The organism is Streptomyces sp. NPDC014801 (assembly GCF_043082085.1).
In the GTDB taxonomy this organism is placed as follows: domain Bacteria; phylum Actinomycetota; class Actinomycetes; order Streptomycetales; family Streptomycetaceae; genus Streptomyces.
Map to the genome: position 1 here is coordinate 223,145 of NZ_JBIBXG010000008.1, position 112,008 is coordinate 335,152.

The 112,008-nt window shown below is 74.4% G+C and carries 101 protein-coding genes, 4 pseudogenes and 1 riboswitch (2 of these 106 only partly in view); of the genes and pseudogenes, 45 read left to right on the forward strand and 60 right to left on the reverse strand.

All coding sequences use genetic code 11. The features are described 5' to 3' along the window. Both ACF1AL_RS20920 and ACF1AL_RS20925 read right to left on the reverse strand, forming a co-directional pair. A protein-coding gene (locus ACF1AL_RS20920; RefSeq protein WP_391826853.1) for an amidohydrolase crosses the window boundary here: on the reverse strand, window positions 1–1,260 show its 5' portion. The gene continues 372 nt to the left of window position 1, outside the view; only the first 1,260 of its 1,632 coding nucleotides appear in the window; its start codon is at window positions 1,258–1,260; its stop codon lies off the left edge, out of view. 33 nt (window positions 1,261–1,293) lie between these two features. Continuing rightward, entirely contained in the window at window positions 1,294–2,772 is a 1,479-nt protein-coding gene (locus ACF1AL_RS20925) for an APC family permease (protein WP_391826855.1), read from the reverse strand. A 204-nt stretch (window positions 2,773–2,976) separates the two neighbouring features. Here ACF1AL_RS20925 and ACF1AL_RS20930 point away from each other — a divergent pair, with 204 nt between their 5' ends. From ACF1AL_RS20930 to ACF1AL_RS20940, 3 genes are all read left to right on the forward strand, one after another. Beyond that, entirely contained in the window at window positions 2,977–3,693 is a 717-nt protein-coding gene (locus tag ACF1AL_RS20930) for a TetR/AcrR family transcriptional regulator (protein ID WP_391826857.1), read from the forward strand. Window positions 3,694–3,773: 80 nt separating this feature from the next. Continuing rightward, window positions 3,774–4,238, forward strand: a complete 465-nt coding sequence (locus ACF1AL_RS20935) for a pyridoxamine 5'-phosphate oxidase family protein (protein WP_391700179.1) — start codon at window positions 3,774–3,776, stop codon at window positions 4,236–4,238. Window positions 4,239–4,305: 67 nt separating this feature from the next. After that, on the forward strand, window positions 4,306–4,695 hold the full coding sequence (locus ACF1AL_RS20940) for a VOC family protein (RefSeq protein WP_366838538.1): 390 nt from the start codon (window positions 4,306–4,308) through the stop codon (window positions 4,693–4,695). Between the two features lie 285 nt (window positions 4,696–4,980). Here the strand turns inward: ACF1AL_RS20940 and ACF1AL_RS20945 are convergent, their stop codons facing one another. Continuing rightward, window positions 4,981–5,283, reverse strand: a complete 303-nt coding sequence (locus ACF1AL_RS20945; protein ID WP_366838539.1) for a DUF4235 domain-containing protein — start codon at window positions 5,281–5,283, stop codon at window positions 4,981–4,983. Window positions 5,284–5,340: 57 nt separating this feature from the next. Further along, the gene (locus tag ACF1AL_RS20950; RefSeq protein WP_391700182.1) at window positions 5,341–6,360 is read right to left on the reverse strand and encodes a glutathione S-transferase family protein; all 1,020 of its coding nucleotides are present in this window, start codon (window positions 6,358–6,360) and stop codon (window positions 5,341–5,343) included. A gap of 127 nt (window positions 6,361–6,487) precedes the next feature. Between ACF1AL_RS20950 and ACF1AL_RS20955 the strand changes: the two genes are divergently transcribed. Beyond that, window positions 6,488–7,471, forward strand: a complete 984-nt coding sequence (locus tag ACF1AL_RS20955) for a cation diffusion facilitator family transporter (RefSeq protein ID WP_366838541.1) — start codon at window positions 6,488–6,490, stop codon at window positions 7,469–7,471. Between the two features lie 131 nt (window positions 7,472–7,602). Here the strand turns inward: ACF1AL_RS20955 and ACF1AL_RS20960 are convergent, their stop codons facing one another. After that, window positions 7,603–8,046, reverse strand: coding sequence for a nitroreductase family deazaflavin-dependent oxidoreductase (locus tag ACF1AL_RS20960; protein ID WP_366838542.1), 444 nt, complete (start codon window positions 8,044–8,046; stop codon window positions 7,603–7,605). 274 nt (window positions 8,047–8,320) lie between these two features. On the opposite strand from ACF1AL_RS20960, the gene ACF1AL_RS20965 reads away from it, so the two are divergent. Beyond that, window positions 8,321–9,532, forward strand: a complete 1,212-nt coding sequence (locus tag ACF1AL_RS20965) for a cytochrome P450 (protein WP_386419229.1) — start codon at window positions 8,321–8,323, stop codon at window positions 9,530–9,532. A gap of 20 nt (window positions 9,533–9,552) precedes the next feature. Continuing rightward, window positions 9,553–9,753, forward strand: coding sequence for a ferredoxin (locus ACF1AL_RS20970; protein ID WP_366838653.1), 201 nt, complete (start codon window positions 9,553–9,555; stop codon window positions 9,751–9,753). Between the two features lie 81 nt (window positions 9,754–9,834). Here ACF1AL_RS20970 and ACF1AL_RS20975 read toward each other — a convergent pair whose 3' ends face one another. Next, the gene (locus ACF1AL_RS20975; protein ID WP_391826859.1) at window positions 9,835–10,386 is read right to left on the reverse strand and encodes a TetR/AcrR family transcriptional regulator; all 552 of its coding nucleotides are present in this window, start codon (window positions 10,384–10,386) and stop codon (window positions 9,835–9,837) included. Window positions 10,387–10,561: 175 nt separating this feature from the next. On the opposite strand from ACF1AL_RS20975, the gene ACF1AL_RS20980 reads away from it, so the two are divergent. Next, complete coding sequence (locus ACF1AL_RS20980; protein WP_366838544.1) at window positions 10,562–11,020, forward strand: nuclear transport factor 2 family protein; 459 nt, start codon at window positions 10,562–10,564, stop codon at window positions 11,018–11,020. Window positions 11,021–11,144: 124 nt separating this feature from the next. Beyond that, a complete protein-coding gene (locus ACF1AL_RS20985; RefSeq protein WP_391700191.1) occupies window positions 11,145–12,113 on the forward strand; it encodes an aldo/keto reductase in 969 nt (322 codons plus the stop codon). Window positions 12,114–12,162: 49 nt separating this feature from the next. On the opposite strand, the gene ACF1AL_RS20990 is transcribed toward ACF1AL_RS20985, so the two are convergent. Continuing rightward, window positions 12,163–12,870, reverse strand: coding sequence for a DUF4232 domain-containing protein (locus tag ACF1AL_RS20990; RefSeq protein WP_391826861.1), 708 nt, complete (start codon window positions 12,868–12,870; stop codon window positions 12,163–12,165). A 50-nt stretch (window positions 12,871–12,920) separates the two neighbouring features. Beyond that, window positions 12,921–15,311, reverse strand: a complete 2,391-nt coding sequence (locus tag ACF1AL_RS20995) for a SpoIIE family protein phosphatase (RefSeq protein ID WP_391826863.1) — start codon at window positions 15,309–15,311, stop codon at window positions 12,921–12,923. A 272-nt stretch (window positions 15,312–15,583) separates the two neighbouring features. On the opposite strand from ACF1AL_RS20995, the gene ACF1AL_RS21000 reads away from it, so the two are divergent. From ACF1AL_RS21000 to ACF1AL_RS21015, 4 genes are all read left to right on the forward strand, one after another. After that, window positions 15,584–18,685 (forward strand): glycoside hydrolase family 2 TIM barrel-domain containing protein, encoded by a 3,102-nt coding sequence (locus ACF1AL_RS21000; protein WP_391826865.1) that lies wholly within the window; start codon window positions 15,584–15,586, stop codon window positions 18,683–18,685. 131 nt (window positions 18,686–18,816) lie between these two features. Next, entirely contained in the window at window positions 18,817–19,059 is a 243-nt protein-coding gene (locus tag ACF1AL_RS21005) for a hypothetical protein (protein WP_366838549.1), read from the forward strand. Between the two features lie 3 nt (window positions 19,060–19,062). Then, window positions 19,063–19,440: a toxin Doc gene (locus tag ACF1AL_RS21010; protein ID WP_366838550.1), complete on the forward strand. Its 378-nt coding sequence runs from the start codon at window positions 19,063–19,065 to the stop codon at window positions 19,438–19,440. A 443-nt stretch (window positions 19,441–19,883) separates the two neighbouring features. Beyond that, entirely contained in the window at window positions 19,884–21,473 is a 1,590-nt protein-coding gene (locus ACF1AL_RS21015) for an RICIN domain-containing protein (protein WP_391818216.1), read from the forward strand. Window positions 21,474–21,553: 80 nt separating this feature from the next. Here the strand turns inward: ACF1AL_RS21015 and ACF1AL_RS21020 are convergent, their stop codons facing one another. The 4 genes from ACF1AL_RS21020 to ACF1AL_RS21035 all read right to left on the reverse strand — a co-directional run bounded on the left by ACF1AL_RS21020 (window position 21,554) and on the right by ACF1AL_RS21035 (window position 24,688). Then, complete coding sequence (locus ACF1AL_RS21020) at window positions 21,554–22,009, reverse strand: hypothetical protein (RefSeq protein WP_391658601.1); 456 nt, start codon at window positions 22,007–22,009, stop codon at window positions 21,554–21,556. A gap of 27 nt (window positions 22,010–22,036) precedes the next feature. Continuing rightward, on the reverse strand, window positions 22,037–22,492 hold the full coding sequence (locus ACF1AL_RS21025; protein ID WP_391700207.1) for an SHOCT domain-containing protein: 456 nt from the start codon (window positions 22,490–22,492) through the stop codon (window positions 22,037–22,039). Window positions 22,493–22,612: 120 nt separating this feature from the next. Then, window positions 22,613–23,965 carry a hypothetical protein gene (locus tag ACF1AL_RS21030; protein ID WP_391700210.1) on the reverse strand — a complete coding sequence of 451 codons (1,353 nt, stop codon included), beginning with the start codon at window positions 23,963–23,965 and terminating at the stop codon, window positions 22,613–22,615. A gap of 24 nt (window positions 23,966–23,989) precedes the next feature. Further along, window positions 23,990–24,688: an HdeD family acid-resistance protein gene (locus ACF1AL_RS21035; protein ID WP_391818214.1), complete on the reverse strand. Its 699-nt coding sequence runs from the start codon at window positions 24,686–24,688 to the stop codon at window positions 23,990–23,992. A 196-nt stretch (window positions 24,689–24,884) separates the two neighbouring features. On the opposite strand from ACF1AL_RS21035, the gene ACF1AL_RS21040 reads away from it, so the two are divergent. Together ACF1AL_RS21040 and ACF1AL_RS21045 are read left to right on the forward strand one after the other, a co-directional pair. Next, window positions 24,885–25,514 carry an ion channel gene (locus tag ACF1AL_RS21040; protein WP_391818212.1) on the forward strand — a complete coding sequence of 210 codons (630 nt, stop codon included), beginning with the start codon at window positions 24,885–24,887 and terminating at the stop codon, window positions 25,512–25,514. After that, window positions 25,511–26,917, forward strand: coding sequence for a DUF2252 domain-containing protein (locus ACF1AL_RS21045; protein WP_391818210.1), 1,407 nt, complete (start codon window positions 25,511–25,513; stop codon window positions 26,915–26,917). The genes ACF1AL_RS21040 and ACF1AL_RS21045 overlap by 4 nt, the downstream gene beginning before the upstream one ends. Window positions 26,918–27,557: 640 nt before the next feature. Here ACF1AL_RS21045 and ACF1AL_RS21050 read toward each other — a convergent pair. The 7 genes from ACF1AL_RS21050 to ACF1AL_RS21080 all read right to left on the reverse strand — a co-directional run bounded on the left by ACF1AL_RS21050 (window position 27,558) and on the right by ACF1AL_RS21080 (window position 36,341). Next, window positions 27,558–27,755: a hypothetical protein gene (locus ACF1AL_RS21050; RefSeq protein ID WP_391818209.1), complete on the reverse strand. Its 198-nt coding sequence runs from the start codon at window positions 27,753–27,755 to the stop codon at window positions 27,558–27,560. Window positions 27,756–27,876: 121 nt separating this feature from the next. Next, window positions 27,877–28,407, reverse strand: a complete 531-nt coding sequence (locus ACF1AL_RS21055; protein ID WP_391818207.1) for a hypothetical protein — start codon at window positions 28,405–28,407, stop codon at window positions 27,877–27,879. A gap of 12 nt (window positions 28,408–28,419) precedes the next feature. After that, the gene (locus tag ACF1AL_RS21060; protein ID WP_391700392.1) at window positions 28,420–30,015 is read right to left on the reverse strand and encodes an MFS transporter; all 1,596 of its coding nucleotides are present in this window, start codon (window positions 30,013–30,015) and stop codon (window positions 28,420–28,422) included. A 172-nt stretch (window positions 30,016–30,187) separates the two neighbouring features. After that, window positions 30,188–32,848, reverse strand: a complete 2,661-nt coding sequence (locus ACF1AL_RS21065; protein ID WP_391818206.1) for a LuxR C-terminal-related transcriptional regulator — start codon at window positions 32,846–32,848, stop codon at window positions 30,188–30,190. A gap of 302 nt (window positions 32,849–33,150) precedes the next feature. Beyond that, on the reverse strand, window positions 33,151–34,062 hold the full coding sequence (locus ACF1AL_RS21070) for a YhjD/YihY/BrkB family envelope integrity protein (protein ID WP_391777552.1): 912 nt from the start codon (window positions 34,060–34,062) through the stop codon (window positions 33,151–33,153). Window positions 34,063–34,200: 138 nt separating this feature from the next. Beyond that, the gene (locus ACF1AL_RS21075; protein ID WP_391826867.1) at window positions 34,201–35,175 is read right to left on the reverse strand and encodes a 2-hydroxyacid dehydrogenase; all 975 of its coding nucleotides are present in this window, start codon (window positions 35,173–35,175) and stop codon (window positions 34,201–34,203) included. Next, window positions 35,172–36,341, reverse strand: coding sequence for a lactate 2-monooxygenase (locus ACF1AL_RS21080; protein ID WP_366838571.1), 1,170 nt, complete (start codon window positions 36,339–36,341; stop codon window positions 35,172–35,174). Before ACF1AL_RS21080 ends, ACF1AL_RS21075 begins: the two co-directional genes overlap by 4 nt. A gap of 377 nt (window positions 36,342–36,718) precedes the next feature. On the opposite strand from ACF1AL_RS21080, the gene ACF1AL_RS21085 reads away from it, so the two are divergent. Beyond that, on the forward strand, window positions 36,719–37,141 hold the full coding sequence (locus tag ACF1AL_RS21085) for a protease inhibitor (protein ID WP_366838572.1): 423 nt from the start codon (window positions 36,719–36,721) through the stop codon (window positions 37,139–37,141). Window positions 37,142–37,525: 384 nt separating this feature from the next. Here the strand turns inward: ACF1AL_RS21085 and ACF1AL_RS21090 are convergent. From ACF1AL_RS21090 to ACF1AL_RS21110, 5 genes and pseudogenes are all read right to left on the reverse strand, one after another. Beyond that, window positions 37,526–37,747 (reverse strand): annotated as a pseudogene (locus ACF1AL_RS21090) (CDGSH iron-sulfur domain-containing protein); the annotation flags it as partial. Beyond that, entirely contained in the window at window positions 37,728–38,381 is a 654-nt protein-coding gene (locus tag ACF1AL_RS21095; protein ID WP_384208123.1) for a HemK2/MTQ2 family protein methyltransferase, read from the reverse strand. The gene ACF1AL_RS21095 and the pseudogene ACF1AL_RS21090, both read right to left, overlap by 20 nt. 21 nt (window positions 38,382–38,402) lie before the next feature. Further along, a complete protein-coding gene (locus tag ACF1AL_RS21100) occupies window positions 38,403–39,428 on the reverse strand; it encodes an iron-containing redox enzyme family protein (protein WP_391818196.1) in 1,026 nt (341 codons plus the stop codon). 69 nt (window positions 39,429–39,497) lie between these two features. Further along, entirely contained in the window at window positions 39,498–39,704 is a 207-nt protein-coding gene (locus ACF1AL_RS21105) for a hypothetical protein (RefSeq protein WP_366838575.1), read from the reverse strand. Further along, window positions 39,701–40,711, reverse strand: a complete 1,011-nt coding sequence (locus ACF1AL_RS21110; RefSeq protein ID WP_391826869.1) for a Ppx/GppA family phosphatase — start codon at window positions 40,709–40,711, stop codon at window positions 39,701–39,703. The genes ACF1AL_RS21105 and ACF1AL_RS21110 overlap by 4 nt, the downstream gene beginning before the upstream one ends. A 182-nt stretch (window positions 40,712–40,893) precedes the next feature. Between ACF1AL_RS21110 and ACF1AL_RS21115 the strand changes: the two genes are divergently transcribed. After that, window positions 40,894–41,238, forward strand: coding sequence for an ArsR/SmtB family transcription factor (locus ACF1AL_RS21115; RefSeq protein WP_391826871.1), 345 nt, complete (start codon window positions 40,894–40,896; stop codon window positions 41,236–41,238). A gap of 6 nt (window positions 41,239–41,244) precedes the next feature. Further along, the gene (locus tag ACF1AL_RS21120; RefSeq protein WP_391826873.1) at window positions 41,245–41,772 is read left to right on the forward strand and encodes an SRPBCC family protein; all 528 of its coding nucleotides are present in this window, start codon (window positions 41,245–41,247) and stop codon (window positions 41,770–41,772) included. 67 nt (window positions 41,773–41,839) lie between these two features. Here the strand turns inward: ACF1AL_RS21120 and ACF1AL_RS21125 are convergent, their stop codons facing one another. The 5 genes from ACF1AL_RS21125 to ACF1AL_RS21145 form a co-directional block, all read right to left on the reverse strand. Then, window positions 41,840–44,656, reverse strand: coding sequence for an NHLP bacteriocin export ABC transporter permease/ATPase subunit (locus ACF1AL_RS21125; protein WP_391700252.1), 2,817 nt, complete (start codon window positions 44,654–44,656; stop codon window positions 41,840–41,842). A gap of 1 nt (window position 44,657) precedes the next feature. After that, on the reverse strand, window positions 44,658–46,883 hold the full coding sequence (locus ACF1AL_RS21130) for an NHLP family bacteriocin export ABC transporter peptidase/permease/ATPase subunit (protein ID WP_386585206.1): 2,226 nt from the start codon (window positions 46,881–46,883) through the stop codon (window positions 44,658–44,660). Continuing rightward, window positions 46,880–47,686, reverse strand: coding sequence for an HlyD family efflux transporter periplasmic adaptor subunit (locus ACF1AL_RS21135; protein WP_391658682.1), 807 nt, complete (start codon window positions 47,684–47,686; stop codon window positions 46,880–46,882). Before ACF1AL_RS21135 ends, ACF1AL_RS21130 begins: the two co-directional genes overlap by 4 nt. A 92-nt stretch (window positions 47,687–47,778) precedes the next feature. Next, window positions 47,779–47,994, reverse strand: a complete 216-nt coding sequence (locus ACF1AL_RS21140) for a type A2 lantipeptide (protein WP_366838583.1) — start codon at window positions 47,992–47,994, stop codon at window positions 47,779–47,781. A gap of 396 nt (window positions 47,995–48,390) precedes the next feature. Continuing rightward, window positions 48,391–48,804 (reverse strand): PaaI family thioesterase, encoded by a 414-nt coding sequence (locus ACF1AL_RS21145; protein WP_391700259.1) that lies wholly within the window; start codon window positions 48,802–48,804, stop codon window positions 48,391–48,393. A gap of 206 nt (window positions 48,805–49,010) precedes the next feature. Between ACF1AL_RS21145 and ACF1AL_RS21150 the strand changes: the two genes are divergently transcribed. Continuing rightward, entirely contained in the window at window positions 49,011–50,420 is a 1,410-nt protein-coding gene (locus tag ACF1AL_RS21150; RefSeq protein WP_391777562.1) for a S1 family peptidase, read from the forward strand. A 235-nt stretch (window positions 50,421–50,655) separates the two neighbouring features. On the opposite strand, the gene ACF1AL_RS21155 is transcribed toward ACF1AL_RS21150, so the two are convergent. After that, entirely contained in the window at window positions 50,656–52,728 is a 2,073-nt protein-coding gene (locus ACF1AL_RS21155) for a SpoIIE family protein phosphatase (RefSeq protein WP_391777926.1), read from the reverse strand. A 921-nt stretch (window positions 52,729–53,649) separates the two neighbouring features. Between ACF1AL_RS21155 and ACF1AL_RS21160 the strand changes: the two genes are divergently transcribed. Beyond that, the gene (locus ACF1AL_RS21160; RefSeq protein WP_384208152.1) at window positions 53,650–54,255 is read left to right on the forward strand and encodes a response regulator transcription factor; all 606 of its coding nucleotides are present in this window, start codon (window positions 53,650–53,652) and stop codon (window positions 54,253–54,255) included. 228 nt (window positions 54,256–54,483) lie between these two features. On the opposite strand, the pseudogene ACF1AL_RS21165 reads toward ACF1AL_RS21160, so the two are convergent. The 4 genes and pseudogenes from ACF1AL_RS21165 to lanKC form a co-directional block, all read right to left on the reverse strand. Continuing rightward, window positions 54,484–55,620: pseudogene (locus tag ACF1AL_RS21165) on the reverse strand (ATP-binding cassette domain-containing protein); the annotation flags it as partial. Between the two features lie 470 nt (window positions 55,621–56,090). Beyond that, window positions 56,091–57,830, reverse strand: a complete 1,740-nt coding sequence (locus ACF1AL_RS21170; RefSeq protein WP_391777563.1) for an ATP-binding cassette domain-containing protein — start codon at window positions 57,828–57,830, stop codon at window positions 56,091–56,093. Between the two features lie 88 nt (window positions 57,831–57,918). Further along, a complete protein-coding gene (locus tag ACF1AL_RS21175; RefSeq protein WP_103782008.1) occupies window positions 57,919–58,035 on the reverse strand; it encodes a SapB/AmfS family lanthipeptide in 117 nt (38 codons plus the stop codon). A 60-nt stretch (window positions 58,036–58,095) separates the two neighbouring features. After that, window positions 58,096–60,666, reverse strand: a complete 2,571-nt coding sequence (gene lanKC, locus ACF1AL_RS21180) for a class III lanthionine synthetase LanKC (protein ID WP_391777564.1) — start codon at window positions 60,664–60,666, stop codon at window positions 58,096–58,098. Between the two features lie 194 nt (window positions 60,667–60,860). On the opposite strand from lanKC, the gene ACF1AL_RS21185 reads away from it, so the two are divergent. The 3 genes from ACF1AL_RS21185 to ACF1AL_RS21195 all read left to right on the forward strand — a co-directional run bounded on the left by ACF1AL_RS21185 (window position 60,861) and on the right by ACF1AL_RS21195 (window position 64,124). Then, the gene (locus ACF1AL_RS21185; protein WP_391777565.1) at window positions 60,861–63,314 is read left to right on the forward strand and encodes a SpoIIE family protein phosphatase; all 2,454 of its coding nucleotides are present in this window, start codon (window positions 60,861–60,863) and stop codon (window positions 63,312–63,314) included. A gap of 57 nt (window positions 63,315–63,371) precedes the next feature. Then, window positions 63,372–63,791: a CBS domain-containing protein gene (locus ACF1AL_RS21190; RefSeq protein WP_386913659.1), complete on the forward strand. Its 420-nt coding sequence runs from the start codon at window positions 63,372–63,374 to the stop codon at window positions 63,789–63,791. Between the two features lie 150 nt (window positions 63,792–63,941). Further along, a complete protein-coding gene (locus ACF1AL_RS21195; RefSeq protein ID WP_391700274.1) occupies window positions 63,942–64,124 on the forward strand; it encodes a hypothetical protein in 183 nt (60 codons plus the stop codon). A gap of 15 nt (window positions 64,125–64,139) precedes the next feature. On the opposite strand, the gene ACF1AL_RS21200 is transcribed toward ACF1AL_RS21195, so the two are convergent. Both ACF1AL_RS21200 and ACF1AL_RS21205 read right to left on the reverse strand, forming a co-directional pair. Further along, a complete protein-coding gene (locus ACF1AL_RS21200; RefSeq protein WP_391658577.1) occupies window positions 64,140–64,724 on the reverse strand; it encodes a hydrolase in 585 nt (194 codons plus the stop codon). 142 nt (window positions 64,725–64,866) lie between these two features. Further along, window positions 64,867–65,322: a MarR family transcriptional regulator gene (locus ACF1AL_RS21205; protein ID WP_366838592.1), complete on the reverse strand. Its 456-nt coding sequence runs from the start codon at window positions 65,320–65,322 to the stop codon at window positions 64,867–64,869. Between the two features lie 201 nt (window positions 65,323–65,523). Between ACF1AL_RS21205 and ACF1AL_RS21210 the strand changes: the two genes are divergently transcribed. The 4 genes and pseudogenes from ACF1AL_RS21210 to ACF1AL_RS21225 all read left to right on the forward strand — a co-directional run bounded on the left by ACF1AL_RS21210 (window position 65,524) and on the right by ACF1AL_RS21225 (window position 69,730). Then, the gene (locus ACF1AL_RS21210) at window positions 65,524–66,024 is read left to right on the forward strand and encodes a metallophosphoesterase family protein (RefSeq protein WP_386585907.1); all 501 of its coding nucleotides are present in this window, start codon (window positions 65,524–65,526) and stop codon (window positions 66,022–66,024) included. 14 nt (window positions 66,025–66,038) lie between these two features. Further along, window positions 66,039–67,469: an MFS transporter gene (locus ACF1AL_RS21215; protein WP_391777566.1), complete on the forward strand. Its 1,431-nt coding sequence runs from the start codon at window positions 66,039–66,041 to the stop codon at window positions 67,467–67,469. A gap of 267 nt (window positions 67,470–67,736) precedes the next feature. Continuing rightward, window positions 67,737–68,525 (forward strand): MerR family transcriptional regulator, encoded by a 789-nt coding sequence (locus ACF1AL_RS21220; RefSeq protein ID WP_391777567.1) that lies wholly within the window; start codon window positions 67,737–67,739, stop codon window positions 68,523–68,525. Beyond that, window positions 68,522–69,730 (forward strand): annotated as a pseudogene (locus tag ACF1AL_RS21225) (glycosyltransferase). Before ACF1AL_RS21220 ends, ACF1AL_RS21225 begins: the two are co-directional and overlap by 4 nt. A 3-nt stretch (window positions 69,731–69,733) precedes the next feature. Here ACF1AL_RS21225 and ACF1AL_RS21230 read toward each other — a convergent pair. The 4 genes from ACF1AL_RS21230 to ACF1AL_RS21245 form a co-directional block, all read right to left on the reverse strand. Beyond that, the gene (locus ACF1AL_RS21230) at window positions 69,734–70,975 is read right to left on the reverse strand and encodes a YncE family protein (protein WP_391818174.1); all 1,242 of its coding nucleotides are present in this window, start codon (window positions 70,973–70,975) and stop codon (window positions 69,734–69,736) included. A gap of 317 nt (window positions 70,976–71,292) precedes the next feature. Continuing rightward, a complete protein-coding gene (locus ACF1AL_RS21235) occupies window positions 71,293–72,144 on the reverse strand; it encodes a bifunctional 5,10-methylenetetrahydrofolate dehydrogenase/5,10-methenyltetrahydrofolate cyclohydrolase (RefSeq protein ID WP_366838598.1) in 852 nt (283 codons plus the stop codon). 19 nt (window positions 72,145–72,163) lie between these two features. Further along, window positions 72,164–72,246: riboswitch (ZMP/ZTP riboswitch) on the reverse strand. A gap of 152 nt (window positions 72,247–72,398) precedes the next feature. Further along, window positions 72,399–72,680 carry a hypothetical protein gene (locus ACF1AL_RS21240; RefSeq protein WP_391826876.1) on the reverse strand — a complete coding sequence of 94 codons (282 nt, stop codon included), beginning with the start codon at window positions 72,678–72,680 and terminating at the stop codon, window positions 72,399–72,401. Next, window positions 72,668–73,033, reverse strand: coding sequence for a nuclear transport factor 2 family protein (locus ACF1AL_RS21245; RefSeq protein ID WP_391777570.1), 366 nt, complete (start codon window positions 73,031–73,033; stop codon window positions 72,668–72,670). The genes ACF1AL_RS21240 and ACF1AL_RS21245 overlap by 13 nt, the downstream gene beginning before the upstream one ends. Before the next feature lie 172 nt (window positions 73,034–73,205). Between ACF1AL_RS21245 and ACF1AL_RS21250 the strand changes: the two genes are divergently transcribed. The 4 genes from ACF1AL_RS21250 (at window position 73,206) to ACF1AL_RS21265 (ending at window position 76,412) form a co-directional block, all read left to right on the forward strand. Continuing rightward, on the forward strand, window positions 73,206–73,499 hold the full coding sequence (locus ACF1AL_RS21250) for a hypothetical protein (protein ID WP_366838601.1): 294 nt from the start codon (window positions 73,206–73,208) through the stop codon (window positions 73,497–73,499). A gap of 134 nt (window positions 73,500–73,633) precedes the next feature. Then, window positions 73,634–74,722 carry an S-(hydroxymethyl)mycothiol dehydrogenase gene (locus ACF1AL_RS21255; RefSeq protein WP_391826878.1) on the forward strand — a complete coding sequence of 363 codons (1,089 nt, stop codon included), beginning with the start codon at window positions 73,634–73,636 and terminating at the stop codon, window positions 74,720–74,722. Next, window positions 74,719–75,351, forward strand: a complete 633-nt coding sequence (locus ACF1AL_RS21260) for an MBL fold metallo-hydrolase (protein WP_384208193.1) — start codon at window positions 74,719–74,721, stop codon at window positions 75,349–75,351. Before ACF1AL_RS21255 ends, ACF1AL_RS21260 begins: the two co-directional genes overlap by 4 nt. A gap of 146 nt (window positions 75,352–75,497) precedes the next feature. Then, on the forward strand, window positions 75,498–76,412 hold the full coding sequence (locus ACF1AL_RS21265; RefSeq protein WP_391826880.1) for an SDR family oxidoreductase: 915 nt from the start codon (window positions 75,498–75,500) through the stop codon (window positions 76,410–76,412). A gap of 17 nt (window positions 76,413–76,429) precedes the next feature. On the opposite strand, the pseudogene ACF1AL_RS21270 reads toward ACF1AL_RS21265, so the two are convergent. Beyond that, window positions 76,430–76,817, reverse strand: a pseudogene (locus ACF1AL_RS21270) (hypothetical protein). Between the two features lie 50 nt (window positions 76,818–76,867). Here ACF1AL_RS21270 and ACF1AL_RS21275 point away from each other — a divergent pair. The 3 genes from ACF1AL_RS21275 (at window position 76,868) to ACF1AL_RS21285 (ending at window position 78,851) form a co-directional block, all read left to right on the forward strand. Beyond that, window positions 76,868–77,677 carry an SDR family NAD(P)-dependent oxidoreductase gene (locus tag ACF1AL_RS21275; RefSeq protein ID WP_391777572.1) on the forward strand — a complete coding sequence of 270 codons (810 nt, stop codon included), beginning with the start codon at window positions 76,868–76,870 and terminating at the stop codon, window positions 77,675–77,677. A gap of 165 nt (window positions 77,678–77,842) precedes the next feature. Then, a complete protein-coding gene (locus tag ACF1AL_RS21280; protein WP_391700311.1) occupies window positions 77,843–78,541 on the forward strand; it encodes a L,D-transpeptidase family protein in 699 nt (232 codons plus the stop codon). Window positions 78,542–78,665: 124 nt separating this feature from the next. Next, window positions 78,666–78,851 carry a hypothetical protein gene (locus ACF1AL_RS21285; protein WP_103782029.1) on the forward strand — a complete coding sequence of 62 codons (186 nt, stop codon included), beginning with the start codon at window positions 78,666–78,668 and terminating at the stop codon, window positions 78,849–78,851. Between the two features lie 290 nt (window positions 78,852–79,141). On the opposite strand, the gene ACF1AL_RS21290 is transcribed toward ACF1AL_RS21285, so the two are convergent. The 3 genes from ACF1AL_RS21290 to ACF1AL_RS21300 all read right to left on the reverse strand — a co-directional run bounded on the left by ACF1AL_RS21290 (window position 79,142) and on the right by ACF1AL_RS21300 (window position 82,473). Further along, window positions 79,142–80,497 (reverse strand): S1 family peptidase, encoded by a 1,356-nt coding sequence (locus tag ACF1AL_RS21290; protein ID WP_391826882.1) that lies wholly within the window; start codon window positions 80,495–80,497, stop codon window positions 79,142–79,144. A 99-nt stretch (window positions 80,498–80,596) separates the two neighbouring features. Beyond that, window positions 80,597–81,397 carry an SAM-dependent methyltransferase gene (locus ACF1AL_RS21295; protein ID WP_391826884.1) on the reverse strand — a complete coding sequence of 267 codons (801 nt, stop codon included), beginning with the start codon at window positions 81,395–81,397 and terminating at the stop codon, window positions 80,597–80,599. 47 nt (window positions 81,398–81,444) lie between these two features. Next, window positions 81,445–82,473 (reverse strand): hypothetical protein, encoded by a 1,029-nt coding sequence (locus ACF1AL_RS21300; protein WP_391827000.1) that lies wholly within the window; start codon window positions 82,471–82,473, stop codon window positions 81,445–81,447. Between the two features lie 88 nt (window positions 82,474–82,561). Here ACF1AL_RS21300 and ACF1AL_RS21305 point away from each other — a divergent pair, with 88 nt between their 5' ends. Next, window positions 82,562–82,951: a PPOX class F420-dependent oxidoreductase gene (locus tag ACF1AL_RS21305; protein WP_366838609.1), complete on the forward strand. Its 390-nt coding sequence runs from the start codon at window positions 82,562–82,564 to the stop codon at window positions 82,949–82,951. Window positions 82,952–83,066: 115 nt separating this feature from the next. Here ACF1AL_RS21305 and ACF1AL_RS21310 read toward each other — a convergent pair whose 3' ends face one another. From ACF1AL_RS21310 to ACF1AL_RS21340, 7 genes are all read right to left on the reverse strand, one after another. Then, window positions 83,067–85,775, reverse strand: a complete 2,709-nt coding sequence (locus tag ACF1AL_RS21310) for a hypothetical protein (RefSeq protein WP_391827002.1) — start codon at window positions 85,773–85,775, stop codon at window positions 83,067–83,069. A 658-nt stretch (window positions 85,776–86,433) separates the two neighbouring features. Continuing rightward, window positions 86,434–86,865, reverse strand: coding sequence for a zinc ribbon domain-containing protein (locus ACF1AL_RS21315; RefSeq protein WP_366838610.1), 432 nt, complete (start codon window positions 86,863–86,865; stop codon window positions 86,434–86,436). Between the two features lie 161 nt (window positions 86,866–87,026). Continuing rightward, window positions 87,027–87,836, reverse strand: a complete 810-nt coding sequence (locus ACF1AL_RS21320) for a TetR family transcriptional regulator (protein ID WP_391826886.1) — start codon at window positions 87,834–87,836, stop codon at window positions 87,027–87,029. A 100-nt stretch (window positions 87,837–87,936) separates the two neighbouring features. Further along, window positions 87,937–90,393, reverse strand: coding sequence for a SpoIIE family protein phosphatase (locus ACF1AL_RS21325; RefSeq protein WP_391826888.1), 2,457 nt, complete (start codon window positions 90,391–90,393; stop codon window positions 87,937–87,939). 47 nt (window positions 90,394–90,440) lie between these two features. Beyond that, window positions 90,441–91,010: an antibiotic biosynthesis monooxygenase gene (locus tag ACF1AL_RS21330; protein WP_391700329.1), complete on the reverse strand. Its 570-nt coding sequence runs from the start codon at window positions 91,008–91,010 to the stop codon at window positions 90,441–90,443. Window positions 91,011–91,097: 87 nt separating this feature from the next. Continuing rightward, window positions 91,098–91,466, reverse strand: coding sequence for a hypothetical protein (locus tag ACF1AL_RS21335; protein ID WP_366838613.1), 369 nt, complete (start codon window positions 91,464–91,466; stop codon window positions 91,098–91,100). A 390-nt stretch (window positions 91,467–91,856) separates the two neighbouring features. Then, a complete protein-coding gene (locus ACF1AL_RS21340) occupies window positions 91,857–92,774 on the reverse strand; it encodes a MurR/RpiR family transcriptional regulator (protein WP_366838614.1) in 918 nt (305 codons plus the stop codon). 140 nt (window positions 92,775–92,914) lie between these two features. On the opposite strand from ACF1AL_RS21340, the gene ACF1AL_RS21345 reads away from it, so the two are divergent. Beyond that, window positions 92,915–93,106 (forward strand): hypothetical protein, encoded by a 192-nt coding sequence (locus ACF1AL_RS21345; protein ID WP_384208210.1) that lies wholly within the window; start codon window positions 92,915–92,917, stop codon window positions 93,104–93,106. 13 nt (window positions 93,107–93,119) lie between these two features. Next, a complete protein-coding gene (locus ACF1AL_RS21350; RefSeq protein WP_384208212.1) occupies window positions 93,120–93,518 on the forward strand; it encodes a DUF3662 domain-containing protein in 399 nt (132 codons plus the stop codon). A 150-nt stretch (window positions 93,519–93,668) separates the two neighbouring features. On the opposite strand, the gene ACF1AL_RS21355 is transcribed toward ACF1AL_RS21350, so the two are convergent. Then, window positions 93,669–95,270 (reverse strand): ArnT family glycosyltransferase, encoded by a 1,602-nt coding sequence (locus ACF1AL_RS21355; RefSeq protein ID WP_391827004.1) that lies wholly within the window; start codon window positions 95,268–95,270, stop codon window positions 93,669–93,671. Window positions 95,271–95,365: 95 nt separating this feature from the next. After that, entirely contained in the window at window positions 95,366–96,013 is a 648-nt protein-coding gene (locus ACF1AL_RS21360) for a nucleoside/nucleotide kinase family protein (RefSeq protein ID WP_386913641.1), read from the reverse strand. 96 nt (window positions 96,014–96,109) lie between these two features. On the opposite strand from ACF1AL_RS21360, the gene ACF1AL_RS21365 reads away from it, so the two are divergent. The 3 genes from ACF1AL_RS21365 to ACF1AL_RS21375 all read left to right on the forward strand — a co-directional run bounded on the left by ACF1AL_RS21365 (window position 96,110) and on the right by ACF1AL_RS21375 (window position 100,016). Further along, the gene (locus tag ACF1AL_RS21365; protein ID WP_391826890.1) at window positions 96,110–96,850 is read left to right on the forward strand and encodes a beta-phosphoglucomutase family hydrolase; all 741 of its coding nucleotides are present in this window, start codon (window positions 96,110–96,112) and stop codon (window positions 96,848–96,850) included. After that, window positions 96,847–99,189 (forward strand): glycoside hydrolase family 65 protein, encoded by a 2,343-nt coding sequence (locus tag ACF1AL_RS21370; protein WP_391700334.1) that lies wholly within the window; start codon window positions 96,847–96,849, stop codon window positions 99,187–99,189. Before ACF1AL_RS21365 ends, ACF1AL_RS21370 begins: the two co-directional genes overlap by 4 nt. A gap of 350 nt (window positions 99,190–99,539) precedes the next feature. Next, window positions 99,540–100,016 carry a DUF5709 domain-containing protein gene (locus tag ACF1AL_RS21375; RefSeq protein WP_391658558.1) on the forward strand — a complete coding sequence of 159 codons (477 nt, stop codon included), beginning with the start codon at window positions 99,540–99,542 and terminating at the stop codon, window positions 100,014–100,016. An 88-nt stretch (window positions 100,017–100,104) separates the two neighbouring features. Here ACF1AL_RS21375 and ACF1AL_RS21380 read toward each other — a convergent pair whose 3' ends face one another. Next, window positions 100,105–100,311: a hypothetical protein gene (locus ACF1AL_RS21380; RefSeq protein WP_366838621.1), complete on the reverse strand. Its 207-nt coding sequence runs from the start codon at window positions 100,309–100,311 to the stop codon at window positions 100,105–100,107. Between the two features lie 370 nt (window positions 100,312–100,681). Between ACF1AL_RS21380 and ACF1AL_RS21385 the strand changes: the two genes are divergently transcribed. Next, on the forward strand, window positions 100,682–102,997 hold the full coding sequence (locus ACF1AL_RS21385) for an MMPL family transporter (protein WP_391826892.1): 2,316 nt from the start codon (window positions 100,682–100,684) through the stop codon (window positions 102,995–102,997). Here the strand turns inward: ACF1AL_RS21385 and ACF1AL_RS21390 are convergent. The 3 genes from ACF1AL_RS21390 to ACF1AL_RS21400 form a co-directional block, all read right to left on the reverse strand. Further along, complete coding sequence (locus ACF1AL_RS21390; protein WP_391700340.1) at window positions 102,954–104,063, reverse strand: PP2C family protein-serine/threonine phosphatase; 1,110 nt, start codon at window positions 104,061–104,063, stop codon at window positions 102,954–102,956. The genes ACF1AL_RS21385 and ACF1AL_RS21390 overlap by 44 nt on opposite strands. A 158-nt stretch (window positions 104,064–104,221) precedes the next feature. Beyond that, entirely contained in the window at window positions 104,222–105,109 is an 888-nt protein-coding gene (locus ACF1AL_RS21395; protein ID WP_391700343.1) for a Gfo/Idh/MocA family protein, read from the reverse strand. Window positions 105,110–105,201: 92 nt separating this feature from the next. Further along, window positions 105,202–105,426 (reverse strand): hypothetical protein, encoded by a 225-nt coding sequence (locus ACF1AL_RS21400; RefSeq protein ID WP_391658554.1) that lies wholly within the window; start codon window positions 105,424–105,426, stop codon window positions 105,202–105,204. A 278-nt stretch (window positions 105,427–105,704) separates the two neighbouring features. Here ACF1AL_RS21400 and ACF1AL_RS21405 point away from each other — a divergent pair, with 278 nt between their 5' ends. Beyond that, window positions 105,705–106,523 (forward strand): SAM-dependent methyltransferase, encoded by an 819-nt coding sequence (locus ACF1AL_RS21405; RefSeq protein ID WP_366838626.1) that lies wholly within the window; start codon window positions 105,705–105,707, stop codon window positions 106,521–106,523. A gap of 216 nt (window positions 106,524–106,739) precedes the next feature. On the opposite strand, the gene ACF1AL_RS21410 is transcribed toward ACF1AL_RS21405, so the two are convergent. Together ACF1AL_RS21410 and ACF1AL_RS21415 are read right to left on the reverse strand one after the other, a co-directional pair. Further along, window positions 106,740–107,654 carry a helix-turn-helix transcriptional regulator gene (locus ACF1AL_RS21410; protein ID WP_366838627.1) on the reverse strand — a complete coding sequence of 305 codons (915 nt, stop codon included), beginning with the start codon at window positions 107,652–107,654 and terminating at the stop codon, window positions 106,740–106,742. Window positions 107,655–107,906: 252 nt separating this feature from the next. After that, window positions 107,907–108,137 (reverse strand): DUF397 domain-containing protein, encoded by a 231-nt coding sequence (locus ACF1AL_RS21415; RefSeq protein ID WP_391826894.1) that lies wholly within the window; start codon window positions 108,135–108,137, stop codon window positions 107,907–107,909. A gap of 299 nt (window positions 108,138–108,436) precedes the next feature. Between ACF1AL_RS21415 and ACF1AL_RS21420 the strand changes: the two genes are divergently transcribed. Both ACF1AL_RS21420 and ACF1AL_RS21425 read left to right on the forward strand, forming a co-directional pair. Next, the gene (locus ACF1AL_RS21420) at window positions 108,437–109,018 is read left to right on the forward strand and encodes a hypothetical protein (RefSeq protein ID WP_366838629.1); all 582 of its coding nucleotides are present in this window, start codon (window positions 108,437–108,439) and stop codon (window positions 109,016–109,018) included. 84 nt (window positions 109,019–109,102) lie between these two features. Next, window positions 109,103–110,872, forward strand: a complete 1,770-nt coding sequence (locus tag ACF1AL_RS21425) for an ABC transporter ATP-binding protein (protein ID WP_391826896.1) — start codon at window positions 109,103–109,105, stop codon at window positions 110,870–110,872. Window positions 110,873–110,954: 82 nt separating this feature from the next. Here the strand turns inward: ACF1AL_RS21425 and ACF1AL_RS21430 are convergent, their stop codons facing one another. After that, window positions 110,955–111,284 carry a hypothetical protein gene (locus ACF1AL_RS21430; RefSeq protein WP_366838631.1) on the reverse strand — a complete coding sequence of 110 codons (330 nt, stop codon included), beginning with the start codon at window positions 111,282–111,284 and terminating at the stop codon, window positions 110,955–110,957. A 262-nt stretch (window positions 111,285–111,546) separates the two neighbouring features. Between ACF1AL_RS21430 and ACF1AL_RS21435 the strand changes: the two genes are divergently transcribed. Together ACF1AL_RS21435 and ACF1AL_RS21440 are read left to right on the forward strand one after the other, a co-directional pair. Next, window positions 111,547–111,804, forward strand: coding sequence for a DUF5133 domain-containing protein (locus ACF1AL_RS21435; protein ID WP_366838632.1), 258 nt, complete (start codon window positions 111,547–111,549; stop codon window positions 111,802–111,804). A 141-nt stretch (window positions 111,805–111,945) separates the two neighbouring features. Further along, on the forward strand, window positions 111,946–112,008 hold the 5' end (the start) of the coding sequence (locus ACF1AL_RS21440; protein WP_366838633.1) for a hypothetical protein. The gene runs 153 nt beyond the window's last position; 63 of the gene's 216 nt are visible here — the first part of the coding sequence; its start codon is at window positions 111,946–111,948; the stop codon falls past the right edge of the window.

Consider the following 112,008-nt stretch of genomic DNA (forward strand, 5'->3'; position numbering starts at 1 on the left):
CGCCGCGCGTTCGGGCCCGAGGAAGGGGATCGTCAGCTCGTCCATCTGCGGTTCGTGCGCGGCCCAGAGCGGCTGGATGTTCGCCACCGCGCCCAGCCGCGCGAAGCGGGGCACGTCGTCCGGGTGCACCACCTGCAGATGCGCCAGGTGCGGGCGGGTGTCGCGCGGCCCGTTCGCCGCCCGCGCCGCCTCGACCGCGTCCAGCGCGTCCCGTACGGCGCGGTCGCCGAGCGCGTGGAAGTGGCACTGGAAGCCGAGCGCGTCCAGCTCGGTGACGTACTTCGGCAGCTGCCCCGGGTCCACGAAGCTCGTGCCGCGGTTGGCGGTGACGCACCCGCAGGCGTCCAGGTACGGCTCCAGCAGCGCCGCCGTGCCGTTCTCCGCGACGCCGTCCAGCATCAGCTTCACGCTGCCCGCCCGGAACCGGCCCGCGCTCGACTCGTGCCGCTTCTCCACCAGTTCGGGGATCTGCTCGGCCCCGCGCTCCCGGTCCCACCACAGCGCGCCGCGCACCCGGGCGGTCAGCGAGCCGTCCCGGGCGGCGTCCCGGTAGGCGACCGAGGGGTCGGGCATGCCGAGGAAGTTCCCGACGAGCGCGTCCTGCCAGGCGGTGATCCCGAGGGCGTGCAGGGTGCGCTGCGCGTGCAGCAGCGCCGCGCGCAGGTCGGCCGGCGAGGGCGGCGGGGTGAGCCGGCCGACCAGCTGCATCGCCCCCTCCTGCAGCGTGCCGCTCGGCTCCCCGGACGCGTCCCGCTCGATCCGCCCGTCGGCCGGGTCGGGCGTGTGCCGGGTGACCCCGGCGCGCTCCAGGGCGCGGCTGTTCACCCAGGCGCCGTGGTGGTCCCGGTTGGGCAGGTACACCGGCCGGTCCGGTACGACGGCGTCCAGCAGCTCCTTCGAAGGCGTGCCGCCCGCGAAGGCCTCCATCGACCAGCCGCCGCCGGTGATCCACTCCCGCTCGGGATGGGCGGCGGCGTACGCGCGCACCGCCGCGACGGTCTCCTCGGCGGTGCGCGCACCGGTCAGGTCGCACTGGGTCAGCTCCAGGCCCGCCGGGACCGGATGCACATGCGCGTCCTGGAAGCCGGGCAGCAACAGCCGCCCGGCGAGGTCGACGACCTCCGTGCGCGGCCCGGCCAGCTCGCGCAGCTCGTCGCCGCCCACCGCGATGATCCGGTCACCGGTGACGGCCACGGCGGTGGCGGTGCGGCCCTCGGGCGTGAGGACGGGGCCGTTGAGGAAGAGCAGGTCGGCGTGCATGGGTTCCTTTCGTCGGACGGGGGCGGGGCGGGGTCACGGAAGAGTGGTCAGCAGCTCGGGCGCGTCCGCGTCGGTGCCGGCGCCGGTGCGGAAGTACGGCGACCTGCGGCCCCACTTCGCCCACGCGGCGGCCACGCAGCCGGACGCGATCATCAGCAGCGGCATGAGCAGCAGGAACCAGCCGTTGTCCGCGCGCAGCGCGAAGTGGTCGGCGGAGGTGAGGAAGGACCAGCCGAGGTAGCCGCCGAGCCCGAGCAGCGCGGCGGCGCTCAGCGCGGGCAGCACCACCGCCCGCACCCCCTGCCGCCGATCGGTGCGCAGCAGCCCGCGGAAGCGCACGGCGGCGGCCAGCGCGGTCAGCGCGTAGGAGAGGGCGACGACGATCCCGACGGCGTTCACGGTCGCCATGATCATGTCCGCCAGGCGCGGGATGACGAGCGACAGCGCGGCCACCGCCATCGCCAGCGCGCCGATGAGGAGGGTCCCGGCGGCCGGGGTGCCGTAGCGCGGGCTGACCCGTGACCACACCGGGCCGAGCGTGCGGTCCCGCCCCATGGCGAACATCGCGCGGGCCGTCGGGATCACCCCGGCCTGCAGAGAGGCCACCGCCGAGAACATCAGCGCCACCAGCGGCAGCACCGCCAGCGGCCGGTCGGCCAGCCGGTCGCCGAAGAACGCCAGCCCCTGCGCGCCGTGCCCCACCAACTCGTCCTCGCTCAGCACCCGCTGGAAGGCGATCGAGCCGAGCAGGAACAGCGCCAGCATCGTCGCCAGGGTGATGAACCCGGCCCGTGCGGCGTCCCGCGGCTCACGGACCTCCTCGTTCACGCTGAACGCGGACTCGAAGCCCCAGTAGCAGAACACCGACAGCAGCAGTCCCTGCGCGAGCGCCTCGGGAGAGGGCAGGGCGAACGGATCGAACCACTCCCAGCGCAGCGGGTGCGGGCCGACGGCGATGCCGTAGCCGCAGAAGGCCAGCAGCACCGCGTACTCGAAGACCAGCAGCCCGGTCTGCAGCCGTGCCGCGGTGCGCGCGCCGGTGACCGCGGTGAGGGTGACGGCGGCCAGGACGACGATGCCGACGGCCGTGGTCTGCGCGGTCGACCCGGGATCGAGGGCGAGCCCGCCGGCCCGGCGCAGCCCGGCGTCCCCGGCGAGCTGGAGCAGTGCCGAGCCGGTGACGGCCGTCGTGTAGGCGAGGAAGGCCACCGTCGCGACGATGTTCACCCACCCCACCAGGAATCCCAGCCACGGCGAGAGCGAACGGCCCACCCACACATAGCCGTTGCCCGCGTTGGGCTCCACCCGGTTCAGGCGCGCGTACGCGCCCGCGATGCCCAGCACCGGCAGGAACGCCAGCAGCATGATCGCCGGCAGGTGCAGCCCGACGACGCCGGCCGTGACGCCCAGCCCGATGCCGATGCTGGTCGTGGCCGCCGTACTGGAGGCGGCGATGGCGACGCCGTCGAGCACACCGAGGGATCTGCGCAGCGGGGGTGGCTGGTTCGACATGCCGGCACTCTCCTCGCACCAGGGGGCCCGGACGGGCCCCGGTGAGCCGTCATGGAACCGTCGCGGCCCTTCACAGGTCAACGGTGTTGTCATAAGGTCACCGGCACCCGGAGGTGCCACCGGCCGTACGGCGCCCCGGGACCCAGCACCGCGCCTCGGCGGCGGCACCGCGGCCGGGGCGGCCCGGCACCCGGAGACCCCGCCATGACCGACCGTGTCGTCCCGCCCGGCGCCCGCCGGCGCCGGCGCCCCACCAAAGGGGGCGTCGTCCTGTCCGAGGAGCTGATCGTCGCCACCGCGCTGCGGCTGATCGAGGAACACGGCGCCGACGCCCTGTCGGTGCGCCGCCTCGGCCGCGCGCTGGGCGCCGACCCCAGCTCCCTGTACCGCTACTTCCGGCACACCGACGACCTGATGCTCGCGGTCGCCGACGAGCTCATCGGCCGTACCCTGCGCAGTTGGCGGCCCACCGGCGACTGGCGGGCCGACCTGCGCGAGCTCGGCCTGCGCATGCACGCCGGCGCCCTCGCCCATCCGCGGGCGGCCGTCCTCAGCGCCCACCGCGTCACCGGGCCCGTCCACGAGATCGCCGCGGTGGAGGCCGTGCTCGGCGTGCTGCGCGGCGCCGGCTTCCCCGACGCCGACGCCGTGCGCGTCTACCACGCCTTCGTCGACCAGGCTCTCGCCTTCGGCGCCCTGGACTCCGCGGGCACCTCCCTGCCCGCGTCGGCGCGCGAGGCGGAGGCCGAGGTCTGGCGCTCGACCTACACCCGGCTGCCGTCCGCCACCCACCCGAACATCGCCGCCACCGCCGGGCGGCTGATCGCGACGATGCGGCACAGCTCGTACCCGGCGGCCCTGGACCTGCTGCTGACCGCGGCTGCGGCCCGCCTGGCGGAGGTCACCCGAGACTCGGTCTAGCCCTGGCCGCCGGGGGCCGGGCCGCCCGGCCGGCGCAGGTGCGGGTGCGGGGCGGGCGGTGACGGCCGAACACTGGTGGCATGAGCCGAGCAGCCCCCCGCACCGCACAGCAGCGCAAGCGCGACACCCTGCACCGCTTGGAACACGACGTGGACGCCTGGGTCGCGACGGCCGGCGAGGACGGCTCGGGGCCGCACCTGGTCCCGCTGTCCTTCGTGTGGGACGGCGCCACCCTGCTGCTCGCCACCGCCGCCGCGAGCCGCACCGGGCGCAACCTGGCCGCCACCGGCGTCGCCCGCCTCGGCATCGGCCCGACCCGGGACGTCGTCCTCGTCGAGGGCACCGTCACGGCCGTCGAACCGTACGACCTGCCCGAGGAGGACGCCGAGATCTTCGCGGCCAAGACCGGCTTCGACCCGCGCGAACTGGACACGCCCTACCGGTACTTCAGGGTCCTTCCGCGCCGGATCCAGGCCTGGCGCGAGGCCGGTGAACTCGACGGGCGGGAGCTGATGAGCGCCGGGCGGTGGCTGGTGACGGACTGAAACCGGGGTATCCGCAGGGTCGAGGGGCGGCCCGCCGCCGTCCCGCCCGGACCCGCGGAGGAGAGAGATGGCCCTGTTCACGGCCGGCGTGGTGGTGCTCGACTGCGCCGAACCCGAGAAACTCGCCGAGTTCTACACGGCGTTGCTGGACGCGGAGCAGGTGGAGGCGACCGCCAACCGGGTGGAGATCCGCGGCGCGGACACCCGGCTCGCCTTCCGCCGCGACATGAACGCGACCCCGCCCAGCTGGCCGCGGCCCGAGAACTCCCTGCAACTGCACCTCGACTTCCTGGTCGAGGACCTCGACGAGGCCGAGCGCCGGATCGTCGGCCTGGGCGGGCGCCCCCTGGAGACCAAGGACGCCTCCGGCCGCTACGAAGAACGCGGCTACGCCGACCCGGCAGGCCACTCCTTCACGTTGCGCCGCGTGGTGCCCACGGCACCGAAACAGGGCTGAGCGGAGGCGGCCCCGGCCGGCCGGGGCCGAGCGGCCGCGAGCCCGCGGGGACAGGACCGAGCACGGTGGTCCCGCCCGGACAGGGCCGAGCGAGGGCGGTCCGGCCCGGTCAGGGCTGAGCGTGGGCGGGTCCGGTCAGGGCTGAGCGAGGGGGTCACGCCCGGACAGGGCCGACGCCGGCGATCCCGCCTCGGCAGCGCTCAACACAGCGCTCAACGCCGACGCCCGCGACGCGTCAGGCGTCGCGGGCGTCCGGTCACTCGCGCCCGGCGGGCGGGGACGTCGTCAGTCGCGGCCGCCCTTGTCCTGGACCGGCCAGACGCCGGTGGAGCGCTCGATGGCCTTGGCGCCCGTGCGGTCCACGGCGCTGCGCACCGCCGCGAAGATCGCTCCCTGGACCGCGGCGGCGAGCAGGATCTCGCCCCAGCCGCGATCCGGGTCCAGCGCGTCCGGCGCGTCGTCCTCGTGCCGGATCAGCTTCCACGTCTTCTGGAACGCGAGCCCGGCCAGCGCACCGCCGGCCCAGCCGAGCACGAAGCCGACCGGCTTGTAGGCGAGGGGGAGTTTCTTCTTCTTCGTCTTGGCCACGGGGTCTCCTTGAAGGGGATACGCGTCGGGGGACGGCAGGATCGAGGTCGTCGGGCGTCAGGGGCGGCCGCGCGCCGGCACCTCCTCCCCGGGGCGCACCGGCCCGGGCGGCGTGCCGTCCCCGAAGGGCCGCCCGCCCAGGCGCTCGCGGTGATGGGGCGCCAGCCAGCCCTCCAGATCGGGGCCGAGCGGCACGATGCCGGTCGGGTTGATGCCGGAGTGCACCTGGTAGTAGTGCCGCTTGATGTGGTCGAAGTCCACGGTGTCGCCGAACCCGGGGGTCTGGAACAGGTCCCGGGCGTACGCCCACAGCACCTCGTTCTCGGCCAGCTTGAAGCGGTTGCACTTGAAGTGGCCGTGGTAGACGGGGTCGAAACGCACCAGCGTGGTGAACAGCCGGATGTCGGCCTCGGTGATCGTGTCGCCGACCAGGTACCGCTGCCGCTCCAGCCGCGAGGCGAGCTTCTCCAGCCGCTGGAACACGGCCGTGCAGGCCGCCTCGTACTCGTCCTGCCCGGTGGCGAAGCCGGCCCGGTAGACGCCGTTGTTGACGTCCTCGTACACCTCCGCCATCACCGTGTCGATCTCGCGCCGCAGCTTCTGCGGGTACAGGTCCGGCGCCCCCGGGCGGTGCAGTGCCCGCCACTCGGTGGCCAGGTCCAGCGTGATCTGCTGGTAGTCGTTGGTGACCAGCCGCCCGCTGGGCACGTCCACGATCGCGGGCACGCTCACCCCGCCGGGGTAGCCGGTCTCGCGCCGGTCGTAGGCCTCGCTCAGGTAGCGGATGCCCAGCACCGGGTCGCGGCCGCCCTTGTCGAGCGTGAAGCGCCAGCTGCGGTCGTCCTGGATCGGATCGGCGATCGCCATCGACAGGGCGTCCTCCAGGCCGAGCAGGCGCCGCGAGATCACCGCGCGGCTCGCCCACGGGCAGGCCCGGCTGACCACCAGGCGGTAGCGTCCCGCCTCCACCGGCCAGCCGTCACGGCCGTCCGCGGTGATCCGGTCCGCGAAGTGGCTCCGCGACCGGCGGAAGGCCTTGTGGCCGTACGCGCTGTTCCCGTCGCCGTCCCGCCCCATGATCCGCTCCTCTCTCTGCCCTCTCGCTGCCGCCGGGAGGCGGTCTCGTCCCTGACCCTTCCCCGGGTTCCCCGAATCGCGGCTCCGGCACGGTGTGATCCCCCACGACCGGGGCAGTCGGCCCACTGTGAGCGGTACACCCACGCAACGTGACACGGAGCCCACGGCGGACCGCAGGACGCGGGTCACCGTCCTCGTGGCGCTCGCCGCCAACCTCGTCATCGCGGTCGCCAAGGCCGTCGGCGGTCTGCTGGCGGGCTCGCCGGCCCTGCTGTCGGAGGCGGCGCACTCCGTCGCCGACAGCCTGAACGAGGTCTTCCTGCTGGCCGCCCTGCGCCGCAGCCGCCGCCCCGCCGACCGGCGCCACCCTTTCGGCTACGGCAAGGAACGCTTCTTCTGGTCGCTGCTGGCGGCTGTCGGGATCTTCGTGATGGGCGGCTGCTTCTCCTTCTTCCAGGGCGTCGAGGCGCTGCGCAACGGCGCGGAGGAGACGTTCGGCGGCTATGTCGCCGGAATGATCGTGCTGGGCGTGGCCCTCGTCGCCGAGGGCGTCTCGCTGCTGCGGGCCCTGCACCAGGTGCGCCGGCAGGGCGGCCTCGGCGCGGGCATGCGCGACCCGGCGCTGCGCACGGTGGTCGCCGAGGACGGCACGGCGGTGCTCGGCGTGACGCTGGCCCTCGTCGGGATGGCGCTGCACATGGTCACCGGGCAGGTCGTCTACGAGGCCGCCGCCTCCCTCGCCATCGGCGCGCTGCTCGTCTGGGTCGCCTACCGCCTGGGCCGCGAGGCACGCGACCAGCTGATCGGGGAGGCCGCGGACCCGGCGGCGAGCGAGCGGATCCGGCGGCTGCTCGCCGGGCAGCCGGAGATCGACAGCGTGGAAGCCCTGTTCAGCATGAAGACGGGGCTGGACACGGCGCTGGTGGCCGCGCGGATCGACCTGGTGCCGGGGCTGGACAGCGAGCGGGTGGAGGAGGTCGCGGTCCGCATCAAGCGGTCCATCGCCGACGCGGTGCCCGAGGCGACGCAGATCTTCCTCGACGTCACCGACCGGGCCGCCCGCGAGTCGTACGAAAGCCCCGCCGCGACGGGGGAGCGCGGCGGGGCCTGACAGTCAGGTGCCCGGCCGGCGCCGGTCCATGCGCGCCGCGCGGGGATTTTTCCGCGGACTTCGCGGACCACGCGGAGTGCGGGGTGTGCCGACCACGCGGGAACGCGGCGCGCGGGGACCGGCGGCAGGCGTCACCCGGCCGGCTCCAGCACGAACACGGGGATCTCGCGGTCCGTGCGCTCCTGGTAGTCGGCGTACGGGGGATAGGCGGCGACGGCCCGCCGCCACCACTCGGCCTTCTCCTCGCCGGTGACCTCACGTGCCGTCATGTCCCACACGTCCGGGCCGTCGCGCAGCTCGACGTGCGGGTCGGCCTTGAGGTTGTGGTACCAGACGGGGTGCTTCGGGGCGCCGCCCTGGGAGGCGACGAGCGCGTAGCGTCCCTCGTGCTCCACGCGCATCAGCGGGGTCTTGCGGAGCTTGCCGCTCTTCGCGCCCCGGCTGGTGAGGAGGACCACCGGCAGGCCGGTGTCGCGCAGCGTCGTCCCCTTCGTCCCGCCGGAGCTCTCGTAGAGCTCGACCTGCTCGCGCACCCACTGCGTCGGACTGGGTTCGTACTCGCCGTCCAGTGGCATGGACTCGGTCCCTTCGTCGCGTCGTACGGCGTGCTCGTGCCCGGTGCAACACCGGTGCCGCGTGGTTCCTTTCCACCCTGCGCACCGATTGCACCATCCGGGGGAAAGCCGGGGCCGAAACGCCGGGACGGTGGTTCGCCCGAGGGCGCCGGAGCGAAGGGTTCCGGCCAGATCGTCCCCTGCGGCGATGTGGCCGAACTTCGCGTCGCCGCATAGGTGCCCGAGGCATCTAATGAAGATCGGAACGGAGCACCCTTCGTCTGCGAGGTCTTCCATGACGGACGTGACGCAACGGCCGGAACCCGTGGCCTTCCCCCAGGACCGCACCTGCCCCTACCACCCGCCCACCGCCTACGCACCGCTGCGCGCCACCCGGCCCCTGGCCCGGGTCACCCTCCACGACGGCCGGACCGCGTGGCTGGTCACCGGTCACGCCGTCGCCCGCGAGCTCCTCGCCGACCCGCGGCTGTCCACCGACCGCACCCGCCCCGGCTTCCCGACGCCGTCGCCCCGCTTCGCGGCCGGCCGGCACCGCAGGGCCGCGCTGCTGGGCGTGGACGACCCCGAGCACCACGTCCAGCGCCGGATGCTGGTGCCCCGCTTCACCCTCAAACGGGCCAACGAGTTACGGCCCGACATCCAGCGCGTCGTGGACGGCCTGCTGGACGCCATGATCGCGCAGGGCCCGCCCGCCGAGCTGGTGAGCGCCTTCGCGCTGCCCGTGCCGTCGATGGTCATCTGCGCGCTGCTCGGCGTGCCCTACGCCGACCACGAGTTCTTCGAGGAGCAGTCGCGGCGGCTGCTGCGCGGGCCGGGCGTCGAGGACGTGCTCCAGGCCCGCGACCGGCTGGAGGAGTACCTCGGCGACCTGATCGACCGCAAGGCCAAGGAGGAACGGCCCGGCGACGGCGTCCTCGACGAACTGGTCCACCAGCGGCTGCGCACCGGCGAGGTGGACCGCGCGGAGCTGGTCTCACTGGCGATCATCCTGCTCGTCGCGGGGCACGAGACGACCGCCAACATGATCTCCCTGGGCACGTTCACCCTGCTGCGCCACCCCGACCGGCTGGCCGAGCTGCGCGCCGACCCCGGGCTGCTGCCCACCGTGGTCGAGGAACTGCTGCGCATGCTGTCCATCGCCGACGGCCTGGTGCGGCTGGCCACCGAGGACATCGAGGTGGCCGGGACGACGATCCGGGCGGGCGAGGGCGTGCTGTTCGCGACGTCCGTCATCAACCGCGACGAGACGGTCTACGCCGACCCCGACCGCCTGGACTTCGGCCGCTCGGCCCGCCACCACGTGGCCTTCGGCTTCGGCATCCACCAATGCCTGGGGCAGAACCTGGCCCGCGCCGAGCTGGAGATCGCCCTGCGCACCCTCTTCGAACGGCTGCCCGGACTGCGCCTCGCGGTCCCGGCCGAGGAGATCCCCTTCAAGCCCGGCGACACCATCCAGGGGATGCTGGAACTCCCCGTGACCTGGTAAGAGGCTGACGCACCATGCGCATGCACATCGACATCGACAAGGACGTCTGCATCGGCGCCGGCCAGTGCGCCCTCGCCGCCCCCCGCGTCTTCACCCAGGACGACGACGGCTTCAGCACCCTGCTGCCCGGCCACGAGACGGCCACCTCCGACCCGATGGCCCGCGAGGCGGCCCGCGCCTGCCCCGTGAACGCGATCAAGGTCCGCCTGCCGGCGTCCTGACGCACCCGGCCGGGCGGCGAAGACCACCGCCGCCCGGCCTCCCTCGCCCGAGGGCGGCGGAGCCCGAGCGCTCGTGCGGCCTCACCGCGCCCCGACGAGCGTGCGCGCCGCCTCGCGGGCCTCGTCGGCAGGCTCGGCGGAGCCGGTGACACCCGCCGTCACCATCGCGCCCTCGGCGAGCAGGAACAGCTGCCCGGTCAGCGCCGGTGCCAGCCCCGCCGCGGCCACCAGCTCCCCGAGATACGCCCGGAACGCCTGCTGGTGCGCCCGCACCTGCTCCGCCACCGCCTCCGAGGTGGCCCCCAGCTCGCCGTGGGCGTTGATCCAGGCGCAGCCGCGGAAGCCCTCCTCGGCGAACCAGCCGCGCAGCCAGTCGAAGACGGCCAGGATCCGCTCCCGCGGGTCCTCGTGCCGTGCCACGTACGCGGCGAGCCGGCCGCGCCAGCGCGCGTCGCGCCGCTCCAGATACGCCTCCACCAGCCGCTCCTTGGCCGGGAAGAGCTGGTAGAGCCGCTTGAGCGACACCCCGGAGTCGCCGCGGACGTCGTCCATGCCGACGGCCCGCACACCCCGCCGGTAGAACAGCTCCTCCGCGGCGTCCAGGACCCGCGCGCGGGCACTCTCGCTGTCCACGGGCACCGGCCCCCCTCCTTGGGACGACAAGGCGTCGAACGCCGTGGCGGCGGACGGCACGACACGGCAAAGGGCCGCACCACCACGGACGTTGACCTGAGAACGATCGTTCTCTAGGTTAGCCGACCAGATGGAGAACGCCCGTTCTCCGGTGTCGTCCCGCCGAGGAGAGACCATGGCCGAGCGCCCGCCCCTGCCGCCCTTCACCCGCGAGAGCGCCGCCCGGAAGGTGCAGGCCGCCGAGGACGCCTGGAACACCCGGGACCCGCACAAGGTCGCCCTCGCCTACTCCGAGGACTCCGTCTGGCGCAACCGCGACACCTTCCTCACCGGCCGGGAGGAGATCGTCGCGTTCCTCACCGCCAAGTGGCAGCGCGAACGGGACTACGCCCTGCGCAAGGACCTGTGGGCCTTCGACGGCAACCGCATCGCCGTCCGCTTCCAGTACGAGTGCCACGACGCCGGCGGCCAGTGGTGGCGCTCCTACGGCAACGAGCTGTGGGAGTTCGACGAGCACGGCCTGATGACCCGGCGCGAGGCGAGCATCAACGACGTGCCGATCGAGGAGCACGAGCGGCGCATCCACGGCCCCCGCCCGCACGGCGAGCGGGGCGCCGGCTTCCCGCTGCGCTGACCCCCCTCTTCGCCGGGAGCGGGCCGGCCGCCCCGTGTTCGCCACCCGGACGAACCGATCTTCGAGTGCGCACGAACGCCTAGGCTCGGGCCGTCAGCCGCCGACCAAGGCAGGAGCAGCAACGATGCAGTACGTGAAGCTCGGTTCCACAGGTCTGGACGTCTCCCGGATCTGCCTGGGCTGCATGACCTACGGCGTGCCCGACCGGGGCACGCACGAATGGACCCTGGACGAGGAGGCCTCCCGGCCGCTGATCCGTCAGGCCCTGGACGCCGGGATCACCTTCTTCGACACCGCGAACGTCTACTCCGACGGCACCAGCGAGGAGATCGTCGGCCGGGCGCTGAAGGACTTCGCCCGCCGCGACGAGATCGTCCTCGCCACCAAGGTGCACGGCCGGATGCGCCCCGGCCCGAACGGCGGCGGGCTCTCCCGCAAGGCGATCATGACCGAGATCGACCACAGCCTCAGCCGTCTCGGCACCGACTACGTCGACCTGTACCAGATCCACCGCTGGGACCCGCACACGCCGATCGAGGAGACGATGGAGGCGCTGCACGACGTCGTCAAGGCGGGCAAGGCGCGCTACATCGGGGCGAGTTCGATGTACGCCTGGCAGTTCTCCAAGGCCCAGTACACGGCCGAACGGCACGGCTGGACCAGGTTCGTGTCGATGCAGAACCACTACAACCTCCTCTACCGCGAGGAGGAGCGCGAGATGCTGCCGCTCTGCGCCGACCAGGGCGTGGGCGTGCTGCCGTGGAGCCCGCTGGCCCGCGGCCGGCTCACCCGTGACTGGGGGACGGTCACCGGCCGCAGCACCACCGACAACTTCGGCAGCACCCTCTACCAGGAGGGCGACCGTGCCGTCGTCGAGGCCGTCACCCGTATCGCCGGGGAGCGGGGCGTGCCGCGCGCCCAAGTGGCCCTCGCCTGGCTGCTCCACCAGGACACGGTGACCGCGCCGATCATCGGCGCGTCCAAGCCGCAGCACCTCGACGACGCGGTGGCCGCCGTCGAACTGCGGCTGACGGACAAGGAGATCGAGGAACTCCAGGCGCCGTACCAGCCGCACCCGGTCGCCGGTCACTGACCCGCCGGTCACTGAACCCCGGACGCCGACCCGCCGGACGCGGCGTCCGCTACGCGCCGGTGCCCGGGGCGAGGGCCGTGAGGGACACCGTGGAGGCGTTGCCGCCGACCGGTACCTCGCCGCCCTGCCACGCCACACGCAGCGGCTGCCGCTCGTCCGGCGGGGTGACCAGCAGGGCGGCCGGGGTCGCCGTACGGGCCTCGCTGACCTCGGGGTTGGAGAAGCTCAGCCCCGCCCAGGCGCTGCGGCCCGGGGCCAGGGTGACCCGCGCCGGGGTGGTGCCGTCGGCGCGCCGCGGGTCCGGGCCGAGCTGCTTGCCGGAGGCGTCGACGAACGCGGCGCCCGGGAAGCCGTACACCGTGCAGGTGTGCGAGGAGACGTTGGTCAGGACGACGGGGAAGTTCTCCTGCCCGGCTCCCGGGTTCTCCCGGCCGACGGAGGCCCGCAGGTCGGCGGTGTGGCAGCGGGAGGAGGCCGCGGGCCGCGCGGACGTGCCGCCCGGCTCCCTGGGCGCGGCGGAGCCCGCGCGGGTCGCCCCGCCGGACGCCGTCGCTCCCGGACCCGTCGGTCCGCCCGGGTCCGCGGCCCCCGGTCCGGTCGTCGCGGTGGTGCCGGCGGTCGGAGCGGCTGACGCCGTCGGCGGCGGGGACGCGGTGGTCGCGACCGTGCCGCCGTCACCGCCGCCGCAGGCGGTCAGCGCGCCGGCCGCGGCGAGCGCGCTCAGGAGCAGAACGGGACAACGCGTGTACGAGGCCATGCCGGACGTCTGCCCGGGCCGCGCGGCCGCGATGCGGGGCCCGCGCGGCTTCACTCGGTCGGTCCCGCCTCCAGCAGCGCCAACTCCGCCCAGATCGTCTTGCCTTCGGCGGTGTGCCGACTGCCCCAGCGCTGGGTGAGCTGGGCGACCAGCAGCAGCCCGCGCCCGCCCTCGTCCCAGGTCTTCGCCCGGCGCAGGTGCGGTGCGCTGTGGTTGGTGTCGGACACCTCGCAGATCAAGGTGGTGTCGTCGTGGATCAGCCGCAGCCGGATGGGCGGGGCGCCGTACCGGATGGCGTTGGTGACCAGCTCGCTGACCACCAGTTCGGCGGTGAAGGTCGTGTCGCTCATCGACCAGGCCGCCAGCTGGTCGACGACCTGCTTGCGGATCGGGGCGACCAGCGACGGGTCGGCGGGGATGTCCCAGGTGGCCACCTGGGACGCCGGCAGTCCCTGGGTGCGCGCCAGCAGCAGCGCCACGTCGTCGGCGGCCCCGCCCGGCGGCAGCAGCGAGTGCAGCACGTGGTCGCAGGCCTGGTCGAGGGAGGCCGCCTCGGCCTCCAGCGCGTCGCACAGCAGCCGGTGCCCGGCGTCGGCGTCCCGCTCCCGCGACTCGATCAGCCCGTCCGTGTAGAACGCCAGCACGCTGCCTTCCACGAGGTCCAGCTCCGTGCACTCGAACGGCAGCCCGCCCACGCCCAGCGGGGGACCGGAGGGCAGGTGCACCCGCCGCGCGGGGCCGCCCGGCGGGATCAGCACGGGCGGCGGATGCCCGGCGCGGGCCAGGGTGCAGCGCCGTGAGACTGGGTCGTACACGGCGTACAGGCAGGTCGCGCCGACCTCGCCGGGGCTGCCCTCGCCGCCCGCCTCCTCCGACAGCCGCAGCACGAGGTCGTCGAGGTGGGTGAGCAGTTCGTCCGGCGGCAGGTCGATGTCGGCGAGCGTGCGCACGGCGGTGCGCAGCCGCCCCATGGTCGCGGAGGCCTGCACCCCGTGCCCGACGACGTCCCCGACGACCAGGGCGACCCGCAGCCCGGACAGCGGGATCACGTCGAACCAGTCGCCGCCCACGCCGGAGCGGGCCGCCGGCAGATAGCGGGAGGCCGCGGTCACGGCGGCGCTGCGCGGCAGGGAGCGCGGCAGCAGGCTGCGCTGCAGGGCGAGGGCGGTCTCGCGTTCGCGGGAGTAGCGGCGGGCGTTGTCGATGCAGACGGCGGCGCGGGCGGTGATCTCCTCCGCGAGCAGCGCGTCGTCCGCGCTGAAGGGGTCCGGGTGACGGAAGCGGTGGAAGACGGCGACCCCGAGGGTGGAGCCGCGGGCCTGCAGCGGCACGGCCATCGTGGAGTGCACGCCGTACTCGTGGAAGGCGCGGTGGCGGCGTTCGTCCCAGGACAGCCACCGCTCCAGGTCGCCGGAGGGCGCCGAGACGACGATGGCCTGGCCCGCGAGCAGCGCCGCGGCCTGCGGCGAGGGCGCCGGGTACTCCTCCGTGGCACCGGCCATGGTCACCGCGCCGGGGGTGCCGGGGTTCACCGAGTGGTGCGCGGCGCGGCGCAGCACGACCGGCGGGGTCAGCCGGGCCGGGGCCTCCCCGCCGTACTGGTCCGGGTCGAGCAGGTCGACGCTGACGAAGTCGGCGAGCACGGGCACGCACACGGCCGCCAGTTCCTGCGCCGTGCGGGAGACGTCGAGGGTGGTGCCGATGCGCACGCTGGCCTCGTTGACCAGTTGCAGCCGCTCGCGGGCCTGGTACTGGTCGGAGAAGTCGTGGGCGGTCACGCACACCCCGCGCACCCGGTCCTCGGCGTCGGTGACCGGGGCCATCCGGGCGAGCCAGGCGCGGGGGCGGCCCGTCCCGCGCAGGCGCAGCCGGGTCTGGACGTCACGCGGGCGGCCGGTGGTGAGCACCTCCACGAGCTGGCGTTCCAGCTCCTCGGTCGGCGGGGTGCCGCCGAGCTCGGCGAGTCTGAGGCCGCGCACCCGCTCCTCGGGCAGCCCGACCAGCTCGGCCATGGCGTCGTTCATCCGGTGCAGCAGCAGCCGCTCGTCGAACAGCGCGAGCGCGCACGGGGACTGCACGAGCGCCGCCGAGTCCAGCGGATCGCCGGGGGAGCGGGGCCCGGCGGCGTCCAGCGGAGCTACCACCAGCCAGTGGCCGGGCGCGTCCTCCCGGGGCTGCTGGTGGTGGGCCAGCACCCACACCTCGACCGTACGGCCGTCGCGGTGGCGCAAAGTGACCGTCCCGTGCCGACGGGAACCCTCCGCGGGCAGGGAGACGCCCGCCGCGTCCGCCAGCAGCCTGGCCGCGGGCCGGCCCACGACGTCCCCGGCGGGCCAGCCCAGCAGCCGGGCCGCACCGGCGTTCCACCCGGTCAGCGTGCCGTCGTCGGCGATGACGGCCCGGGCCGTCGCGGCATCGTCGAACGGGTAGTCCGGGCTCATCCTCGCCACTCCATTGCGCACACTCACAGTGAACGGTGTGTCACTCGGTTCCAGAGTAGTGCGTCCCCGCTTCCGGTGGTCGGGAACCCCCGGCGCTTTCTGTCGCCGGCGGGCCGAGGGCAAGGGCGAATCCGGCCGAGATCGGACGGTGGGACGTCCGGAATGGAAAGCGGTTGCCGAACTCTTGACGCCCGCCTGTGGCGCGCCGTCAGAATCTGTTCGATCCCGCGTAGTTGTGTGTACTCGTGGGGCACTATGAGGGAGGAGCCGTCGTGTCGGTCACTCGGAGATCGGTCCTGATCGCCTCCGCGGGCGTGCCCGCGACCGGGGCGCTGCTGGGCGCGGGCCCGGCACCGGCCCTGGCGGCGGCCCCGGACGCGGCCGGCCGGGCCATCGTCCCGCTGAGGGACGGCTGGCGCTTCGCGCTGGTGAACCCGGGCGGCCTCACCGACCCGACCGGCGCCTACGCCGCCGCGGCCGACCCCGGATACGACGACTCGGGGTGGCGCCGGGTGGCCGTACCGCACGACTGGAGCATCGAGCAGACGCCCACCACCGAACACGGCACCACCAGCGGCACCGGCTTCCTGCCCGGCGGACTCGGCTGGTACCGCCTGCCCTTCACCCTGCCCGCGGCATATGCGGGCCGCAGGATCGCGGTCGAGTTCGACGGCGTCTACATGGACTCCCGCGTGTACTGCAACGGCACCGAGGTGGGCTGCCACCCCTACGGCTACACGGGTTTCGCGTGCGACCTCACCGACCTGGTGCACACCGACGGCCGGACGCCGAACGTCCTCGCCGTCGAGGTGCGCAACCAGTTGCCCAGCAGTCGCTGGTACTCCGGCAGCGGCGTCTACCGCGAGGCCCGCCTGGTCGTCACCGAGCCGGTGCACGTCGCCCGCTGGGGCACGTACGTCACCACCCCGGAGGTCACCGCCGGGCACGCCCTGGTGCGGGTGGCCACGGACGTGGTGAACGCCTCCGGCGCCCCCGCCGAGGTCGAGGTGGTCTCCCGCATCACCGACCCGCACGGCCGCACCGTCGCCCGTACGGCGTCCACCGCCCACGTGACGGCAGAACACACCGAGACGCATGAACTGACCGTCCCCGCACCGCTGTTGTGGGACTTCGCCACCCCCGGGCACCGCTACGCCCTGCACACCGAGCTGCGGGTCGCGGGCCGTACGACGGACATCTGCCGCACCCCCTTCGGCATCCGCACGTTCCGCTTCGACCCGGACGAGGGCTTCCACCTCAACGGCGTCCACACCAAGATCAAGGGCGTCGACCTCCACCACGACCTCGGCGCGCTCGGCGCTGCCGTGCACATCGACGCGATCCGCCGGCAGCTGACGATCATGAAGTCGATGGGCGTCAACGCCCTGCGCACCTCGCACAACCCGCCCGCGCCCGAGGTGATCCGGGTCTGCGAGGAACTGGGCATCGTGATGATGGTGGAGGCGTTCGACTGCTGGCGCACCGGCAAGAACCGCTACGACTACGGCCGGTTCTTCGACGAGTGGTGCGAGAGGGACGCCGCCGAGATGGTCCGCGCGGCGCGCAACTCGCCCGCCGTGGTGCTGTGGTCCATCGGCAACGAGATCCCCGACTCCACCTCCACCGCCGGCCTCGCGATGGCCGACCGGATCATCGCCGCGATCCGCGCCGCCGACGCCACGCGCCCGCTGGTCATCGGCTCCGACAAGTACCGCCGGCTGCCCGCCAAGGGCTCCGCCGCCGACCTGATGCTGGCCAAGCTCGACGGGCTCGGCCTGAACTACAACACGGCCCAGTCGGTGGACGCCCTGCACGCCGCCTACCCGCACCTGTTCCTCTTCGAGTCCGAATCGTCGTCGGAGACCTCCACCCGCGGCGCGTACCAGGAGCCGGAGCACCTCAACACCGGCGAGAACCACACGCCGGGGAAGCGGGCGACCTCCTCCTACGACAACAACCTCGCCTCCTGGACGATGAGCGGCGAGTACGGCCACAAGAAGGACCGCGACCGCAAGTGGTTCGCGGGGCAGTTCCTGTGGTCCGGCATCGACTACATCGGCGAGCCGACGCCGTACGACGTCTTCCCGGTCAAGGCGTCCTTCTTCGGCGCGGTCGACACGGCCGGCTTCCCGAAGGACATGTACCACCTCTTCCGCAGCCAGTGGACGAGCGAGCCGATGGTCCATCTGCTCCCGATGAGCTGGAACCACCGGGCGGGGGAGACGGTCGAGGTGTGGGCCTACGCCAATGTCGACACCGTCGAGCTGTTCCTGAACGGCGAGTCCCTGGGCGTGCGGAAGTTCGACCGGAAGAAGACCGTCGACGGCCGGGAGTACCTGGAGACGACCGAGCCCACCGGCGACGACAAGACCGTCACCGGCGGCCCCTTCCCGGGCAGTTACACCAGCCCCAACGGCAGCGCGGGCAAGCTCCACCTCACCTGGAAGGTGCCCTTCAGGCCGGGTGAGCTGAAGGCGGTCGCCCGCCGGGACGGCCGCGTCGTCGCCACGGACGTGCTGCGCACCGCGGGGGAGCCGCACGCGGTGCGGCTGACCGCCGACCGCACGTCCCTGGCCGCAGACGGCCGGTCCCTGGTGTTCGTCACCGCCGAGATCGTCGACGCCCGCGGGGTGGTCGTGCCCGACGCCGGGCACCTGATCTCCTTCGAGGTCGCCGGGGGCTCCCTGGCCGGCCTGGACAACGGCCGTCAGGAGAGCGCCGAGCGCTACCAGGCAAGCACCCGCACCGCCTTCCACGGCAAGGCACTCGCCATCGTCCGCGCGGGCACCGAGCCCGGCGCCCTGAAGGTCACCGCCCGCGTGGACGGACTGCGCACCGGTACCGCCACCGTGCGCGCCACGCCGGCCCGCTCGGCGGCCACCACCCCGCCCGCCGCCTTCGCACCGGACTTCCCGGCGCCGCCCGCCTACCCGTCCGCGGACGCGAGCTACTCCGGGCGCCCCGACACGCTGCCCGCCGCGATGCTCGACGGCGACCCGGCGACCGGCTGGTCCAACGGCTTCAGCAAGGCCGCCACCGCCCTGCTGCCCGCGTTCGGCGGGGCCCGCGCCGAGGACTGGGTGTCGGTGGACTGGGGGCGCCCGCGGACCGTCGACCGCGTGGAGGTGTCCTTCACCGTCGACGCCACGCACAGCCTGCCGGGCGCTGTGACGGCCGACGTCTTCGACGGGCGGCGCTGGCGGCCCGTCACGGGCCTGCGCGTCGACCGGTCCGGCGGCGCCGACGCCCCGACCGTCGTCGCCTTCGACCCCGTCCGCGCCTCCCGCCTCCGGCTGACGCTGACCAGCGCCCACCCTGGGGAGCCCTCCGGAGCGGTACGGATCAGCCGGCTCGCGGTGCCGGGGGTGGTGTAGGCGGCGGGCGGTGCCCCGGAGTGCGGCGTGCGCCCGGCCGGGCGCACGCCGCGTCTCCTGCCGGTACCAGCACGCCTCCCCTCCCACCTGCGGATATTTACGCGTGAGTACCCGGGCGGTACCGTGAGGGCATGCCAGCTCTGAATGTGGAGTTCAGCGAGCGCGAGCTAGAGGACCTGCGGCAGATCGCCAAGGAGCGCGGTACGTCGATGAAGGCGCTCGTGCGGGAGGCGGCCGCCGCCGACATCGCCCGGCACCGCGCGCTCAAGGAGGGCGCGGAGGCCTTCCGGAGGTTCTTCACCACCCATGCCGAGGAGTTCGCCACCGCCTTCCCCGACGACGAACCGCCGGCGGGCGAGGGGCGGGTCGCCTGAGCGATGGCATCCGTCGTCCACATCGACGTCCCCTGGCTGCTGCAACGGCACGAGGAAGTCCTCCCCGAGCAGCCCACCATCAACGACTTCTCCGCGCTCGTCGCCGCCGTCGCCCGGCACCGGGTCGACCCGCCGCGGCTGGGCGTCGACTCCGACGCCGCGTGGCGGGCGGCCGCCCTGCTGCACACCCTCGCCGTGCTCAAGCCGCTGCCCTCGGCCAACGCCCGTTTCGCCTGCGCCACGGCCGTCGCCTACATGTTCGTCAGCGGTGCCGGCATCGATCCGCCCTACGGCGCGCTGGTCGACCTCGCCCGCGACCTGATGTCCGGCAAGGCCGATGTCTACCGCGCCGCCGACCGCCTGCGCGCCTGGCAGATCTGACCCTCCGGGCCGCCGGCCGAGGGCGGGAGGAGCAAGGCCGGCGGCCGTCTCGCGCAGGAGAGCCGCCGTCCTGCGCGGGGCCTCCGAGGAAGGGCCGTGACCAGTGGACTACGGCGCGTGGTGGGGCGGGAGCGTGCGTGCCGTACGGGACTGTGCGCGGGATTCACACGGGGCGCGGTTCTCCGGAAAACGGCGCAATTCCGTGTGCGGCTCCCGTCCGCGGCCGAAAACGCTTGCTGCCGGAAACGCTTCGGCACACGCCCCGATCTGACTTTCTTTCAAAGGCGGGGAGCCGACTCCGCGCGGCTTGTTGCCCGCAAGTCGGGTATGCAAGGCTGAGCGCTTCCCGCGCGCGCCGGAAAGGGCAGGCCAGGTGCGCGCTCTTTTGCGGCGCGCGGCGATCGATGTGTTGCTCCCAGCGCGTGGGAAGGAATCCGCTCACCGTGCCCACCCCCCACCCCTCTCGTCCGCTCTTTCCGCCTCCTGGCGGTGATGCCCCGGACGAATCCGACGAGGCGCTCGCCCTCCGGGCCCGCGGCGGCCCCGACGACGACGTCGCCCAGGCCACGGCGCTGCTGATGGCGCGGCACTGGCAGCCGGTGCACGACTACGCCGTCATCTGCCTGGCCACGTCCGCGCAGGTCGCGGCGATGGTGACGGCGGCCGCGTTCCACCAGGTGCTCGACCGGCTCACGCTGGGCGAGCCGGCCGCCGCGCTGCGCCCGCGACTGCTGCTGGCCGTGCGGGGCACGGTGCGGCAGTGGGCGGCGGCCGAGCGAATAACCGGCGTTCTGCCGCAGTTGGACAAACCCGCGGGCGGCCGCGGAATGCGCGTCGCCAAGTACATGACACCCGAAAACCGCCGGCTGGCCGAACGGGCATTCCACGTCCTTCCCGCCGAGGCCCAGTGCCTGCTGTGGCACATCGACGTCGAGGCCGAGCCGGCAACGGTTCCCGCCGCCCTGCTCGGCATGACCGAGGAAGCCGCGGCGGCCGCTTACCAGGACGCCCGGGAAAAACTCCGCGAGGGCTGTGTGCGCGCCCATCGCGAACTCGCCCCGACCCCGGAGTGCCGCCACCACAACCGTCTCCTCGACGTCCCCATCCGCCGCGGCGGCGGCCTGCTCCCGGAGGTGCGCCGGCACCTCGCGCAGTGCCGGCACTGCCGCGCGGCCGCCGACCAACTGGGCCACTTCGACGGCGCGTTGGGCACCCTGCTCGCCGAGGCCGTGCTCGGCTGGGGCGCCCGCCGCTACCTCGACTCCCGCCCCGGCCGCACGGGCCGCTCCCGGGCCGCCGCCCGGCACCGCGGCCGGCGTCCCGGGCGCCGCCCGCTGCCCGGCGCCCGCTCCCCGCGCACCCTGCTCACCGTCGGGCTCGCCTCCGCCGGCGTCCTGACGACGCTGCTCGCCGCCGGGGTGTGGTCCGACGACGGACACGGCACCGGACCCGCCGCCTCCGCCGCGGCCACCACCACCCGCTCGCCCGCCGCCGGCGCCTCGCTGCCGCCCGCCGTCTCCAGCGCCCCGCCCGGCGCGGACCGGTTGCCGACCGGGCCCCGGCGCACGCGCCTGCGCAACGTGGCCGCCGACCTGTGCCTCGACATCCGCGGCCAGGCCGTCGCCGGGGCCCAGGTCCAGCTCGGGGTGTGCTCCTCGGCCTGGACCCAGCAGTGGTCGTACGAGGACGACGGGCTGCTGCGCAGCGTGGCCGCGCCGCGGCTGTGCCTGGACTCGCACGCCGACGCGGGCGTGGTCATCCTCGGCGCCTGCGCGGCCCCCGGCGACGGGCGCGCCGACGACGTGCGCTACGACCTCACCGTGCGCGGCGAGCTGCTGCCGCGCTGGGACGAGACCCTGGCCCTGGCCACGGTGTCCCCGGACCCCGGTGCCGACGTCGTCGTCCAGGTCCGCGACGGGTCCGACGCCCGCCGCTGGCGCACCGACACCCCGGCGGCCACCCCGGGCTCCCTGTCGATCGCCCGGCCGGGCGGCCCCGGGGACCGCGGGGCTGTGCCGCCCGAGCGCGCATGAGCGGGCACCGGCGAGACCTCCGTCGTCTCGCCGGTGCCCCGGGGCCGGCGTCCCGCGCCCCGTGCCTCACACGGCGGCTCTCACCTGTCGCCGCGCGGCACGGTGTCGAAGGGATCGCCGAAGTCCTCCTTCCGCGCGACGCACAGGGCCCAGATGACGAACCCCGACATCGCGATCATGATCACCGACCACACCGGGTAGTACGGCAGGGACAGGAAGTTGGCGATGACGACGAAGCCCGCGATGGCCACGCCGACGACCCTCGCCCACGTCGCCGCCTGGAACAGCCCGATGCTGACGATCACGGCGACCACGCCCAGGGCCAGGTGGAGCCAGCCCCAGCCGGTGAGGTCGAACTGGAAGACGTAGTTGCGCGTGGTGAGGAACACGTCGTCCTCGGCGATCCCCATGATGCCGCGGAAGATGTCGAGGATCCCCACGAGGGCGAGCATGACGGCGGCGAAGGTCATCAGGCCGGCGGCCCATGCGTAGGTCGTCGTACTGTGCTGCGCTCGGGGCGCGTGGGTGGCGGTCATGTTTCTGCCTCGCTCGGTGGCCGGCGCTCAGCGCGGGGTGGAGACGGGGGTCGCGCCCGCACCGTCCGGGGTGTGGGCATCGCTCAGCACGACGGCCTTGGCCCGGCGGAACTCCTCGTCGGTGATGTCGCCGCGAGCGCGCATGTCGGACAGCTTGGCGAGCTCGTCGGCGCTGCTCGCACGGGTGCTCTCGCCCGCCGTCTTCTTGATGTACGCATCGAGCTCCGCCTGCTGCGCACGGGCGTGGGCGATCTCCCGGTGCCCCATGCTCTTGCCGCGGGCGATGACGTAGACGAAGACGCCGAGGAAGGGCAGGAGGATGACGAAGACCATCCAGCCGGTCTTGCCCCAGCCGCTCAGCTCGTCGTCACGGATGATGTCGCCGATGATCCGGAAGAGCAGTATGAACCACATGATCCACAGGAAGAACCACAGCATGGTCCAGAACATGCTCAGGAGCGGGTAGTCGTAGGCCAGTTCCATGGGGTGCTCATCTCTCTTCTCGGTTCCGGGCGGGCGTCCTGCCGCCGTCCCCGGTTGTTCTCAGCGTGCACACGCCGGGGCCCGGGGGGCCTCACCCCGGGCGGGTGAAGTCCCGGCCGCTCACGGCCCCGCCCCGTCCGGATGGGCCGCCGCCCGGGCCTGCCCCGCCGCCGCGGCCAGCACGGCGAGGAGGATCAGGACCAGCAGGACCAGGCCGACGACGAGGACCACGGCTCCGACCGTGGGGTAGTTCCACAGGATCAGGGCCAGCGCCCCGCCGCCGATGACGACACCCGTGGTCCACGCCCGGTGTCCCGCCAGCCAGCGGCCGGTCGCGCCGGTGTTCATCCCGGCGTCCCGCAGCGCATGGCCGGCCGCTCCGGTACCGCGCCCGGCCAGGGAGCGCGTCCCCCGGGCCACCCGGCTCGGGCCGTACAGGAACGCGGCAAGCGCCGTGATCACGGCGACCACCAGCAGGGTGCGGGTGCTGTTGCGCAGGAAGCGGATGAAGGTGTCGTAGACCGCCGCTGCGGCGTCCGGTGGCAGCGCCGAGGAGGGCACCGAGTCGAGGTAGACCCGGCGGACGACGGCCAGCCCGACCAGCAGCACGATCATCATCACGCCGACCCCGGACGCCGTGACCAGCAGCATCATGCGGTGCGCGGGAGCGATCCACACGGTGAGCGCGGCGAGGACGATGGTGATCACGGGCAGCCAGACACCCATGATGTCCAGCAGCCGGATCGCGTCCTGCGCCTTGGAGAGCTTGGCGGTCTCGAACAGGGTGATCTGCCGGTCCGGGGTCGGGATGGCGGAGGCCTTCTGGAAGCCCCGGTCGACGAGGCGCTGCTTGACCTGGTCGACGACGGTCCCGAGGTCCAGCGTGATCTTGTCGCCGTGCGCCTGCACGGCCTTGCTCTGGTCCCCGGTCAGCATGCCCACGACGGCCGACTGGGCGCGCCGGTTGGCGCCCACCCACGCCTGCTGGAAGACGTCGCTGGTGACCACCCGGTTCACCACGTCGTGCACGGCGCTCGTCAAGGCGCTGCGCAGCGGCGCGGCCAGAGCGGCGGACTGGCTCACGACGGCGGGCGGCGCCCCCGCGTTCGCCAGCGCCTTGCTCAGCGACGCCGTCACCGCGTCGACGTCCACGTTGTCCACGACGCGGGTGGTCAGACGGTCGGTGACGACGCTCTGCACGGCCGGGTTCTTCGCCAGCGGCGCGACGGTCTGCACATAGCGGTCGGTGTCGGTCACCGTGGAGTCCACCCACGCCGCGACCACGGCCAGCGGGGCGAGCAGCAGGGTGATGATCAGCAGCAGCGACGCCCCGGCGTACCGCGTCTTGCGGTGGCGTACGGCGGCGGCCCGGCGCAGCCGCTTGTAGTCGGCGTGTTCGTCGGCGCTCAGCACCACGTGCTCGCCGGTGTGGGGGCCGGGGTCCGGGGTCGGAGGGGTTGTCTTCGAGGCCATGGGGGACTCCTCGGAGGTCGGGCCCTACGCCGGCGACGGGCCGGGACCTGGCCCGGAGCGCGCCTTGTGCAGGGCGGCCCGCAGCGCCAGCGCGAGCCCCAGTTCGGCCACCCCCAGCAGCACCAGCCACAGCCCGAGCAGCCGGGTCAGAGCGACCGCGGACTCGGAGGGCAGGGCCAGCACCACCACACCCGCGACCACGGCGAGGGCCGCGGCGCCGACGACGAAGCCGCGGTGCGGCATGCCCTTGGCGGCCAGCGCCGCCCACCCGGTCAGCATGCCGGTCACCAGCCACACGGCCCCGGTGATCAGCGACAGCGCGGCGATCGTCTGCAGCGGATGGCGCAGGCACAGCACCCCGGCCAGGACGTACAGCACCGCGATCAGGACGCCCGCGACCCGGTCGCCGTGCTCCCGGGCGAAGGCCGCGACGAACCGGAAGGCGCCCGTGACGACCAGGTACAGCCCGATCAGCACCGCCAGCACGTGCAGTGTCTCGTCCGGCCAGGCCAGGATCAGGATGCCCGGCACCAGCGTCGTCACCGCCGAACCCAGCAGCCAGGTCCAGCGGCCGCCCAGATCGGCCAGCTGCCGTTCGGGATCACCCCGGGCGGGGCCCGCCGCGTCGGTCGGTACCGCGGCGTCCCCGTCCGAGGCGGGCAGCGCCCCGTCGGTCAGCGGTTCGGGTCCGGTGTGGGGTGCCGGACCACGCGATACGGTCATGGCTCCTCCTCGCGTGACGCGGTCAACCACCACCGGACCGCCGACGGGACGGTGTGCGGTGCCCGCACACCGTCCAGCGTTCCGTGCGCGCCCGCACGCCGGGTCACCCCCGGTGGGTGATCCGCGCGCCCCGCCCGACGCGGTGGGCTGGATGCCGGACACCGCCATCGGTCGCGGAGGGACGACGTGCCACGCCATGAGTAGTGATCCAGTCACCGACCGGACCCGGGCTCCCGCGGACGGGGAAGCGGCCGCGCGGACGGACCCGTCGGTGCACGCGGGACGCCTCGCGGCGACCGTCGCCCTCGTCCGTCCCGCGCTCATCGCGGCGACCCTGCTCGCCGCCTACTACCTGCTCCCGCTGGACCAGGACAGCACGGCGCTCACTTCGACGGTGCTCGTGTGCGGGCTGCTCGCGGTGGCGGGGGTGTTCGCCTGGGAGGTGCGGACCATCGTCCGGTCGCCCTACCCGCGATTGAGGGCCGTCGAGGCGCTCGCCGCGACCGTGGTGCTGTTCCTGGTCCTCTTCTCCTGCACCTACTACCTGCTGGAGCGGCACCAGCCCGGCTCCTACAGCGAACCGCTGACCCGGACCGACGCCCTGTACTTCACCCTGACCACGTTCACCACCGTCGGGTTCGGGGACATCACCGCCCGCTCCCAGGTCGGACGCGTGGTGACGATGCTGCAGATGGCCGGCGGACTGGTGCTCTTCGGCGTCGCCGCACGGGTGCTGGCGGCAGCGGTCGAGGCGGGGCTGCGGCGCAAGGGCGAGCGGGCGCAGGAACAGGACCCCGCCCGGAGGGAAACGGAGAGCAAGCCATGACGACGCCGATCAACGCGCACGCCCCCGCCTCGCCGGCCGGCCGAGCGGCCTACGGCCGGGACGCCCGCAAGCGTGCCTCACGGTCCTGCCACGCCTGGTTCGAGACGGGAGACCAGCGTCCGGACCCGGTCGCGGTGCTGGAGGCCCAGTCCGCCACCCGGGTGCCCGAGCTGGTGCCGATCCGCTACGCCCGCATGCTGGAGTCACCGTTCCGCTTCTATCGGGGTGCCGCGTCCCTCATGGCCATGGACCTCGGGGAGATCCCCAACACCGGGCTGCTGGTCCAGCTGTGCGGAGACGCCCACCTGCTGAACTTCCGGCTGCTGGCCTCGCCCGAGCGGCATCTGGTCTTCGACATCAACGACTTCGACGAGACCCTGGCGGGCCCGTTCGAATGGGATGTGAAACGGCTCGCGGCGAGTTTCGCGATCGCGGGCCGGCACAACGGCTTCTCCACCGCGGAACAGGACGGCGCCGTACAGAAGTGCGTGCGGGCGTACCGGACGCGGATGCGGGAGTTCGCCGGCATGCGCACGCTGGACATCTGGTACGCCCAGGACGACGCGGACCGGATGCGCGAGCTGATGGCCTCGTCGTTGAGCAAGGAGGCCAGGCGGCGCGCCGACCGGGCGACGTCCCGGGCCCGCAGCCACACCGACCTGCAGGCCTTCGCCAAGCTCACCCGGGTCACCGCCGCCGGCCGGCGCATCGCGCCCGACCCCCCGCTGATCACCCCCCTGCGCGACCTGTCCGACACCTCCGAGGACGCCCAGGAGAAAGAGCTGCGGACCGTGCTGGAGGCGTACGCGCGGACCCTGTCGTCCGAGCGCCGGCACCTGCTCGGCCGCTTCCGGCTGGTGGACATCGCCCGCAAGGTGGTGGGCGTCGGCAGCGTCGGCACACGCTGCTGGATCCTGCTGCTGCTCGGCAACGACGACGAGGACCCCCTGCTGCTCCAGGCCAAGGAGGCACAGGAGTCGGTGCTGGCCGCGCACACCGGCGGCACGCCCTACGACAACCAGGGCCGGCGGGTGGTGGCGGGACAGCGCCTGATCCAGACGACCAGCGACATCTTCCTCGGCTGGACCCGCGCGAACGGACTCGACCACCGCGGCCGGGACTTCTACGTGCGCCAGCTGCGGGACTGGAAGGGCATCGCCCAGCCGGACTCGATGGACCCGGGCCTGCTGAACCTCTTCGCCCAGCTGTGCGGGGCCAGCCTGGCGCGGGCCCACGCCCGCTCCGGCGACCCCATCGCCATCGCGGCCTACCTGGGCGGCGGCGACCGCTTCGACCGCGCCCTGATCCGGTTCGCGCAGGCCTACGCCGACCAGAACGAACGCGACGCCGAGGCCCTCGCGGCGGCGGCCCGCTCGGGCCGCGTCCAGGTGGCCTCGCTGTGAGGAGGACGCCCCGGGGCGCACGGGAGAGGTGAGGGTCGCGCCCCGGGGGTGAACCGGACCGGTCGTCCGCCCAGGGGCGACCGGACCCGCCGCACGTGCCGCCGCGACCTGCCCACCGCGGCGGCACCGACGTGTCCCGGCCGTGGTGTCCGGGGGCGGGCGAGGTGCCGGGGGCTGGTCCGGTGACGGGGGCAGTGAGGCAGCCGGGCAGCCGCCTGGGCGCGGCCGCCCCTGCGGGCTGGGTTCCCGGCCACCGGTCCGGCGACCGGCGCCGTGAAGCACCAGGGATACAGGGGCGCGGCTGTCGACGCGTGCGAGGAGCCGGCCCGGCGGCCGGGCGTGTCGAGCGGCCCAGCGGCCGGGCGCGTCGAGTGGCCGGCGTCCGCCGGGGCCTCGGGGGGCGAGGAGCCGGAGGGAGCCGGGGCGGGAAGCAGCCGGGGCGGGGTGCGAGAGGCCGGAGGCGCCGGGTGCGCGGAGCAGCCAGGCGGTCGGGGGCTCCGGCGACCGGGCGGCGCGTGAGTCCCTGCGCCGCCAGGCGCGCGCCGACCGTGCGACGCGGCCGGCCCGTGAGGCGCGCCGACCGTGCGGGCGGCCGGCCCGTGAGGCCCGCCGCAGCCGGTCCGCCGCCCCGGCGTCCGGCTCAGTCCGGCAGTTGCCGCATCTCCACCACCCGCAGGCCCAGGGACCGGAAACGGGCCAGCAGACCGTACAGGTGCGCCTCGTCGACGACGGGGCCGTACAGCAGCGTCTGGCCGGAGATCACCACATGCTCCAGCTCGGGGAAGACCCTGGTCAGTGTTTCCGACACATGTCCCTCGACGCGGATCTCATAGCGCATGGGCTGCTCTCTCCTGCCGACGGCCGGTGGCAGTCTTGGTGGAGCTCCGCGTCCCATCGTCCCGCCCCGGAAGGGGCACGGGCCTCACCCGGGACAGGTGACCTCCGGGCCGGTGGGACGCTCAGTGCTTCAGGACCAGCTTGAAGCAGACGATCAGCAGGCCGAGCACCAGGTTGACCGAGGCTGTGAGGACTGTCAGGCGTGCCGACGCTCCGGCCCGCTGTGCCGCGGCCACCGACCACCCCACCTGCCCGGCCACGGCCACGCCGAGCGCCAGCCACGCCGCCCCGGACACGTCCAGCCCGAACAGCGGGCTCACGGCCACCGCCAGGGCCGGCGGCAGGGCGGCCTTCACGATGGTCCACTCGTCCCGGCACACGTGCAGGACGGTGCTCCGGTCCAGGGCGTGCTGTGCCAGCCGGGCGCCGAACAGCTGGGCGTGCACATGCGCCACCCAGAAGGCCACCGCGCTGAGCAGCAGCAGGAGGACCAGCTCCAGCCGGGGCAGGGAGCCGAGGGTCCCGGCGCCGGCCACGACGGAGGCGGCGAGCAGCGAGCCGTAGACGCCACTGGTGTAATCGGCGTGGGCCCGCCGCTCCCTGCGGCGCGCCTTGCGCCGTGCGCGCGCGTCGGTGGGGGCGGATGTGAGCACGAGGGTCTCCGTTCAGCGCACCGGACCGAGGACGCCGGTGTCCGGGCGCTCGGCCTGCCGGGCGCGGCCCGTGGGCAGGTTCGGGGTGACCAGGAAGCTCGCCAGGGTGATGCCGCCGGTGGCGAGGATCGCCGCCTTGAGCCCGTTGAGCTGCGCGGTGGCGTAGGAGTCCGTGACGGCGGCGACGTCGGACGGTGGCAGCCCGGCGTGTTCGGCCGCTGTGCGCACCTGGTCGGTGGAGACGAACGAGATGCCCGCTTCGAGGGCGACGCCGGTCTGCGCCCGGGCCTCCTGCGACAGCGCCGGGTTGTTCTCCACCTGGGTGGTGAAGGCGTGGGTCAGCGCACCGATGAGCAGCGAGCCGATGAGTGCGGTCCCCAGCGCCGAGCCCAGGTTCTGCGCCGTGAACTGCAGGCCCCCGACCTCGCTGCGCTCCTCCTCGCCGACGCTGGACTGCACGACGTTGCCGAGCTGGGAGGCGAGCAGTCCCATGCCCAGGCCCAGGACGGCCATGGCCCCGGCGAACTGGGCGTCGTCGATGACCGGGTCGATCGTGGCCAGCAGCCACACGATGGCCGCCAGCAGGGTCAGCAGGGCGAACCGGACCACCCGGCGCGGCCCCGCCGTCCGCCCAAGACGCGAGCCGAGCAGCGAGGCCACCAGCATGGTCGCGGAGACGGGGAGCAGCCGCAGCCCCGTCTCGAAGGCGTCGAAGCCCTGCACCACCTGGAGGTACAGCGGTATCGCGAAGAACAGGCCGAGCAGGATCAGGTTCTGGCTCAGCAGCGCCGACAGCCCCGACCGCAGCGCGGGCTTGTGCAGCAGGCGCAGGTGCACCAGGGGCTCGGCCCCGGTGGCCTCCCGCCGGTGCTGCCAGCGGACGAACAGGGCCAGCACCGCCGTCCCGGCACCGATGACGAACAGCGTCGGCGCGAAACCGAAGACGGTGAAGGGGGCGTTGCGGGGCTGCACCCAGCCCCAGGAGCTGCTCTGCAGCACGCCGAGGACGCACAGCGCGAGGCCCGCCGCCGAGAGCACGCCACCGACCACGTCCAGGCGGGGACGCGGCCCGGTGCGCGGCGCCTCGGTGATCACCCGCCGGAAGGCCAGCACGGCGAGCACGACGACGACCTCGCCGGCGAAGACGAGGCGCCAGGTCAGGTAGGTCGTCACCCAGCCGCCGAGCAGCGGGCCCACCGCGATGCCCGCGCCCGCGAGCCCGCCGATGACGCCGTAGGCGACGGCCCGGTCGCGTCCGTGATACGCCTCCGCGACGAGCGCCGCCATGGACGGCAGCACCATGGCGGCGCCGAGCCCCTCGATCACCGACCAGCCCACGGCCAGCACCCACAGGGTCGGGGAGACGGCGGTCAGGGCCGATCCGACGCCGTACACGGCCATCCCGATCAGGAACATGCGCCGGCGTCCCAGCAGGTCCCCGACCCGGCCGCCGATGATCATGAACGCGGCCATGACCAGGGAGTAGAGGGTGATGACCGCCTGGATGGCGGTGACCTCGGTGTCGAAGTCCTCGACCAGCCGGCTGATCGAGACGTTCATGACGGAGGTGTCCAGGACCATCAGGAACTGGGCCGTTCCGAGCACCATCAGCGGCCGCCAACGCGCCACGGTGACCACCTCGCCGAGTCGGCCCGGGCCGCGGCACCCGCGCCCGGGCGGCGGCCGGCATCCCCGCCGCCGGTTCCCATGCCAGCCGAGACGGCCGCCCGGCGCCTCACCCGCGGCGGGGGAGCGGGCCCGGCCCGGGCCGCCGCGACGTCTACAGCAGTCCCAGCCCGCGGGCCCGGCGCACCGCGTCCTGCCGCCGGTTCACCATCAGCTTGCGGTAGACGTTCTTGACGTGGGTCTTGACCGTGTTCACCGACACGTACAGGTCGGCGGCGATCTCCTCGGTCGACATCATCTCGGCGAGCCGGGCCAGCACCTCGCGCTCCCGCCCGCTCAGCCGTTCCACCAGCAGGGGCGGGGGTTCGCTCGCCGGGGCGGGCGCGGGGCGGTCCGGGGTGAGCCAGCCGACGGCCAGCTGCCGCAGCGGCTCCGCCGCGAGGAAGGGTTCCACCCACGGCCCGGCCTCCACGAAGGGCCGGCGCAGCCGGTCCCGCCGCGCCTCCGCCAGCGCGTCCGCGAGCAGCCGCCGGGCCGCGGAGAGGTGTCCCTCGGCGTGCGCGGCCTGCGCGCGCACGAGCGTGGCGCGGACCCGCACCGCCGGTCCGGCCCGCAGGTCCGGGGCCAGCTCGTCGAGCACCGTGAGGGCCGCCGCGCGGTCCCCGGCCGCGAGCCGGGCCCGTGCCTCGCCCACGGCGCAGGCGGGCTGCTCCTCGGCCACGTCCCGCAGCACCTCGGCGGCCTCGTCGGGGCGGCCCTCGGCCAGATGGGCGGCCGAGGCGACCAGCGCGGCGTGGCTGCGCGCCCACGGGGAGGCCACGTCGGCCTCGGGCACGGCCGTCCGCGCCGCCGCCACCGCCGCGTCGGCCCGGCCCCGGGCCAGGAGCAGCCGTGCGGTCACCAGGGACCGGCCCGCGGCCGTCACCGGGTCGGGTGCCTCCGTGTCGTCGGTCTGGTCGATCAGGGCCTCGGCCTGGGCCAGTTCGTCGCGGTCGACGGCCACCGCGGCCAGCACCAGTCGTCCCAGGCCCGCGCCGGCGGGCTGGTGCAGGCTGAACCGCTCCGACTCGGTCAGCGCGGCGGAGGCATGGCGCTCGGCCGGGCCCGGCCAGCCGTCGAGGTAGTCGATCAGCGCGAGATGCCCCAGGGACTCCTGCCGCGCGACGGCGGTGGAGACACCGTCGTCGCCGTCGGCCACGGTGGTGAGGGCGGTGCGGGCCTCGTCGAAGCGCCCGGCCCACACCCGCGCCGAGCCCACGTGGGTCAGCAGCAGCGCGGGGAGCTCCGGATGCTGGTCCAGCAGGTGGACCGGGACCTGGGGCCGCAGCTCCCGGGCCGCCCGGGCCGCCTCCTCCGCGCGGTCGGGCGAACCGGACAGCCGGGCGGCCAGGGCCTCGAGCAGCGCGCAGCTCAGCTGCGCCGCCGCCGGTTCGGAGTCGTCGGCGGTGAGCTGTTTCTCGGCCTGCTCCAGATGCAGCAGGCCGTGGCCGAGGTCGTGCCGGGACAGGTCGCGGGCGGCGCGGACCAGGTCCGTCGCCGGGCTGGACGCCGCGGGTTCCATGGCGGCGAAGACCGCGTCCAGGTCGTCGGAGCGCACCCCCGTGAAGAGCTGCCCGATGGCCAGGTCGTCGACCACGGCGTGCGCGGTGAAGTCCCAGTCGCCCGCGGCCGCGCCGTGCGCGACCGTCTCCGCGAGCGTCCCGGACCGCCGCAGCCAGTGCGCGGCCCGCCGGTGCAGTTCCGGCTCCAGGGCGAGGGAGCGCTCACGCAGGTGCACGCGGAGGATCTCCCGGAACAGCGGATGCAGGCGGTACCAGTCGTGCCCGAGGTCCTCGACGAAGGCGTTCTCGCGGTGCAGTCCGGCCAGGAGGGGCGCGGCGTCGGACCGTCCGGTGAGGACGTCGGCCAGTTCGGCGCAGAACCGTTCCAGGACGCTGACCCGCAGCAGCAGGTCCTGCGTCCCGGGCGGCTGCCGTCCGAGCACCTCGGCGAGCAGGAAGTCGGCCACGGGGCTGTGGCCCGCCTCGAACTCCTTCAGGTACACCTCCGGGTCCGGGCTCTGCTGCGCGGCCAGGGCGCACAGCCGCAGACCGGCCGCCCAGCCCCGGGTGCGCTCCACCAGCGCGAGCGCGGCCGGCAGGCTCAGGTCCAGCCCGTGCAGCCGCAGCAGCGTGACGGTCTCCTCAGGGGTGAAGGCCAGCTCGGCGTCCCTGATCTCGGTCAGTTCGCCGGCGGCGCGGTACCGGTGCAGCGGCAGCAGCGGTTCGGTGCGGGTGACCAGGACCAGCCGCAGTCCCGGCCCGGCGTGGCGCAGCACGAACGCCAGCTGCTGCGAGACCTCCGGGTGGGCGCGGTCGTACTCGTCGAGGACGACGGTCACGGTCCGGCCGCTGCCGCTGAGCCGTGCCGCGAGCCGGTTCAGCAGGGTGTGGTCGGCCCGGTCGGCGCCCGGCGGGAACACGAGGTCGGCGGGCAGGTCGGTGCCGCTGATGCGCAGGGCCCGCAGCAGATGGGCCCAGAACATGTCGGGCTCGCGGACCATGTCGTCGAGGGTGAGCCAGGCGACCGGCTGGGTGAGTTCCGCGGCCCAGTCGGCGACCAGCAGGGTCTTGCCGGCGCCCGCGGATCCGTTGACCATCACCAGGGGGGTCCGTGGCGACGGGCCGAGACGGGCCAGCAGCCGCTCGCGGCGCAGGAACGTCACCGGGCGGGCCGGCCGGGCGAACCGGGTCCGAAGGAACGGATCGCCGAGCGGATCGACGTCCGGTGCGCCCTCGTCGTGCGGAGTCTCCTGCTCGGATTCCACGCCACTCACCACCCACAGGGATGCGGCTGCCGTCCCTACATCACCCTCACACTCTGCCCGGCGGGACGCCCGTCGAGCAGGGCCGAAGGTCCCCGACCGGGGTCCCGGACGTCCCGGACAGGGCCGGTGAGCTGGCCGTTCGAGTACGGGCAAGGGGTGGGCACGAGGATCTCGCCCCTCACCGTCCGTGTCGTTCCGCAGGTCTTGAGACGGGGCTGCGCCTCACCCGCACCGGGTGATGCCGGGCGCAGCCACCGGTGCGAGCCGGTCGCGGGCCGGCGCGGCCGCAGCCCCTCGATCGCGCGCCGGCCTCACTCCGCCGGGCCTTTGCGCCGGCGGTGGACGTCCCGCCGGATGCCGCGCCAGTGCGACCGGGTCTGCTCGACGAGGCTGTCCCACTGCCGGCGCACCTCGTGCTCGGAGGGGCGCGTTCCCTGGCGAATGCGGACCAGTTCGTCCCGTACCTCCCGGCCCAGCGCGGCGGACGCCACCAGGACGAACATGACGGCGAAGAGCGCCGAGAGCATGGCGAAGACGGCGCCGACCGCGCCGTAGCGATCGGCGTAGGTGTTGAACAGGCGCGGCAGGTACAGGGAGGCGCCCCAGGAGTAGAGCGTGGTCAGCACGGCCGCGGTGACCCCGAAGGGGATCAGGTCGCGCCAGGCGATCCGCTTCGCCGACAGGACCCAGCCGCTGAAGACCAGGAACACCCCGGTCACCAGCGCCTCACCCACCGCGGTCAGCAGCCTCACCGCGTGCCCCCCGGACAGCGTGGAGAGCCACCCGCTGACCAGGGTGTAGCCGGCCAGCCAGAACAGCCACCACAGGCCGTTGCGGGAGTTGCGCACGCTGAGCGGGCGCAGCTCCCAGCTCTGCTCGAACAGCCGCTGCGCGGCGCGGGCGAAGCTCAGCGCCGACACGGCCAGGAAGAGCGCGCCGAAGACGCCGGTGCTCGGGCTCGCGCTCTCCCCGGGGGAGAAGAGGAGGTGCACCGCCTGCGCGCCCGCCCCGGTCAGGCCGTAGCGCTGGATGATCCGCTGGGCGGCGTCGACGTGGACGACGGAGCTCAGGAGGGCGCTGAGCAGGACGGACAGCGGGACCAGGGCGGTGAAGGCGCTCGAGGCCAGGGCCATCGAGCGGTCGAAGCCGATGACCTTCTGAAAGCGGTTGAGGACGCGCAGCGCGAAGTCGGGACGCAGCCAGAAGGTGAGGGTCCTGGTCACGCGCTCGCGGTTGATCCTGGCCGTCCTGCCCTCCACGCCGTGCCGAAACCGTGGGCGGCGCGAGCCTAACCGCCGCGCGGGGGCGGACGGCAGCGCGACACGGGCCTCGCCGGGCCGCCGCCCCCGCGCGGTGCCGGGTCAGTTCACCACGTCCCGCGGCGGCCGGCCCGCGAGGAAGTCCGCCGCGTTGCGCACCGCGGCCAGCCCGATGCGGACGACCGTTTCCCGGGTGACGCCGCCGACGTGCGGGGAGAGCACCACGTTCGGGGCCTTCAGCAGGCGCAGGGACGGCGTCGGGGGCTCCGGATCGAAGACGTCGAGGCCCGCGCCGGCCAGGGCGCCCCGCTCCAGGGCGTCCGCGAGGGCGTCCTGGTCGATCAGGGCGCCGCGCGCGGTGTTGATCACGAACGCCGTGGGCTTGAGCAGGGCGAGCCGGCGGGCGTCGAGCAGGTGCCGGGTCTCCTCGGTGAGCGGCGCGTGCAGGGTGACGTAGTCGGAGGCGGCGAGGAGCTCGTCGAGCGGGACGTGGCGGGCGCCGAGCCGCTCCTCCGTCTCCGCGGGCACCCGGCGGCGGGCCGTGTAGAGGATGCGCAGGTCGAAGGCGGCGGCCCGGCGCGCGACCTCACGGCCGATCTGGCCGAGTCCGACGATGCCGAGCGTCTTGCCGGACAGCTCCGTCAGCGACCGCTGCAGCCGCGGCAGCGCCCAGTCCGCCTCCCTGAGCGCGGTGTGCGCGGGGACCAGCTGCTTGGCGAGCGCCAGCATGAGGGCGAAGGTCTGCTCGGCGACGTTCTGCGCCTCGGCGCCCGTGGAGCCGATGGTGCACACGGTGACGCCCCGGGCGCGTGCCGCCGCGGTGTCCACGTAGTCGTAGCCGTGGCTGGCGCACTGCACCAGCTCCAGCCGCGGGGCGGCGGCGAGGTGGCCGGCGTCCACCGCCGCGAGGGCGGTGACGATCGCGTGCGCCTCGCGCAGGGCGGCCGGGTCCTCGCCGGCGCTCTCCACCACGGTGACGTGCGCGTCGCCGGGGAACGTGGCGGCGAGCGCGGTGCCCGCGGCACGGCCGCCGACGTGCGCGGGGACGATCGCGAGGACGTGGCGCCGGGTGCTCACACGCCCTCCTCGACGAGGTCGCCGGCGCCGACGGTGGCGGGCGTGGCGTGTCCGGACAGGGCGAGGGTGAGGTCCAGTTCGCCCAGCAGGCAGCGGATCACGTGCTCCACGCCGGCCTGGCCGTCCAGGCCCAGTCCGTACACGTACGGCCGGCCCAGCAGCACGGCCTGCGCGCCCAGTGCGAGCGCCTTGAAGACGTCGTCGCCCGTGCGCACCCCGCTGTCGAAGAGCACCGTGAGCCGGTCGCCGACCGCCTCGGCCACCCGTGGCAGCGCATCGGCGGCGGCGACGGAGCCGGCCACCTGGCGGCCGCCGTGGTTGGAGACCACCACACCGTCCATCCCGGCGCTCGCGGCCCGGCGCGCGTCGTCCGGGTGCAGGATCCCCTTCAGCACGATCGGCCCGTCCCACTGCTCGCGCAGGAACTCCAGGTCCGGCCAGGTCTTGCCCGGATCGGAGAACATGCCGACGAAGTGCATGACGGCCGCGTTCGGGTCCTCGTGCACCGGCTTGGCCAGGCCCGCCTGGAAGGCCGGGTCGGTGAAGTAGTTGGCGGTGCCCACGCCGTGCAGGAAGGGCAGGTACGCCTGGTCGAGGTCGCGCGGCCGCCAGGCGAGCATCGGTGTGTCCAGCGTGACGACGAGCACGCTGAACCCGCTCGCCTTCGCCCGGCCGAGGAAGCTGCGGGCCACCTCGGGGTCGCGGGGCCAGTACAGCTGGAACCAGCGTTCGGCGTCGCCCATCGCCTCGGCGACCTGCTCCATCGGGGTGCTGGAGGCCGAGGACAGGATGAACGGCACGCCCTGCGCCGCCGCGGCCCGGGCGGCGGCCGGCTCCGCGTCCGGGTGCATGATCGACAGCACGCCGACCGGGGCGAGCGCGAGGGGAGCGGGCAGCGAGCGACCCAGCACCCGCACCGACAGGTCCCGCTCGCGCACGTCGCGCAGCATGCGCGGCACGATCCGGCGGCGCTCCAGGGCGGCCCGGTTGGCGCGGGCCGTGCTGCCGTTGCCCGCGCTGCCCGCCACATAGCCGACCGGGCCGGGGCCGAGCCGCTGCTCGGTGAGTTCCTCCAGCCGGGTCAGATCCGTGGGCAGCCGGGGCACCGCGCCCGTCATGCCGTTCAGATAGATCTCGTACTGGAAGTCCGCCCAGTGCTTGGCCATGCCGGATCCGCCTCTCGTCGCCGGGACCGTGGTGCGCCGACCATACCGACCGGTACGGCCGCGACGGCAGGGGAGAGGTGAACGGAACGGGTCGTTCAGGGGGCCGCCGGGTGCGGAAGCGGAATGTTTCCGGACGATTAACTGAGCAGGTGAATCACGCCGTTTGACCGGATCTCATGATCGAAAGCGCTTGGAATCGGCGTTGGAACGTTCGAATCCTGTCACTTCACGCCACTGATTCAATACGCAAGGTTACTGAAACCCATGGGGTCGATGTGTGTTTCGGCGGCGGACTCGGCAGAGTGGCGCTCGCCGTCGCGGCCCCCACGACAGGGCCCGCCGGCTCACCCCCGAATCGAAGCGGAAGGATGCACACAATGCGGAACCCCGCGCGCTGGGCAGCGGCTCTGACCCTGACGGCCACCGCCGTCTGCGGCCCCCTGACCGGTGCCGCCCACGCCGCCCCGGCCTCGCTGTACGCCCCCTCGGCGCTCGTGCTGACCACCGGCCACGGAGAGAGCGCGACGAGCGCCACCCCGGCCCGCGCGGTCACCCTCTCCTGCGCGCCCACCGCCTCCGGCACCCACCCGGACCCCGCCGCGGCCTGCGCCGAACTGCGCCGCGCCGGCGGCGACCTCGACGCGCTGAGCGCCGGCACCGACGTGCTGTGCACCAAGCAGTACGACCCGGTCGTCGTCACCGTCGACGGGGTCTGGCAGGGCAAGCGCGTCTCCTACGAACGGACCTTTGCCAACGAGTGCGTGAAGACCGCCCACGGGTCGGCCGTCTTCGCGTTCTGAGGGACCGGAATCGCACGGACCCCGTGAAACGCCGCGCGAGGCTCGCAGGTGGGGAGTGCGAGCCCCAACCGCGGGGCGCCGTGTGATTCCGCACCGGGGGCCGGCAGGGCGGAGTGGGGCCGCCCGCCGGCCCCCGGCATCGCACATGGGCAGGCCCCGACCACACGGTCGGGGCCTGCCCGCGTGTTCGCCGCGGGGCCGGAGCCGGAGCCGGAGCCGGGGCCGGGGGCCGGATCTGCCCGCGGTGGCCTACGGCGCCTAGGACCCGCCTGACGCCTTGTCCCCCCGGGACCCGCCTGACGCCTTGTCCTCCCCGGGCCTGGCCGACGCCTTGTCCTCCCCGGGCCTGGCCGACGCCTCGTTCTCCCGGGGCCCGGCGGGCCGCGCCGTCCTGCGGTGGCTCGTGTCGCACCACGGGTAGCGGCGGCTGCGGCGGCAGGTGCACAGCGCGACGCGGAAGCGGTCGGAGGAGACGGTGGTGCCGTCCTCCAGCTCCACCTCCACCGGGCCCTCCACCAGCAGCGGACCCCGGCGCTGCACCTTGATCCTTCGGGCCGGGCCGGAGGGGGAGTCCGGCACGGACCGGTCAGACGGGGAGTTCGGCACGGACCACCACCAGTTCCTCACTCGTGTCCTCGGCGGACAGCAGCCCCCGCGCCCGCAGCCACCCCTGCCGCTCGCGCAGCACCGGCCCGAAGCCGATCCGGTGGCGCCGGGTCACCGACGCCTTCAGCCCGGCCTCGCGCAGGCACGTCACCGTCCGGCCGGGATCGCTCAGCGCGGAGTGGACGATCAGCAGCACCCCTCCGGGGCGCAGCAGGTCGGGGCCCTCCCGGCAGATCCGGTCCAGCAGCAGCCGGCCGTCCTGCCCGGCGTCCCAGGCGCGGGCCGCGCCCCGCCGTGCCCGGAGGCCGTCCGGAGCCGGGACGTAGGGCGGGTTGGCCACGATCAGGTCGAAGGTCTGGCCGCGCACCGGCTCGAAGAGGTTGCCGCGCCGGATCCGCAGCCGCAGTCCGCAGCGCCGGGCGTTGAGCCTCGCGCTCCACACCGCCCGCCGCGACACGTCGACGGCCGTCACCCGCATACCCCGGCGTGCGGCCTCCAGGGCCAGCGCACCGCTGCCGGTCCCCACGTCCAGCACCGCCGACCCCGGTGGGAGCGGCTCGTCGGAGAGGGCCCCGGCCAGCAGCCGGGTGTCGTCCTGTGGGGCGTACACGCCCGGAAGTACCAGAGGAGTCACGGCCGCCGAGTTCCCCCTCGATCAGGAAATATGAGGGACTTCTGTGGCCGTCGGTGCGTCGAGCGGCGTCCGCAGGGAGGAGGCGCCCGCCCGCCAGGCGTCCAGCAGCCGGGTGGCCAGCCGGCCCTCCAGGAACTCCGTGACGTCGATGCCGAAGGCGATGTCGGGGGCGAGGTGCGGTTCGTCGGCCAGCAGTCCGCCGATCACCTCGTGCCGAACGATCTGCTCGTGCACGGCGTCCGCCTCGACGTGCTCGTCGTAGAAGAAGGCGGCGGCCGGTCCCGCGCCCGCCCGGCGCATGGCCTCCGCCAGCCGCCGGGAGCCGGGGGAGGAGGTGATCTCCACCGCCGCGAAGTGGCCCACCAGGGCGCCGCGCGTCTCCCGGTGCAGCCCCAGCAGCGACATCATGTTCACGATCGCCAGCGCCTCGGCGCAGGCCGCGTCCAGGTAGCGGCCGTAGGTGGTGTCCAGGCCCAGGTCCGTCATCAGGTCGGCGAACAGGCGGGCGTGCACCCGGTCGGCGCGGCCGCCGCCGAACTCGTCGAACTCCACCGCGGCCATCGCCGCCTTGGCCCGTCCCGTCAGCCGGGGCAGCACCCAGGCGTGCGGGTCGGCTTCCTTCAGGTGGTACAGCGAGCGGTGCGCGGCGTACTCGCGCAGCTGCCACAGCTCACCCTTCTCGCACAGGTGGTGGCTGACGCCCTCCCCGTCGGCCGGTTCCACCAGCAGGTCGCCGACGGCGGCGTCCACGCTGTCGTGCACGGGCGTGTCGGCGCGCAGCGCCGTCAGGAAGCGGCGCTCCAGCGCGGCGCGCGTGCGCAGCAGGTCGGGGTCCCACTCCCGGTCGGCGCTCACCCCGGCGAAACCGCGGTAGTGCAGCTCGTAGCACAGGTAGAGGGCGAGCTGCAGGTCGTCGCCGTACGGGTCCGCGCCCGCGACCGCGTGCTCCTCGGGCAGCGGGCCGGTACCGCGCAGATGATCGAGGACGGCCCCCGACAGGGGGCCGCGGGGGGAGGGCAGCCGTGGCTCTTCGCGGTCGTTCTCCATGCGCCCTCGGGTACCCGGCCTCCCGGAAGGCACGCAGGTCACCTGGGTGGGAGGCCGGGTGCGCGGGGCTCAGTCGCCCTCGGACTCCTCCTCCGCCCGGGCGTTCGGGGTGATGGCCTCCGCGGCCTCGCCCCGCGGTCGGCGTTCGTCCCGCTCCTCGTCGGTGACGCGGTTCTGGGCGTCACGGACCTCGGTCAGGATCTCCTCCAGAGCCGTCTCCGGGCGGCGGCCGTCGTCCTTGGACATGTCGTCGTCCTCCTCGGTCGTAGCGTTCACTTCGTCAAGGCCGCGATCCGCAGCGGCACCGGCTCCGGCGGCGCGGTCTCCTCGGCGCGGCGGCAGACCTCCGCCCACCAGGACGGCCCGTCCTCGACATGCCGCAGCATGACGCCCTCCCGGATCGCCCAGGGGCAGATCGCGACCGTCCTCAGCCCCGCCAGTTTCATCGCCGTGTGCCCGACGACCGCGCCGGCAAGGCTCTGCGCCGCGCGCGGCGCGGAGATGCCGGGCAGCCGGGCCCGCTCCGAGGCCGGCAGCTCGGCCAGCCGGGCGGCGGCCCGGCCCAGGTCCGCGCGGTGCAGCTCCCGCTCCACGAACGGGCCGTGCCGGCCGGGCGCCGCCCCGCACAGCCGCCCCAGCTGCTGGAAGGTGCGCGAGGTGGCCGCCGCGGTGCGCGGCCCCTCCCAGCGGATGCGCGCCGCCACGTCCCGCAGCTGGTGGCGCACCCGCCGGCGCAGCGCCTTCACGCTCTCCGCCGCCGGCGGGTCCTGGCCGCCGGCGAGGTACTCGTGGGTCAGCCGCCCCGCCCCGAGCGGCAGCGAGGCGACGAAATCCGGCAGCCGGCCGCGCCCGAAGGCCACCTCCAGGGAGCCGCCGCCGATGTCCAGCAGCGCCAGCGGGCCCGACCGCCACCCCATCCAGCGCCGCGCCGCGAGGAAGGTCAGCTCCGCCTCCAGCTCGCCCGGCATCGTGCACAGGTCCACACCGGTGCGCGCCCGCACCTCGCGCAGCACCTCGAGACGGTTCGGCGCGGCCCGTACGACCGCGGTCGCGAACGCCAGCGGTCCGGCCGCGCCCCACTTCACCGCCGTCCGGTTCGCCGCGGCGACCGCCTCGGCCAGCCGGTCCACGCAGCTCTCGGGGATCGGGTCGCCCGGTCTGACCTCCTGCGACAGTCTCAATCGCCACTTGGCGGTGTGCACCGGCAGCGGCACCCCGCCCTCCGCGTCCGCCACCACCAGCCGGACGGTGTTCGATCCGACGTCCACCACACTGATCCGCATGGCCGGGCGAGTACCCAGCCCGGCCGGACCATACGCGACCGGCCGTGCACGCAGCGGATGCGGAGCCGGGCGCACGGGGGCCCGGTGGCGGTGGTCGCGCACGGGGCCCGGTGGAGGGGGCCGTGAGGAGCGTGCGCATGTATGCCTTGACCAGTATATAACCAGCGAGGCATATTGGAGCCATGTCCGACGACTCCGGGCTGTGGACCGCCCTCGCCGACCCGCACCGGCGCGCCATCGTGGCGCTGCTGCTGCAACGGCCGCGCTCCGTCGGCGAGATCGTCGAGGCCTGCGGACTGAGCCAGCCCAGCACCTCCAAGCATCTGCGGGTGCTCCGGCAGGCCGGACTGGTCCGGGCCCGGCAGGACGCGCAGCGCCGTGTCTACGCCCTCGAACCGGCGCCGATCGCCGCGCTGGACGCCTGGCTCGCGCCCTACCGCAGGCTGTGGAACGCGAGGCTGGACGCCCTGGGCCGCCGCCTCGACGAGTCGCCGGACGCACCCCCACACCCGCTCACGGAGGACTGATCCGCCATGGCCGCCGACCTCACCGGCACTTACCTCGCCCTCGACGACGGCCGCCCCGCCGTCCGCTTCACCCGCAGCTACGACCATCCCGCCGAGCGCGTCTGGCGTTTCCTCACCGACCCCGACGAGAACGCCCGCTGGTTCCCCTCCCGCGCCGAGTTCGACCTGCGTCCCGGCGGCTCCGTCGCCTTCAGCGGCGATCCGCACATGCCGCTAAGCACCGGCCGCGTCCTCGCCGTCGACCCGCCCCGGCACCTGTCCTTCTCCTGGGGCGAGGACGAACTCCGCTTCGACCTGACGGAACTTCCCGCCGGCGGCACCCGATTCACCCTCACCGACGTCCTCGGCGCCCTGGACTCCGCCGCCCGCAACGGCGCCGGCTGGGAGGTCTGCCTGGCCGCGCTGGACGCGGCGGCGCGCGGCGAGCGGCTCGAAGGACCGCACGCCGGGCCCACGGCCGAGTGGAAGGAGCTCTACTCCGCGTACATCGACGCCGGTGTCCCCTCCGGTGCCCCCGTGCCCGGCGTGGACTGATCCGGCAGCGGCGCCGCGCCGCCGTGTTCTCCCGTGCCGGCCACCGCCGGCTGTCGCCGCCGCCCGCCTACGCCAGCTGCCGTCGTACCAGCTCGTGCAGCCGGCCGCCGGTGTCGGCGAGCAGCTGGGCGGGCGGCCCCTGCTGGGCGACCCGGCCGTTCTCCATCACGATGACGCGGTCGGCGTCCAGCACGGTCGACAGCCGGTGCGCGATGACGATCCGGGTGGCGTTCAGCGCCTTCGTGGACTCGATCACCGTGCGCTGCGTCTCGTTGTCCAGTGCGCTGGTCGCCTCGTCGAAGAACAGGATCCGCGGGCGGCGGATCAGTGCCTGCGCGATCATCAGCCGCTGGCGCTGCCCGCCGGAGATCGCGCCGTTGCCGGCGACGATGGTGTGCAGGCCCATCGGCATCCGCCGGATGTCCTCCGCGAGCCCCGCCATCTCGGCCGCCGCCATCGCCTCCTCGGGCGTGTACGGCTCGGTGCCGCAGATGACGTCCAGGATGGAGCCGGTGAACGGCTGCGCGTGCTGCAGCACGACTCCGCACTGCCGACGCACCGCCGACTGGTCGAGCGCGGCGAGGTCCTGACCGTCGTACAGGACGCTGCCGGAGACCGGCCGGTCGAAGCCGATCAGCAGGCGCAGCAGGGTCGACTTCCCGCAGCCGCTCGGGCCGACGATCGCGACGAACTCGCCCGGCCGCACCTCGAAGGAGACGTCGTCCAGGACCAGGGGGCCGTCGTCGGAGTAGCGGAAGGACAGCCGGCGCGCCTCGATCGCCCCGGACAGCGGGCCCGGCCGGGTGCTCGCCGTCCGCACCTCGGGCGCGGCCTCCAGCACCGGCCTGATCTCCTCGAACAGCGGCAGCGCCGCCACCGCGGAGACGAACGCGCCGGTGAGCTGGGTGACCGAGGTGAGCAGCATCGTCACCGACGTGTTGAAGGTGAGGAAGTCCGCCGCCGACAGCGCGCCGCGCGCCGGACCGGCCAGCAGCATGAACATCAGCAGCGAGCACAGCGGCAGGTACACCGCGCCCAGCACCGCGTTCAGGTTCTTGATCCGCCCGAGGCGCTGCTGCAGCTCACGGCTGCGCGCGAACTCGCCCGCCCACGCCGCGTAGGCGTAGTTCTCGGCCGCCGCCACCCGCAGCTTCGGCAGCCCGCGCAGGGTCTGGAAGGCCTGGTTGTTCAGCTTGTTGGTGAGCACCACCAGCTTGCGCTGCCAGCGCACCTGCCACAGCCCCAGCGCCGTGAAGACACCCCCGATGACCACCAGCATCGCGATCGCCGCGAGCGCCAGCGGCACGCTGAACCACAGCAGCAGCCCCAGGTTCATCGCGCCGACCGTGACCGCCTGCGCCACCGACGGGCCCACACCCGCCAGCAGCCGGCGGATCGCGCTGATGCCCATCGCCGCGCTCGCCAGCTCACCCGTGGAGCGCTGCGCGAAGAACGTCGTCGGCAGCCGCAGCAGCCGGTCCCACACGGCCGGCTGCAGCGTGGCCTCGACCCGGCCCTCCAGCCGCAGGATCGTCAGGTTCTGCAGCAGCATGAACGCCGCCGCGACCACTCCGGAGACCATCACCGCCAGGCACACCTGCACGATCAGCCCCGACTGGGCCTTCGGCACGTACTCGCCGAGCACCCGGCCCGTCGCGACCGGCACCAGCGCGCCGATCGCCACCGTGACCAGCCCGGCCAGCAGCAGCCACGCCAGATCCGGGCCCGTGCCGCGCAGCGTGAACCGCACCAGCCCCAGCGGGGACAGCCGCCGCTCGGGCAGCGGCCGGTAGAACATCACCGCGCGCGGCTCGAACTCCCCGGCGTTGGCCTTCTCCACGGGCGTCTCCCGCCCGGTCGTCGGGTGCACGGCGACATAGCCGCCGCGCCGCCACAACAGCGCCACCGGCGCCCCGGACAGCGCCCGGTGACCGACCAGCGGACCGGCGTTCTCCCGCCACCAGCGCCCGTCCAGGCGCACCGCACGCGTGCGCAGCCGGGAGGCCAGCGCGATCCGCTCGACCGGGTCGAGGCGGTCGTCACCCGTGCCGGACTGCGGCGGCGCGGTCAGCGAGATCCCGGCGGCCTCGGCGGCCAGCTTGCAGGCCGCGTAGGTGGCGTCCGCGTCGGCGGTCGTCGTCCGTTTCGCGGCGGAGCGGCCGATGGAGGCGAGCAGGGTGCGGTCGGCCTGGGCGCGCACCTCCTCACCGGCCTTGATGCCGGCGGCGGTCCGCGTCTCGTGGGTGCGCTCCAGCTGCTCGATCCAGCGGTCCAGGGTGGCCAGCAGCCGGTACTGCTGGTCGACCATGCCCTGCCACACCGCCGGGTCCATCAGCAGGTCGGCGGCCGCCTCCTGGCCGTAGAGGGAGCCGTACTGGACGCTGCCGGGCGGCACCTGCATCCAGAACACGTCGTCGTCGGTGATCTCCGCCGGCCGTTCCGCCGCCATCGGCGCCTGGAACAGGACCGACAGGCCGCGGCCCACGCCGAGCGCGAGGGCGTACTCCAGCGGGCTCGTCGTCGGCGGCACGTACTGCGGGGTGCCGTACTCGTCGTAGCTCCACGTCTGGGTCTGCGCGGGCTGGTACAGCTCGCGCAGCGCGATGCGGTGCACCACGCAGTCCCGCACCGGGCGGGCCACCAGCGTGTGCTGCGGCCCTGCGACCGGGCCGAGCAGCAGCGAGCCCGCCTCCAGCCGGCCCAGGTGGTGCCAGTGGCCCTGCTGGGCGGCGTCCACCGCGAACAGGTCCAGCGCTCCGGCCGCGACCAGCCACAGCACCTGTGGACCCTCCAGGTCCAGCCGGCCCAGCCCCGCGCACGGCAGCGCCGTGCCCAGCTGCCCGAACGCGCCGAGCACCAGGTCGCCTTCGTGTACGGCCGTCATCTCACCGCTCCCTGACCAGCGACGCGTACGCGCCGCCGAGCGCCACCAGCTCCGCGTGCCGGCCGCGCTCCACGATCTGGCCGTGCTGCAGCACGACGATCTCGTCGCTGTCGCGCACGGTGCTCAGCCGGTGCGCGATCACCACGCAGGCGCAGCCCCGTCGGCGCAGGTTGTCCATCACGATCTGCTCGGTCTCCGCGTCCAGGGCGCTGGTCACCTCGTCCAGCACGAGGATGCTCGGGCGGCGCACCAGGGCCCGCGCGATCTCCAGGCGCTGGCGCTGTCCGCCGGAGAAGTTGCGGCCGTCCTGCTCGACCTTGCTGTGGATGCCGCCGGGCCGGCGCATCACCACGTCGTACAGCGCCGCGTCGCGCAGCGCCTCCAGCACCGCGTCGTCGGGGATCGACGGGTCCCACAGCGCCACGTTGTCCCGCACCGTGCCCTCGAACAGGAACACGTCCTGGTCGACGAAGGACACGGAGGCGGCGAGCGCGCCGCGCGGGATGTCCTCCAGGCGCTGCCCGTCGATGCGGATCACGCCCTCCCACGGTGTGTACAGGCCCGCGATCAGCCGGGACACGGTCGACTTGCCGCTGCCCGAACCGCCGACCAGGGCCACCTGCCGGCCCGGTCCCACGGTCAGGTCGAAGCCGGTCAGCAGCGGCTTGTCCAGCGGGCTGTAGCCGAAGGTGATGTTCTGCAGCTCGACATGGCCGTGCAGCCGGCGCGTGGAGTCCGCGCCCTGCCTGCGGTCGTAGAGCGGGTCGGTCCGGAAGTTCTCCACGTCCTTCAGGCGGGCCACGTCGGCGGCGAAGTCCTGGATGCGGCCCGCGACGCCGTTGAGCCGGGTCAGCGGGGCCGTGAAGCGGGTCACCAGTGCCTGGAACGCCACCAGCAGACCGACCGAGACATGTCCCTCGATGGCGCGCATGCCGCCGATCCACAGGATCAGCGCGCTGTTCAGCGTGGCCAGCGTCGGCGCGACCACACCCAGCCAGGCGCTCGGCACACCGAGCCGCTGCTGCTCCTCCAGCGTGGTGGCGTGCTGCCCCGCCCACTTGCGGAAGTAGCCGTCCTCGCCGCCCGTCGCCTTCATCGTCTCGATCAGCTGCAGGCCGCTGTAGGCGGTGTTGGTGAGCCGCGCGGTGTCCGCGCGCAGTTTCGCCGTGCGCGTCGCCCGCAGCCGTACGACCACCCGCATCGCGACGACGTTCAGCAGGGCCACGCCGATGCCGACGAACGTCAGCTGCGGGTCGTAGCTGTACAGCAGGATCGCGTACAGCACCACGACCACCGCGTCCACGCCGGCCGCCGCCAGGTCGCGGGCCAGGGTCTCCGCCACCTGGTCGTTGGACTGCAGCCGCTGCACCAGGTCGGCCGGGCTGCGCTGGGCGAAGAACGTCACCGGCAGCCGCAGCAGATGGCGCAGGAAGCGGGCGCTGGAGAGCGTGGAGGAGATGATCCGGCCGTGGTGCAGGTTCGCCTGCTGCAGCCAGGTCAGCGCGACCGTCAGCGCGACGCAGGCCGCCATGGACGCGAACAGCACGCCCAGCAGCGAGGTCTGCCCGCCGATCAGGAACATGTCGATGTAGGTGCGGCTGAGCGCGGGCACGGCCGCGCCGACCAGCACCAGCAGCAGGCTCGCCAGCACGGCGGCCGGCAGGGTGCCCGCGGTGCCCTTCAGCCGGGCGGGCATCGCACCCCACACACCGGGCCTGCGCCCGCCCTTGGTGAAGCCCTCGCCCGGCTCCATCACCAGCACCACACCGGTGAAGCTGCCGTCGAAGTCCTCCATCGGCACGAACCGGCGGCCCTTGGCGGGGTCGTTGACGAACACCCCGCGGCGGCCGAAGCGGCGGCCCATGCCGTCGTAGACGACGTAGTGGTTGAACTCCCAGAACAGGATCGCGGGCGCCTTGACCTCGGCGAGCGCCGCCAGGTCCATCTGCATGCCCTTGGCGGTCAGGCCGTAACTGCGGGCCGCCTTCAGCAGGTTGGAGGCGCGTGAGCCGTCGCGGGAGACACCGCAGGCGATGCGCAGCTCCTCCAGCGGGACGTGCCGGCCGTAATGGCCGAGCACCATCGCCAGGGAGGCGGCCCCGCACTCCACGGCCTCCATCTGCAGCACGGTCGGCGTGCGCACGGTCCCGGCGCGCGCCTTCGGCACGGACCGCCGGGGCGGCGCGGCCCGGCGGCGGCCCCTGGTCTCGGGTGCGGCGGTGGTCACGGCAGCAGCCAATCGACGGGGTGCTGGTCGGCCAGCCGGATCGAGCCGGTGGCCAGGGTCATGGAGGTCAGGGTGTACGGCGGACCGTCGGCGGACGACCAGCGGTAGCCGCTCTTCGTGCGCGAGGAGGTGTCCAGCTCGACCGTGACGGCCACCGGCCGGCCCTTCCTGGTGAACTGCTCGCCGAGCTGGCTGTCCCCGAGGAACGCGCCGATCGCCTGCGCCGACTGCGCGGCGCGGTCCACGGACTTCACATGGCCGCGCAGCACGCCGTACCGCTGCGCCGGCACGGTCTGCACGGTGAGGTCCACCGCGGCGTGCGCGGGGATGGAGGCGGCGTTCTCGGCGGGTACGTACACGGTCGCGTACAGCGGGTCGCCGGCGTGCGCGACCTTCTCCACGGCCGCCACGTTCGCGCCGGTCGAGATGATCTGCCCGAGGGTGGCGGCGAGTGCCGTGATCCGGCCCGCCGCGACCGTGCGGACCGTCGTCTCGCCCTCGGCCGTACGGACCTTCAGTACCGGGGCGTTCGCGGGCAGCCGCGCGCCCTCCTCGGCGAGGACCGCCGTCACCTGTCCGGCGACCGGGCTCTGCAGGAGGTAACTGCCCTCCCCGTGGGTGAGGATCGCGGGCGCGCTGACCGTGGAGGCCACCGAGCCGGTCACCGCCCACACGGAGGCGGCCGCGAGCGCGACCACCGTCACGGCCAGCACGAGCCAGCCCTGGGGACGGGCGAGGCGCACCGGGAGGTCGAGTTCCTCCGGCGACTGGAGCTTGGCGAGGGCCTGTTGACGGAACTGCACGGTCACCTACATCGACTACGGCACCCCGGGCACACCCGTGGGTCCCGGAGCCGGGGGGCGGCTCCGGGACCCGGGGGCACGGAAAGGTGCGATCAGAGACCGGCGACCAGGCCGGTGATCGGGGCGGTGTTCAGGCCGGTGACGCCCTCGACCGTGCCGACGACCGTGTCCACCACGCCGGAGACCGGGGCGATGCCGTTGAGGGCACCGGTGGCGGTGTTCAGGGCGTTGACGGACAGACCGCCGGAGACGTTGTCGAGGTCGGCGTCGGAGATCTCAGCGGTCTGGACCTGGGGGGTGGAGTTCATGATGGAACTTCCCTTCGTATGGATATGTCACAAGGGGGGAACCGGGGACCACAGGGGATCCCGCGGTGCGATGGATGAAAGCACGCGGCGACCGGGCGCTTCCAATCAACCACCCCTCTCACCTGGGCACTTGGCTCACCGCCGGGCCCAAAGGTGCAGGAGTGCGCACGCCGTGTCGGCGACTTCTTCACACCGCGCGCCGGATTGCCGCACACCGGTGCTTGCCGCCGCGGGGCCGAATCGGGCACTTGACGCCAAACGCGAACCGGGCGCCGCGCGGTTGTGCAGATCCGCGGCGCCCGGTGACCTGGTTGAGCATTCGATGTGCAGATTCCCTGAAGCAGAAATTCCGTTCCGTGTCCGTAACTGACCGTCTCCGGACCGATACCGATCGTGTCAGCCGAGCAGCGCGTACACCGTGGTCGCGTGCGCGGCCAGCTCTCCCGAGTCCGCGTCGGTGAGGACGATGTCCGCGAACGCCATCCGCCGTCCCAGCTTCGTCAGGACCGCCGTGATCAGGACATCCGCACCGGTCACCGCGCGCTGGAAGGACGTCGACTGCTGGACCGTCGTCATCGGGACGTAGGCGCCGCGCGCCGCCGACACGGCCAGCACCGTCGCGGTGTCGGCGGCCGCCATCAGCGCCTGCCCGGACAGCGCCCCGCCCTCCCGGGCCAGCCGCTGTGACCAGGGCAGCCGCAGGACCGCCCGGCCCTCGTGAATCTCCTGCACGGACAACCCCAGGTCCAGCACCCAGGGCGCGAAGTTGCCCGCGAGGATCTTGTCCGCTTCCGCGGTGGTCATCGTCATACGGGGGATTGTTCCCGGCGCGCGCCCGCCACGCCCGCGTCCTGGCCGAATCGCCGTCCGTGCCACGGCGGTTGACGCACGGAATTGAACACTCCGTCCGCCTCCTGCGTACCAACGGCCATCCAGGCGCCGCTGACCGGGCTGCCGCACGGCAGCACCGGGTCCGACAGGACCCGACCCCCCAACCCCCCAGGAGGGCGAGAAGGTTGAGTCACAAGCGAATCCCGAAACGCAAGGCAGCGATGGCGGCGGGCGGCGTGGCGGCGCTCGGCGCGGCGGCGATCCTGCTGCCCCAGGCCAACGCCTCGCAGGACGGCGCTTCGGGCACCGCGGCCCCCAGAACCCTCAAGGCGGCCGACGCCCAGGGCCTGGCCGGTCAGCTCGCCGGCCTGCTGGGCGACTCCTTCGCCGGCTCCTACTACGACGCCGCCAAGCGGCAGCTCGTGGTCAACGTGGTGCCCGGCGACAACAACAACGTCGTCGTCCAGGCCAAGAAGGCGGGCGCGGCCGTCCGCGAGGTGCCCAACAGCCTCGCGGAGCTGAAGTCCGGTGCCCGCACCCTCAAGGCCCAGGCCTCCATACCCGGCACCGCCTGGGCGATCGACCCGCGCACCGACAAACTCCTCGTCACCGCCGACCGCACGGTCACCGGCGAGCGGTGGGACACGCTCCAGTCCACGGTGCGGCGGCTCGGCTCCGGCATGGCCACCCTCAAGAAGTCCGCGGGCACCTTCAAGACGTTCGTCTCCGGCGGCGACGCCATCTTCGGCGGCGGCGCCCGCTGCTCCCTCGGCTTCAACGTCACCGCGTCCGACGGCTCGCCCGCGTTCCTGACGGCCGGTCACTGCGGGGTCGCGGCCAAGCAGTGGTCCGACACGCAGAACGGGCAGCCCGTCGCCACCGTCGACCAGGCCGTCTTCCCCGGCAACGGCGACTTCTCCCTGGTGAAGTACGACGACCCGAACACGCAGGCGCCCAGCGAGGTGAACGTCGGCGGCGGGCAGACCGTGCAGATCAGCCAGGCCGCCGAGGCCACCGTGGGCCAGCAGGTCTTCCGGATGGGCAGCACGACGGGGCTGCACGACGGGCAGGTGCTCGGGCTCGACGCCACGGTCAACTACCCCGAGGGCACCGTCACCGGGCTCATCCAGACCGATGTCTGCGCCGAACCCGGCGACAGCGGAGGGTCCCTGTTCACCCAGGACGGCCTCGCCGTCGGCCTCACCTCCGGCGGCAGCGGCGACTGCACCTCCGGCGGCGAGACCTTCTTCCAGCCGGTCACGACGGCCCTGCAGGCGACGGGGGCGACACTCGGCGCCGGGCAGGGCGCCGGGGGCGCGGCCGGAGCGGGACAGGGCGCGGGGGACCAGCAGGCGGGTGGCGACCAGCAGGCCGGTGGCGATCAGCAGGCGGGCGGTGACCAGCAGGCCGGTGGCGATCAGCAGGCCGGTGGCGACCAGTCAGGCAACGGCGCCGGGGCCGGGAGCGGGGCGAACCACGGCTCCGGTGCGAACGACGGATCGGGTGCCAACAACGGCTCGGGTGCGGGCGACGGCTCCGGTGCCGCAGACGGTTCCGGCGCGGCGGACGGCTCCGCGCTGACCTCGACCCGGTGACCCGGTGACCCGGTGACCCGGTGGCCCGGTGGCCCGGTGGCCCGGTGACCCGGTGACCTCGTGACTCGGCGGCGCGTCGCGCCCGCCCCCGGGGGTGAGCCGGCGGCGTATCGCCGCCCCACCCGGCTCGCCGACCCGGCGGCGTCGCGCCGCCGTCCGGCCCCCTGACCGGTCCACCGCGGTTCCCGGCCGGCAGGGGAGACGGTCCGGTCCTCCACCGGGAGGGCCGGACCGCTCAGCGTGCGCGCAGCACCAGCAGCGCCACGTCGTCGAGGCGTTCCTCGCCGGCGGCGTAGTGGGCGACGAGGTGGTCCGCCAGGTCGTCCAGGGAGGCCTCTCCGCAGTCGGCGAGACGTTCGCGCAGGAGCGTGAGCGCGTCCTCGATGTCGACGCCGGGGGCCTCGATCAGCCCGTCGGTGTACAGCAGCAACAGTGCGCCCGGGAGCAGTTCGAACTCGGTCGTCGCGTACGTCGCGGACGCGTCGATCCCGAGCAGCGGGCCGCCGGCCCGGTCCAGGATCTTCACCCGGCCGTCCGGCAGGCGCAGCAGCGGCGGGGGATGCCCGGCCCGCGCCATCACCGCGCGGCCGCGTCCGGGGTCCAGCCGCAGATACAGGCAGGAGGCGAACAGGTCGGCGCCGAGGTCGATCAGCAGCCGGTTGGTGGCGCCCATGACCTCCCCGGGGCTGTGCCCGACGGTCGTGTACGCGCGGACCGCTGTGCGGATCTGCCCCATCAGCCCGGCGGCGGTCACGTTGTGCCCCTGCACGTCCCCGATCACGGCCGCCGCCAGGGGCGGGGAGGCCACCAGGTCGTAGAAGTCGCCGCCGATGTCCATGCCGCGGGTCGCCGGCAGATAGCGCGCGGCCGCGTCGATGCCGGGCAGCCGGGGCAGCGAGTGCGGCAGCAGCGCCTCCTGCAGCCCGTGCGCGAGCTGGTGCTTGACGTCGTAGAGCAGGGCCCGCTCCAGAGCCTGCGCGATCAGGCCGCCGAGGCTCGTGAGGACCGCGCGCTCGTCGGCCGGGAAGGGGTGCGGCTCGGCGTAGGCGAGGACGCAGGTGCCCACGGGGCGGCCGGAGGCGATCAGCGGCAGATACGCCCAGGCGGCGAAGCCGTCCGGGGTGGCGTTGCGGGCCGGGTAGACGCGCTCCAGCTCCGCCTGCGAGGCGAAGAAACCCGGCACCCCGCTGGTGAGGGCCTGCACCCCTGGCGTGGACGCGGTCAGCGCGGTCCCGTCGAACCGTTCGACGACCCGCGCGTCCGGGTAGCCGCGGTGGCCGAGCACGTGCATCCGGCCGGCGCGGGTGCCCAGGAGCACCACGGCCTGGCTGCCGATCGCCGGGGCGAGCTCGTCGGCGACCAGCTGCACCACGTCCTGCACGCCCACCGCCTCGGTCAGCGCCCCGGCCAGGCTCAGCACCTGCGAGATGGTCACCAGCCGGGACGGGGCGTCCCCGCGCCGCGGGCCGGCCCGGTACAGCTCGGAGACGGCACGGGCCCGCGAGATGCGCACGCTCAGCCCGGTCGTGCTCGGATACAGGCGGAACGACAGCCAGGTCCCGGGCGGCCGCATCGCGACGAACGAGGTGATCTGCTGGCTGATCAGCGCGGCCCGGTAGCGGTCCTCGTACATCGGATCGTGCAGCCAGGGCAGCGCCACCCACGGCTGCGCGCCGAGCAGGCTGTCGACGTCGGCGCCGAGCAGTTCGGCCGCCGCCGCGTTCGCGAAGCCGATCCGTCCGTTGAGATCCAGCGAGACCAGCCCGTACGGCAGCCGCGCCACCATCCGGGCCGCCTCGCCCGAGCCGAGCGTGCCGGTCAGGCCCTCCGGGGGTGGGGTGCCGAGCACATCCGGCTCGGGGCGCAGCGGCCGGCCCTCGGCGACGGCCCGCTCCAGTTGCCGCGCGAGCCGCGCGCAGCCCGCGGTGAGCCGCTCCCGCTCCTTCTCCGGGAGTTCGGCGGGGCGGGTGCCGGGCCAGGTGACGAAGACCGCGCCGTACACCGTGGAGTCGGTGGCCACCGGCACCGCGGCCAGCGCGAAAGGGTAGGGGAGGACCACGGAGATCCGGGGGTAGCGGCGGGCCATCTCCTCCTCGCCGCCCACCCACACCATGCGGCGCTCGCGGGCCGCCTCGGCGACCGGGATGGGCGCGCTCAGCCCGACTCGTTGCCAGGGGGCGGCGAACGCCCGCGGCATGCCCGCCATGACCGCCATCTCCAGCACCGGCTCCTCGGCGGCCCGCAGGTACACCGCGCCGGAGTGCGCGCCGACGTCCTCCAGCATCCGCGCCAGCGCCAGCGACAGCATCGGCCCGTCGTCCTGCTCCCCGGAGGCCGGCGGCGCCGCGCCCGGCGCGGAGCCCTCGGGCGCCCTGCCGGTACCGGCGCGCGGCGGCTCGGCGCGGTCCGGCTCGGGGTGCTCCCGTTCGGCGCGGTCCGGTTCCGGGCGCTCCGGCTCGACGCCGTCCCGCTCCGGGCGCTCTGATTCGGCGCGGTCCCGCTCCGGGTGCTCCGGTTCGGCGCTGTCCGGCGCAGAGCGGTGAGGCTCGGAGCGTGCGGGTTCGGTGCCGTCCGGCATCCTGCCGTCCCGGGCGCCGCTGTCCCCCGCCTCGCGCGCCGGCGCAGACTGACCGGGGGGCTGCCCGTCGGACACGCCGACCACCTCCTCGCCCGCCCGCCCGGGCCGCAGACCCGGTGCCGCGCGGCCGTCCCGCGGCGCGCGGGAGCGCCGCGCAAAGCTCCCAGGGATCAAATCTGCCTCGCCGGGCCCGCCCGCGCACGGCGAACGCCCGAGCAAGGGGAACGTCGGCCCGCGGTGAGGACCCGTCCGAGGCGAAGCCCCGTCCGCGGCGGAGGCCAGGACGCGGGGAAGGCCCGGACGCGGCGAAGGCCCGAACGCGGCGGAGACCCGACGCGGTGAAGCCGGTCCGTCGTCCTGCCCGCCCCGCAGGCGTCGCGCCGCACGGCGACCGCGGGTCCGCCGGCCGTGCGGCCGCCCCGTGCGGAGCGGCCGTGCGGCCGCCCCGTGCGGAGGCGAACCCGCCCGCCTACCCTCGCCCCCGGCGATCATGCCCGGGCAGTCGGAGCGCGGGGCGGGGCACGGACCACACCCGTGCGCCCCCGCGCATCCCGATGGCCGGATCTCCGCCCCCGGGCCGCTGTCACGAACGCCAACAATGGGGCACGCGTTCAGCACACGTCGCCGGCGCAACGAGCTGAAGGGGGAGCGGTGATCCGGGTTCTTCTGGTCCATGACGCGTCTCTGGTGCGGTCCGTCCTCGCGGACTGGCTGCGGGGGGAGGAGGACCTGCGCGTCCACGACACCTCGTGGCGGTCCGCCGCGGCCCGGCTGCGCTCGCTGCGGCCCGATGTGTGCGCGGCGGACCTGGAAGGCTCCGACGCACCCGGCGTGCCGCCCCTTGCCGAGTTGTGCGGGCGGGAAGGGCGGCCGGGGGCCCGGCTGCTGGTGCTGGCCGACGCGAACCGGCCGGGGCTGCTGAGAAGAGCCCGGGAGGCGGGGGCGCTCGGCTATGTCGGCAAGGGGGGCGCGCCCCAGCGCCTGCTGGAGGGCATCCGGCGCGTCGCCGAGGGGGAACGTTTCGTCGACGACTCGCTCGGCTTCGGCTTCCTGGAGGCCGCTCAGATGCCGCTGACCAGCCGTGAGCTGAGCGTGTTATCCCTGGCCGCCGGGGGCGCCTCCGTCGCGGAGATCGCCGGGAGCCTGCACCTGTCCCACGGGACGGTGCGCAACTACATGGCGGCCATCACCCGCAAGACCGGCGCCCGCAACCGCGTCGACGCCATCCGTATCTCCCAGGGTCAGGGCTGGGTGTGAGCGGGCACCCCAGTGGCCGACCAGGTCGCGGTACAGCGGCGAGCCGGCCATGAGCTCGCGGTGCTTGCCGTACGCCGTGCGCGGCCCGTCCAGCACCAGCACCCGGTCGGCGCGCCGCGCCGAGCTGATGCGGTGGGCGACGACGACCAGCGTGCCGCCCGGCCGCCGCGCGAAGGCCCGTTCCGCGCGTTCCTCCGCCTCCGGGTCCAGGTGACAGGTCGCCTCGTCGAGCAGCACGAGCGGCGCGTACGCCAGATAGGCCCGGGTCAGCGCGATCAGCTGCCGTTCGCCCGCCGACAGCGCCGCCGGGTCCACCGGCGCCTCGGGGCCGCCCAGCCGCTCCAGCAGCGGGGTGAGGCCGATCGCGTCGGCCGCGGCGAGCAGTTCGGACCCGGGTACCGGATCCGGCCGCAGCAGGCCGAGGTTCTCGGCGACGGTGCCGCCGTGGACGTACGCCTCCTGGGGGACGAGCACCCGCAGGGCGGCGGCCCGCGCGGAGGGCACCGGCGCGCCGTACACGTGGACGGCGCCGCGCACGGGCTCCAGCAGGCCCGCGACGAGCGCGGTCAGCGTCGACTTCCCGATGCCGCTGGGCCCGACGACGACCAGGTGCGCGCCCGGCGTGAGCGTGAGGTCGAGGCCGTCGATCACCGGGGCGGCCCCGGGGCCGTAGGCGAAGGTGAGGCCGTCGAGGCGGAGGGCGGGCCCGGCCGGCGGGGGCGCGGGCACCACGGACGGCGGTGCGGGCACCACGGACGGGGGCGTCGCGCTCCGGGGGCCGGCCGTGTCCGGCACGCTGCCGGCGTGGTTCGGCCGTTCGCCGGCCGTCTCCGGCACCAGCCGCCGCAGCACCACCGTCAGGCGCGCCCCGCTGGTGCCGAGGCCGTGGACGAGCGTGCGCAGCGCGGGGAGCAGGGACTGGGTGACGTAGGCGAGTGCCCCGACCAGGGCGCCCGGCGTCACGCCCCGGGCGAGCAGCCAGGGCGCCGCGGCCGGCAGCAGGACGGCCGGGAGGTGGCCGCCGACGGCGAGGGCCGCCGTGCGCCACACGGAGCAGCGAGCCAGGGAGCGCGCCGCCCGCAGTTCCGCCTCGACGTCGGCCCCGACGTCCGCCGCGATCCGCTCCTCCGCCCCGGCCGCCGTGATGTCCCGCAGACCGGGGCAGACGTCGCCGAGGCGTGCGGCGAGCGCCTCGTCGGCGACCAGGCAGGCCTCCTGCCGCCGGGCCAGCGGGCGCAGCGTCGCCGCGAACAGCGCCACCCCGAGGGCCAGCGGCGGGCCCACGACGAGCAGCAGCGGCGGGGCGAGGGCCAGCAGCCCGGCGACGGCGCCGGCGGCCGTGAACACGAACGAGCGCGCCACCATCACCAGCCCGGCGAAGGTGTCCCGCGCGATCTCCACCTGCTGGGTTAGCTTGGACAGCGCTCCGTCGTCCGCCTCGCGCACCCCGCGCGCCACCACCCGCGTCACCAGGTGGTCCCGCAGCGGCTCCACCAGCGCGGCGACCGCGCCGTAGACCCGCCCGGTGCCCCAGGCACCGGCCAGCACGCCCGCGCCGGCCACCGCCAGCCAGACCAGGCCCGTCCCGGCACGCCCGGCCAGGAACCCGTCGTCGAGGGCGCGCGCGAGGGCGTACCCGAGCACGAAGGTCTGCCCGGTCTCCAGCACCGACCAGCCGGCCAGCCGCAGCAGCACCGCCCACCGGCAGCGCAGGAACCGCAGCGCCCGCGCGTACGGTCCGGCGCGCCCCGGCCCGCTCCTCGTGGCCGTACCGGCCGTGGGCGGTCCAGGGTCCGCACGCCCCGCGCCGCGTTCCGCCGTGGCCGGCCCGTCGCTCACCGCCGGTCCTCCTCCTCGTCGTCCGCGCCGCCGAAGACCGCGCGGTAGTCCGGGTCGTGCCACAGCGCCGCGTGCGGTCCCACGGCCCGCACGCGGCCGCCGTCCAGCCAGGCCACGGCGTCCGCGCGGGCGGCCGTGGCGGCGCGGTGGGCGACCAGCAGGCGGGTGCCGTGCGCGCCGGGGGCGGTCAGGGCCTCGGTGATGCGGTGTTCGGTGACGGTGTCGAGGCTGGACAGCGCGTCGTCCAGGACGAGCAGCCGCCCGCCCCGGGCGAAGGCCCGGGCCAGTCCTAGGCGCTGGGACTCGCCGCCGGAGCGCGGGGCGTCGGCGCAGACGGTGGCGTAACCGGCGGGCAGGCGGCGGACGAAGTCGTCGGCGTGCGCGGTGCGGGCCGCCTCCCGGACCCGGGCGGGGGAGGGGTGCGGCAGGCCGAGGGCGAGCGCGTCCTCCACCGTGGTGCCCAGCAGCACGGGGCGGTCGAACGCGCAGGCCACCGCGGTGCGCAGCTCCTCGCGGGACAGCTCCCGCAGGGGCACCCCGTCCAGCAGGACCTCCCCGGCGTCCGGGTCGGCGAGCCGTGCGGCGAGCGCGGCGAGCAGCGACTTGCCCGAGCCGGAGCGGCCGACGACGGCGAGCGTGCTCCCGCCGGGAACGACCAGGTCGACGCCGTCGAGCACGGTGCGCCCGCCGCGCCGCGCCGTCACGCCCCGCAGCTGAAGCCGTCCGGGCCCGCCCTCGGGCAGCCGCCGGTCGCCGTGGTCCGGCGCGGGCACGGCGTGCAGCTCGCCCAGCCGCCCGGCCGCGGCGCGGGCCCGGGCGACGGAGGTGAGCTGCCCGACGAGCGCGCCGACACCGGTGGCGAGCACCGCGTACCGGGAAGCGGCGAGCAGTTCGCCGGCCGTCAGCCGGTGCCGTGCCAGCAGCAGGCCCGCCGCCGCCACCACCGCGAGCTGCAGCAGCGGTGCGACGGCCACGGCCCGCGCGGCGGCGCGGCCCTGCACCCGCCACATCCGGTGGCCCGCCTCGGACAGTGCGGGCAGCGGGCGCAGGATCCTGGCCGTCTCCCGCTCCTGGAGGCCCGCGGCACGGATGGTGCGCCGCCCGGCGACGGCCTCGGCCAGCGCCGCCGCCATCCGGCCCTGCACCCGCTGGTAGTCGGCGACGCAGGCGGCGGTGTCGCGGGAAAGGGCGCGCAGCAGGAACCAGAGCGGCGGCGCCCCGGCGAGCAGGACGACCGCCAGCCAGGGGTCGATCAGCGCCAGCGCGACGACTCCGCCGACCGGCACCGCGACGGCGGCCGGCAGCCCGGCGCGCGCGGCGGGTGCGGTGCCGGCCGCCGCGGCGTTGCCGACCAGCCGGGCGACCAGCTCACCCGCCGGGAAGCGGTCCTGGGCGCGCGGGCCGAGGGCGAGCACCTGGCCGGTCGCGCGGTGGCGCAGCCAGGCGGTGGTGCGGGCGTCGAGGGTGCCGTGGAGCACCGTCGTGGCCGCGTCGAGCACCGTCGCGAGCAGCACGAGCGCCGCGCACAGCAGTACCCAGCGTGTCGCGTCCGCGCCCGCCAGCAGCAGGTCCAGGGCCCGGCCGAGCGCCGCCGGCAGCAGCAGCCCGGCGCCGGCCGAGGCGACGCCGGCCAGGGACAGGGCCGTCCGGCGGGCCGCGCTGTGCCGGGCGGCGTCGCGCAGCAGCACCGCGCCCTCGCGGGTTCCCGCGTCGCCTCGCTGGTGTGGACGTGGCATGCCGGCCGCTTTCACAGAAGAGTGAGGGCCCCGGGTGTCCCCTCCCGTGCGGGAGGGGACACCCGGAGCCGTGGTCACGCGGGAGGCGTCACAGACAGAGCAGAACGCTCGCCGCGCTGATGCAGGACAGCAGGCTCACCGTGCTGGCGCCGCCGCCGTCGGTGTGCTCCTCGGACTCCAGCGTCTGCAGGTCGAGCAGTGCCATGATTCGTCCTTCCGTCATGGGGACAGGGGTGGTGTCACGACCGCGGGACTGCGGCCGCGTCTAGTGGGGCCGCGTGAGCGGCGGGAGGAACGGCAGGTGTGCCGGGCCGGGGCCGTCGAGGGCCGCGCCGAGCGCCAGCAGACAGCCCGCCGTTCCGGTGGCGAGGTCCATGGAGAGCCGCATCATCTGGTGGCCGGGGAAGGCGAGCTGGCCCTGGTACGCCATCGCGTACCAGCCGAGCCCGTTGATCTGGCCGGCCAGCCGCTCCGGCGCGGCCCCGGTGCGGCTGAGGTGCAGGATCATTCCGGCGCGGCCCTGGAACAGGCCGGGCTGCGCGTAGAAGCGGCAGGTCGCGGCGGTCAGCACGCCGTCGCGTACGGCGGTGAAGTCCCCGGCGGCCCGCGGCGCGTGGCTGAGGAAGTCGTCCAGCACCATGCCGATCCCGGCGCTGCCGTCGCCGAGGTAGGGCAGGGTGCGCCAGCCCTCGTCGACCTCCAGCGAGCCGCCAGGCCGTACCACGCAGCGCTCCAGGTCGCGCTGCAGCGCCGTACCGGCCGCCCGCAGCAGCTCCGGCTCCCCGGTGCGCTCGTACTGCCGCAGCAGGAACAGCGCGGGCCCGCTCGCGCCGCGCAGCAGCCCGGCGCGCCGTTTCGGCGCGGGAGGTTCCGCCAGGCGTTCCACCAGGATCCGCGCGGCCTCGGCGGCCCGCTCGCCGAGCTCCCGCTCGCCGGTGGCGTCCGCGAGGGCGCCGAGGACGAGTCCGAGGCCGGCCAGACCTCCGTGCAGGTCGGAGGAGAGCTGCTGCCAGCGCTCCTTCAGGATGCCGTCGACCAGGTCCAGCGCCCGCTGCCGGTGGCCCAGCAGCTGCAGCACGTGGGCGACGCCCGCGAGACCGTCGTACAGCCCGAGCGGGGTGCCCGCCGGCGCGGGGCCGGTGCGGTCCAGCAGCCAGCGTTCGCCCTCCTCGTAGCGTTCGGCGCCGGTGGCGGCGAGCGCGTACAGCACGCCGGCCGCCCCGTGGGCGAGGCCGAGGCCGCCGCCGTCGGAGAACTGGGCGATGTCGCCGGGGAAGAGCCGGTCGTCGCGCTCCGGGGTGGCCGAGGCGAGGATCGCCTTGGTCATCGAGTCCCGGCTGTGCGGCCAGTCCGCGGGATCCACGAGCGGGACGGACCGCGCCGGCCGGCCGGTCGTGCCCCGGGTGATCTCGGCGACCGCCTCGGCCAGGAAATCCGCCGGCACTTGCGGGAACTCCCGGGCGATCACCTCCGCGAGGTGCGCCGCCTTGCCGCGGTCCACCACGAACAGCGTGGTCACCGGCAGGAACAGCGCGAGCCGCAGACAGGCCAGCGCGTAACGGTCCACCTCCGCGCCCCGCCGGTCCGGCGGCGCGAAGAAGCCGGGGTGGGCGACGACCTGGCGGCCGTGCTCCTCGACGGGGGCGGCCGCCTCGAAGTCGATCAGGTACACCGACTCCTCGTCGGGGGAGACCATGATGTTGAACACGTGCAGGTCGTTGAAGACGATCCCGCGGGCGTGCACCTTCTCCACGGCCTGCTCCACGGCCCGGTGGATGCGCACCGCCCACGCCGTGTACGCGGCGACCTCGCCCGGGTCCGGGTCGGGCGCGAGCAGCGGGTGCCGCTCGGCGAAGAACGCGTTCAGCGGCCGCCCCTCGACGAAGTCCGTCACCAGGAACCGGTGGTCGCCGAGCGTGAACCAGTCCCGGACCTCCGGCACCACGCCGGTGCCCGCCAGCCGCTCCAGCGCCTCCTTCTCCCGCTCCAGCCGGGCGATCGCGTCGGCCCCGTCGGAGGCCAGCCCCGCGTGCGGCCGGCCCTCCTTCAGCACCACCTTGCGGCCGGTGCGGGTGTCGACGCCGACGTACACCCCGCCGCCGTTGGAGAAGTGCAGCGCCTTGTCGATGCGGTACGGCAGCTCGCCCACCGTCGTGGTGTTGCGGGCCGCCAGATGCGGCTCGAGGAACCCGGGCAGGCTCACCCACTCCGGCATCTGGAAGGAGGGCGTGCGCCGGTCCGGCACCAGCCTGCCCTCCCCGTCGCGCACCGCCGGCACCAGCGCGCCGCGCTCGTCGACGACGTAGGAGCGCGCGAAGGCGCCGTAGCGGACGTACAGCGGGCCCTCGCCCCAGCGCAGGTCGGTGAGGATGTAGGGGCCCTCGAAGCCCTCCAGCAGCGCGCCCAGCTCCGTGAGGACGGTGTGCAGCTGCTCCTCGCCGTCCGGGTAGACCGTGACGAACTTGCCGCTGGTGTCCCGCCCCGCGTACTTGGCGTTGCGCAGGTGCAGCAGGTGCGGTCCGGGCACGAACTTGAACGGGATGCGGCGCGGCACGCAGTAGTCCCACACGATCGCCGCGATCCGCTCGGCGTTGGCGCGGGTGGCCGAGGCGTGGATCTTCCAGCCCTGCGCCGGCCCCGCCGACGGACGGCCGTCCTCGTCGAGCGGCGTCAGCGTCAGCCAGTCGCCGATCCGGGCCGCACTCCAGCCCGCGGGTGTCTCGCGGCGCGCCGTCTCGAACAGCGGTGCGGCCTCGGCGTCACCGTCCGACAGCCGGTCCGGCGTGTCGTAGAAGTGAGAGTCCGCGAGCGCGTACACCTCGTACCGCTTGTCCATGCATCCCCCTGTTCCGGTCCGACCCCGAGACTTCCAGTAGCCGGGAGGCCACCGACAGTCACGTCTGTCACGAGGTCGCCGTGCGGAACTCATGCGTCAACAGATGTTCGGATCGTTTCGAGCACCACCGCCCCGCCTCGTGCCGCACGGTCGCAGGGGCTGCGCACACCGCCCGTCCGCGCTGTAATACGGACGTGGTCAGTGAGGGAGCGGCGGGACGCGGAACGCGCACACTGCGTGCCGAAGCTGCCCTCAAGGCGCTCACGGGCGAGCGCGAGTCACTCGAACGGGTGCGCAAGGTCCTCGAACAGGCGCTGGTCTTCGCCGGCGCCCACCTGGCCGCCGTCTACACCCCCGGCGAGGACGCCGACCTGCTGTGCCTGGTCGAGGCCGTCGGCGTGCCGAGGTCCCTGTACGGCGTGCGCGAGAGCTACCTCGCCTCCGGGCGCTCCCCGGCCGCCGAGGCCCACCGCACCGGCCGCCCGGTGTGGCTCGGGCCGAAGGAGCTCGCCGCGCGGGTGCCGCCCCGGCGGGTCGCCACGCTGGACTTCCACCTGGCCGTGCTGCCGCTGCGCGGCTCCGGCGGCTGCCTGCTCGCCGTCACCGACGACACCGGCGGCTTCGACGGCGACGCCCGCGCGTCCCTGGCGCTGATCGCGGACGCCGTCGCCGCACCGCTGCCGGCCGCGTCCGGCGAGGCGGGGGAGCTGCCCGCCAACGCCTTCAGCCTCGCCATGGACAGCGGGCGGGTCGCGGTCGGCGACGGCATCCTGCGGCTGTTCGGGCTGAGCCGGGAGGAGTTCGACGGCAAGGTCGAGACGCTGCTGCGGCTCACCGTGCCCGAGGACCTGCCCGCGCTGATGTCCGTGGTCGAGCTCGACCACATGTCGATCGGCGACCGTGAGCTGGAGTTCCGCATCCTGCAGCCCGCCGGCCCGCCCAAGTGGCTGCGGCTGCGCGGCCGGCTGCTGCCCGGCGGCGAGGGCCGCCCCGCCCGCCTCGTCGGCACCGTCGACGACACCTCCGAGCTGCGCTCCGGCCTCACCGACGTGGCCCGGGTGCAGCACCTGGCGGCCACCCTCGCCACCGCCGGCACCGTCCGGGACGTCAGCCAGGCCGTCGTCTCCGCGCTGCGCAGGCCGCTGCGCGCCGACCGGATCGCGCTCGCCGAGCTGGAGGGCGACCGCCTCGTCGTCACCGTCCTCGACCCGCCCGAACCGGAGGCCTGGCCCGAGCTGTGGCGGCGGGAGTGGCGCAGCGAGTGGCCCGACGCTCCGGTGCGCGCGATGCCGACCCTCGCCGCCGCGCTGCGGGAGGGCCGCGCCCAGATCTGGCCCGCCGGCACCGCGCTGGAGCCCGCCCTCGCGGAGGTCGGCCCCGGCGGACTCGCCGTGCTGCCGCTGCCCGCCGGCACCCGCATGGCGGGCGCCTGCCTCATCGGCTGGGACACCCCGCACGACTTCGGCCCCGACGAGCGCGCCCTGCTCACCGCCTCCGCCGGCCTCGCCGGCCAGGCCCTGCTGCGCGCCCACGCCTTCGACGCCGAGCACGAACTGGTCGGCATGCTGCAGCGGCAGCTGCTGCCGCGCCGGCTGCCCGCGCTGCCCGGCGCGGTCGCCGTCGCCCGCTACCTGCCCGCCACGGCCGGGCTGGAGGTCGGCGGCGACTGGTACGACGTCATCCCGCTGCCCGACCACCACGTCGCCCTCGTCATCGGCGACGTCCAGGGCCACAGCACGGCCGCCGCCACCCTCATGGGCCAGATGCGCACCGCGCTGCGCGCCTACGCCGTCGAGGGCCATCCGCCGGACGTCGTCGTCTCGCACGCCAACCGGCTGCTCGCCGACCTGGAGACCGACCTGTTCGCCACCTGCGCCTACGTCGACCTCGACCTGGAGTCGGGCTCCGCGTGGTGCGTACGGGCCGGGCACCTGCCGCCCGTGCTGCGTCACCCGGACGGCAGCACCGAGATCGCCGAGTCCGACGGCGGGCCGCCGCTCGGCGTGCTCCCGCAGGCGGACTTCCCGCTCAGCCCGCTGTCGCTGCGCCCCGGCACCGTGGTCGCGTTGACCACGGACGGGCTGGTGGAGTCCGTCGACGCCGACATCGACACCGGCATGAACCGGCTCGCGGGCGAGCTCGGCGGCTGCCGCGTGGCCGACCTCGGCGCGGTTGCCGACACCCTGCTGGGCAACGCCCACCGCAGCGACGACGTCGCCCTGCTCCTGCTGCGCTACGACGGCATGGCCTCGCGCCCGCTGCGGGAGAGCTGGACGGTGTGGCGGGTTCCGCAGGCGGTCGGGCACGCCCGGCGGTTCGCCCGGCGCAGCCTGCGCTCCTGGGGCGTGCCGTCCTCCGACGCCGACGCCGCCCTCCTCGTCGTCTCCGAACTCGTCACCAACGCGCTCGTGCACACCGAGGGCCAGGTCCGGCTCAGCCTGACCCTGGTCAACCACCGGCTGCGCATCGCCGTCACCGACGCCTCCCCGCGCACCCCGGTCAAGCCGACGAGCATCGGCTGGGAGGCCACCGGCGGCCGCGGCATCCTCCTGGTCGAGGCCGTGTCGGACGCCTGGGGGACGGTGCCGGTCAGCGGTGGCAAACAGGTGTGGAGCGAGATCGATCTCGCCCGCGGAAACCCTGTGTGAGCGCGGGCTCGCGGGTACCCGGCCCCCGCGAAGCCTCGACGCAGAAGGAGTCACGTCATGACCCAGCACGTCCGCGACATCATGACCGCCGACCCGGTCACCGTGGAGCCGCAGGCCTCCGTCACCTCCGTGGCCCGGCTCATGCGGGACCAGGACCTCGGCGCCGTCCTGGTGACCGACGGCGACGACCTGCGGGGCGTGGTCACCGACCGGGACCTGGTCGTGCGCGGCATCGCCGACGGCGGCGACCCGGAGCAGACCACCGTCGCCGGCATCTGCAGCGACGACGTGGTGACCGTCGGCCCCGACGACGAACTGGACGTCGCCATCCGCCTGATGCGGGAGCACTCGGTGCGCCGCGTGCCCGTCGTCGACCACGGCCACCCGGTGGGCATCGTCTCCCTGGGCGACACGGCCATGGAGCGCGACCCGGAGTCGGCCCTCGGCGACATCAGCGCGGCCCGGCCCAACGTCTGACGCCGCGACCGCCCGCCGGGGCGGCGGCGCGTCCGGCGCGTTCGAACGGCACCTGCTGGGACGTCTGTTTGAATCCGGGACGTCCGGGGACTCGGCGACTTGGCGCGCACGAAGGATCAGCGCACGCAGCAAGAAGGAAGATGAGACCCCGTGACGACCGCGCAGTCCCAGGAGAAGACCGTCATCCGCCGGCCCGAGACGGGTTGGGCGAGGGCACGCCGGCTGCGGCGCCAGCACGCGCTGCGCACCTGCCAGCCCGCCGTGGAGGACCCGGCCGGAGCGCCCGCGTCGCGCACCGGCACCGAGTGGAACATCGTGCGCGGCGAGGACTGACCGCCGGACGCGGCGTCACCCGTGCGTCTTGGCGAGGAGTTCGAGGATCTCGTCCGTCGTCCCCGTCTCGCCCAGCCGCGGGAAGATGCGGCGCACGCTGTGCGCGTGGGCCTCGGCGTCCATGTCGCTCATCGCGTCCGTGGCCAGGGTGACGTGGTAGCCGTGCTCGTGCGCGGCACGGGCCGTCGACTCCACGCCGATGCTGGTGGCGATGCCGGTCAGCACGATCTGCGTCACCCCGCGGCGGCGCAGCTGCACATCGAGGTCGGTGCCGTGGAAGGCACCCCAGTTGTGCTTCGTGACGGTGATGTCGCCCGCGTGACCCGCCAGTTCCGGCACGATCACGTCCCAGCCCTCGGGACGGGCCCCGCCCGCCCCGGGGGTTTCGGTGCGTCCGGGGACGGCGTCGGCGCCGTCGGCGGCGAACGACACCCGCACCAGGACGACCGGCAGGCCGCGCTCCCGGAACGCGTCGGCCAGCCGGGCGGAGCGGGCGACGACGTCGGCGCCGGAGTACGGCTGGACCGGGGCCGCGGCGATGCCGGCCTGCAGGTCGATCACGACGAGAGCGGTGCGCGGGTCGAGTGCGGTGACTGCCATGGGAGTGCCTTTCGGTGAGGTTCTGCGGTGGGGGAGGGGCGCCCGACGGCCGGGCGGGCACGCGGCCTCGGGGGACGCGCGGTGACGGGGGACAGGCGGCGACAGGGGACCGGCCCCCGGCGTCAGGGGACGCGCCGCGGTGTCACGGCCGCGACAGCCGTTCCAGCAGCGCCAGCGCGTCCAGCACCGTGCGGCGCTCGTCCTCCGTGTAGCGGTCCTGCAACGCGCGGGCCAGCCACTCCTCGCGCGCCTGCCGGTCCCCGGCGACCCGGTCCTGACCGGCCTCGGTCAGCGTGACCAGCTGGCGGCGGCCGTCGGCGGGGTCGGGGCTGCGCCGGATCAGCCCGTGCTGCTCCAGCGCGGCGAGCGTGGCCGCCATGGACTGCGGGCGCACGCCCTCGGCGGAGGCCAGCGCGCTCGCCGTGGCCGCGCCGTGCTTGCCCACCAGGGTGAGCGCCGAGACCTGCGACGGGGTGAGCGCGTCGTCCCCGGCGACCTCGCGGACCCGGCGGCGCAGCCGGCTGATCAGCACGCGCAGCTCCTGGGCGGCGCGGGCGGCGCTGCCGGAGATCTCCCCGGGGTGCTCGTCGTAGGACATGGCCTCGACAGTAATTTCTTCAGGCAAAACTGTCCAGTTTCAGCTGAACAGGTGTGACTGACGAATGGGCACGGCGCGACGGCCCGCCCTGAGCCACGCGTCCCGCGCCACGCGTCCCGCGCCACGCGCCACGCGCCATGCGCGCGCCGAGAGCCGCGAGCCGACGCCCGACGGCACCGGCCGCCGCCGTACGCTCGAAGCGTGCGTCTGCTGCTGATGTCCGACACCCATCTGCCCAAGCGCGCCAAGGAGCTGCCGGCGCCGCTGCTCGCCGAACTGCCGCAGGCCGACGTCGTCGTCCACGCCGGGGACTGGGTCGACGTGGCCACCCTCGACCTGCTGGAGCAGCGCAGCCGCCGGCTGCTCGCCGTGTACGGCAACAACGACGGCCCCGAACTGCGCGCCCGCCTGCCCGAGGTGGCTCGCGCCGAGCTGGGCGGCCTGCGGTTCGGCGTGGTCCACGAGACCGGGCCCGCCCAGGGCAGGGAGGCCCGCTGCGCGGCCCGCTTCCCCGACCTCGACGTCCTGGTCTTCGGGCACAGCCACATCCCCTGGGACACCACCGCGCCCGGCGGACTGCGGCTGCTCAACCCCGGCTCCCCGACCGACCGCCGCCGCCAGCCCCACTGCACCTACCTGACCGCGACCGTGGCCGACGGCCGCCTCGGCGACGTCGTCCTGCACCGCCTCCCACGGCGCTGACGGCAGGACGCCCCATGGCCGGCACCCCCCTGACGCTCCTCAAGCGCGCGGTACGGCCCCCCGCGCGGCCCGTGAGGCCCTGGGCTGTGCTCGTCGTGATGTGCGCCGGGTACTTCCTGGTCCTGCTCGACGTCACGATCGTCAACGTCGCCCTCCCGGCGATCGGCGCGCGGCTCGGCACCGACACCGGCGGACTGCAGTGGGTGGTCGACGGCTACGCCCTGGCGCTCGCCGCCCTGATGCTGACCAGCGGCACCGCCGGCGACCGCCACGGCCACCGCGCCGTCGTGCTCACGGGGCTGGCGGTCTTCGGCGCCGGATCACTGGCCTGCGGGCTCGCCCCGACCGCGCCCGCCCTGGTCGCCGCCCGCGTGGTGCAGGGCGTCGGGGCCGCGCTCCTGCTGCCGGGCACCCTCGCCGTCATCGGCCGCGCCTTCCCCGACCCCGCCGCGCGGGCCCGGGCGATCGGCGTGTGGGCCGGCATCGGCAGCCTCGCGCTGCCCGCCGGGCCGCTGCTCGGCGGCGCGCTCGTCGACGGCCTCGGCTGGCGGGCGATCTTCCTGGTGAACGTGCCGATCGTGCTCGTGGCCCTGGTGGGCGCCGCCGTCGTCGTCCCGGAGAGCCGCGAGGAGTCGGCCCGCCGTCTCGACGTGCCCGGCATGTTGCTCGGCGCGCTGCTGCTCCTGGCGGCGACGTACGCCTTCATCCAGGGCGGACGGTCCGGCGCGGGCGCGCCGCAGGTGGTCGCGGCGGCGGCCGTCGCCCTGGCCGCCCTCGCCGCGCTGGCCGTCGTCGAGGCGCGCCGCGGGGAGGACGCCATGCTGCCGCCCACGCTGCTCCGGCGTCCGGCCTTCGCCGTGGCCAACACGGCCGCCGGGGTGATGAACCTATGCACGCTGGGCACGCTGTTCGTGCTGATGCTGTTCCTGCAGTCCATGCAGGGCCGCTCGGCGCTCCTGGCCGGTCTCGCGCTGCTGCCGCTGTTCACCCCGCTCGCCGTGCTCGGGCCGTTCGGCGGCCGCATCACCAGCAGGGTCGGTGCCCGGCTGCCGGCCGCCGCCGGCCTGCTCGTCGCGGCCGCCGGGCTCGCACTGCTGGCGCGTGCGCCCGCCGGCGCGGACTATGGCGTACTGCTGCCCGCCTTCCTGCTGTGGGGAACCGGGCTCGGCCTGCTCACCCCGGCCGTGGTCGCGGCCGCCGTCGCCGCCGTGCCCACCGCGCGCTCGGGCCTCGCCTCCGCCGTCAACAACACCGCCCGCCAGACCGGCGGCGCCATCGGCATCGCCGTCGCCGGAGCCGTCGCGGGATCCCCCAGCGACCGGGACCGCTTCCTGCACGGCTTCCACGCCGTGGCGCTGGGCTCCGCCGCCCTCTACACCGCCGCCGCGCTCCTCGTCCTCGCCGTCCTGCCCGGCGCGCTGCTGCCCGGTAGGAGCAGCGGCTGATCGGCGGGCCGTGGACATGGGCCGGGCCGCCTCACCTCGAGGCGGCCCGGGCGCTGCGAGTGGATTGCGCTGTCACGGACCTCCTTAGGACGACGGTTCCGTAGCGGCGATGCATGCGTGCATGCCTCGCATATACGCCGCGACTACCCCCGCCCGCCACCCTCACACCCCCTCGCGGAAATTTCTTCCGGCACCCGTCCCGCAGGGCTCGGTTGACCCTGACCTGGCGTCAGGGTTCAGGGTGGGACCCGACGAAAGGGCAGGTGCATGAGCTACACGGTGCGACAGGTCGCGCAGTTCGCCGGAGTGACCGTGCGGACCCTGCACCACTACGACCGTTCCGGTCTGCTCACCCCCAGCGACCGCAGCAGGGCCGGATACCGGCTGTACGACGACGCCGACCTGGCCCGGCTGCAGCAGATCCTCTTCTACCGGGCGCTCGGCTTCCCGCTGGAGCGCGTCGCGGCGATTCTCGACGACCCGCAGGGCACGGCACTGGATCAGCTGCGGGCCCGCCGACGGGAGCTGCGGGAGGAGATCGCCCGCCTGGAACGGCTCGCCGGGCTCGCCGAGCGGGCCATCGAGATCCAGCAGACCGGGGTCCCGATGACCCCGCAGGAGCGCCGCGAGGTCTTCGGCGAGATCACCTTCGATCTCAGCTACGCCACCGAGGCCGACCTGCGGCACGGGGAGTCGGCGGCCCGCCACGAGGCCATGGCGCGGGCCGCCGCGCACAGCAAGGAGGACTGGCGCCGGCTGATGGCCGAGGCCGCCGACTGGCGCGTCAGGCTCCTCGCGGTGTTCGACGCCGGCGAGCCCGCCGACGGCGAGCGCGCCGCGGACCTGGCCGAGGAACACCGGCGGCACATCGGCCGCTGGTTCACGTCCTGCCCGTACGACATGCACCGGCGGATCGCCGACGACTTCCCCGCCGACCCGAGGGCGTTCGCCCTGGTCGTCCCGCCGTCCCAGCAGCGGCCCGGACTCGCCGCGTATCTGCGCGACGCCGTCCACGCCAACGCCGACCGCCGGACCGTTTTCGAGGAAAGAGCATGAGAATCCTGATCGCGGCGGCCGGATCACGCGGCGACGTCGACCCGTACACCGGCCTCGGTGCCGCGCTGCGCCGCGTCGGACACGACGTCGTCCTCGCCGCCACGGAGCCGTACGCGCCCCTGGTCCACGCCGCCGGCCTCGGCTTCCGGCCGCTGCCCGCGGCACGGCCGGCCGAGGGCACCGGCCGACGGGCCCTGCTGCGCACGGCGGCCGATTTCGTCACCGCACTGGGGCGCGGCTTCGCCGACGCCGTGGACCCGGCCACCGACCTGCTCCTGCTGTCCGCCACCACCGCCCCGCTCGGCTGGCACATCACCGAGGCGACCGGCATCCCCAGCCTCGGCGTCCACCTCCAGCCCACCGCGCCGACCAAGGCCTTCCCGCCCCCGGTCACCGGCGTGCGCTCCCTGGGCGGCCCCGGCAACCGCGCGGCGGGCCGGTTCGCGCTGCGCCTGACCGACCGCGTCTACCGGCCGGCGGTCGCCGCCCTGCGCCACCGGCTCGCGCTGCCCCCGCTCGGCCCGTCGGCCGCGCGCCGCCGCCAGGAGACGGCGCGGTGGCCGGTGCTGTACGGCGTGAGCACCGCCCTGGTGCCGCGCCCCGCCGACTGACGACCCGGCCTGGAGATCGTGGGCGCCTGGCATCCGCACGTCGAGCCCGGGCGACGGCTGCCCGCCGAGGTGGAGGACTTCCTGGGCGCCGGCCCCGCGCCGGTGTTCGTCGGCTTCGGCAGCATGGCCGCCGGGCAGGGGGAACGGCTCGGCGCCCTCGCCGTCACCGCGCTGCGCCGCGCCGGACTGCGCGGCATCCTCCAGTCGGGCAGCGCGGGGCTCACCGCCGAGGGCGACGACGTGCTGTGCGTCGGCGACCTGCCGCACGCGCTGCTGTTCCCGCGCATGGCGGCGGTCGTCCACCACGCCGGAGCGGGCACCACGCACGCCGCTCTGCGCGCGGGCGTCCCCGCGGTGCCCGTACCCGTCACGGCGGACCAGCCGTTCTGGGCGGCCCGGCTCGCCGCGCTCGGCGCCGCCACCGCGCCGGTCCCGTTCCGCTCCCTGACCGCCGGTCGCCTCGCCGACGCGCTCGGCGCGGTCACCCGGGAGCGGGGTCACGCTCGGGCCGCGGCACGGGCCGCCCGGCACATGGCGGCCGAGGACGGGGCGGCCGCGGTGGTCCGGGCGGTCGAAGCGGCGGCCGCGCGCTGACGCTCAGCTGCTCGGGCCGCTCCAGTCGGCGCTCACGTGCCCCAGCCGCACCCGCTGCGGATGGTCGCCGACCGGGACCGACAGCCGCTTGCGGCCCGTCGCGAAGTCGATGGCGGTGACCTGGTCGGCGCCGCTCTCGGAGATCACACAGTCCCGCCCGTCGCCGCTGACCGTGGCCCAGTAGGGCTTGGACGCGGGGACCAGCGGACCCTCCTGGAGGGTGGCGCGGTCGACGACGGTCGCGTAGTCGTCCATCGTGCCCGCCACGCACAGCTTGCTGCCGTCCGGCCTCATCGACAGCCCGTGGTGGCGGGAGTCGTTGACGAAGGTGGTGCGGTCGTCGCCGGTGGCGGGGTTCTTCGGCAGCGTCTTGGTCCGGGTGATCCGGTCGGTGGCGAGGTCGTACTCGAAGAAGCCGTTGAAGAACGACACCTGGAAGTAGAGCTTGGACTCGTCGGGGGAGAAGACGGCCGGCCGCACCGCGTCGGAGTAGTCCTTCAGCCCGATCGCGTCGAGCCGCTGCCGCATGTCGATCACCTTCACCGGCTGGTACGTGGTCGCGTCGACGACCGTGATGTGCCGGTCGCCCTTCGTCCAGTCCAGCCAGGGCGCGTCCAGCGCGGTGTTCACATCACCGATCGCCATGTTCCACAGGTACTTGCCGTCCTTGGTGAAGATGTTCTCGTGCGGCTTGTCGCCGGTGGCGAAGGACCCGAGTTCCCGGCCGCTGGTGATGTCCAGGACGTGCACGGTGTTCGCGGTGGACGCCGACACCGCGACCCGGGTGCCGTCGGGGGAGACGGCCATGTGGTCGGCGCGGTAACCGGCCACCGGGAAGCGCCAGTTGAGCTTTCCGGTGGCCAGGTCGATGGAGACCACGTCGGCGAAGCTCGGCCGGGAGACGACGACCGACCGGCCGTCGGGCGTGGAGTACATGTCGTCGGCGAACTGGTCGTGGCCCTCGCCGACGCTGTTGCGGATCGCCATGAAGTACACCCACTTGACGGGGTCGGCGTTGATCTCGGCGAGCCGCTGCTGCTTGTCCGGTACGACATCGATCCGGCCGATCCGCGCGAAGTCCCCGCTGGAGGCGATGACGTCGGCGGTGCCGTCCCAGTTGTTGCCGACGAACAGCACCTCCCGCAGGGGATCGGCCTCGGCACGGGCGGCGGTGGCGGGCGCGCCGGCGGTGAGCGCGAGGGCGGCGGCGACACAGCACAGAAGTCTGGGCCTGAAGGCGGGCATGACGGCTCCTCGGGGTGGGGTGGAACCCGAACACACGTGATGCGCAAGCGACTTACTGAAAAGTAAGGAAGGGGAGGCTGTCCCGGCAAGATGCGCGACACACCCGGTCACGGTCTGACGTGATCCGCGCCGCAGTGGTGGACGACGGCCACCCCGGCGTCCGGCCGTCCCGGCGTTTGGCCACCCCGGCGTCCGGCCGTCCCGACGCCGGGTCGCTGCGGCGGCCAGGCGACCAGGCGGCCGGAGCGGCCGGAGTTCTACGTCGATCAGACCGCCGCGATGATCAGACCGCCACGCCGATCAGGCCGCCGCGCTGATCAGGCCGCCCCGAGCTGCCGGGCCGCCGCGTCCACCGTCTGCTCCAGGAGCGTGGCGATGGTCATCGGGCCGACGCCGCCCGGCACCGGGGTGATCAGCGACGCCCGCTCCACCGCCGAGTCGAAGTCGACGTCGCCGACGTTGCCCTCGTTGTAGCCGGCGTCGATCACCACGGCGCCCGGCTTGAGGTCCTGGCCACGGATCAGCCGGGGGCGGCCCACGGCCGCCACCACGATGTCCGCCTCCCGCACGGCCGCCGACAGGTCCGGGGTGCGCGAGTGGCAGTAGGTGACGGTCGCGTCCCGCGCGAGCAGCAGCATGCCGGCCGGCTTGCCGAGGATCGCGCTGCGGCCCACGACCACCGCCCGCTTGCCGGACGGGTCGACGCCGTAGGCGTCGAGCAGGCGCATGATCCCGCCGGGCGTGCAGGACACGAAGCCGGGCAGGCCGAAGCTCATCGTCGCGAAGGACGCGAAGGTGACGCCGTCGACGTCCTTCTCCGGCGCGATCGCCTCGAAGGCCGCCCGCTCGTCGATGTGGTCGCCGACCGGGTGCTGGAGCAGGATGCCGTGCACGGACGGGTCCGCGGACAGGTCGCGCAGGGTGGAGACGAGCTCCTGGGTCGTCGTGCTCGCGGGCAGCGCCACATGGCGCGACGCGATGCCCGCGGTACGGCAGCGGTTCTGCTTCATCCGCACGTACGTGACGGACGCGGGGTCCTCGCCGACGAGCACCGTGGCGAGGGCGGGCGCCGTCCCCGTGCGCTCGGTGAGGTCGGCGGCGCGCCGGGCGGTCTCCTCGACGATCCGGCGGGCGAGCGCGGTGCCGTCCATGAGGCGGGCCTGGGTCATGTGCACTCCTGAGCGGTGTGACCTTCGCCCAGGCGCACGGCATCGACTCTGCGGGACCGCTCCCGGTGGTGCTCCACCTCAGCGCCAGTCACGGTCCGCGACCAGGGTAACGGAGGCGTCCCACGCCCCGGGGGCCGGGACGGCACGCCTGACCACGACGGTCCACCGGGCCGCCGCTCACCACCCGCTTACCACGACGGTCCGCCGGGCCGCCGCTCACCACCCCCTGACCGCGGCGTCCACGGAGCCGCCGCTCACCGCCTCCGCCGGTGCCGCCTGCGGACGGTGGGCACCGCCCGTACCGCCCGTACCGTGCGAGCCGTCCGCACGGGAGGCGGCCGCAGGCGCGGGCGGGCCGCGGTGAGGACCGCGCGCACCACGGCGGCGGACACGCGCCGGGTCGCCGCGGTGACCGGCCGCGGCCGGGAGACCTGGGCCGCGCCCGCCTTGCCCCGTCCGGCCCGCGCGGAGAACGTCCAGGTCAGCCGCGAGCTGACCTGGACGGAAGCTCCCCGTCGGCGCGCTACTCGTCCCATGCCTCGATCATGATCTGCTCGGAGATCTTGCCGTCCCGCAGGGTGAGCATCGACTCGGACAGGACGCGGGTGCCGTCGGGATACCGGCAGGACTCGCTGTACGCCGCGTGGTCGCCCTCCACCACGCACTGCTCGAGCTTGTGCGTCAGGTCGCGGCTGTAGACGTCGGCGAGCATCGCGCGGATCTCGTCGCGGCCGTGCAGCACCTTCGGGTTGCTGGGCTGGGCGTTGCGGTTCACCAGGCGGATCTCCGCGTCGTCCGCGTAGAGGGACGCGAGCGTGTCGGCGGTGTCCCCTTCGATGCCCCTGCGCAAGGTCTCCGTGTCGAATCCGGTGTCTGCGGTGGTGCCCATGGTGACCTCCTTGCCGGGCCCGCGACCCGAGGAAGGGACGGGCCGCACGGGCCTAACCCAAAGGCTCCTCCGCCCCGCCGGGCTCGGCAAGCGCAGCCGCCGGGCTGCGCCTGACGGGTGAGCGGCCCGGCGTGGCCGTGTCCACCCGGCCCCCGCGGCCGTTGTCGAAGGCATGATCTCCACTCGTCGTATCGTCGCCGCCGCCGCACTCGCCGCCGGGGTCGCCGGTCTCACCGCACCCACGGCGAACGCCGGTGTCCTGGGCTCCGACCAGCTGAACCCGATCAGCGTGCTCGACTCGCTCACCACCAGCGAGATCCCGGCCGAGCACCGGGACGAGGTCCCCCGGGTCTCCCAGCAGCTGGCCGGGCTGAACCAGGTCAACGAGCTCAACAAGCTGAACGAGCTGCACCAGGTCACCGACCTGGTCGCCCCGGTGACCGGCCTGCTTCCGGCCGTCGGCTGAGACCACCGCACGCATCGGGGGCCGCCCGTCGGGGCGGCCCCTCGGCATGTCCCGTCCGCTCCCCTCCGCGGAGGGGAGCCGCGCGTAGGGTCGGAACCGGGACGGATGCCCCGCCGAGGGAAGGATGGAGCAGCATGGCGCAGGAAGTACGCGGTGTGATCGCGCCGGGCCGGGACGAACCCGTGCGCGTCGAGACGATCGTCGTGCCCGACCCGGGACCCGGTGAGGCCGTGGTCCGCGTCCAGGCGTGCGGCGTCTGCCACACCGACCTGCACTACAAGCAGGGCGGCATCAGCGACGACTTCCCCTTCCTGCTCGGCCACGAGGCGGCCGGTGTGGTCGAGTCCGTCGGCGACGGCGTCACCGAGGTCGCGCCCGGCGACTTCGTGATCCTCAACTGGCGCGCGGTGTGCGGCCGGTGCCGGGCCTGTCTGCGCGGCCGACCCTGGTACTGCTTCGCCACCCACAACGCCACGCAGAAGATGACCCTCGCCGCCACCGGCCGGGAACTGTCCCCGGCCCTCGGCATCGGCGCGTTCGCCGACAAGACGCTGGTCGCCGCCGGCCAGTGCACCAAGGTGGACCCGGCCGTCTCGCCCGCCGTCGCCGGGCTGCTCGGCTGCGGGGTGATGGCGGGCATCGGCGCGGCGATCAACACGGGCGGTGTCACCCGCGGCGACTCGGTCGCCGTCATCGGCTGCGGCGGCGTCGGCGGCGCGGCGATCGCCGGGGCGTACCTGGCGGGCGCGGGCCGGATCATCGCCGTGGACATCGACGACCGCAAGCTGGCCACCGCCCGCACCCTGGGCGCCACCCAGACCGTCAACTCCCGGGACACCGACCCGGTCGAGGCCGTCCGCGAACTCACCGGCGGCTTCGGCGCCGACGTCGTCATCGAGGCCGTCGGCCGCCCCGAGACCTACCGGCAGGCGTTCTACGCCCGCGACCTCGCCGGCACCGTCGTGCTCGTCGGGGTGCCCACGCCCGAGATGACGCTCGACCTGCCGCTGCTGGACGTCTTCGGCCGGGGCGGGTCGCTGAAGTCGAGCTGGTACGGCGACTGCCTGCCCTCCCGCGACTTCCCGATGCTCATCGACCTGCATCTGCAAGGGCGCCTGCCCCTGGACAAGTTCGTCACCGAGACCGTCCGACTGGACGAGGTGGAGCAGGCGTTCGCGCGGATGCACCACGGTGGCGTGCTGCGCTCGGTGGTGACGCTGTGACGGCCACCCGCATCGAACGCCTCGTCACCGCCGGGCAGTTCACCCTCGACGGCGGCAGCTGGGACGTCGAGAACAACGTGTGGATCGTCGGCGACGACCACGAGGTGATCGTCATCGACGCGGCGCACGACGCCGACGCCATCGCCCGCGCCGTCGGCGACCGCCGGCTCACCGCGATCGTGTGCACCCACGCCCACAACGACCACGTCGACGCCGCGCCGGAACTGGCCGACCGCACCGGGGCCGTGATCTGGCTGCATCCCGACGACCTGCCGCTGTGGAAGCTCGCCCACCCCGACCGCGACCCCGACGCGCACCTCGCCGACGGGCAGGTCATCGAGGCCGCCGGCACCGACCTGACCGTGCTGCACACGCCGGGGCACGCGCCCGGCGCGGTCTGTCTGCACGACCCCGGGCTCGGCGTCGTCTTCACCGGCGACACCCTCTTCCAGGGCGGCCCCGGCGCCACCGGACGTTCCTACTCCCACTTCCCGACGATCATCGCCTCCCTGCGCGACCGGCTGCTGACCCTGCCCCCGGAGACGAAGGTGCTCACCGGGCACGGCGAGGCCACCACCATCGGCGCCGAGGCGCCGCACCTGCAGGAGTGGATCGACCGCGGGCACTGACCGGTGCGCTACGCCCGGCCGGCGGCCGTGAGACAGAACGGCGGACGGCCGGGCGGGTGACCGGCCGTAAAACCCGACAGAAGATGTCCGGCTTCCACGGCACCCTCGGGGACGACACACCTCACACAGGGAACAGGAGGCCGGACATGTCACGTCCGCTGGACGGCAAGGTGGCGCTCGTCGCCGGGGCGACGCGCGGCGCGGGCCGCGGGATCGCGGTGGAACTCGGCGCGGCGGGTGCCACCGTCTACGTCACCGGCCGCAGCACCCGCGCCCGGCGCTCGGAGTACGACCGCCCCGAGACCATCGAGGACACCGCCGACCTGGTCACCGCGGCCGGCGGCACGGGCATCGCCGTCCCCGCCGACCATCTGGACCCCGCCCAGGTCCGCGCGGTGATCGACCGCATCGACGACGAGCGGGGCCGGCTCGACGTCCTCGTCAACGACATCTGGGGCGGCGAGACGCTCTTCGAGTGGGACACCCCCGTGTGGGAGCACGACCTGGACAACGGGCTGCGGCTGCTCCGGCTCGCCGTCGACACCCACGCGATCACCAGCCACCACGCCCTGCCGCTGCTGCTGCGCCGGCCCGGCGGCCTGGTCGTGGAGATGACCGACGGGACCGCCGAGTACAACGGCGTCACCTACCGCAACAGCTTCTTCTACGACCTCGCCAAGACCGCCGTGCTGCGCATGGGTTTCTCCCTCGGCCGGCAACTCGGGCCCCGCGGCGCCACGGCCCTCGCCCTCACCCCCGGCTGGATGCGCTCGGAGATCATGCTGGACGCCTTCGGGGTGCGCGAGGAGAACTGGCGGGACGCGCTGGAGCGCGTCCCGCACTTCGCGATCTCCGAGACCCCGCGCTTCGTCGGCCGCGCCGTCGCCGCCCTGGCCGCCGACCCGGACGTGGCTCGCTTCAACGGGCAGTCCCTCTCCAGCGGCGGCCTCGCCCGGGTGTACGGCTTCACCGACCTCGACGGCAGCCGCCCCGACGCCTGGCGCTACCTGGTCGAGGTCCAGGACGCCGGCAAGCCCGCGGACGTCACCGGCTACCGCTGACCACCGACAACCGTTGATCACCGGATACCGCTGACCTCCGGCTGTGGGCCGCCTTCGGCTGCGCCCCGGCCACCGGCTACCTTCCTGACCGCCGGGTTCCGCCGCCCGGGCCCATCGCGCGGATGCCCCGGCGGCAGGGCCAGGTCCTCGCGTACGGTCGCGTAGAACTCCTCGCGGCCGATGCGCTGTTGGTCCAGCAGCGCCTCCCCGGCCGGGTCCTGTGCCGGCACGGCCTCGGCCGGCAGCGGTTCGGCCTGAGCACACGGCCAGCCGCCGCTCCTCCCACCGCACCGCCCGCTCCCGCCGGAACCGCGCCCGGTAGCCCCGCACGACCGCTGGACAGGAACCGAAGGCGCCGGTCACCACGCCGAGCAGCGCCGGGAGTTGCTGGAGCAAGGCCGGCATGTCGGTGACGGAACCTGTCCGGAGGATCGGCGTGGCACTACCGTCGCTCCATGACGCAGCTGACACGCTTCGACGGACACGCCGCCCTGGTCACCGGCGCCGCGCGCGGCATCGGCGCCGCCACCGCCCGCCGGCTCGCCGAGGAGGGCGCCCGGGTCCTGGTCACCGACGCCGACCTGCCCGCCGCCCGGGAGACCGCGGCCGCCCTGCGCCAAGCCGGCCTGAGCGCCGGGGCGTTCGCCTGCGACGTCGCCGACCGGGCGTCGGTGGAGGCGGCGGTGGCGTACGCCGTGGAGACGTTCGGCGGCCTGGACGTCCTCGTCAACAACGCCTACGGCTGCGGTCCGGACGCCGCACGCTTCGAGGACGAACCCGACGAGGGGTGGCAGCGCGACCTCGACCTGACCCTGACGGGTGCCTTCCGCTGCTGCCGCGCCGCGCTGCCGCACCTGGCGGCCTCCGGACGCGGCGCCATCGTGAACATCGGCTCGGTCAACGCCGTCCAGGACTTCGGCAACCACGCCTACAGCGCCGCCAAGGCCGGACTCGCCTCGCTGACCCGCACCGTCGCCGGGCACGCGGCCGCGCGCGGGGTGCGCGTCACCCTGGTCGTCCCCGGCACGGTCCGCACCACCGCCTGGGAGGGCCGCGCGCGGGAACTCGACGCGGTGCGCCCGCTGTATCCGCTCGGCCGGGTCGGCGAGCCGGAGGACATCGCCGCCGCCGTCGCCTTCCTCGCATCCCGGGACGCGGCCTGGATCACCGGTACGTCGCTGTGTGTCGACGGCGGCCTCACCGCGGTCCACACGGGCTTCCGCGCGGCGCTCGACGGGCTCGACCAGGAGGCGGACCTCGGCTAGCCTGCACCGCCTCCCTCGCCTTCGGGCGGAGGGTGCCCGCCGGGCGGCTCGACGGTCCGGAAGTTCACCGATTCGTCACAGCCTGACCGGGCACTGCAACCAACACCCCCGCACACCGGTCTACCTGGCAGACATCGCAGAAGATACTCAAGGGAGAGACCGGACATGCGGGACATAGGCCGTCGGGGCGCCGTCGCCCTCGGTGTCGCCGGACTGGTGGCACCGCTCACACTCGCGCTCGGCGCCGCGCCGGCGCAAGCCGCGTCGAGCTGCACCACCAGCACCGGCCCCTACCAGAAGCAGGTCGAGAAGTTCCTCGGCCGCCCGGTGGACGGCAGGCAGTCGTCCGCGGACTGCAAGGCCATCAAGGCCTTCCAGACCCGGCACGGCATCACGCCGAACATCGGCTACGCCGGGTCCGTCACCTGGGGCGTGATGGACCTCATGAACAAGCAGAAGGCCGTGGGGAAGAACCCCAACAAATCCGGCAAGTGTCCCGTGAACAAGGGGCGCATCGCCTGTGTCGACCTGACCCTCCAGCTCAGCTGGATCCAGGACGGCAAGAAGCTGGTCTACGGTCCGGTCCCGGTGCGCACCGGCCGCGACGGCTACGAGACCCGCACCGGCCTGAAGAAGATCTACTGGCGGCACATCGACCACGTGTCGAGCGTGTACCACGTGGCCATGCCGTACAGCCAGTTCTTCGACGGCGGGCAGGCCTTCCACTCGGTCGGCGTGAGCATGTGGAACCCGCCCGGCTCGCACGGCTGTGTGAACATGACCACCACCGACGCCAAGAAGTACTGGTCGCTGCTGCGCAACGGCGACGACGTCTTCGTCTACGGCCGCAAGCCCGGCACCTGACGGCGGCCACCGGGGGCGGTGGGAGGCTCGCCGCCCCTTCGACCCGTTTGGACGTGATCATTGACACGTCCGGAATGCCGGGATTGTGCGAGCTTGCTCACAGCGCCTTCACCTTCGGCACCGTATGCTTCACAGCATGTCCACCACTGTTGAACCCGCCTCCGAGCGATCGGCCGCGGAGGTCAACGAGGAGATCCGGGCCCTGTGGCTCCGGTCGGGCGGGACACTGACCGGCGAGCAGCGCGAGGAGTACCAGCGCCTCGTCCTGGAGTGGGCCGCAGCGGCCCACCGGCCGGTGAACGCGGCCTGATCCCCGCCTGACCGTCCCCGCCGCGCATCCCGGCATCGTCTCTGGGCACCGCCTGACCGAGTGGGTGCCCTTCTCGTTACGACCTCGGCCGTCGTCCGCGGCCTCGTCGTCCCCCAAGCTCCGGGCTCCGCTCGAGCAGGGGCACCCCCGTCACCGGGTGATGTCCGCCACCTCCGCCCGCCCCGCCGGCCCGGCCTGGGGCGGGTTCACCGCGCGGCAGGCGGCGGGACTGCTCGGCGCGGCCGCGGCCACCGTGCCGCTGAGTCCCGGCTGACGCGGCTGCGCCCCGGTCAGCCCCACATCGTGGAGTAGTGGCGGCGGAACGCCCTGCGGTCCTGTTCGGCCCGCAGGTAGCGGGTCGCCACCAGCGCGATCAGACTGCCCGCGACCACCAGCAGACCGGGCCCCACGGCGCGGGTGTCCGTCAGCCGGGCCAGCAGCGTCGTCCCCTCCAGGCCACCGCCCACCGGCGCCGCCGACCCCGGCGAGGCCGCCCCGGGGGCCGGCGCCGACCCCCGGGGGGAGGGCCCGGCGCTCGGCGCGGCCTGCGTCGACACGATCAGCTTCACGTTCAGCGCGCGCAGCGCCTTCGTCACCGGCTGGAAGAACGTCGTACCGCCCGCGGTGCAGTCCCCGCTGCCGCCGGAGGTCACCCCGAGCGCGATGCCCTCGGAGAACAACGGGCCGCCGCTGTCGCCCGGTTCGGCGCACACATCGGTCTGGATCAGCCCGGTGACCGTGCCCTCCGGGTAGTTCACGGTCGCGTCCAGGCCCGTCACCCGCCCGTCGTGCAGCCCGCTGGTGCTGCCGCTGCGGAACACCCGCTGCCCCACCACCGCGTCCGCCGCGCCCGTGATCCGTACGCCCGTGCCGCCGCCGATCGCGACGACATCCGCCGCGTCCCCGGCCCGGCCGCCCGCGTACTGCACGAGGGAGAAGTCGGAGCCGGGGAAGTCGGACGCGACCGTCTGCCCGACCTGCCGGGTGGCCCGGTTGTCCGCGAACCACTGCGAGCCCGTCGGCCCGCAGTGCCCGGCCGTCAGGATGAAGTCGGCCCGGCCGTCGGTGACATTGAACCCCGCCGAGCAGCGTCCGCCCGCCGACAGGATCGGCTGCGCCCCGTTCAGCCGGGTCGTGAACGTCCCGCTCGTGCGCTCCATCCGCACGAACGCGCCGATGCCGTGCGCCACGCGGGTCAGCCGGGCCCAGTCGGCGGCCGACACCGTGCGGTCGCCGCGTACGACGACCTCGTTGGTGCGGTAGTCCACCGCCCACGCGGTGCCGGCCACCCGTGGCGCCGAACGCAGCGTGCGCGCCGCCGACTTCAGCTCGTCCAGGCTGTGCCCGACCGGCTTCGCCTCGGCGCCCGCCCGGCGCACCGCGGCGGCCGCGCCCTGGTCGGTGACGGCGACGACCGGCCGCCCGTCGGCGCCGACCCAACTGCCCGCCGTACGCGCCGTGCCCAGCCGCCGCACCAGGCTCGCCCCCAGGTCGCCGGCCGGCTGCACGAGCGTGCGCGGCGCGGCCGGCGCGTGGGGCGGCTCGCTCGCGACGGCCTGGGTGACCATGGCCCCGCCGAGGAGGAGTCCGCCGACGGCCGCCCATCGCGCCGTCCGCCTCACGATCCGTCGTCGTGCGTGCCTCATGATGCCTGGCTCCCGAACCCCGAACACGCGGCCCAGCGGCCGCGGGGCGCTCCGGTCGGTGCGCGCCCCCTGTCCATACGGCGCGGGGCCCGGCCGCGTTCAGCGCTTGCGGCCCACTCCGCCGAACATCGCCACCTCCTCCGGCTCGGGGCCGCCCGTGCCGTCGGGCCGCCAGCGCGAGCACGACACCACGCCCGGCTCCAGCAGCTCCAGGCCGTCGAAGAACCGGGTCACGTCCTGCGGGGTGCGCTGGGTGAGCTTGGGCGTGCCGTGCTCGTTCCAGAACTTCACCGCCTCGTCCACGTCGGGCATCTCCGGGTGGGTGACGGTGTGCGACAGCACCAGATGGCTGCCGGACGGCAGCGCCTCCAGCAGGCGCCGCACGAGCCCGTAGGGGTCCTCCTCGTCGCCGACGAAGATGACCACGCCGAGCAGCATCAGCCCGATCGGCCGGCTGAAGTCCAGGGTCTTCGCCGCGTGTTCGAGGATCGCGTCGACGTTGCGCAGGTCCTCGTCGAGATAGTCGGTGACGCCCTCGGGCGTGCTGGTGAGCAGGGCGCGGGCGTGCGCGAGCACCAGCGGGTCGTTGTCGACGTAGACGATCCGGGCGTCCGGGGCGTACCGCTGGGCCACCTGGTGGGTGTTGTCGGCCGTCGGAAGCCCGGTGCCGATGTCCAGGAACTGCCGCAGACCGGCCTCGGTCACCAGGTGCCGGACGGCCCGGCCGAGGAAGAGGCGGTCCTCGCGCGCGTACGCGCCGATGCCCGGGTGCAGTTGCCGGATCTGGTCGCCGGCCGCGCGGTCGACCTCGTAGTTGTCACCGCCTCCGAGCCAGTAGTTCCAGATGCGGGCCGTGTGCGGCTGAGAGGTGTCGATGCGGGCGCGCGTGCTGTCGGTCACGGCCGGCTCCTGGAGGGACGGGAACTGATACGGGGACAGAACGCAATCTAGACGGCGGAATTCAGCCGCGCGGCCACTCCGGGGATTTCGTCGCGCGGACCGATCCTCGCCCAGCTGTCCTCGTCGCCCCACACGGACTCCGCGGCCACGAACGGCCGCAGCAACCCGCTCAGCACCACGTCACCGTGCCCGTTCAGCTCGTCGGAGGCGATCTTGCGGGCCACGCCGGCGAGGAAGTCGGCGAGCTGCACACGCGCGTCCTGCCGGGCCGCGACCAGCCGCACTCCGGCCAGCGCGGCGCCCCGGCTGCGGGCGGCCGCCACGATCCAGGCGATCCGGTCCTCGGTGAGGAGGTTCTGCCGGTCGTGCACCAGCACCACCGGGCGGCCGCCCGCGCTCCAGGACACGGCCGTGCGCACGACCGCCGGCAGCAGCGGGTTGAGTACCGGCACCAGCGGCGGGCCGTCCAGCAGCCGCTCCCGGTACGCCTCGGCCCGCTGCCGGCTGCCCGCCAGCCGCTCCAGCACTTCCGGAGCACCGGCCGGGCCGCCCATGGCCCGCAGGGTGTCCACGGCGCGGAAGAACTCCGTCACCGGCGGGGGCGGTTGCCCGTCGCCGCGCACGCGCAGCAGCCGGTTGGCCGCGCCGAGGAACTCCCGCCACCGCTCCTCGCCGAACGCGCCCGGCCCCGCCCGGAACAGGGCCCGCGCCGCCCCGTCGTCCTCGCCCAGGAGCAGCGCCACCGCCCGCTCCACCACGACGAACGCCTTCTGCGTCAGCTGCACCCGCGCCTGCCCGGCCAGCGGGCCCGCGGGAGCGAGCAGCCACTCCAGCACCGCCCGGTGCTTCTCCCGCAGCAGATGGTTCGCCTTGTACTCCTCCGCGGGCGAGCGGATGCGGTCCCGGACCTCCCGTACGTACGCCTCGGCCGTCGCGGCCGGCAGCCGCACACCGGCGTGCGCGAAGACGTCGGTGTTCCCGCCGACGAGGTTCTCCCCGTCCGAGCCCGACTCGTCGCAGGCCACCTCCAGCGGTGCCTCGTCCGTCCGCCGTCCGTCCGCCCGGTTCCAGGTCACACCCACGCCCCCTGTCCCTTGCCGCATCTCCAGGATCGCGCATCGCCGCGCCCGGCCGCCCGGCAATAACGCGCCTACACTGCCCGGCATGGACGACGACACTCCTCTGGACCGGCTCGGCGCCGGCAGCTACCTGCTGCTGACCAGCTACCGCAGGAACGGCACGCCCGTCGCCACCCCGGTGTGGGTGGTGCGCGACGGCGACGCCCTGGGGGTGTGGACCACCGCCGACTCCTACAAGGTCAAGCGGATCAGGGCCCGCGCCGACGTCCTGGTCGGCCCGTGCGACGTGCGCGGCAACCCGACGGGGGAGCAGGTGCCGGGCACCGCCGAGATCACGGACGCGGCGACCGCCGGCCGCTACCGGCAGCTGATCGCCCGCAAGTACGGCGTCCTCGGCCGCCTCACCCTCCTCGGCAGCCGCATCCGGCGCGGCCTGGACGGCACGGTGGGGATCAGGGTCACGCTCACCGGATGATCCGCGCGGCGGGCGCCGCGCGCGCCGTGACGGCGCACCTCGCAAGGGCGCACGGCGTGACCGCAAGCCCTGGCCGGCCGCACCGCGCGCGGCCGGCCAGGGCGCTCCGTGTCGGCTACGACGCGTCCACGACGGTCCCGGTCAGCTCCGGACCGCCCGGCAGCGGCGCACCCGAGTCGTCCGTGGCCTGGAAGCGTACGGACTCGGCGGGTTCGGCCACCGTGTCCCGCACGGTGGGCACGGACACCTCCGTGCTCGTTGTGCCCGCCGGCACCGACGCCCACACGCCCAGATACGGCACCTGGGACAGCGGCCGCTCCGGGTCCGGCTCGGCACCGGTGGCGTCCCGCAGCCACGCCGGGTCGACGTCCTTGGTGGACAGCTCCGGCCCGTCCGTCACCGGCACCACCACGAAGGAGGCGCCGATCTCGGCGTCGGCGGGCTCCGACAGCGTCACCTTCCAGCGCAGCGCCTGGCCCTCGGTCACCCGGCCGGCGACCGGCGTCACGGACACCTTCGGCATCGGGTCGTCGTTGAGCGCGGTGACCCCGCCCCGGTGCGACCCGACGACCGTGCCGTGCACCGCCTTGACCAGCACGTCGTGCGTCACGTCGTACGAGAAGCGCCGGTTGCCCTCGACGCGGACCGAGACGGCGATGTCGTCCCGCCCCGGCCGTACCGTGACCAGGCGGTCCTTCGCTTCGCCGGTGACCGGGTCCACGACGTACACCCGCACCTGGCCACTGCCCTTCCCGGAGACCCGCACCGGCACCCGGTAGGTGCGCACGCCCGTGTCGCCCTCCTTGACCGACAGCCGGCCGAGGTCCACCCGGGTGAGCGGGGCCTCGGCCACCGCGGGCGTGCCGGGGCGCCAGGCCCAGGCGTCCATCAGCCACGCCCGGCCCGTGCGCGAACGCGGGATGAGCTCCAGGGAGTTCACCTGCCGCAGGTCGACTCCGGCACGGCTCGCGGCGGTCAGCGGGACGCGCAGCTCGCGCGCCCAGTACGAGGCGGTGCGGTCGCTGCCGGGCAGCCCGTCGACGGTGACGCGGCCGAGGACGGCCCGCCGTCCGCGGGTGTCGGCGACGGCGACGTCGAGCTGTGTGCCCTTGCTGTTCGGCGGTACGAAGAGGCGCAGGGCGAGCGACGGGGCGCCGGACAGGGACAGCGGCGCCGCGGGCCGTACCCGCACCGGGGTTCCCGGTGCCGACCAGCGTGCCTCCACCGCGCGGCGCCCGGTCTCCCGGCCGGTCTCCCACTGGGCGAAGTGCGGCGAGACACCGCGGGCGTCCTCGCCCAGGCAGGCGACCGCCGGCCGCGGGTCCACCGCCGAGCACAGCCGCCCGCCGGTCACCGTGACCCCGCCGTCCGGCAGGAACCCGGCACCGCGCGCGCCGCCCACCGCATGGGTCAGCACCCGCGCCGGGCCGGCGGACGGGGCACGCCGCCCGGTGCCGTCGAGCAGCTCGCGCACCCGGTCGTCACCGGCGACGAACAGCCGTGCCGCCGCCGCGATGTACGTCGACCCGGCCCGGTGCTGCTGGTCGGCGGTCAACCGGGTCGCGGTGCCCGGCGAGCACACCGGGTCCTTGGCGTCGGGATCGGCCCAGAAGTCGTCCTCGGCGGGCGCCTCGGCCTGGCCGGGCGTCCACTCGGAGTTGAAGAAGTTGTGGTTGGCGCCGACCACGTACACGGCGCTGTGCAGCGCGCGGCCCCGGCTGACGCCGCGGGTGCCGTCGACGTACACCTCGCCCTGCAGGTCGGACACGTCGCCGTCGCAGCCCGGCAGGAGGGTCGCCGAGGGCACGTCCGGCACCGGGTTCTGGCCGAAGACCGTCGGGCCGATCAGGACGGTGCCCCGCACGTGCCAGCGGACCGGGCCGCGGTAGCCGTCCTGGGCGGCGGGCGGTGGGTAGAGGCTGTCCATCGCGGCGCGGTTGACGCCCTCGCCGCCCCGGGAGTGCCCGACGAGCAGCACCTTGCCCAGGTCGGCCTTCGCCCCCGCGCGGACCGCCGCCGGGGCAGCGGAGGGGTGCGCGGCCCAGTCGGCCCAGCGGGCGAGGTGCAGGCGCACCAGCGAGGAGCGGGCCTGCGCGCCGCCGTCCTCGGCCGCCCAGTCCTGGCCGTTGATGCCGTTCGCGGAGATCGACACGGTCACATAGCCCTGGGACGCCAGCAGCCGCTGGTCGCGCAGATAGCCGCGGTGGCTCGGGATGGGCTTGGTGCCGGCCGGGCAGGGCCAGTCGCCGGTCGCCTCCTCGCCCTTGTAGCAGGTGGCGTGCCGGCCGTGCAGGAACAGCGCCAGCGGGCGCGGGCCGCGGGCGCCCGTGGGCGTCACCACCACGGCGCGCATCTCGACCGGCGCCTTGAAGCCGGGCAGGCGGACGGGCGGCAGGTCGTACTCGCCGGTCGCCGTGCGGTAGGCGCCCGGCTTGCCCGGGTCCACCGCGGCCGCCGGGAGCGGGGCGGGCGGCGGCACGGCGGCCAGGGCGTCGCGCCGCTCCCGCGCGTCGTTCGCGGCGGGTGCGTCCAGGCGGCGGCCGCCCGACCAGACCTGAAGGTCCGTCAGCCGCGTGCCGTGCGCCGCGTCCAGGTCCAGGCCGAAGGTGTGGCCGTCGCGGGCGGGAGCGGGCACACCGAGCAGCCGGCCCGCGGAGCGGAACTCCACGCGGGCGTCGCCCATGGGCACGCCGGTCGCCGAGCGCCACACCAGCCGGGGCCCGCCGTCGCCCCGGTCGATCCGCCAGCCGGGCGGGAGGGAGGTGTCGTGTGCCGTGGGTGAGGGTGCGGCGGCGTGTGCCGCCGACGGCGATGCCCCCGTCATCGCGAGCACCGCCGTGGCGGCGATGCCTATGCGCCGGGCCAGTGGCAGCCGGGCAGGTGACAATGGTCTCTCCTTACAACCCCGTGCGCGGGCACCCCGTCGGTCCCGGGGGCCCCTCGCGCCTCGGAGGACGGAGAGCGCCGTCGGTCGGTTGTCTGTGCGAGGGACGGGATCGCGTCAACTTCGCGCAGGGCAGGAGAGTTGGGCGTAGCCCGGACGGAAAACGCCACCTGGTGGCTCGCGGACCGGCCGGACGACGTCTTCGGCTACGGCCGGCTCGCCCTCTACGGCCCCGAGGTGTCCGGACGCCGGGCGGGACGACGGGTACCTGCGCGACTGGGCTGCCGGGTGATGTTCCACGGCAGCGCCGGGCGGCTGGAGCTGGAGGTGGAGGAGAGCCGCAGGCAGCCGCCCGGCGTTCCGGTCACCTCCGCACGGCCGGGCGGAGCATCCGACGGCCACCGAAGGCGACGGCGCGCGGCATCCGATGGCCGCCGAACGCGACGGTGCGCTCGCCCTGGTGGCGGGGCCGGCCGTCAACCGCAGCTTCGCGACCGGGCGTCCGGTCGCGGTCGGCGAGATCCTGGCGGAACCCGCCGGGGAGTGACGGTTCGTCAGGGGGCGGTCGAGCGGCCGCCCCCGGGGTGCGGACCGGGTGTCAGGTCCAGGCCCGGTACGGCTCGTCGACCAGCTGGAAGACCGGCTCGCCGCGCACCGGGTCCTTGGTGGTGGACAGCCGCACCCGGTCGCCGCTGTGGATGCCGATGGGCGGCCCCATCACGCGGCCCCGTACGACGAACCCCTCCGCCATCTCGATCAGCGAGACATTGCGCGCGGCGGGGGAGTTGCGGTGCACCACCGTGGAGTGGCGGACCGTGCCCAGGCCCTCGCTGCGCTCCGTGCGCAGATCGCTGCCGCGGCAGACGGGACACAGCAGGCGGTGGTACATGGCGGTGCCGCACCAGGTACAGCGCTGGAAGAGCAGGGCGTCCCGGCTCTCGGCGGTCGCGGGACCGCCGGCCGGGTGGTCGAGGACGCCCGCCGCGGAGCGGGCTGCCGGGGACACGGCGGTTCCTGAGTGGTGGTACACGCGGCTCAACTCCCTGCACTCGGCCGGACTCCTGCGGGCACGGGGCGACCCGCGCACGCGAGATGCTCGGTTCGCTCGGCGACCGTGCACGCGCTCAGCGTATGGCACTCAGTGCCATGCGTAAAGGTACTGCGTACCACTAAAAGGGAACGAAGGCCCGGCTACCCGCGTCCCAGGGCCGTCTCGACCTCCTGCACCACCCGCCACAGGGGGGCGTCCCGGCGGGAGACCACGACCACCACGTCGTCGGGGTGCCCGGCGGTGACGGGCCGGGAGGGGGCGGCGGGCCGGGGTTCCGCCTGCGTGGCGGCGCTCGCCGGTGCGGCGGTGCCCGCCCCGGCGCCGGCGCCGGCCGGGGTGCCGAAGGCCTGCTGGACCAAGCCGAGCGCGTGGTCCACCGCGGCGCTCGCGTCGCCCTTGCCGTCCGAGCGCAGCCACGAGCGCAGCGCGTTGTTGTGCGCCGCGACCACGGCGGCCGCGATCACGTCCGCCCGCAGGATGCCGTCCGTCCGGCCGGCGAAGCGGCCGCGCAGATAGTCGGCGAGGGCCCGCTCGTAGCGCCACACCACCGACAGTTCGTAGGCCCGCAGGCCGGGGACCTTCTTGGTGAGCCGGTAACGCTGCACGGAGAAGGCGGGGTTCTCGGCGTACATCAGCAGCACCTGCCGGGCCGCGTCGCACACCCGGCGCACCGGCTCGTCGGTGTCCGCGCTCGCCGCGAGGAACGCCGTCATGTCCGTCAGGCACCGCTCGTGGTCGGGGAAGACCACGTCCTCCTTCGAGGGGAAGTAGCGGAAGAACGAGCGCCGGCCCACCCCGGCCAGCGCGACGATGTCGTCGACGGTGGTCTGCTCGTAGCCGCGTTCGAGGAACAGCCGGAAGGCCGCCGCGACGAGCGCCTCCCGCATCGGTGGCCGGGCGGCGGCCCCCGCCGTGCCGTCCCGCCCGGAGGCCGCACTGCTGGTGGTCATGCACGGAACGTAACACCTGACGGATCATCTTGGCACTCAGTACCCTCCTGTCGGGGAACTGAGTGCCGTCCCGGTCGGGGGAGTGGCCGCGGACGGGGCGCTACGGCAGCTCGTCAGGCGCCGCGCCCTCCGCGTACGGCACCGCGTCGCCCTCCTGCGCCCTGTCGCCCTCGTCCGGCACCCGGATGTCGAGCACGCACACGTCGTCCCGCCGCTCGCCCTCCAGCAGCGCGGTGAGCAGGGGGGCCAGCGTGCCGGACGGCTCGGCGGCCGACGCCTCCATCGCGGCGGCCAGCCGGTCCAGGCCGAGGTCGATGCACTCGCCCGGCCGCTCGACCAGCCCGTCGGTGTACAGCACCAGCCGGTCGCCGGGGCGGAGCGTGCACTCGGCGTCCCGGTAGAACGGCGCGTCGCTCGCGCCGAGCAGCATGCCGGCCGGCCGCTCCAGCGGGCGGGCCCGCCCGTCCCGCAGCAGCAGGGGCGGCGGATGCCCGGCCTGCACCCACATCAGACGGTGGTCCTTGGCCCGGTACCGGGCGAGGACCAGGGTCGCGGTGCCGTGCGGACCGCGCGAGTGCAGCAGCAGCCGGTTGAGCCGGGCGAGCGCGCCGGTCAGCGACGACCCCGTGCTGATCATGCCCTTGGCGGTGAAGCGCAGCTGCGCCATGGTGGCGACGGCGTCGATGCCGTGACCCGCGACGTCGCCGACGACGAACAGCGCGTCGCCGTCGGGCAGTTCGATCGCGCTGAACCAGTCGCCGCCGACACTGAGCCCCGACTGCGCGGGCAGGTAGGCCACCTCGACGCGCAGCCCGGCGAGATCGAGCGGAGCGCGCGGCAGGGGCAGCAGGGCGTGCTGGAGCCGGGTGGCGAGGGCCCGTTCGGCCTGGAGCACGCTGTGCTGCGTCAGCATCGCCCGCTCGCTCTCTATCAGGGCGAGCTCGGCGTTGCGCCGGGCGGTGAGGTCCTGCACGAAGCCGTGCACCTCGACCGGGGTGCCGCTGCTGTCGGCCACGGCCTCGGCGACCACCCGGAGATGGCGGATGCCGTCGGCGGTGCGCACCCGGAAGGGGAGGTCGAAGCGGCGTCCCTCCCGCAGCAGCTGCCCGATGGCGGCGGCCAGCGCGGGCATGTCCTCCGGGACGGCCAGCGAGGGCAGTTCGGCCAGCCGCACCGGCCCGCGCACCGGGTCGCGGCCGAGTACGGCGAAGGCCTGCGCGGACCAGGTCGCCTCGTGTGTGACCAGGTTCCAGTTCGCCCAGCCCAGGTTGCCCAGGCGCTGCACGTCGGCCAGCCGCTGTTCCTGCCGGTCGGACGGGTCGTGCCGGACCCACGTCACCACCAGGCCCGCGCCCAGCCGGGCCACTCGCGGTGAGGAGGTGACCAGTTCGGCGACGTCGCCGGAGACCACGCGGTGCGCGAGCGGTTCGCCTTCGTACGGCTCACCGGTCGCCAGCACCCGCAGGCAGCCCTGCCACAGCGGCTCGCCGGCCACGCTCGGCCGGTACTCCTGCAGCCGCAGTCCGACCAGTTCACGGCCGGTGCGGCCGACGGCGTCGACGGCCTGCGGGGTCGCGGCGTCGATGCGGAAGTCCTCGACGTCACCCGACGGCGACCGCAGTGGCGTCAGCAGCAGCGAGGCGCCCGGCAGGGTCTCGAAGACGCCCTGGACGACGTCGGCGGCCGCGTCGGCGGAGGGTCCGCGCGGGGCGTCCAGCGAGCGCAGCCGTCCCGAGCACAGGCGGGCCACCGCGCGCAGAAGCTCGCGGTCACGTTCGGGGAAGGGGCCCGGGCGGGCGCACAGCACGCCGAGGACGACGTCGGCCCGGCCGCCGACGGCCACCGGCAGCCAGGCGCGGGACGGCCACCGCTCCGGCGGCTCACCGATCAGCAGGAGGCTGCGGCGGGCCGCCTCGATGTCCTCCAGCCAGGTCTCCCGCTGGGTCTGCAGGGCGTCCCGGGCGGGCACCCCGCTCAGCGGGGGGACGTGGTGCCACTGGGTGGCCGTCTGTTCGTCGACGCCCGCGTGCCCGATCAGCGTCAGACCACCGGCCGGCAGCTGCTGGTACAGCATGATCGCGGCGGCGTCGACGCGGCGGCCCAGATGCCGGAGCAGCACGGCGGCCAAGCCCTGGGCGCTGTGCACGCGCAGCAGGGCGCGGCCGAGGCGGCCCAGCAGCGTCACGTCGTCGGCGTCGTCCACCGGCTCGGCGTCGGGCGCGGCGACGGCCGTCCGGGCGCCCGGGGGCTCAGGATGCGGCGGACGGTGCACGGGCAGGGAGAGGTTGCCCAGGGTGACCCAGCACTCCTCCAGCAGGGTGCGGTCGGCGAGCTTCGCCCGGTGCAGCAGTTCCTCGTACGCCGCGTCCGGGGTGCAGCCGATCAGCGCCATGACGGCACCCTTGGCCCGTTCCAGCACCTCCGAGGTGGCCGCCAGGTCGTGCAGGCGGTCCATTTCGGCACGCTGACGGGCCACGACGCGGCTGAGCGCCGCCACGTCGGGCGCGATCCCGGATTCCTCCGGTACGGCCGGTTCGCTCGTCACGTTCACGAGCATCGCACAAGAGGGCCGGGTCGCTCGCTCTCTCGGCCCGGCGGATCTCCTCACCGGCCGGGGGGCCGGTACAGCCACAGCCGCATCACCCTGCTGAGCAGGGGCATCACCAGATACGTCAGGACCGGCAGCAGCACCACGGGGAAGACGGCGGCCCGCAGCGGCAGCGGCCAGGACGCGGCGCGCGGCGTGACCAGCCACTGGATGAGCAGCGTGAACGGGTAGGCGCCGAGGAACGTCGTGAGCACCATCTTCCAGCGGGGCGGGGACTGCACGCTGGTGCCCGGCAGGCTGAACCAGGTCTCCATGCCGGTGGTGGACTGGCGCTCGCTGCTGACCTCGGTGGCGACGCCCTCGATCCGCTCGTGCCAGTCGGCGCGCTCCTCGGAGCGCAGCCAGGCGCCGAGCCGGTCGGTGTCGCTGAAGCGCAGCACGGCGTGGAAGCGGTGGCCGCCGTCCTCGGGCCGCAGCCAGGAGACGCCTTCATTGCCCGGGAACTGCCGGGCGCAGCGGGAGATGCCGCGCGTCCAGTCCTCGAACTCGTCCTCGTGCCCGGGGCGCACCCGCCAGGTGAGCACGGTGGTGACGGGTTCGGCACGTCGTTCGTGGGTGGTCCTCATCCCCTCCCGTGTCCCACGCCTGCGGCCGCCCATGCCCGTGCGGTGCCGGCGGACGGGACGACATGGGCGGCGCGGCCGGGCGGCGGATCAGCGCGCGTGGTCCGTCAGGGCCTGGCTGACCGCGCGGACACTGCGGGCGATGTGCTGCAGCTGCAGGACCTCGGCCGCGTACATCTTGATCGTGTGCTCGATGACCGACTCGGGCAGGCCGAGCCGCGGCAGGTCGGCGCGGGCCGTCTGCAGGGCGGTACGGGCGACCCGGATCTCGTGCTGCACCTGGATGCCCGCGTGCCGGGCCAGCAGCACGGGGTGGCGCAGCAGCACCGGGTAGCCGGCGTAACGGGCCGGCACCAGCTCCCGCAGCCACCGCACGGCCGAGCGCTCCCAGTCGTAGGAGCCGGGGGTCTTCACCTGGCACGGCCAGTCCGGGCCGATGCGCGTCGTCGTCAGGGCCATGGTCGTCGCTTCCGGCGTCGGGTGCGGAGATTCGAGAGGGGGGGCGGCCCCGGCCTAGGGGATGACCGGGGCCACCACGGGCGTGCTCGCACAGGTGAGACGCCCGGCCGGACGGGCCCGGGCGCCGACGTGGGTAGGGGACGGCGGCTTGAGGGGCCCGTGCGGCCGTGAGCAGTATTTATATATGCCGTCCGCTTTGCAAGACGTATGAAAACATTCATGCGCGCTTTACGACGGGTACTCCCGGTGTGCACCGGTATGGGGAAGGGTGCCGCCACCCTCGGGGGCGTGGCGGGCCTCTAGCCACGGCCCCGGACGGTGCCAGGCCCCCAGCCGCGGCCCCGGACGGTGCCAGGCCCACAGCCCCGACCGCTCGGACGGTGCCGGAGCTCAGTCCCGCAGGAAGAACTGGTGCTCCTCGGCGACCTGCTCGTACTCCTCCAGCCGGGCCTGCGTCCGCTCCGGGCCGGCGTCCGTCATGGCCTGGAGCAGCGCGGCCGCCATCACCCCGGGCGCCGCGTAGGAGTCGAACACCAGCCGGGAGCCGGTCCCGGTCGCGAAGGTGACGTCGGCCTCGGCCACCACCGGTCCGAGCGCCAGGTCGGTGATCAGCGCGACCTTGAGCCCGGCGCGCCGGGCGACCCGCACCGCCGTCAGCGTCTCCTGCGCGTGCCGCGGCATGGAGAACGCCAGCACCCAGGTGCCGCCCGCCTCGCGCGACTGCAGCAGCGCGTCGTACGCCACGCTCCCGCCCAGCGTCACCAGCCGCACGTCGGGGTGGATCCGGCGGGCCGCGTAGGCGAAGTACTCGGCGAGCGAGGCGGAGATGCGCAGCCCCAGCACCGTCAGCGGGGCCGACTGCGACAGCTTGCGGCCCACCTCGATCACCCGGTCCGGGTCGGCGAAGTCGCGGCGCAGATTCTCCAGGTTCTCGATCTCCGCGTCCACCGCGGCCTGCAGCTCGTTGCTGCGGTTCACCTCGGCCGGGCCGCCGGCCAGCGTGCCGAGCGCGATCGCCTGCAACCGCTCCCGTAGCGCGGGGTAACCGCTGAAGCCGACCGCGGCCGCGAACCGGGTCACCGAGGGCTGACTGACCCCGACCCGCTCGGCGAGGTCGGTGATCGACAAGAAGGCCGCCTCGGTGATGTGCTCGATCAGGTACTGCGCGATGCGCCGCTGCCCCGGCGACAGCCGTGGTTGATCGAAGAGCGCCCTGAGCTGGGACGTCGGAGACGCCTCGGCCTCCGGTGCGGTCTTGCCCGAGGTGATCGCTGACGCCTGTGCGCGTGCCTGCTGCGGCGATGGCACCGGTGCGCCTCCTTTGTCTCCCACAGAGCTTCAACATAGCTCACTCACCGTGGCGAACAGGGCGGATGGATACCCCGGCGCCCATCGGGAACCCGGCGCGGGACACGATCCCCGACGAGCACGTCAGGAGCCACACAGCGATGACCGTCCCCGAGGAGAACCGGCGCAAGACCGGCACCACCGACGACACCCTGAACGCACCGGGCGCCACCCGCGAGGCCAGGGGGCCGAAGGAGCCGGCCGAGACGAGGGAACAGGGCGCGACCGGGCGGACCCTGCGCGAGGCGCTGGAAGAGGCCCACGTTCGGCCGGACGACTTCGAGGAGAAGTGAGGGGAGCGCACCCATGGGAGCCCTCAGCGGGCTGGAACGGGCCCTGGAACAGCGCTGGGAGGCGCTGTGGGAACGCGTCACCGGCCGCGAACCGGTCGAACTGCTCGCGGCGCTGCGCCGGGAGTGCGACGAGCACGCGGTCGTGTGCAGCGAGAACCTGGTCGTGGTGCCCAACGCCTACGACGTCGAGCTCGAGGCGTCCGTCCACGACGAGCTCACCCGCCGCGGCACGCGCGTCGGCCAGACCCTCACCGACACCCTGGCCCGGCACGCGGAACGCCACGGCTACGCCTGGGCCGGCCCCCTCACCGTCCACATCACCCGCTCCTCGGACGTGCCCAACGGCCGCTACCGCATCGCGAGCACGGTGATGCACCACGTCAGCGCGAACGCCTTCGAGGCAGCGCACTAGGGCGCACTGCGCAGGGTCCGGCGTCCGGGGCCGGAAGCACGCCGGGACGCCGGGAGCACGCCGGGGCGGGGCCGGGGAAGGCCGGGGAGGGCCGCCCCGCCCGGCCCGCGCCAGGCCATCTGAAAACGACGTCCCCCCGGCCGCGCGGCGCTAACGGCGGAACAGGGTGATCGAGTGGCCCACCTCGTCGATCGGGCGGCTGCCGGCGACGAGGGCGGCCAGCCGGCCGCGGGCCTTGGCGAGGGCGGAGTCGGAGACCACCAGCAGGCCGTGCACCTGCCCGGCGGGCACCCGGCGCGGATCCTCCGCGTGGATGCCGTACGCGGACGGCACGCCGCTGCCCTTGTACACCAGCCACACCCGCTCGCCCGGATACCGCTCGCGCAACCGGTCCGCGAGCCGCCCGAGGTCCTGCCCCCAGTCCACGTTGGAGTCGTGCAGCCGCAGATGGGTCGCGGCAGGCCCGCCGAACGCCTCGTTGGAGTACGGCAGGTAGTACGGGAACGTCCGCAGCGAGCCGACCGCCACCCACAGCACCAGCACCGCGGTCACCGCCGGCGCCCAGCGCCGCCCCAGCGTGAGCGCGCAGCCCGCCGCCACCGCCAGGAACACCGGCACGAACAGCGCGTACCGGGTGCCGAGGTCCCGCGACCCCGTCATGGCCGCGGCGAGCAGCACGCCCGTGGGCACCAGCAGATACGGCGCCGCGGGCCGCAGCCGGCGCCGCGAGATCAGCGCGAGGGCGCCCGCCGCCCACAGGGCGAGCGCGCCGAGCGGGGTCTTCACCAGCAGGGCGGCCGGCAGGTAGTACCAGAGCGACCCCGTGTACAGCCGCCCGAACAGGAACCCCTGCCAGGGCTGGTTCTCGAACGCGAACTGCATCCGCAGCCCGTCCCGGTAGGCCTGCGGGAACGGCAGCAGCCGGATCACCAGCCCGCGCAGCCCGTGCACCACCGGCACGTGCTCCTGCGGCGCCCACCGCAGCCGCGGGTCCACCACCAGGTACGCCGCCCACACGACGGCCACCGCGGCCACGGCCACGACGCCCGCCCCGGCCGCGGCCCGCAGCAACCGCTCGCGCCGCGGCACCGCCCCGCACGCGTGCCACGCCGACACCGCCGCCAGGGCGGCCAGCACCGGCGCGGCGGGCAGGGTGGCGGCCTTCGTGGCCAGCGCCGCGCCCAGGGCGGCCCCCGCGAGCGGAAGGCAGCGCCGGGACCGCAGCCGGGCCCGCCACAGCAGCCACACCGAGGTCAGCAGGAACCCGGCCGCCGGTGCGTCCAGCGTGGCCAGCGAGCCGTGCGCGATCACATCGGGCGAGAAGGCGTACAGCGCGAGCGCCACGAGTCCGGCCGCGCGTCCGGCGAGGTCCCGGGCGAAGGCGAACACGACCAGCCCGAACGGCAGCGTCAGGACGATCACCGGCAGGCGCGCCCAGAGCATCACCCGCCAGGGGTCGTTCCCGGACGCGTACAGCAGGTGCTGCCCGATGCGCTGCTGGGTGCCCTGGTAGGCGCGGTCGAAGCGCGGGCCGTCGGCGGCGAGGCCGGTGGCGATGACGAGCTTGCCGAGCGGCGGGTGCTCGGGGTTGACCCGCAGACTGTGCTCGTGCAGGTACACGGCCGCGGCGCCCACGTAGACCGGCTCGTCGACGGTGGGCGTCTGCTGGACGGCGGTGGTCACCATCGCCCCGGCCATCTGCCCCAGCAGCAGGACCACGAGCAGCGCCACCACCCACCGCCGCCGGGACATGATCAGGTGCCGTTCCGCCACGCCCAGGGGTACGGCCCGCGGCCCGCCGCAGTTCAGCGCGGCTAGGACGAAGTCCGCGCCGGCCGCCGCCGGGCTCAGAGCCCCGGCAGCGTCATCGGCACCACGAGGTCGGCCCGCTCCCGCGTCGTCGCCACCAGTTCGGCGTTGCGCTGGTCGGAGCGGTGGACCCAGGCCACGGCCTCGTCGTGGGCCTTGCCGAACTCCTCGTGCCGGGCGATCAGACGGCGCAGCCGCTCCTCCTCGGGCAGCTCGCAGAACCACACCTCGTCCAGCGCCGCGCGCACCCGCGCCCACGCGCCGGTCTCCAGCAGCAGGTAATTGCCCTCGGTGACGACCAGGCGGGCCGCCGGCGGGACCGGTATGGCGCCGGCCAGGGGCTGCTCCAGGACGCGCTCGAAGCCCGGCGCGTAGACGACGTCCCCGGTCTCCTCCCGCAGCCGGCGCAGCAGCGCCGCGTACCCGGCCGCGTCGAAGGTGTCGGGCGCCCCCTTGCGGTCCCGGCGGCCCAGCCGGTCCAGCTCCGCGTCGGCGAGGTGGAAGCCGTCCATGGGCACCTGCACCGCCCACGGCTCCCCGGTGTCGTTCAGCGCCCGCGTCAGCCGCTCGGCCAGCGTCGTCTTGCCCGCGCCGGGACTGCCCGCGATCCCGAGCACCGCACGGCTGCCGGGGCCCCGCACGAGGGCGCGGGCACGGCTGAGGAGGTCGTCGAAGGTCAGCGGCACGGGGGAGAGTCTGCCATCCGGCGGATCTGACGTAACACGGTGCCTTGTGGCGTGTGCCACCCCGTAGGAGCCGCCCGGTGGGGAACGGTGAGAGGTATGACGACGGATCTCGGTCTGCCCGCAGACATCCAGGCCTGCCTCTTCGATCTCGACGGGGTCGTCACCAAGACGGCCGTGGTGCACGCGGCCGCCTGGAAGCAGATGTTCGACGCCTTCCTGCGGCAGCACGAGGGCCCGGACGCGCAGCCCTTCAGCGACGACGACTACGACCAGTACGTCGACGGGCGGCCCCGCGCCGACGGAGTGCGCACCTTCCTCGCCTCCCGCGGCATCCACCTGCCCGAGGGCACCCCCGACGATCCGCCGGACGCGCAGACCGTGCACGGGCTCGGCAACCGCAAGAACGAGCTGCTGCTGGAGCGCATCCGCACCGACGGCGTCGAGGCCTACGACGGCACCCTGCGCTACATCGAGGCCGTCCGCGCCCGGGGGCTGCGCACCGCGATCGTGTCGTCCAGCGCGAACACCCGGGACGTGCTGCACTCCATCGGCGCCGAGAAACTGTTCGACGTCCGCATCGACGGGGTCGTCGCCGCCGAGCGCGGGCTGCCCGGCAAGCCGCACCCCGACACCTTCCTCGCCGCTGCCGCCGACCTCGGCGTCGAGCCGGGCCGCGCCGCCGTCTTCGAGGACGCGCTCGCCGGCATGGACGCCGGCCGGGCGGGCAGGTTCGGATACGTCGTCGGTGTCGACCGCGTCGGGCAGAGCGACGCGCTGCGCGCCCACGGCGCGGACCGGGTCGTCAAGGACCTCGCGGAGCTGGGAGGACGGGCGTGATCACCGAGCGGTCGTACACCGTCGAGCCGTGGGCCGTGCGCGAGACGTCCCTCGACCTCGACCTGCTCGCCCAGAGCGAGTCCGTCTTCGCCCTGTCCAACGGCCACGTCGGCTGGCGCGGCAACCTCGACGAGGGCGAGCCGCACGGCCTGCCCGGCGCCTACCTCAACGGCGTGTACGAGCTGCACCCGCTGCCGTACGCCGAGGCCGGCTACGGCTACCCCGAGTCCGGTCAGACCGTCATCAACGTCACCAACGGCAAGGTGCTGCGCCTCCTCGTCGACGACGAGCCGTTCGACCTGCGCTACGGCCGGCTCGTCGCGCACGAGCGCACGCTCGACCTGCGGCGCGGCGTGCTGGAACGGGTCTGCGAGTGGACCTCCCCGGCCGGCACCACGGTCCGGGTGCGCTCCACGCGGCTGGTCTCCCTCACCCAGCGGGCGATCGCCGCCGTCGCCTACGAGGTCGAGCCGGTCGGCGGCCGGGCCCGCGTGGTGATCCAGTCGGAGCTGGTCGCCAACGAGAGCCTGCCCGAGCCCGACGGCGACCCGCGCGCCGCCCGCGCGCTGAAGTCGCCGCTGGAGCCCGAGGAGGACATGGCCTCGGGCCCCCGGCTGCGCCTGGTGCACCGCACCCGGCGCAGCGGCCTGCGCGTCGCGGTGGCCGCCGACCACCGCGTCGAGGGACCCGAGCGGACCACCACCAGCACCGAGTCCAACGTCGACGTGGCCCGCTTCACCGTCACCTCCGTGCTGGAGCCCGGACAGCGGCTGCGGGTGGAGAAGCTCGTCGCGCACGGCTGGTCCGGCGCCCGGTCGCGTCCCGCGATGAGCGACCAGGTCGAGGCCGCGCTCGCCGCCGCCGACCACAGCGGCTGGCAGGGCCTGCTCGACGAGCAGCGCGCCTACCTCGACGACTTCTGGGCCGTCGCGGACGTCGAGGTCGACGGCGACGAGGAGATCCAGCAGGCCGTCCGCTTCGCGCTCTTCCACGTCCTGCAGGCCGGCGCCCGCGCCGAGCAGCGCGCCATTCCCGCCAAGGGCCTGACCGGGTCGGGCTACGACGGGCACGCCTTCTGGGACACCGAGACCTTCGTGCTGCCGCTGCTCACCTACACCGCGCCCGGCGCCGTCGCCGAGGCGCTGCGCTGGCGGCAGAACACCCTCGACGCCGCCCGCGAGCGCGCCGCCCAACTCGGGCTGCGGGGCGCCGCGTTCCCCTGGCGGACCATCGAGGGCCAGGAAGGCTCCGCGTACTGGCCCGCCGGCACGGCCGCTTTCCATGTCAACGCCGACATCGCGGACGCGGTGGTGCGCTATGTCGCCGCCACGGGCGATGTCGCCTTCGAGCGGGAGACCGGCCTCGAGCTGCTCGTGGAGACCGCCCGGCTGTGGCGCTCCCTCGGCCACCACGACCACGCCGGCGCCTTCCACATCGACGGCGTCACCGGGCCCGACGAGTACAGCGCCGTCTGCGACGACAACACCTACACCAACCTGATGGCCCGGCAGAACCTGCTGGCCGCCGCCGACACCGCCGAACGCCACCGGGAGCAGGCCGCCCGCCTCGGCGTGGACGACGAGGAGACCGCCGCCTGGCGGGACGCCGCCGCGGCGATGAACATCCCCTACAACCACGAGCTGGGCGTGCACGAGCAGCACGCGGGCTTCACCCGCTACCAGCGCTGGGACTTCGCGGGCACCCGCGCCGACGAGTACCCGCTGATGCTGCACTTCCCCTACTTCGACCTGTACCGCAAGCAGGTGATCAAGCAGGCGGACCTGGTGCTGGCCATGTACACCTGCGACAGCTTCTTCGACGAGGAGCACATCGCCCGCAACTTCGCCTACTACGAGCCGCTGACCGTGCGCGACTCGTCCCTGTCGGCGTGCGTCCAGGCCGTCGTCGCCGCCCGCGCGGGCCATCTGGGCCTGGCGTACGCCTACACGGCCGAGGCCGCGCTGATGGATCTGGCCGACCTGGAGCACAACACCCGCGACGGACTGCACATTGCCTCCCTCGCGGGCACCTGGACGGCCCTGGTCGCGGGCTTCGGAGGGATGCGCCGCGAGGGGGAGAGCCTGCGCTTCGCGCCCCGCCTGCCGGAGCGGTTCAGCCGGCTCGCCTTCCACCTGCGGCTGCGGGGCAGCTCCCTGCGCGTGGAGATCGGCCCCGACAAGGCCGTCTACACGCTGCTGTCCGGACCGCCGCTGACGATCCGTCACCACGGCGAGCAGGTGACCGTGTCCACCGACACCCCCGCCGTGCGCCCCGTCCCGGCGGCCCCGCAGCGCCCGGAACCGGAGCAGCCGTTGCACCGCGCCCCGCACGCACGCTAGGCGTCACCGTCGCCGTACTCCGGACGGGCTTCGGCCGGACGTGTCGCCGTACTCCGGACGGGCTTCGGCCGGACGTGCGCCGGACGGCCCTTCCCGCAGCCGCCACCGCGCGCGCCGCGCCGGGCCCCACGGGTGCCGGGCGCGGCGCGAGGCCCACCGCCCACCCGACCGCGCCCGGCGGCACACCGGCCTGCTGCGCGCGCGGCTGGGAGCGGTACCACGCCGACGGCCTGCACATCCACCCCGAGCCGCCGCCTGCCGCGCGGGTGATCGAGGGGGTTGGATGCGCCTCAACGGGAAACGCGGAACGGGACCCACGTACGGCGACACCGCACCCGAGGGAGGCAGCGATGGGCACGCGCCCGGAACCGATGGCCGACGACGCCTACCAGCCCACCGGAAGCAACGAGGAGCAGGAGGACGCCGCGCCCCTGGACATGCAGGACGCCGTGGGCGAGCGCACGTACGACGACACCCTCGACGAGGGCTACTCGCCCCCGGAGAAGCCGCTCGGCGTCACCAAGCACGGCACCACCGCGGCGGAGCAGCACGACGGCGAGACCCTCGACCAGCGGCTGGCCCAGGAGCGGCCGGACGTGCAGCCGCCGGCCGGTGACGAGGTCGGCGACCTGCCCGGCGGCGAGGGCGAGCCCGTCGACCCCGAGGCAGGGGAGGCCCGCGCCGGACGTCTCGTCGCGCCCGACGAGGGCGTGCGCGCCGACACCGAGAAGGACGCCGTCGCCGACGACAAGGGCATCGACGCGGGCGCGGCCGGCGCGGAGGAGGCCGCGGTGCACGTGCGGGACGACGACCTGCCGGAGCCGTGACCGCCGCGGCGCGGCGAAACGCGGGGCGGTCTCCTCGACGACGAGGAGACCGCCCCTTCGCACGGGCCCGTCCGGCCCGTCCGTCCCGTCAGGGCAGCAGCTTGTCCAGTGCGGCGGGCCCCTCCTGATCCAGCTTGCGCTTCGCCCACTCCAGATTGCGCGGAGTGATGTCACGGCCCGCGGCCAGGACGACGTCCTCCGGAGAGACGTCGGTGCCGGTACGGGCGTGCAGCAGGCGGTCTGGAGTGGCCCGGTCCTGGGACGGCTCGGACGCCTCGGGCTGTGGTGTCGGCATGGCGGTGCTCCCTCCGGTCCGGATGACTGCGACGGCCCGGTGCGCGCATCGGGTCCACTCTCACCATTCATCCATCCGGCGTACGGTGCATCCGGACGGCACCCGCGCGCGGGCCCGCAGCCACAGTTCTCGTGCCGCCGGAGTACCGCGCCCCCGCCCGCCGTAACCCTCCGGCCGCCACCCCGTCCCCCCGGCGGAGAAGCCCGGTACCGCCCCCGCCGGCACCTCCGCCGTGCCGCCCGCGGACATCCGCACCCGCGCGGCGCCGGCCACGGGGCGCCGCGCCGCCCGAGATGCCGCGCCACCGGGCCCGTCGTCTAATGGGAATGGTCGAGCACCCCGCCCGGCGATGGCCAGGGAGGCCGGGGCCATGGCACACACCCGGGAACGCACAGGGGGACACCGGACCGCTGCGGCAGGGGGATCCGCGAGATCCGGGGGGCTGCGGGGACTGGGGGAATGGTGCGCCCGGCACTTCGTCATCGTCATCGTGGCCTGGCTGCTGGCGCTGGGCGCGCTGCAGGCCCTGAACCACACCTTCGGCGGCCAGTACTCCGACAACTTCGCCCTTCCGGGCACACAGTCCCAGGAAGGCCTGGACGTCCTCAAACAGCACGATCCCGTGGCCGGCGGCTACAGCAGCCAGATCGTGATGCACGACAACAGCGCCTCGCTGACCACGCTCGGCTCGCAGATGTCCACGACCGTCGGCGACCTGCAGAAGCTGCCGCACGTCCTCACGGCGGTCAACCCGCTGACGGCCCCCGGCTCCACCCAGGGCAAGCCACCGCCGAGCAGCGTCGGCCCGCTGTCCTCCGACGGCCGCACCGCCTACATCACCGTCCGCTTCGACGTGCAGCCCTCCACCCTCGGCGACAGCTACCTCAACGGCGTGGACACGGCCGTGCAGCCGCTGCGCTCGGCGGGCGCGCAGGTCGAGTACGGCGGACCGCTCGGCGAACTGGCCCGGCCCGCCGCGGACGACCGGGTCAGCGAACTGATCGGCTTCGGCGTCGCCATCGTCGTCCTGCTGATCGGCTTCGGCAGCGTCATCGCCGCCGGACTGCCCCTGGTCACCGCGCTGATCAGCGTCGTCGGCGGCCTCGCCTGCCTGGGCCTGCTCGCCGCGGCGTTCGAGTTCGCCACCGTCTCCCCGACGCTGGCCACCATGATCGGCCTGGGCGTCGGCATCGACTACGCCCTGTTCCTGATCACCCGTCACCGGCAGCACCTCATCGACGGCGACGATCCGGTCCGCGCGGCCGGCGCGGCCGCCACGACGAGCGGACGCGCCGTCCTGGTCTCCGGCACCACCGTGATCATCGCCCTGGCCGGACTGTTCGCCTCGGGGGTCGACTTCATCGGCCTGCTCGGCGTCGCCGCGGCGGTCACCGTCGTCTCCGCCGTCCTCGGCGCGCTCACCCTCGTGCCGGCGATGCTCGGGCTGATCGGCAGACGCATCGACCGCTACCACGTGCGCCGCCCCATCGCCGAGACCGACGCCGAGCCCGGCGAGACACCGCACGGCACCTGGCACCGGTACGCGCAGCGCGTGGAGCGCAGACCGTGGCACTTCCTGATCGCGGGCCTGGTCACCGCCGCCGTCCTCGCCATCCCGGCCTTCTCCATGCAACTCGGCCACATCGGCGACGGCGCGGATCCCAAGTCCTTCACCGACCGGCGCGCCTACGACCTGATGACCGACGCCTTCGGGCCGGGCTCCAACGGGCCGCTCACCGTCGTCATCGACCAAACCGGCGTCCCCTCCAGCCAGCGCTCCGCGCTCGCCTCGCACGCGCAGCAGACGCTCGGCGCGGTTCCGGGCGCCGCCACCGTCACCCCGCTGACCTCGACCAAGGACGGCGACGTCCTGATCTCCACGGTCTACTCCAAGTACTCGCCGCAGAACGCCCAGACCACCGACCTCACCAACCGCCTGGTGGACCACACCCTGCCCGACGCCGTCTCCGGGACCGCCGCGAAGGGGTACGTCACCGGGACCACCGCCGCCCAGGTCGACTTCCGCGACATCGTCGCCGGCCGGCTGGCGCTGATCATCGGGGTGGTGGTCGGCCTCGCCTTCCTGATCATCCTGGCCGTCTTCCGCGGTCTGCTCGTCGCGGTCAAGGCCGCCGTGCTCAACGTCCTGTCCATCGGCGCCTCCTACGGTGTGGTGGTCGCCGTCTTCCAGTGGGGCTGGGGAGGCCCGGAGCTGGGTGTCTCCGGCAAGGTGCCCATCGAGAGCTATGTGCCGATGATGATGTTCGCCATCATCTTCGGCCTGAGCATGGACTACGAGATCTTCCTGCTCTCCCGCGTCCACGAGGCGTGGATCCGCACGGGGGACGCCAAGGCCGCGGTCGCGCACGCCCTGGAGATCACCGCGCGGGTGATCACCTGCGCGGCCCTGATCATGGTGAGCGTGTTCGCCGCGTTCATCCTCAGCGACAACATCGTGGTGAAGATGCTGGGGCTGGGCCTCGCCGTCAGTGTGCTCATCGACGCCACCGTCATCCGGCTGCTGATGGTGCCGGCGGTGATGACGCTGCTCGGGCCGCACGCCTGGTGGACACCGCGCCGGCTGGACAAGGTGCTGCCGCACATCGACACCGAGGGCGAGTCGGCCGAACCGCCGGCCGGTGTCAGCGGGGCTCCGCCGGCCTCGGCTCGAGGACCAGCATCGTGACGTCGTCGCGGACCTCGGGGCAGAACGTCACGAGGTCCGCCCACACCAGGCCGGGCAGCGCGCCCGCGTCGGCGTCGGCGAAGGCGGCCAGCCGCTCCTCCAGGGGGTAGAAGTCGCCGGCCGCGTCCCGCGCCTCCAGGACGCCGTCCGAGGCCAGCAGCAGCCGGTCCCCGGGCAGCAGCGGCAGCGCCGCTCCGGCCTGCGGCCGGGTGTCCGCCAGCCCCAGGCCGAGCGGCGTCCACGGCTTCACCGGCAGCTCGGCGACCGTGCCGCCGCGCAGCAGGACGGGCGCCGGATGCCCGCAGGAGACCAGCCGGACCGTCCGTGTGTCCGGCCGGAACTCCAGCAGCACGGCCGTCGCGAACAGCTCCGCGTGCTCGGTGCGCGCCGAGTCCACCACCAGCCGCCGGTCCAGCCGGGCGGCGACCGACTCCACGTCCGGCTCGTCCAGCACGGCCTCCCGGAAGGCGCCCAGCACGGAGGCCACCGTCGCGACGGCCGACAGTCCGTGCCCCTGCACGTCGCCCAGCACCGCCCGCACGCCGTACGGCCCCACGCGGACGTCGAAGAAGTCGCCCCCGACCAGCGTGCCGCGCTGCGCCGCCCGGTACAGGCCCGCGCAGCGCACCGGCCCCACCCGCTCGGGCACCGGGGGCATCAGGGCGCGCTGCGCCGCCTCGGCGACCGTGCGCTCCAGGTCGAGCTGGGCGTCGCGGCGGCTGCGCACGAACGACACGAAGACGCTCAGCACGGAGACGAAGGACAGGGTGAGCAGGTCGGTGCTGCCCGGCCGGTTCAGCTGGAAGGCCGGGATGTTCAGCAGGGCGAGGGCGGCCCCGCCGAGCAGGGCGGTCGCCCACGGGCCGTACGACAGGACGGCCAGCGGCGGGATGGCGCCCAGCAGGAAGCCGATGTCCAGGGGCTCGTCACTGGCGAGCGTGGCCGCGCACACGCCGGCCACGAGCAGCACCGGCAGCACCCGCACCCAGCGCGGCGGGGGCGCGCCACGCAGCCAGCCCCGCCGGTCCTGCTCCCGGCGCACCACCCAGCCTCGCACCCTCACCACACCCCCACGCTCCTACGCCCCACCCCCTCCCGCACCCCGGCCCGGACCGGAGGGCACCGTCGGTGCCGCATGCCGTGCTCGACCCGGGGTTGGTCCGTACGAGGGGGAGGGACGCCACGACACGTGGGGGAGAGGTGGGGCGACCGCGCGGCGAGGTCCTAGTCGCCGTGGGGCGGCAGGTGGGCTTCCGCCTCGGCCAGGATGTCCGTCACGCGGAGGGCGAAGGCTGCGTCGCAGGGGTGCGGGCGGCCGTCCTGGGACGCGGCCAGCAGGGCGTCGGCCGCTCGGGCGTACGCGGGCACCGCGCCCTCGGTGCGCTGGGGCAGCTGCGTCACCCCCGTCTCGCCGCGCAGTTCCACCACCGCACCCGCCCCGGCCGGCGGCACCGTCAGGCTCAGGTCCAGCGCGCTGGAGGCGCCGCCCGCGTGCCGTAGCACCAGGTGCACGGTGTCCGCGGGGCCGCGCACCGCGGCCGCGACCCGCTCCACGTCACCCATCACGGGAAGCAGCACGGACAGCGCGTGCGGGCCCACGTCCCACAGCGCGCCGCGCTCGCGGCGCCACGGCGAGGCCGCGTAGGGACTGCCCGGCGCGAAGGCCGCGCCCAGCCACTGCGCCCGTGCCGTGAACCAGCCGCCCCGGGCCGCCTGTTCGGTGATCCACGCCTCGGGCTCCGGGTGGAACCGGGTCGTGAAGAAGACGACCGAGGCGACCTGGGCCTCGCGCACCGCGTCGGCCACCGCCCGCCCGCCGGCGACGGTGGTGGCCAGCGGCTTGTCCAGCAGCAGGTGCCGGCCCGCCCGCGCGGCCCGGACCGCGAGCTCGGCCTGCACGTCCGGCGGCAGCGCCACGGCGACGGCGTCCACGTCGGCGATCAGCGCGTCCACATCGTCATAGGCCCGGGTGCCGTGCCGTTCGGCCAGTTCCTTCGCCGCCTCGGGCCGGCGCCCCCACACGCCGGCCAGGTCCACCCTCTCGTGCCCGGCGAGCGCGGGGGCGTGCACCTGGCGCGCCCAGGGGCCGGTTCCGAGCAGTCCGATGCGCATGCCGCTCCTCTTCACGGTCGTACGGCGAGGTCACGCACGAGCGTGGCACACCCGGGCGACCGCCGGACACCCCCGCACGCGGCGGTGGGGCGTCACGCCGCCGGCCGCCGGGCCGGATCGGCCGCGTCGGAGGGCGCGGCGGACGCCGCCCCCTTCGCCGGACCGGCGCGCCCGCCGCGCACCAGACGCAGATGGCGCCGCCGTGCGGCGTGCCGGTGCCGCGCGGGACCGGCGGTGAACAGCCGGTCCTCCACCCGGTCCATGACCAGCAGAAGGACGGACAACAACGGCAGCAGCAGTACGGCGACCCAGACCACGGCAGCCCCCTAGGCCAGTGAATGTCTTCACGAGTGCTCCGAACTCACCCGCCGATGCGTTCGAAGTCCGTGAAGAATGGGTGACGATGCACGGGGGATGTGTACAAATCGGTAATATGCCACTTACGTCCCGAGCGCAACACGGTGGCGTCCGCGCGACCCTGGCGGGCCCTCGCGAAGGTTCGGTGCGCATGTCCCCGAACGGACCAACGCGAGGCCCTCAGCCTGTACTCTCTGTGCTGCCAGATCCGGTGGCACAGCAGGGAGTTGGGGGCGCAATGCAGAGCGGCAAGAACCTTTTGACGGAGATCGACGCCAAGGTCCCGACGGCCGCGCGGATGTACGACCACTACCTGGGCGGCAAGGACAACTACGCCGCCGACCGGGCGGCGTGCGAGCAGCTCGACAAGGTGGTGCCCAGCACCCGCCGGCTCGCCGTGAACAACCGGCGCTTCCTGCAGCGGGTCGTGCGGACCCTGGCCGAGGAGCACGGCATCCGGCAGTTCCTGGACCACGGCTCCGGTCTGCCCACCCAGGACAACGTGCACCAGGTCGCGCAGCGCCACGACCCGAGCGCGCACGTCGTCTACGTCGACAACGACCCCATGGTGCTGGTGCACGGCCGGGCCCTGCTGGAGCAGGACGAGCGCACCACCGTCATCCACGCCGACCTGCGCGAGACGGACCAGATCTTCGACCACCCCGACACCCGCCGGCTGATCGACTTCTCGCAGCCCGTCGCGGTGCTGTTCAACTCGGTCTTCCACTGCATCCCCGACAGCGACACGGACGGCCCGCTGGCCGTGGCCCGCCGGGTCGCGCGGCGCCTCGTGCCGGGCAGCTACATGGTGATGTGCCAGCTGGTCAGCGAGGACCCCGAGGTGCGCAAGTTCGTCACCGACTTCATGGACCAGGCCACCCAGGGCCACTGGGGCCGGGTGCGCCAGGAGAAGGACGTGGCCGAACTCTTCGAGGGCCTGGAGATCCTGGAGCCGGGCCTGGTGGAGGTCTCCACCTGGCGCCCGGACAGCGAGGTCGCCCCGCGCCAGCTCACCCACGAGTGGATCGAGTTCGGCGGAGTCGGCCGCATCGTCTGACCCCACCCCGGCGAACACACAACAACGTCCCGGCCGCGCGCCAGCAGCGGCCGGGACGTTCTGTGCTGCACGTCCGGCACCCTGCCGGTGTGCTCGTAGATCACCCGGCGACCGGCCCACCGGCAGCCTGCGGCGGCGGCTCGGCCTCCGGCGCGGTCACCGGCCGCCGTGCCGTCGCCGTGTCACCGGCCGCCGTGTCACCGGCCCGGGGCCGGCTTAGGCGTAGCGGCTCTCCATGGTCGCGCGCAGCAGGTCGATCGTCTCGCGCGGCTTGAGGGCCTCGTCGGCGAGGCGGTCGAGCGCGAAGCGGTACTCCTCGGTCTCGTCGCGGTCCTCGAGGAAGTTCGCGCTGCGGATGTGCTCCAGATAGACCACGTCCGGCAGGTCGAGGCCGCCGAAGCGCAGATAGGTGACCGGGATCGCGGGCGCCGACGCGTCGGTCACGTCCAGCGGCACCACCTGCAGGGTCACGTGCGGCTGCTCCGCCATCTTGATCAGATGGTCGAGCTGCTCCCGCATGACGTCCTTGCCGCCCAGCACCCGGAGCAGGACCGATTCGTCGATGATCGCCCACAGCTGCGGCGGCTCTTCGCGGCTGAGCAGCTCGGCCCGGCGCATCCGCAGCTCCACGCGGCGCCGCACCTCGGCCGCCGGCGCGTTGGGCAGGCCGCGCTTGACCACCGCCTCGGTGTAGGCGGCCGTCTGCAGCAGTCCGGGGACGTACTGGATCTCGAAGGTGCGGATGGTGGCCGCCGCCTCCTGCAGCCCGACCAGCCGGTCGAACCACTCCGGCATCAGCCGCTTGTCGTAGCGCTGCCACCAGCCGGGCTCACCGGCCCGCTGCAACAGCTTCAGCAGCACGGACGACTCGTAGTCGCCGCTGCCGTACAGCTGGAGCAGGGCGCGCACATCGCTCTCGGTCGGCGGCCTGCGTCCCTTGCCGGACTCGATGCGGGACAGCTTGGCGCCGCTGAAGCCGAGGGCCTTGGCGGCCTGGTCCTGGGAGAGTCCCGCGTCCTCGCGCAGACCGGCCAACTGGACGCCGACCAGCATCTTCAGCAGGGTCGGCGCGGGTTCCGACCGGTCCAGATACGTCTCGAGCCGGGAGGTGCGACGCGACTCAGCGGACATCCTTCACTCCCCGTGGACCGGCAGACCTGGTGGCCAGGATATCGCACTCGTTGCCGAGGCGACCCATTCTCCGCCGGAAACGGGCGAGTTGGGCTCCGGACCGGTGCCGGATCGGAGCCCTCCCGCCACACCCTCTCGTCACCCTCTCGTTCGGATCAGGTCCGCCGCGAGAGCCGGTGCATGCCGGCCGACCCGGGCGAGGCGTGTGCGGGCCGGACCCCGCGACGCCGGAGTGATCCGAGACGCCAGGGGCTACACCAGGTGGTCGAACTCGCCGTCCTTGGCCCCGGCCAGGAACGCCGCCACCTCCGCGGCCGTGTAGATCAGCGCGGGTCCGTCCGGGTCACGGGAGTTGCGCATCGCCACCCCGCCCTCGGTCAGTGCGGCCACCTCCACGCAGTTGCCCTCGGCGTTGCTGTGCCCGCTTTTCATCCAGCGGGCTTCCAGGGAACTGGCCCGCACTCCGTTGCGTACTGGTGGCATCACAGTCTCCTTGCCGTGACCGATCCCGTCGGCGCAATTTAACGACGCAATTTCTCGTGCAATTGCACGCGAGCGCCGTCTGCGTGGATAATAGCCGTGGCGTCAACCCTCCGGTCGACGCCCGGTCCTGACGTCGTTTCAGGGAGAAAGCGTGCTCTCACCTGCCCGGACAGCGCCGCGAGCAGCGGGCGGTGCCGGGCTGGGCGGGCATGCGAGGCACACGGCCGGCACCTCGTCCGGCCTCCCGGGCCGACAGGCCCCTGCGAGCTGACCCGACCGCCGTGGAAAGGCCCCACGTCATGCGCACCGCTCCGACCGGACAGCAGAGCACACCGCGCACGGATCGCGACGCCCCCGCCGCCCCGGCGGCGAGGCCGGCGCCGCTCGCCGGCCTCGGGCAGGTGCCGTGGGCGGAGATCAAGGACTCCACCGGCTCCGCGGCGGCGATCCCGCTGCTGCTGAACAAGATCGCCTGGGGAGACGCCGCCACGGCCCGCGCCGCGCTGGAGGATGTGCGGAAACGCATCTGCCAGTACGGGTTCGTGGTCGAACAGGCCACCGCCGCCACCGTCCCGTTCCTGTGGGAACTGGCCCAGCTGCCCCAGGTGACCTGCCGGGCCCAGATCATCCAGCTGCTCAGGAGCATCGCCGACGCCCGGCAGTGGGAGAGCACCGCGGCCGCCTACCCCAAGCTCCTCAACCACCGCGAGAACCACGTGACCTGGGAGCGGGCCGCCCGCCAGGCCGTGCGCGAGCGGCGCGGGGCGCTGCGCCATCTGATGGCCGAGGGCGACGCGGACATCACCCGGGCCACCACCGAACTGGCGCGCGCGCTCGGCGAGTGGGGATCGCACGTCTCAGGCAGCGGACAGCGGGTGTGAGCGTGCCGCGACTGGTGTAGTCGTGGTCCCAGCGTTGGAGAAAGCGCTTACCGCCCCTACTCCGCACTGGGAAGGCCACCGCCGATGGCGTCGTCGCTCGACAGACCCCTCGACCACCGCTACCGGGACGAACACCCGCTCCGCACGCTCGCCTACCTCCTGCGCGCCGACCGTCCGCGCCTCGCCGCCGCGGTCGTCGTCTTCACCGTCAAGCACAGCCCGATCTGGCTGCTGCCGCTGATCACCGCGTCCATCATCGACACGGTCGTCCAGCACGGACCGGTGGACCGGATGGCAACCTCGACGGGGATCATCCTGTTCATCCTGGTCGTCAACTACCCGCTGCACCTGCTCTACGTCCGCCTTCTCTACGGCAGCGTGCGGCGCATGGGCACCACCCTGCGCTCGGCGCTGTGCACGCGAATGCAGCAGCTGTCCATCGGCTACCACTCCCGGGTCAGCGCGGGCGTGCTGCAGGCCAAGGTGGTGCGCGACGTCGAAACGGTCGAGCAGATGGTCCAGCAGACCGCCGAGCTGGGCCTGGGCGCGCTCACCGTGCTGGCCGGCGGACTCGTCATCATCGCCTTGCGCACCCCGGAGTTCCTGCCGGTCTTCCTCGTCGTCGTCCCGGCCGCCGCCCTGCTCGTCGCCCGGCTGCGGGCCCGGCTGCGCACCCACAACGAGAACTTCCGGCACGAGGTGGAGGCCCTGTCCTCCCGCGTCACCGAGATGACCCGGCTCATCCCGGTCACCCGCGCCCACGGCCTGGAGGGCAAGGCGCTGCGCCGCATGGACGGCACCCTGCGCCGCCTGCTGAACTCCGGCATGCGCCTCGACCTCGTCAACGGCCGCTTCGGCTCGCTGTCCTGGGTGGTCCTCAACGTCGTCGGCGTCCTCGTCCTCGCGGGCGCGGCCCTCGTGTCGTACTACGACATGTGGGGCGTGAGCCCGGGCGACGTCGTCATGCTCAGCGCGTTCCTCACCACGCTCACCAACTCCACCACCACCCTGGCCGGTCTCGCCCCCGTCATCACCAAGGGACTGGAGTCGGTCCGCTCCGTCGGTGAGGTGCTCCAGGCGCCCGAACTGGAGGACAACGAGGGCAAGGCCGAACTGGCCTCGCTGCGCGGCGCCATCACCTTCGAACAGGTCGGCTACGCCTACGACGGCGGCCGGTCCGCGGTGCGCGACCTCACCCTCTCCGTCGCCCCCGGCGAGACCGTCGCCCTGGTCGGCGCGTCCGGCGCGGGCAAGTCCACCGTGCTGAACCTCGTCATCGGCTTCATCCGGCCCACCTCCGGACGGCTGCTGCTGGACGGCACCGACATGGCCGGGCTCGACCTGCGCACCTACCGCCGGTTCGTCTCGGTCGTCCCGCAGGAGTCGATCCTGTTCGACGGCACCATCCGGGAGAACGTCGCCTACGGCATGGAGGACGAGGCCGACGAGGAGGCCGTGCGGGCGGCGCTGCGCGACGCCAACGCGCTGGAGTTCGTCGACCGGCTGCCGCAGGGCCTGGACACCCTGGTCGGCGAGCACGGCGCGCGGCTGTCGGGCGGTCAGCGTCAGCGGCTCGCCATCGCCCGGGCGCTGATCCGCGACCCCAAGGTGCTGATCCTGGACGAGGCGACCTCGGCGCTCGACACCCGCTCCGAGGCGCTGGTGCAGCAGGCGCTCGCCCGGCTGCTGCACGGCCGCACCACCTTCGTCGTCGCCCACCGCCTGTCCACGGTCCGCGGCGCCGACCGGATCGTCGTGATGGGCGACGGCCGCGTGCTGGAGACCGGCACCCACGACGAACTCCTCCCTCGCGGCGGCGCGTACACGGCGCTGCACGCGGCCCAGGTGGCGTGAGGGCGGGACGGACGGGACGCGGCGCGGCGGGCACGGGCGGCCACTGAGCGAGGCGGTCGCCCGGCCTCCTGGCCCCGGAGCCTCAGGCCGCGCTGCTGCGGTGGATGTGCTGACGGCAGGTCGTGTCGTGGGCCGTGCCCAGGCTGGTCCACCAGCGTTCGCAGCAGGCGGCCCGCAGTTCCGCGCGCACCAGCGCGTCCGTGCCGTCGGTGCGCGGCGCCGGAGCGGCGGTGCGGCCGGGGCGGGGCCGTTCCGTCTCGCGGACCAGGGCGATCAGCGGCACCAGGCTCGCGGCGCTGAACAGGCAGGCGGCCCAGGCGGGACCGTGACCGAACTCCAGGACGGCCGTCCAGGCCAGGCCGGCGCTGGTGGTGACGTAGAGCGCGCACAGGGCGCGGGCGGACCAACTCATCGGCGGACACCGTTCGTAGACAGAGAGTCATGCGCCGTGCACAACTGCCCACGGCGCCGGGGGAAGCGGTTCGCCGCCTCGTGCCCACGGTTCGGGTGAATTCGGCGGACGTGGCCGTGCCGTGATGGTTCCGCGACCCGTGCGTGACATTTTTGGGCGCCACGGCCCGTCATCGCCGTAAATCCTGCTGATGAACGCGGAAGGCGTGCATGATCCTGCCAGGGCGGGGCATACGGAGCAAAAATCGAGAGAGGGGAGCTCCGTGCTGGTTCCGGACCCGAAGGTCGTCAGGCATCTGCTGACCCAGTACGCATCACTCAAGATCGCCCAGGCGGAGAGGGAGAGGCCGGCGACGGCCCGGGAGTTGGAGGACGTGAGCTACACCCTGTGCGTCCTGATGGGTACGACGAGTGTGTACGACGCGATCGCCAAGGCGGACGCCCTGCTTCTGGCCGCGACCCGGCCACAGCCTCAGCCCAGTGAGACCGACGGGGACAACGGCCTGTCGCTCGCGGTCTGACCCCGCACTTTTCCCTTCGGTCCCCCGTACCGGCCCGATCGCCGCTGCGGGGGACTGCGGGGTAACGCACCCCGGCGTGCGCCAGGGCGCCTAGACTCGACCTCCGGCCCACCACAGGGGCCCTGAGAGGAAAGGCGCCGGGTGTTCCACGATTCCCCCATCTACGACCGACTGATCGCCGAGTGCGGAGACGTGCCCGCCGAG

Coding starts and splice junctions, on each gene's coding strand:
- ACF1AL_RS21375 (WP_391658558.1), top strand. CDS start 99,540: ATGGGCACGCGCCCGGAACCGATGGCCGACGACGCCTACCAGCCCACC.
- ACF1AL_RS21330 (WP_391700329.1), bottom strand. CDS start 91,010: ATGAGGACCACCCACGAACGACGTGCCGAACCCGTCACCACCGTGCTC.
- ACF1AL_RS21420 (WP_366838629.1), top strand. CDS start 108,437: ATGCGCACCGCTCCGACCGGACAGCAGAGCACACCGCGCACGGATCGC.
- ACF1AL_RS21050 (WP_391818209.1), bottom strand. CDS start 27,755: ATGCGCTATGAGATCCGCGTCGAGGGACATGTGTCGGAAACACTGACC.
- ACF1AL_RS20985 (WP_391700191.1), top strand. CDS start 11,145: ATGCAGTACGTGAAGCTCGGTTCCACAGGTCTGGACGTCTCCCGGATC.
- ACF1AL_RS21430 (WP_366838631.1), bottom strand. CDS start 111,284: ATGAGTTGGTCCGCCCGCGCCCTGTGCGCGCTCTACGTCACCACCAGC.
- ACF1AL_RS21350 (WP_384208212.1), top strand. CDS start 93,120: ATGGGAGCCCTCAGCGGGCTGGAACGGGCCCTGGAACAGCGCTGGGAG.
- ACF1AL_RS20970 (WP_366838653.1), top strand. CDS start 9,553: ATGCACATCGACATCGACAAGGACGTCTGCATCGGCGCCGGCCAGTGC.
- ACF1AL_RS20930 (WP_391826857.1), top strand. CDS start 2,977: ATGACCGACCGTGTCGTCCCGCCCGGCGCCCGCCGGCGCCGGCGCCCC.
- ACF1AL_RS21385 (WP_391826892.1), top strand. CDS start 100,682: ATGGCACACACCCGGGAACGCACAGGGGGACACCGGACCGCTGCGGCA.
- ACF1AL_RS21345 (WP_384208210.1), top strand. CDS start 92,915: ATGACCGTCCCCGAGGAGAACCGGCGCAAGACCGGCACCACCGACGAC.
- ACF1AL_RS21425 (WP_391826896.1), top strand. CDS start 109,103: ATGGCGTCGTCGCTCGACAGACCCCTCGACCACCGCTACCGGGACGAA.
- ACF1AL_RS20960 (WP_366838542.1), bottom strand. CDS start 8,046: ATGCCACTGGACGGCGAGTACGAACCCAGTCCGACGCAGTGGGTGCGC.
- ACF1AL_RS21200 (WP_391658577.1), bottom strand. CDS start 64,724: ATGGCAGTCACCGCACTCGACCCGCGCACCGCTCTCGTCGTGATCGAC.
- ACF1AL_RS21335 (WP_366838613.1), bottom strand. CDS start 91,466: ATGGCCCTGACGACGACGCGCATCGGCCCGGACTGGCCGTGCCAGGTG.
- ACF1AL_RS21030 (WP_391700210.1), bottom strand. CDS start 23,965: ATGGCCTCGAAGACAACCCCTCCGACCCCGGACCCCGGCCCCCACACC.
- ACF1AL_RS21240 (WP_391826876.1), bottom strand. CDS start 72,680: ATGGGACGAGTAGCGCGCCGACGGGGAGCTTCCGTCCAGGTCAGCTCG.
- lanKC (WP_391777564.1), bottom strand. CDS start 60,666: ATGGACAAGCGGTACGAGGTGTACGCGCTCGCGGACTCTCACTTCTAC.
- ACF1AL_RS21230 (WP_391818174.1), bottom strand. CDS start 70,975: ATGCCCGCCTTCAGGCCCAGACTTCTGTGCTGTGTCGCCGCCGCCCTC.
- ACF1AL_RS20980 (WP_366838544.1), top strand. CDS start 10,562: ATGGCCGAGCGCCCGCCCCTGCCGCCCTTCACCCGCGAGAGCGCCGCC.
- ACF1AL_RS21415 (WP_391826894.1), bottom strand. CDS start 108,137: ATGCCACCAGTACGCAACGGAGTGCGGGCCAGTTCCCTGGAAGCCCGC.
- ACF1AL_RS20935 (WP_391700179.1), top strand. CDS start 3,774: ATGAGCCGAGCAGCCCCCCGCACCGCACAGCAGCGCAAGCGCGACACC.
- ACF1AL_RS21250 (WP_366838601.1), top strand. CDS start 73,206: ATGATCTCCACTCGTCGTATCGTCGCCGCCGCCGCACTCGCCGCCGGG.
- ACF1AL_RS21170 (WP_391777563.1), bottom strand. CDS start 57,830: ATGCCACGTCCACACCAGCGAGGCGACGCGGGAACCCGCGAGGGCGCG.
- ACF1AL_RS21310 (WP_391827002.1), bottom strand. CDS start 85,775: ATGACGGGGGCATCGCCGTCGGCGGCACACGCCGCCGCACCCTCACCC.
- ACF1AL_RS21305 (WP_366838609.1), top strand. CDS start 82,562: ATGGACGACGACACTCCTCTGGACCGGCTCGGCGCCGGCAGCTACCTG.
- ACF1AL_RS21140 (WP_366838583.1), bottom strand. CDS start 47,994: ATGAACTCCACCCCCCAGGTCCAGACCGCTGAGATCTCCGACGCCGAC.
- ACF1AL_RS21320 (WP_391826886.1), bottom strand. CDS start 87,836: ATGACCACCAGCAGTGCGGCCTCCGGGCGGGACGGCACGGCGGGGGCC.
- ACF1AL_RS21365 (WP_391826890.1), top strand. CDS start 96,110: ATGACGACGGATCTCGGTCTGCCCGCAGACATCCAGGCCTGCCTCTTC.
- ACF1AL_RS21265 (WP_391826880.1), top strand. CDS start 75,498: ATGTCACGTCCGCTGGACGGCAAGGTGGCGCTCGTCGCCGGGGCGACG.
- ACF1AL_RS21395 (WP_391700343.1), bottom strand. CDS start 105,109: ATGCGCATCGGACTGCTCGGAACCGGCCCCTGGGCGCGCCAGGTGCAC.
- ACF1AL_RS21115 (WP_391826871.1), top strand. CDS start 40,894: ATGTCCGACGACTCCGGGCTGTGGACCGCCCTCGCCGACCCGCACCGG.
- ACF1AL_RS21255 (WP_391826878.1), top strand. CDS start 73,634: ATGGCGCAGGAAGTACGCGGTGTGATCGCGCCGGGCCGGGACGAACCC.
- ACF1AL_RS21220 (WP_391777567.1), top strand. CDS start 67,737: ATGAGCTACACGGTGCGACAGGTCGCGCAGTTCGCCGGAGTGACCGTG.
- ACF1AL_RS21110 (WP_391826869.1), bottom strand. CDS start 40,711: ATGCGGATCAGTGTGGTGGACGTCGGATCGAACACCGTCCGGCTGGTG.
- ACF1AL_RS21215 (WP_391777566.1), top strand. CDS start 66,039: ATGGCCGGCACCCCCCTGACGCTCCTCAAGCGCGCGGTACGGCCCCCC.
- ACF1AL_RS21205 (WP_366838592.1), bottom strand. CDS start 65,322: ATGTCCTACGACGAGCACCCCGGGGAGATCTCCGGCAGCGCCGCCCGC.
- ACF1AL_RS21235 (WP_366838598.1), bottom strand. CDS start 72,144: ATGACCCAGGCCCGCCTCATGGACGGCACCGCGCTCGCCCGCCGGATC.
- ACF1AL_RS21125 (WP_391700252.1), bottom strand. CDS start 44,656: ATGACGGCCGTACACGAAGGCGACCTGGTGCTCGGCGCGTTCGGGCAG.
- ACF1AL_RS21005 (WP_366838549.1), top strand. CDS start 18,817: ATGCCAGCTCTGAATGTGGAGTTCAGCGAGCGCGAGCTAGAGGACCTG.
- ACF1AL_RS21245 (WP_391777570.1), bottom strand. CDS start 73,033: ATGGGCACCACCGCAGACACCGGATTCGACACGGAGACCTTGCGCAGG.
- ACF1AL_RS21405 (WP_366838626.1), top strand. CDS start 105,705: ATGCAGAGCGGCAAGAACCTTTTGACGGAGATCGACGCCAAGGTCCCG.
- ACF1AL_RS20965 (WP_386419229.1), top strand. CDS start 8,321: ATGACGGACGTGACGCAACGGCCGGAACCCGTGGCCTTCCCCCAGGAC.
- ACF1AL_RS21190 (WP_386913659.1), top strand. CDS start 63,372: ATGACCCAGCACGTCCGCGACATCATGACCGCCGACCCGGTCACCGTG.
- ACF1AL_RS21325 (WP_391826888.1), bottom strand. CDS start 90,393: ATGCTCGTGAACGTGACGAGCGAACCGGCCGTACCGGAGGAATCCGGG.
- ACF1AL_RS20950 (WP_391700182.1), bottom strand. CDS start 6,360: ATGGGGCGGGACGGCGACGGGAACAGCGCGTACGGCCACAAGGCCTTC.
- ACF1AL_RS21025 (WP_391700207.1), bottom strand. CDS start 22,492: ATGGAACTGGCCTACGACTACCCGCTCCTGAGCATGTTCTGGACCATG.
- ACF1AL_RS21035 (WP_391818214.1), bottom strand. CDS start 24,688: ATGACCGTATCGCGTGGTCCGGCACCCCACACCGGACCCGAACCGCTG.
- ACF1AL_RS21175 (WP_103782008.1), bottom strand. CDS start 58,035: ATGGCACTGCTCGACCTGCAGACGCTGGAGTCCGAGGAGCACACCGAC.
- ACF1AL_RS21410 (WP_366838627.1), bottom strand. CDS start 107,654: ATGTCCGCTGAGTCGCGTCGCACCTCCCGGCTCGAGACGTATCTGGAC.
- ACF1AL_RS20990 (WP_391826861.1), bottom strand. CDS start 12,870: ATGGCCTCGTACACGCGTTGTCCCGTTCTGCTCCTGAGCGCGCTCGCC.
- ACF1AL_RS21155 (WP_391777926.1), bottom strand. CDS start 52,728: ATGCTGTCGCTGGCGCTGGCGCGGATGCTGGAGGACGTCGGCGCGCAC.
- ACF1AL_RS21045 (WP_391818210.1), top strand. CDS start 25,511: ATGACGACGCCGATCAACGCGCACGCCCCCGCCTCGCCGGCCGGCCGA.
- ACF1AL_RS21285 (WP_103782029.1), top strand. CDS start 78,666: ATGCTTCACAGCATGTCCACCACTGTTGAACCCGCCTCCGAGCGATCG.
- ACF1AL_RS21040 (WP_391818212.1), top strand. CDS start 24,885: ATGAGTAGTGATCCAGTCACCGACCGGACCCGGGCTCCCGCGGACGGG.
- ACF1AL_RS21290 (WP_391826882.1), bottom strand. CDS start 80,497: ATGAGGCACGCACGACGACGGATCGTGAGGCGGACGGCGCGATGGGCG.
- ACF1AL_RS20995 (WP_391826863.1), bottom strand. CDS start 15,311: ATGAGCCCGGACTACCCGTTCGACGATGCCGCGACGGCCCGGGCCGTC.
- ACF1AL_RS21100 (WP_391818196.1), bottom strand. CDS start 39,428: ATGGAGAACGACCGCGAAGAGCCACGGCTGCCCTCCCCCCGCGGCCCC.
- ACF1AL_RS21020 (WP_391658601.1), bottom strand. CDS start 22,009: ATGACCGCCACCCACGCGCCCCGAGCGCAGCACAGTACGACGACCTAC.
- ACF1AL_RS21145 (WP_391700259.1), bottom strand. CDS start 48,804: ATGACGATGACCACCGCGGAAGCGGACAAGATCCTCGCGGGCAACTTC.
- ACF1AL_RS21080 (WP_366838571.1), bottom strand. CDS start 36,341: ATGGCCAAGCACTGGGCGGACTTCCAGTACGAGATCTATCTGAACGGC.
- ACF1AL_RS21355 (WP_391827004.1), bottom strand. CDS start 95,270: ATGTCCCGGCGGCGGTGGGTGGTGGCGCTGCTCGTGGTCCTGCTGCTG.
- ACF1AL_RS21280 (WP_391700311.1), top strand. CDS start 77,843: ATGCGGGACATAGGCCGTCGGGGCGCCGTCGCCCTCGGTGTCGCCGGA.
- ACF1AL_RS21085 (WP_366838572.1), top strand. CDS start 36,719: ATGCGGAACCCCGCGCGCTGGGCAGCGGCTCTGACCCTGACGGCCACC.
- ACF1AL_RS20940 (WP_366838538.1), top strand. CDS start 4,306: ATGGCCCTGTTCACGGCCGGCGTGGTGGTGCTCGACTGCGCCGAACCC.
- ACF1AL_RS21275 (WP_391777572.1), top strand. CDS start 76,868: ATGACGCAGCTGACACGCTTCGACGGACACGCCGCCCTGGTCACCGGC.
- ACF1AL_RS21060 (WP_391700392.1), bottom strand. CDS start 30,015: ATGGTGCTCGGAACGGCCCAGTTCCTGATGGTCCTGGACACCTCCGTC.
- ACF1AL_RS21120 (WP_391826873.1), top strand. CDS start 41,245: ATGGCCGCCGACCTCACCGGCACTTACCTCGCCCTCGACGACGGCCGC.
- ACF1AL_RS21010 (WP_366838550.1), top strand. CDS start 19,063: ATGGCATCCGTCGTCCACATCGACGTCCCCTGGCTGCTGCAACGGCAC.
- ACF1AL_RS20925 (WP_391826855.1), bottom strand. CDS start 2,772: ATGTCGAACCAGCCACCCCCGCTGCGCAGATCCCTCGGTGTGCTCGAC.
- ACF1AL_RS21380 (WP_366838621.1), bottom strand. CDS start 100,311: ATGCCGACACCACAGCCCGAGGCGTCCGAGCCGTCCCAGGACCGGGCC.